Source organism: Lysobacter korlensis (genome assembly GCF_042434515.1).
Map to the genome: position 1 here is coordinate 391,195 of NZ_JBHLTG010000006.1, position 114,135 is coordinate 505,329.

Annotated in this window: 103 protein-coding genes, 1 tRNA gene and 2 pseudogenes (2 of these 106 cut by a window edge); 60 read left to right on the top strand and 46 right to left on the bottom strand. The window is 69.4% G+C overall.

Annotation, left to right across the window (positions count from 1 at the left end; genetic code table 11):
• Positions 1 to 426 carry the 5' portion of a M15 family metallopeptidase gene (locus ACFFGH_RS24270; protein WP_386673142.1) on the bottom strand. 135 nt of this gene lie to the left of the window's left edge, so 426 of the gene's 561 nt are visible here — the first part of the coding sequence; the start codon lies at positions 424 to 426; its stop codon lies beyond the left edge, outside the window.
• A gap of 149 nt (positions 427 to 575) precedes the next feature.
• Here ACFFGH_RS24270 and ACFFGH_RS24275 point away from each other — a divergent pair, with 149 nt between their 5' ends.
• Entirely contained in the window at positions 576 to 1,265 is a 690-nt protein-coding gene (locus ACFFGH_RS24275) for a response regulator transcription factor (protein WP_386673144.1), read from the top strand.
• The gene (locus tag ACFFGH_RS24280; protein WP_386673146.1) at positions 1,262 to 2,347 is read left to right on the top strand and encodes a sensor histidine kinase; all 1,086 of its coding nucleotides are present in this window, start codon (positions 1,262 to 1,264) and stop codon (positions 2,345 to 2,347) included. The genes ACFFGH_RS24275 and ACFFGH_RS24280 overlap by 4 nt, the downstream gene beginning before the upstream one ends.
• Here ACFFGH_RS24280 and vanX read toward each other — a convergent pair.
• Genes vanX through ACFFGH_RS24295 form a run of 3 tightly spaced genes read right to left on the bottom strand, consistent with a single transcriptional unit; the run spans position 2,344 to position 4,959 of the window.
• Complete coding sequence (gene vanX / locus ACFFGH_RS24285) at positions 2,344 to 2,952, bottom strand: D-Ala-D-Ala dipeptidase VanX (protein WP_386673148.1); 609 nt, start codon at positions 2,950 to 2,952, stop codon at positions 2,344 to 2,346. The genes ACFFGH_RS24280 and vanX overlap by 4 nt on opposite strands.
• Positions 2,949 to 3,989: a D-alanine--(R)-lactate ligase gene (gene vanA, locus ACFFGH_RS24290; protein ID WP_386673150.1), complete on the bottom strand. Its 1,041-nt coding sequence runs from the start codon at positions 3,987 to 3,989 to the stop codon at positions 2,949 to 2,951. The genes vanX and vanA overlap by 4 nt, the downstream gene beginning before the upstream one ends.
• The gene (locus tag ACFFGH_RS24295; RefSeq protein WP_386673151.1) at positions 3,982 to 4,959 is read right to left on the bottom strand and encodes a D-isomer specific 2-hydroxyacid dehydrogenase family protein; all 978 of its coding nucleotides are present in this window, start codon (positions 4,957 to 4,959) and stop codon (positions 3,982 to 3,984) included. The genes vanA and ACFFGH_RS24295 overlap by 8 nt, the downstream gene beginning before the upstream one ends.
• A gap of 353 nt (positions 4,960 to 5,312) precedes the next feature.
• On the opposite strand from ACFFGH_RS24295, the gene ACFFGH_RS24300 reads away from it, so the two are divergent.
• Positions 5,313 to 6,659 carry a DUF2252 domain-containing protein gene (locus tag ACFFGH_RS24300; RefSeq protein WP_386673152.1) on the top strand — a complete coding sequence of 449 codons (1,347 nt, stop codon included), beginning with the start codon at positions 5,313 to 5,315 and terminating at the stop codon, positions 6,657 to 6,659.
• Between the two features lie 41 nt (positions 6,660 to 6,700).
• Here the strand turns inward: ACFFGH_RS24300 and ACFFGH_RS24305 are convergent, their stop codons facing one another.
• From ACFFGH_RS24305 to argG, 5 genes are all read right to left on the bottom strand, one after another.
• A complete protein-coding gene (locus ACFFGH_RS24305; RefSeq protein ID WP_386673154.1) occupies positions 6,701 to 8,842 on the bottom strand; it encodes a RecQ family ATP-dependent DNA helicase in 2,142 nt (713 codons plus the stop codon).
• 64 nt (positions 8,843 to 8,906) lie between these two features.
• Complete coding sequence (locus tag ACFFGH_RS24310) at positions 8,907 to 9,179, bottom strand: GlsB/YeaQ/YmgE family stress response membrane protein (protein WP_386673155.1); 273 nt, start codon at positions 9,177 to 9,179, stop codon at positions 8,907 to 8,909.
• Positions 9,180 to 9,301: 122 nt separating this feature from the next.
• Positions 9,302 to 10,270 (bottom strand): non-homologous end-joining DNA ligase, encoded by a 969-nt coding sequence (ligD, locus tag ACFFGH_RS24315; protein ID WP_386673157.1) that lies wholly within the window; start codon positions 10,268 to 10,270, stop codon positions 9,302 to 9,304.
• 52 nt (positions 10,271 to 10,322) lie between these two features.
• Positions 10,323 to 11,717 carry an LssY C-terminal domain-containing protein gene (locus tag ACFFGH_RS24320; RefSeq protein WP_386673159.1) on the bottom strand — a complete coding sequence of 465 codons (1,395 nt, stop codon included), beginning with the start codon at positions 11,715 to 11,717 and terminating at the stop codon, positions 10,323 to 10,325.
• A gap of 29 nt (positions 11,718 to 11,746) precedes the next feature.
• A complete protein-coding gene (gene argG / locus ACFFGH_RS24325; RefSeq protein ID WP_386673160.1) occupies positions 11,747 to 13,183 on the bottom strand; it encodes an argininosuccinate synthase in 1,437 nt (478 codons plus the stop codon).
• 118 nt (positions 13,184 to 13,301) lie between these two features.
• Between argG and ACFFGH_RS24330 the strand changes: the two genes are divergently transcribed.
• Together ACFFGH_RS24330 and ACFFGH_RS24335 are read left to right on the top strand one after the other, a co-directional pair.
• Positions 13,302 to 14,630, top strand: coding sequence for an MFS transporter (locus tag ACFFGH_RS24330; RefSeq protein WP_386673162.1), 1,329 nt, complete (start codon positions 13,302 to 13,304; stop codon positions 14,628 to 14,630).
• A gap of 62 nt (positions 14,631 to 14,692) precedes the next feature.
• Entirely contained in the window at positions 14,693 to 16,000 is a 1,308-nt protein-coding gene (locus ACFFGH_RS24335; protein ID WP_386673163.1) for an MFS transporter, read from the top strand.
• Between the two features lie 48 nt (positions 16,001 to 16,048).
• On the opposite strand, the gene ACFFGH_RS24340 is transcribed toward ACFFGH_RS24335, so the two are convergent.
• Entirely contained in the window at positions 16,049 to 16,234 is a 186-nt protein-coding gene (locus ACFFGH_RS24340) for a hypothetical protein (protein WP_386673165.1), read from the bottom strand.
• Between the two features lie 296 nt (positions 16,235 to 16,530).
• On the opposite strand from ACFFGH_RS24340, the gene ACFFGH_RS24345 reads away from it, so the two are divergent.
• From ACFFGH_RS24345 to ACFFGH_RS24360, 4 genes are all read left to right on the top strand, one after another.
• Positions 16,531 to 17,721, top strand: coding sequence for a GAF domain-containing protein (locus tag ACFFGH_RS24345; RefSeq protein ID WP_386673167.1), 1,191 nt, complete (start codon positions 16,531 to 16,533; stop codon positions 17,719 to 17,721).
• The gene (locus ACFFGH_RS24350) at positions 17,721 to 18,683 is read left to right on the top strand and encodes a hypothetical protein (protein WP_386673168.1); all 963 of its coding nucleotides are present in this window, start codon (positions 17,721 to 17,723) and stop codon (positions 18,681 to 18,683) included. The genes ACFFGH_RS24345 and ACFFGH_RS24350 overlap by 1 nt, the downstream gene beginning before the upstream one ends.
• Before the next feature lie 79 nt (positions 18,684 to 18,762).
• Positions 18,763 to 19,014, top strand: a complete 252-nt coding sequence (locus tag ACFFGH_RS24355; RefSeq protein ID WP_386673170.1) for a hypothetical protein — start codon at positions 18,763 to 18,765, stop codon at positions 19,012 to 19,014.
• Positions 19,015 to 19,021: 7 nt separating this feature from the next.
• Entirely contained in the window at positions 19,022 to 19,819 is a 798-nt protein-coding gene (locus ACFFGH_RS24360; RefSeq protein WP_386673171.1) for a polysaccharide deacetylase family protein, read from the top strand.
• An 81-nt stretch (positions 19,820 to 19,900) separates the two neighbouring features.
• On the opposite strand, the gene ACFFGH_RS24365 is transcribed toward ACFFGH_RS24360, so the two are convergent.
• From ACFFGH_RS24365 to ACFFGH_RS24375, 3 genes are all read right to left on the bottom strand, one after another.
• Positions 19,901 to 20,851 (bottom strand): carbohydrate ABC transporter permease, encoded by a 951-nt coding sequence (locus ACFFGH_RS24365; RefSeq protein WP_386673176.1) that lies wholly within the window; start codon positions 20,849 to 20,851, stop codon positions 19,901 to 19,903.
• On the bottom strand, positions 20,848 to 21,831 hold the full coding sequence (locus ACFFGH_RS24370) for a carbohydrate ABC transporter permease (RefSeq protein ID WP_386673178.1): 984 nt from the start codon (positions 21,829 to 21,831) through the stop codon (positions 20,848 to 20,850). Before ACFFGH_RS24370 ends, ACFFGH_RS24365 begins: the two co-directional genes overlap by 4 nt.
• Positions 21,832 to 21,960: 129 nt before the next feature.
• Positions 21,961 to 23,256, bottom strand: a complete 1,296-nt coding sequence (locus tag ACFFGH_RS24375; RefSeq protein WP_386673180.1) for an ABC transporter substrate-binding protein — start codon at positions 23,254 to 23,256, stop codon at positions 21,961 to 21,963.
• 196 nt (positions 23,257 to 23,452) lie between these two features.
• Here ACFFGH_RS24375 and ACFFGH_RS24380 point away from each other — a divergent pair, with 196 nt between their 5' ends.
• The gene (locus ACFFGH_RS24380) at positions 23,453 to 24,070 is read left to right on the top strand and encodes a TetR/AcrR family transcriptional regulator (protein WP_386673182.1); all 618 of its coding nucleotides are present in this window, start codon (positions 23,453 to 23,455) and stop codon (positions 24,068 to 24,070) included.
• Positions 24,071 to 24,102: 32 nt separating this feature from the next.
• Here ACFFGH_RS24380 and ACFFGH_RS24385 read toward each other — a convergent pair whose 3' ends face one another.
• The 3 genes from ACFFGH_RS24385 to ACFFGH_RS24395 all read right to left on the bottom strand — a co-directional run bounded on the left by ACFFGH_RS24385 (position 24,103) and on the right by ACFFGH_RS24395 (position 27,569).
• A complete protein-coding gene (locus tag ACFFGH_RS24385) occupies positions 24,103 to 24,804 on the bottom strand; it encodes a DedA family protein (RefSeq protein ID WP_386673184.1) in 702 nt (233 codons plus the stop codon).
• Between the two features lie 13 nt (positions 24,805 to 24,817).
• On the bottom strand, positions 24,818 to 25,468 hold the full coding sequence (locus ACFFGH_RS24390; RefSeq protein WP_386673186.1) for a biliverdin-producing heme oxygenase: 651 nt from the start codon (positions 25,466 to 25,468) through the stop codon (positions 24,818 to 24,820).
• 67 nt (positions 25,469 to 25,535) lie between these two features.
• Positions 25,536 to 27,569: a glycogen debranching N-terminal domain-containing protein gene (locus ACFFGH_RS24395; RefSeq protein ID WP_386673188.1), complete on the bottom strand. Its 2,034-nt coding sequence runs from the start codon at positions 27,567 to 27,569 to the stop codon at positions 25,536 to 25,538.
• A gap of 211 nt (positions 27,570 to 27,780) precedes the next feature.
• On the opposite strand from ACFFGH_RS24395, the gene ACFFGH_RS24400 reads away from it, so the two are divergent.
• From ACFFGH_RS24400 to ACFFGH_RS24415, 4 genes are all read left to right on the top strand, one after another.
• Positions 27,781 to 28,890, top strand: coding sequence for a LacI family DNA-binding transcriptional regulator (locus tag ACFFGH_RS24400; RefSeq protein WP_386673190.1), 1,110 nt, complete (start codon positions 27,781 to 27,783; stop codon positions 28,888 to 28,890).
• Complete coding sequence (locus ACFFGH_RS24405; RefSeq protein ID WP_386673191.1) at positions 28,887 to 30,131, top strand: sugar ABC transporter substrate-binding protein; 1,245 nt, start codon at positions 28,887 to 28,889, stop codon at positions 30,129 to 30,131. The genes ACFFGH_RS24400 and ACFFGH_RS24405 overlap by 4 nt, the downstream gene beginning before the upstream one ends.
• A 105-nt stretch (positions 30,132 to 30,236) precedes the next feature.
• On the top strand, positions 30,237 to 31,295 hold the full coding sequence (locus tag ACFFGH_RS24410; RefSeq protein WP_386673193.1) for a carbohydrate ABC transporter permease: 1,059 nt from the start codon (positions 30,237 to 30,239) through the stop codon (positions 31,293 to 31,295).
• Positions 31,292 to 32,158 (top strand): carbohydrate ABC transporter permease, encoded by an 867-nt coding sequence (locus tag ACFFGH_RS24415; RefSeq protein WP_386673195.1) that lies wholly within the window; start codon positions 31,292 to 31,294, stop codon positions 32,156 to 32,158. Before ACFFGH_RS24410 ends, ACFFGH_RS24415 begins: the two co-directional genes overlap by 4 nt.
• 24 nt (positions 32,159 to 32,182) lie before the next feature.
• On the opposite strand, the gene ACFFGH_RS24420 is transcribed toward ACFFGH_RS24415, so the two are convergent.
• Positions 32,183 to 32,446: a hypothetical protein gene (locus ACFFGH_RS24420; RefSeq protein WP_386673197.1), complete on the bottom strand. Its 264-nt coding sequence runs from the start codon at positions 32,444 to 32,446 to the stop codon at positions 32,183 to 32,185.
• A gap of 251 nt (positions 32,447 to 32,697) precedes the next feature.
• Here ACFFGH_RS24420 and ACFFGH_RS24425 point away from each other — a divergent pair, with 251 nt between their 5' ends.
• On the top strand, positions 32,698 to 32,994 hold the full coding sequence (locus ACFFGH_RS24425) for a hypothetical protein (RefSeq protein WP_386673199.1): 297 nt from the start codon (positions 32,698 to 32,700) through the stop codon (positions 32,992 to 32,994).
• 63 nt (positions 32,995 to 33,057) lie between these two features.
• The gene (locus tag ACFFGH_RS24430) at positions 33,058 to 33,774 is read left to right on the top strand and encodes an alpha-ketoglutarate-dependent dioxygenase AlkB (protein ID WP_386673201.1); all 717 of its coding nucleotides are present in this window, start codon (positions 33,058 to 33,060) and stop codon (positions 33,772 to 33,774) included.
• Here the strand turns inward: ACFFGH_RS24430 and ACFFGH_RS24435 are convergent.
• From ACFFGH_RS24435 to ACFFGH_RS24460, 6 genes are all read right to left on the bottom strand, one after another.
• A complete protein-coding gene (locus ACFFGH_RS24435; protein ID WP_386673203.1) occupies positions 33,675 to 35,123 on the bottom strand; it encodes a lipase maturation factor family protein in 1,449 nt (482 codons plus the stop codon). The genes ACFFGH_RS24430 and ACFFGH_RS24435 overlap by 100 nt on opposite strands.
• 18 nt (positions 35,124 to 35,141) lie before the next feature.
• Entirely contained in the window at positions 35,142 to 35,330 is a 189-nt protein-coding gene (locus ACFFGH_RS24440; protein ID WP_386673205.1) for a DUF2795 domain-containing protein, read from the bottom strand.
• A gap of 27 nt (positions 35,331 to 35,357) precedes the next feature.
• Positions 35,358 to 36,341 (bottom strand): glycosyltransferase, encoded by a 984-nt coding sequence (locus tag ACFFGH_RS24445; protein WP_386673207.1) that lies wholly within the window; start codon positions 36,339 to 36,341, stop codon positions 35,358 to 35,360.
• Positions 36,342 to 36,361: 20 nt separating this feature from the next.
• Entirely contained in the window at positions 36,362 to 37,477 is a 1,116-nt protein-coding gene (locus ACFFGH_RS24450; protein WP_386673209.1) for a baeRF11 domain-containing protein, read from the bottom strand.
• 76 nt (positions 37,478 to 37,553) lie between these two features.
• Positions 37,554 to 38,312, bottom strand: coding sequence for a DUF1353 domain-containing protein (locus ACFFGH_RS24455; protein WP_386673211.1), 759 nt, complete (start codon positions 38,310 to 38,312; stop codon positions 37,554 to 37,556).
• Between the two features lie 6 nt (positions 38,313 to 38,318).
• Positions 38,319 to 39,218, bottom strand: a complete 900-nt coding sequence (locus ACFFGH_RS24460) for a DUF4349 domain-containing protein (RefSeq protein WP_386673213.1) — start codon at positions 39,216 to 39,218, stop codon at positions 38,319 to 38,321.
• A gap of 86 nt (positions 39,219 to 39,304) precedes the next feature.
• Between ACFFGH_RS24460 and ACFFGH_RS24465 the strand changes: the two genes are divergently transcribed.
• Both ACFFGH_RS24465 and ACFFGH_RS24470 read left to right on the top strand, forming a co-directional pair.
• Positions 39,305 to 40,291 carry an aldo/keto reductase gene (locus ACFFGH_RS24465; protein WP_386673215.1) on the top strand — a complete coding sequence of 329 codons (987 nt, stop codon included), beginning with the start codon at positions 39,305 to 39,307 and terminating at the stop codon, positions 40,289 to 40,291.
• The gene (locus ACFFGH_RS24470; protein WP_386673217.1) at positions 40,288 to 41,598 is read left to right on the top strand and encodes an MFS transporter; all 1,311 of its coding nucleotides are present in this window, start codon (positions 40,288 to 40,290) and stop codon (positions 41,596 to 41,598) included. Before ACFFGH_RS24465 ends, ACFFGH_RS24470 begins: the two co-directional genes overlap by 4 nt.
• A 31-nt stretch (positions 41,599 to 41,629) precedes the next feature.
• Here ACFFGH_RS24470 and ACFFGH_RS24475 read toward each other — a convergent pair whose 3' ends face one another.
• Both ACFFGH_RS24475 and ACFFGH_RS24480 read right to left on the bottom strand, forming a co-directional pair.
• Complete coding sequence (locus tag ACFFGH_RS24475; RefSeq protein WP_386673219.1) at positions 41,630 to 42,451, bottom strand: aldo/keto reductase; 822 nt, start codon at positions 42,449 to 42,451, stop codon at positions 41,630 to 41,632.
• 43 nt (positions 42,452 to 42,494) lie between these two features.
• Positions 42,495 to 43,682 carry an MFS transporter gene (locus ACFFGH_RS24480; RefSeq protein WP_386673221.1) on the bottom strand — a complete coding sequence of 396 codons (1,188 nt, stop codon included), beginning with the start codon at positions 43,680 to 43,682 and terminating at the stop codon, positions 42,495 to 42,497.
• 262 nt (positions 43,683 to 43,944) lie between these two features.
• On the opposite strand from ACFFGH_RS24480, the gene ACFFGH_RS24485 reads away from it, so the two are divergent.
• Together ACFFGH_RS24485 and ACFFGH_RS24490 are read left to right on the top strand one after the other, a co-directional pair.
• On the top strand, positions 43,945 to 46,491 hold the full coding sequence (locus ACFFGH_RS24485; protein ID WP_386673222.1) for a ribonucleoside-diphosphate reductase subunit alpha: 2,547 nt from the start codon (positions 43,945 to 43,947) through the stop codon (positions 46,489 to 46,491).
• A 105-nt stretch (positions 46,492 to 46,596) separates the two neighbouring features.
• Positions 46,597 to 47,613, top strand: a complete 1,017-nt coding sequence (locus ACFFGH_RS24490; protein WP_386673224.1) for a ribonucleotide-diphosphate reductase subunit beta — start codon at positions 46,597 to 46,599, stop codon at positions 47,611 to 47,613.
• Between the two features lie 79 nt (positions 47,614 to 47,692).
• Here the strand turns inward: ACFFGH_RS24490 and ACFFGH_RS24495 are convergent, their stop codons facing one another.
• From ACFFGH_RS24495 to hrpA, 3 genes are all read right to left on the bottom strand, one after another.
• The gene (locus ACFFGH_RS24495) at positions 47,693 to 49,228 is read right to left on the bottom strand and encodes a molybdopterin-dependent oxidoreductase (RefSeq protein WP_386673226.1); all 1,536 of its coding nucleotides are present in this window, start codon (positions 49,226 to 49,228) and stop codon (positions 47,693 to 47,695) included.
• 118 nt (positions 49,229 to 49,346) lie between these two features.
• Positions 49,347 to 49,697 (bottom strand): hypothetical protein, encoded by a 351-nt coding sequence (locus ACFFGH_RS24500; protein ID WP_386673228.1) that lies wholly within the window; start codon positions 49,695 to 49,697, stop codon positions 49,347 to 49,349.
• Positions 49,698 to 49,805: 108 nt separating this feature from the next.
• Entirely contained in the window at positions 49,806 to 53,660 is a 3,855-nt protein-coding gene (gene hrpA, locus ACFFGH_RS24505; RefSeq protein ID WP_386673229.1) for an ATP-dependent RNA helicase HrpA, read from the bottom strand.
• A 119-nt stretch (positions 53,661 to 53,779) separates the two neighbouring features.
• On the opposite strand from hrpA, the gene ACFFGH_RS24510 reads away from it, so the two are divergent.
• The 15 genes from ACFFGH_RS24510 (at position 53,780) to ACFFGH_RS24580 (ending at position 72,015) form a co-directional block, all read left to right on the top strand.
• Positions 53,780 to 55,276 (top strand): MmgE/PrpD family protein, encoded by a 1,497-nt coding sequence (locus tag ACFFGH_RS24510; RefSeq protein ID WP_386673231.1) that lies wholly within the window; start codon positions 53,780 to 53,782, stop codon positions 55,274 to 55,276.
• Positions 55,276 to 56,202 (top strand): methylisocitrate lyase, encoded by a 927-nt coding sequence (gene prpB / locus ACFFGH_RS24515; RefSeq protein WP_386673232.1) that lies wholly within the window; start codon positions 55,276 to 55,278, stop codon positions 56,200 to 56,202. Before ACFFGH_RS24510 ends, prpB begins: the two co-directional genes overlap by 1 nt.
• Position 56,203: 1 nt before the next feature.
• Positions 56,204 to 57,322 carry a bifunctional 2-methylcitrate synthase/citrate synthase gene (locus ACFFGH_RS24520; RefSeq protein WP_386673234.1) on the top strand — a complete coding sequence of 373 codons (1,119 nt, stop codon included), beginning with the start codon at positions 56,204 to 56,206 and terminating at the stop codon, positions 57,320 to 57,322.
• Between the two features lie 75 nt (positions 57,323 to 57,397).
• A complete protein-coding gene (locus ACFFGH_RS24525) occupies positions 57,398 to 58,225 on the top strand; it encodes an aldo/keto reductase (RefSeq protein ID WP_386673236.1) in 828 nt (275 codons plus the stop codon).
• 212 nt (positions 58,226 to 58,437) lie between these two features.
• Positions 58,438 to 59,454 carry a LacI family DNA-binding transcriptional regulator gene (locus tag ACFFGH_RS24530; protein ID WP_386673238.1) on the top strand — a complete coding sequence of 339 codons (1,017 nt, stop codon included), beginning with the start codon at positions 58,438 to 58,440 and terminating at the stop codon, positions 59,452 to 59,454.
• Complete coding sequence (locus ACFFGH_RS24535) at positions 59,451 to 60,416, top strand: carbohydrate ABC transporter permease (protein ID WP_386673240.1); 966 nt, start codon at positions 59,451 to 59,453, stop codon at positions 60,414 to 60,416. The genes ACFFGH_RS24530 and ACFFGH_RS24535 overlap by 4 nt, the downstream gene beginning before the upstream one ends.
• Entirely contained in the window at positions 60,413 to 61,279 is an 867-nt protein-coding gene (locus tag ACFFGH_RS24540; RefSeq protein WP_386673241.1) for a carbohydrate ABC transporter permease, read from the top strand. The genes ACFFGH_RS24535 and ACFFGH_RS24540 overlap by 4 nt, the downstream gene beginning before the upstream one ends.
• A gap of 61 nt (positions 61,280 to 61,340) precedes the next feature.
• Positions 61,341 to 62,666, top strand: a complete 1,326-nt coding sequence (locus ACFFGH_RS24545) for an ABC transporter substrate-binding protein (RefSeq protein ID WP_386673243.1) — start codon at positions 61,341 to 61,343, stop codon at positions 62,664 to 62,666.
• 83 nt (positions 62,667 to 62,749) lie between these two features.
• On the top strand, positions 62,750 to 63,922 hold the full coding sequence (locus tag ACFFGH_RS24550; RefSeq protein WP_386673245.1) for an ADP-ribosylglycohydrolase family protein: 1,173 nt from the start codon (positions 62,750 to 62,752) through the stop codon (positions 63,920 to 63,922).
• Positions 63,922 to 65,298, top strand: coding sequence for an ADP-ribosylglycohydrolase family protein (locus ACFFGH_RS24555; protein ID WP_386673247.1), 1,377 nt, complete (start codon positions 63,922 to 63,924; stop codon positions 65,296 to 65,298). The genes ACFFGH_RS24550 and ACFFGH_RS24555 overlap by 1 nt, the downstream gene beginning before the upstream one ends.
• Entirely contained in the window at positions 65,285 to 67,294 is a 2,010-nt protein-coding gene (locus ACFFGH_RS24560; protein WP_386673249.1) for an SUMF1/EgtB/PvdO family nonheme iron enzyme, read from the top strand. Before ACFFGH_RS24555 ends, ACFFGH_RS24560 begins: the two co-directional genes overlap by 14 nt.
• A complete protein-coding gene (locus ACFFGH_RS24565) occupies positions 67,291 to 68,478 on the top strand; it encodes a CaiB/BaiF CoA transferase family protein (protein WP_386673251.1) in 1,188 nt (395 codons plus the stop codon). Before ACFFGH_RS24560 ends, ACFFGH_RS24565 begins: the two co-directional genes overlap by 4 nt.
• A complete protein-coding gene (locus ACFFGH_RS24570; RefSeq protein WP_386673253.1) occupies positions 68,475 to 69,287 on the top strand; it encodes an HpcH/HpaI aldolase/citrate lyase family protein in 813 nt (270 codons plus the stop codon). Before ACFFGH_RS24565 ends, ACFFGH_RS24570 begins: the two co-directional genes overlap by 4 nt.
• Positions 69,284 to 70,114: an alpha/beta hydrolase gene (locus tag ACFFGH_RS24575; RefSeq protein ID WP_386673255.1), complete on the top strand. Its 831-nt coding sequence runs from the start codon at positions 69,284 to 69,286 to the stop codon at positions 70,112 to 70,114. Before ACFFGH_RS24570 ends, ACFFGH_RS24575 begins: the two co-directional genes overlap by 4 nt.
• A 59-nt stretch (positions 70,115 to 70,173) precedes the next feature.
• The gene (locus ACFFGH_RS24580; protein WP_386673256.1) at positions 70,174 to 72,015 is read left to right on the top strand and encodes a thioredoxin domain-containing protein; all 1,842 of its coding nucleotides are present in this window, start codon (positions 70,174 to 70,176) and stop codon (positions 72,013 to 72,015) included.
• A gap of 22 nt (positions 72,016 to 72,037) precedes the next feature.
• Here ACFFGH_RS24580 and ACFFGH_RS24585 read toward each other — a convergent pair whose 3' ends face one another.
• The 6 genes from ACFFGH_RS24585 to ACFFGH_RS24610 all read right to left on the bottom strand — a co-directional run bounded on the left by ACFFGH_RS24585 (position 72,038) and on the right by ACFFGH_RS24610 (position 80,652).
• A complete protein-coding gene (locus ACFFGH_RS24585; protein ID WP_386673258.1) occupies positions 72,038 to 73,606 on the bottom strand; it encodes a chitinase in 1,569 nt (522 codons plus the stop codon).
• Positions 73,606 to 75,897, bottom strand: coding sequence for a glycosyltransferase family 2 protein (locus ACFFGH_RS24590; protein ID WP_386673260.1), 2,292 nt, complete (start codon positions 75,895 to 75,897; stop codon positions 73,606 to 73,608). The genes ACFFGH_RS24585 and ACFFGH_RS24590 overlap by 1 nt, the downstream gene beginning before the upstream one ends.
• A gap of 154 nt (positions 75,898 to 76,051) precedes the next feature.
• Entirely contained in the window at positions 76,052 to 77,011 is a 960-nt protein-coding gene (gene pip, locus ACFFGH_RS24595) for a prolyl aminopeptidase (protein WP_386673262.1), read from the bottom strand.
• 11 nt (positions 77,012 to 77,022) lie between these two features.
• Positions 77,023 to 77,622, bottom strand: coding sequence for a CoA-binding protein (locus tag ACFFGH_RS24600; RefSeq protein WP_386673263.1), 600 nt, complete (start codon positions 77,620 to 77,622; stop codon positions 77,023 to 77,025).
• A complete protein-coding gene (locus ACFFGH_RS24605; RefSeq protein ID WP_386673265.1) occupies positions 77,619 to 78,914 on the bottom strand; it encodes an O-acetylhomoserine aminocarboxypropyltransferase/cysteine synthase family protein in 1,296 nt (431 codons plus the stop codon). Before ACFFGH_RS24605 ends, ACFFGH_RS24600 begins: the two co-directional genes overlap by 4 nt.
• 76 nt (positions 78,915 to 78,990) lie before the next feature.
• The gene (locus ACFFGH_RS24610; protein WP_386673267.1) at positions 78,991 to 80,652 is read right to left on the bottom strand and encodes a dolichyl-phosphate-mannose--protein mannosyltransferase; all 1,662 of its coding nucleotides are present in this window, start codon (positions 80,650 to 80,652) and stop codon (positions 78,991 to 78,993) included.
• A 63-nt stretch (positions 80,653 to 80,715) separates the two neighbouring features.
• Between ACFFGH_RS24610 and rsmI the strand changes: the two genes are divergently transcribed.
• On the top strand, positions 80,716 to 81,555 hold the full coding sequence (gene rsmI, locus ACFFGH_RS24615; protein ID WP_386673268.1) for a 16S rRNA (cytidine(1402)-2'-O)-methyltransferase: 840 nt from the start codon (positions 80,716 to 80,718) through the stop codon (positions 81,553 to 81,555).
• On the opposite strand, the gene ACFFGH_RS24620 is transcribed toward rsmI, so the two are convergent.
• The gene (locus ACFFGH_RS24620; RefSeq protein WP_386673270.1) at positions 81,556 to 82,428 is read right to left on the bottom strand and encodes an aldo/keto reductase; all 873 of its coding nucleotides are present in this window, start codon (positions 82,426 to 82,428) and stop codon (positions 81,556 to 81,558) included. It abuts the gene before it with no gap.
• Positions 82,425 to 83,291, bottom strand: coding sequence for a TIGR03620 family F420-dependent LLM class oxidoreductase (locus ACFFGH_RS24625; RefSeq protein WP_386673272.1), 867 nt, complete (start codon positions 83,289 to 83,291; stop codon positions 82,425 to 82,427). Before ACFFGH_RS24625 ends, ACFFGH_RS24620 begins: the two co-directional genes overlap by 4 nt.
• Positions 83,292 to 83,372: 81 nt before the next feature.
• Here ACFFGH_RS24625 and metG point away from each other — a divergent pair, with 81 nt between their 5' ends.
• The 7 genes from metG (at position 83,373) to ACFFGH_RS24660 (ending at position 90,751) form a co-directional block, all read left to right on the top strand.
• On the top strand, positions 83,373 to 84,950 hold the full coding sequence (gene metG, locus ACFFGH_RS24630; RefSeq protein WP_386673274.1) for a methionine--tRNA ligase: 1,578 nt from the start codon (positions 83,373 to 83,375) through the stop codon (positions 84,948 to 84,950).
• A complete protein-coding gene (locus tag ACFFGH_RS24635; protein WP_386673276.1) occupies positions 84,947 to 85,900 on the top strand; it encodes a TatD family hydrolase in 954 nt (317 codons plus the stop codon). The genes metG and ACFFGH_RS24635 overlap by 4 nt, the downstream gene beginning before the upstream one ends.
• 106 nt (positions 85,901 to 86,006) lie before the next feature.
• Positions 86,007 to 86,849: a 16S rRNA (adenine(1518)-N(6)/adenine(1519)-N(6))-dimethyltransferase RsmA gene (gene rsmA / locus ACFFGH_RS24640; RefSeq protein WP_386673277.1), complete on the top strand. Its 843-nt coding sequence runs from the start codon at positions 86,007 to 86,009 to the stop codon at positions 86,847 to 86,849.
• Between the two features lie 92 nt (positions 86,850 to 86,941).
• Positions 86,942 to 87,484, top strand: coding sequence for a DUF4287 domain-containing protein (locus tag ACFFGH_RS24645; RefSeq protein ID WP_386673279.1), 543 nt, complete (start codon positions 86,942 to 86,944; stop codon positions 87,482 to 87,484).
• A 9-nt stretch (positions 87,485 to 87,493) separates the two neighbouring features.
• Positions 87,494 to 88,429, top strand: coding sequence for a 4-(cytidine 5'-diphospho)-2-C-methyl-D-erythritol kinase (locus ACFFGH_RS24650; RefSeq protein WP_386673281.1), 936 nt, complete (start codon positions 87,494 to 87,496; stop codon positions 88,427 to 88,429).
• 41 nt (positions 88,430 to 88,470) lie between these two features.
• A complete protein-coding gene (locus ACFFGH_RS24655; RefSeq protein ID WP_386673282.1) occupies positions 88,471 to 90,285 on the top strand; it encodes an ABC-F family ATP-binding cassette domain-containing protein in 1,815 nt (604 codons plus the stop codon).
• 64 nt (positions 90,286 to 90,349) lie between these two features.
• On the top strand, positions 90,350 to 90,751 hold the full coding sequence (locus ACFFGH_RS24660) for a hypothetical protein (RefSeq protein WP_386673284.1): 402 nt from the start codon (positions 90,350 to 90,352) through the stop codon (positions 90,749 to 90,751).
• Positions 90,752 to 90,794: 43 nt separating this feature from the next.
• Here ACFFGH_RS24660 and ACFFGH_RS24665 read toward each other — a convergent pair whose 3' ends face one another.
• Positions 90,795 to 91,286 (bottom strand): MarR family winged helix-turn-helix transcriptional regulator, encoded by a 492-nt coding sequence (locus ACFFGH_RS24665; RefSeq protein ID WP_386673285.1) that lies wholly within the window; start codon positions 91,284 to 91,286, stop codon positions 90,795 to 90,797.
• Positions 91,287 to 91,372: 86 nt separating this feature from the next.
• Between ACFFGH_RS24665 and ACFFGH_RS24670 the strand changes: the two genes are divergently transcribed.
• Positions 91,373 to 91,444 (top strand) — tRNA-Gln (locus tag ACFFGH_RS24670).
• Between the two features lie 28 nt (positions 91,445 to 91,472).
• Here the strand turns inward: ACFFGH_RS24670 and ACFFGH_RS24675 are convergent.
• The 3 genes and pseudogenes from ACFFGH_RS24675 to ACFFGH_RS24685 form a co-directional block, all read right to left on the bottom strand.
• Positions 91,473 to 91,793, bottom strand: a complete 321-nt coding sequence (locus ACFFGH_RS24675) for a calcium-binding protein (protein ID WP_386673349.1) — start codon at positions 91,791 to 91,793, stop codon at positions 91,473 to 91,475.
• A gap of 3 nt (positions 91,794 to 91,796) precedes the next feature.
• Positions 91,797 to 91,901: pseudogene (locus ACFFGH_RS24680) on the bottom strand (hypothetical protein); the annotation flags it as partial.
• Between the two features lie 42 nt (positions 91,902 to 91,943).
• A pseudogene (locus tag ACFFGH_RS24685) lies at positions 91,944 to 92,189 on the bottom strand (hypothetical protein); the annotation flags it as partial.
• A 162-nt stretch (positions 92,190 to 92,351) separates the two neighbouring features.
• Between ACFFGH_RS24685 and ACFFGH_RS24690 the strand changes: the two are divergent.
• Complete coding sequence (locus tag ACFFGH_RS24690) at positions 92,352 to 92,537, top strand: hypothetical protein (RefSeq protein ID WP_386673286.1); 186 nt, start codon at positions 92,352 to 92,354, stop codon at positions 92,535 to 92,537.
• Between the two features lie 47 nt (positions 92,538 to 92,584).
• Here ACFFGH_RS24690 and ACFFGH_RS24695 read toward each other — a convergent pair whose 3' ends face one another.
• Entirely contained in the window at positions 92,585 to 93,022 is a 438-nt protein-coding gene (locus ACFFGH_RS24695; RefSeq protein WP_386673287.1) for a GNAT family N-acetyltransferase, read from the bottom strand.
• A gap of 89 nt (positions 93,023 to 93,111) precedes the next feature.
• Positions 93,112 to 93,507, bottom strand: coding sequence for a type II toxin-antitoxin system VapC family toxin (locus ACFFGH_RS24700; RefSeq protein ID WP_386673289.1), 396 nt, complete (start codon positions 93,505 to 93,507; stop codon positions 93,112 to 93,114).
• Positions 93,508 to 93,619: 112 nt separating this feature from the next.
• Here ACFFGH_RS24700 and ACFFGH_RS24705 point away from each other — a divergent pair, with 112 nt between their 5' ends.
• The 6 genes from ACFFGH_RS24705 to ACFFGH_RS24730 all read left to right on the top strand — a co-directional run bounded on the left by ACFFGH_RS24705 (position 93,620) and on the right by ACFFGH_RS24730 (position 98,657).
• A complete protein-coding gene (locus tag ACFFGH_RS24705; protein WP_386673290.1) occupies positions 93,620 to 93,880 on the top strand; it encodes a DUF8836 family protein in 261 nt (86 codons plus the stop codon).
• Between the two features lie 40 nt (positions 93,881 to 93,920).
• On the top strand, positions 93,921 to 94,310 hold the full coding sequence (locus tag ACFFGH_RS24710; RefSeq protein WP_386673292.1) for a DUF2255 family protein: 390 nt from the start codon (positions 93,921 to 93,923) through the stop codon (positions 94,308 to 94,310).
• A 28-nt stretch (positions 94,311 to 94,338) separates the two neighbouring features.
• On the top strand, positions 94,339 to 95,109 hold the full coding sequence (locus ACFFGH_RS24715) for a class I SAM-dependent methyltransferase (RefSeq protein ID WP_386673293.1): 771 nt from the start codon (positions 94,339 to 94,341) through the stop codon (positions 95,107 to 95,109).
• Positions 95,110 to 95,264: 155 nt separating this feature from the next.
• Positions 95,265 to 96,095, top strand: coding sequence for an SGNH/GDSL hydrolase family protein (locus ACFFGH_RS24720; protein ID WP_386673295.1), 831 nt, complete (start codon positions 95,265 to 95,267; stop codon positions 96,093 to 96,095).
• A gap of 107 nt (positions 96,096 to 96,202) precedes the next feature.
• Positions 96,203 to 97,639, top strand: coding sequence for a bifunctional UDP-N-acetylglucosamine diphosphorylase/glucosamine-1-phosphate N-acetyltransferase GlmU (gene glmU / locus ACFFGH_RS24725; RefSeq protein WP_386673297.1), 1,437 nt, complete (start codon positions 96,203 to 96,205; stop codon positions 97,637 to 97,639).
• 40 nt (positions 97,640 to 97,679) lie between these two features.
• Positions 97,680 to 98,657 (top strand): ribose-phosphate diphosphokinase, encoded by a 978-nt coding sequence (locus ACFFGH_RS24730; RefSeq protein WP_386673299.1) that lies wholly within the window; start codon positions 97,680 to 97,682, stop codon positions 98,655 to 98,657.
• A gap of 9 nt (positions 98,658 to 98,666) precedes the next feature.
• Here the strand turns inward: ACFFGH_RS24730 and ACFFGH_RS24735 are convergent, their stop codons facing one another.
• Positions 98,667 to 99,365, bottom strand: coding sequence for a spermine/spermidine synthase domain-containing protein (locus ACFFGH_RS24735; protein WP_386673300.1), 699 nt, complete (start codon positions 99,363 to 99,365; stop codon positions 98,667 to 98,669).
• A gap of 31 nt (positions 99,366 to 99,396) precedes the next feature.
• Positions 99,397 to 99,804: a hypothetical protein gene (locus ACFFGH_RS24740; RefSeq protein WP_386673302.1), complete on the bottom strand. Its 408-nt coding sequence runs from the start codon at positions 99,802 to 99,804 to the stop codon at positions 99,397 to 99,399.
• Between the two features lie 141 nt (positions 99,805 to 99,945).
• Between ACFFGH_RS24740 and ACFFGH_RS24745 the strand changes: the two genes are divergently transcribed.
• Entirely contained in the window at positions 99,946 to 101,166 is a 1,221-nt protein-coding gene (locus ACFFGH_RS24745; RefSeq protein ID WP_386673304.1) for an APC family permease, read from the top strand.
• An 8-nt stretch (positions 101,167 to 101,174) separates the two neighbouring features.
• On the opposite strand, the gene gnd is transcribed toward ACFFGH_RS24745, so the two are convergent.
• On the bottom strand, positions 101,175 to 102,623 hold the full coding sequence (gene gnd / locus ACFFGH_RS24750) for an NADP-dependent phosphogluconate dehydrogenase (RefSeq protein ID WP_386673306.1): 1,449 nt from the start codon (positions 102,621 to 102,623) through the stop codon (positions 101,175 to 101,177).
• Between the two features lie 151 nt (positions 102,624 to 102,774).
• Here gnd and ACFFGH_RS24755 point away from each other — a divergent pair, with 151 nt between their 5' ends.
• From ACFFGH_RS24755 to mfd, 7 genes are all read left to right on the top strand, one after another.
• The gene (locus ACFFGH_RS24755) at positions 102,775 to 103,290 is read left to right on the top strand and encodes a gluconokinase (RefSeq protein WP_386673307.1); all 516 of its coding nucleotides are present in this window, start codon (positions 102,775 to 102,777) and stop codon (positions 103,288 to 103,290) included.
• Positions 103,283 to 104,314 carry a D-2-hydroxyacid dehydrogenase gene (locus ACFFGH_RS24760; RefSeq protein WP_386673309.1) on the top strand — a complete coding sequence of 344 codons (1,032 nt, stop codon included), beginning with the start codon at positions 103,283 to 103,285 and terminating at the stop codon, positions 104,312 to 104,314. Before ACFFGH_RS24755 ends, ACFFGH_RS24760 begins: the two co-directional genes overlap by 8 nt.
• 199 nt (positions 104,315 to 104,513) lie before the next feature.
• Complete coding sequence (locus tag ACFFGH_RS24765) at positions 104,514 to 105,152, top strand: 50S ribosomal protein L25/general stress protein Ctc (protein WP_386673311.1); 639 nt, start codon at positions 104,514 to 104,516, stop codon at positions 105,150 to 105,152.
• Between the two features lie 26 nt (positions 105,153 to 105,178).
• Positions 105,179 to 105,763, top strand: coding sequence for an aminoacyl-tRNA hydrolase (gene pth, locus ACFFGH_RS24770; protein WP_386673313.1), 585 nt, complete (start codon positions 105,179 to 105,181; stop codon positions 105,761 to 105,763).
• Positions 105,764 to 105,831: 68 nt separating this feature from the next.
• On the top strand, positions 105,832 to 106,290 hold the full coding sequence (locus ACFFGH_RS24775) for a hypothetical protein (protein WP_386673315.1): 459 nt from the start codon (positions 105,832 to 105,834) through the stop codon (positions 106,288 to 106,290).
• A 125-nt stretch (positions 106,291 to 106,415) separates the two neighbouring features.
• Positions 106,416 to 107,900 carry an HNH endonuclease signature motif containing protein gene (locus tag ACFFGH_RS24780; protein WP_386673317.1) on the top strand — a complete coding sequence of 495 codons (1,485 nt, stop codon included), beginning with the start codon at positions 106,416 to 106,418 and terminating at the stop codon, positions 107,898 to 107,900.
• A 154-nt stretch (positions 107,901 to 108,054) separates the two neighbouring features.
• The gene (gene mfd, locus ACFFGH_RS24785) at positions 108,055 to 111,642 is read left to right on the top strand and encodes a transcription-repair coupling factor (protein ID WP_386673319.1); all 3,588 of its coding nucleotides are present in this window, start codon (positions 108,055 to 108,057) and stop codon (positions 111,640 to 111,642) included.
• Positions 111,643 to 111,743: 101 nt separating this feature from the next.
• Here mfd and ACFFGH_RS24790 read toward each other — a convergent pair whose 3' ends face one another.
• Complete coding sequence (locus ACFFGH_RS24790) at positions 111,744 to 113,456, bottom strand: NAD(P)/FAD-dependent oxidoreductase (RefSeq protein ID WP_386673321.1); 1,713 nt, start codon at positions 113,454 to 113,456, stop codon at positions 111,744 to 111,746.
• Between the two features lie 139 nt (positions 113,457 to 113,595).
• Between ACFFGH_RS24790 and ACFFGH_RS24795 the strand changes: the two genes are divergently transcribed.
• Positions 113,596 to 114,135: the 5' portion of an ATP-binding protein gene (locus ACFFGH_RS24795; RefSeq protein ID WP_386673323.1), read on the top strand. It continues 2,055 nt past the right edge of the window; only the first 540 of its 2,595 coding nucleotides appear in the window; its start codon is at positions 113,596 to 113,598; the stop codon falls past the right edge of the window.

Genomic DNA, 114,135 nt, shown 5'->3' on the forward strand with positions numbered 1-114,135 from the left:
TTCGGACAGCCAGGCTGTGGCATCGGAGTCCCCGATGTCGACCGCATTCCCAGACACATGAGGGGACCTGTCGGCGGGAGCGACCCATCGGGCGGCTTCCGCCTCCGAGCCGTACTCGGCGACCGCCCCGCTAAGAAGCTGATCCTGGTAGTCGGGGGAGCGCCATCCACTGTTGAGAGAGAACCCGATGCCGTGGCGAGCGGCGTCCGTGGTTGCCTCGCGCAGCGCCGCGAGCAGGTCGGAATCCAGGTTCGCGACACCGGGATACCGGTCATCGAACGGCGAAACGCCGTCGGGGAGGACGCCGTCGGCCTCGGTGATCCCGCCATGGTCTCCGCGGACGAGCTCGCTGAACGGCGGCGCCGAGAACGATGCTGACGCCGCGACGAGGATTCCGATGATCGCGACGGCAGCGGCAACGGGCATCAGGCCGGCACCGGTGGGCCTAGGAGTCCTTCGGGTCGTCGCTCGTGCTGCGGTCTGACTCATGCCGCCAGTCAAGGCGGCGTCGTGTTGCCACCCTGTATGCGGTTGACGATACGCCGACGATATGCGCCTGCGCCTAGCATCGGAGCATGCGTGTGCTGGTCGTCGAGGATGAGCCCTACATGGCCGAAGCCATCCGCGATGGGCTGCGGCTGGAGGCGATCGCGGCCGACGTCGCCGGGGACGGGAACACCGCTCTGGATCTGTTGAGCATCAACGCCTACGACATCGCCGTGCTCGACCGCGACATCCCAGGACCCTCCGGCGACGAGATCGCTGAGAGCATCGTTGCCTCCGGAAGCGGCACGCCGATCCTGATGCTCACCGCTGCGGACCGGCTGGACGACAAGGCCTCCGGGTTCGGACTCGGCGCCGACGACTACCTCACCAAGCCGTTCGAGCTGAAGGAGCTCGTGCTCCGCCTCCGGGCGCTCGACCGCAGGCGCGTCCACAGCAGGCCGCCCGTGCGCGAGATCGCGGGTCTGCGACTCGATCCGTTCCGCCGCGAGGTCTACCGGGACGGCCGGTATGTGCCGCTGACCCGCAAGCAGTTCGCCGTGCTGGAAGTGCTCGTCGCTGCCGAAGGCGGCGTTCTCAGTGCCGAAAAGCTTCTGGAGCGGGCGTGGGATGAGAACGCAGACCCGTTCACCAACGCCGTGCGCATCACCGTCTCGGCACTGCGCAAACGGCTCGGCGAACCGTGGCTTATCGCCACGGTGCCCGGCGTCGGCTACCGCATCGACGTCGCGCCCGACCCCGCGCCCGGGAGCGGGTCGTGAATCGGGAACGCGGTCTGAGCGTCCGGCTGAAACTGACGCTCAGCTACGCAGGGTTCCTCATGGTCGCCGGGGTCGTGCTGCTCGCGGCCGTGTGGGTGTTCCTGCTGCGCTACGTGCCGGAGCACGCGATGAGCACTCCGCGCGGATTCGTGCCGGGCCGCGACGACCTCGTGCGCGCCTTCGCCCCACCGGCCGCCTGGGCGCTGGTCTTCCTGCTGGCGTCCGGTCTTTCGGGAGGGTGGATTCTGGCAGGCCGGATGCTCGCCCCGCTGGACCGGATCACCGACGCGACACGCATGGCCGCAAGGGGGTCGCTCTCTCACCGGATCGAGATGGAAGGCCGCAGAGACGAGTTCCGGGAGTTCGCCGATAGCTTCGATGGCATGCTCGCACGGCTGGAAGCGCAGGTCGTGGAGCAGCAGAGGTTCGCGGCCAACGCATCCCATGAGCTGCGCACACCGCTGGCGGTCACGCAGATCCTCCTCGACGTCGCCCGGAACGATCCGAACCGCACCGGGGACGAACTCGTCGAACGCCTTCACGCGGTCAACGCACGAGCCATCGACCTCACCGAGGCCTTGCTCCTGCTCAGTCGCGCTGACCAGCGATCGTTCGCCCGGGAACACGTGGACCTTTCTCTCGTGGCGGAGGAGGCCTCGGAGACACTCCTGCCGCTCGCGGAGCAGCGGAGGAGCACCATCGAGACGTCTGGGGAGGTCGCTTCCGCGATCGGCTCGCACGCGTTGCTGCTGCAGATGACGACGAACCTCATCCACAACGCGATCGTGCACAACCTCCCGGAGCACGGCACCGTGCAGGTCAACACCGCACGTGGTCCCGGGCACGTCCTCCTCGTCGTCGAGAACACCGGCGACAAGCTGCCGCTGCAGCTGGTCTCGACCCTCACCGAACCGTTTCAGCGCGGCAGCGAACGCATTCGCACCCAGCACCACGCAGGTGTCGGCCTGGGCCTCGCGATCGTGAAGAGCATCACCCAAGCGCACAACGGGATCCTCACTCTCACGCCGCTGGCCGCCGGAGGACTTCGCGTCACGGTGCAACTGCCCGCCGCACCGGTCTAGGTGATGGGAAAGTCGAAATAGGTGTCCGGGTGCGGTTCGTCCCGCAGCGTGTAGTGCCACCACTCCGCCGGGTAGAAGCTGAACCCGCTGGCCTCCATGATCGAGCGAAGGCGTTGCCGATTCTGCTCCTCGGCTTCCGCGAGCCCCTCCGCTCCATGGTGCGAAAGCGAATCCATAAGGTCGTGATCGCCACCCATGTCCGCAAGCTCGCCGGTTGTCAGGTGGTAGAGCGTCAGGTCGACGGTGCTGCCGCGGCTGTGGCCTGACTCGGCGGCCACGTAGCCGAGGTCGAACATCTGGGGTCTGTCGATGTTCGGGTAGTGTCGCGGCTTCGTCCGGCCATCCTCCGGCTGTCTCGACCAGTGCAGGAAGCCGTTCACGGCGCGCTGCGGGCGGTAGCCGTCCCAGAGGAGCAGGCCGAAGCCGCGTGATGCGGCGTCGTCGCGTGCACGCTCCAGCGCCTCGCAGAGCGCCTTCGTCCCGACGATTCGATTGGCGTGGTACCCGTCGACGGGCTTGCCGGTGAAGTTGTCCCAGGTCGCGTACTTGGCGTCCCAGCGGATTCCGGGGATGTGTTCGTCCAGGTAGACGAATTCGGAGCTCATCGGCGGCGCCCCTCGAGTGCGAATGCGATCAGCCGGTCAAGGATCTCGGCGAGGGTGATGCCTTCTGCGGCCATCATGCGCGGATACCGGCTGTACGAAGTCATGCCGGGGAAGGTGTTCACCTCGTTGAGCACGATCTCGCCGTCTTCACGCAGGAACATGTCGACCCGCGCAAGTCCCCGGCAGCCGAGCGCACGATAGATGGCTCGAGCCGTCTGCTGCACGCGGAGTCGAGACTCCGGGGAGATCTCGGCCGGAACGAGAATGGCCGAGTTCTCGGAGCGTACCTCCGGCTGGTCCTCCTGATGGATCCGGAAGAAGCCGTGCGAGAGCCGAATCTGATCGACCTCCCCGACGATCAGGTCCGTGTCGCCTTCGAGCACCGCGCATCCGACTTCGCTGCCGGCAACAGCCTCCTCGATCAGCACCTTCGGGTCGTACTGTCTGGCCAGTTGCACTGCGCTCGGGAGCTCTTCCCTGCGGTCGACGCGACTGACCCCGAAGGAGGAGCCCGAGCGGGCCGGCTTCACGAAGACGGGGTAGGTGAGGCGCACCGGATCCACGTGCCCGTCGGCCGTCACCGTCCAGAATCTCGGGGTGGCGATCCCTGCACTTCTCACCACCAGATACGTGAGGGACTTGTCCATGGACAGTGCGGAACTTTGGACGTCGCATCCTACGTAGGGGATGCCGGAGAGGTCCAGCAGGCCTTGGATGGCGCCATCCTCGCCGAGTGTGCCGTGCAGCACGGGGACAACGACGTCGAGGCGGATGGTCTTCCAGCGGCCATCCACCTCGACGAGCAATCCGTGGACGGCTCGGTCGGGTGACAGCGTCGCGCCTCGGCAGTCGCCGTCCGCCCAGTCCGGGCCGGGGCGATCGCACAGCTTCCACTCGCCGCTTGAGGTGATGCCGACATAGACGGGCTCGTACTTGGCGAGGTTCAGGTTTCGCGCGACCTCCTGCGCGGACTTGACGGAGACGGGGTGCTCTTCGGAGGCTCCGCCGAAGATGACGGCGACCTTCAACTTAGCCATGCTGATGTCCTTCGAACTCGAGGCAGTTGTGGATGGTGTTATGGACGATGTCGAGCAGTGCGCGTTCGGTGTAGTAGGCGGTGTGCGGAGTGATGAGCACATTCGGCAGTCGCTGCAATCGCAGGAAGAGCTCGCTCTCGATCGGCCTGCTCCTGCGGTCGGTGTAGAAGATGCCCTCCTCGCCCTCCACGACATCGAGGGCCGCGCCGCCCAGTCGGCCGCCCTCCAGCGCTGAGAGGAGCGCCTCCGTGTCGACCAGCGAGCCCCGCCCGGTGTTGATGAGAAACGCGCCGGGCTTCATCTGCGCGATTCGTGGAAGGTTCAGCAGATGTCGGGTCTCAGCGCTGAGCGGGGTATGGAGCGTCACGAGGTCACTCCTCGAGAGCAGCTCGTCGAGGTGGACGTAGTCCACAGAGGTCTTCGGGCGGCGGTCGTAGGCCAGCACGCGGCAGCTGAACCCCCGCAGCCGATCGAGAACGGCTGCGCCGATGCGGCCGGTTCCGATCACCCCGATGGTCATGTCGCGGAGTTCCCGGCCTCGCACGTCACTCAGCCTGAAGTCGTGTGCCTCCGCGCGGACAATGGTCGATCGCGCGCTCCGCACCGCCATCAGCATGAGCATCAGCGTGTAGTCGGCGACGCTGTCGGGTGAGTACGCAACCCCCTCGACCGTGATGCCGATCCTCCGGGCGAAGTCCACGTCGATGTGGTTGTTCCCGGCGCTCCTTGTGGAGATGTACATGACGCCGGCCTCGCTGAGTGAGCGAAGGGTGGACTTCGGGATCTCGGTCTTGTGGTCGACGCTGATGCAGCGGTTCCCCTGCGTCAGCTCGATGTTCGCGTCGGAGACCGCTGCATCAGTGATGGTCAGGGTGACGCCGAACCGCGGCGCCATCTCGCGAAACAGGCCTGCTTCGTCCTGCCCGCATCCGTAGATCGATATCCCCGTCCCGAGGTCGACGGCATCCACCCCGCCATGCGCACCACGGTCACCGGTCGCGGCCGAGGAGGCTGACGACGCCAGCGGTCGGATGGGGAGGGAAACTGTTCGTGCGAGTTCTCTGTCGGCCACGCCTCCAGTCAAGGCAGCCCGGTGTTGTCACGACGTATGCGGTTTTCTATATGCCGGCGATATGCCCCCTCGTCGAGCAGCGCGGCGTCCGGCTCCGTCGCCGGGCTCCAGCGATCCAGGCCCCGGTGAGAAAGGCGCCGCATGGTGGCCGGGTCGAGGCTGTGCCGATGGTCCCGAGGAACGCGACTCCGACTCGTTCCGGCCGAACCGTCGCCGAGGGGCTTCCGGGGCGGTTCGGTTAGGGTGCGGGGATGCCGTCCGACGCTGAGCGCACCCAGTTCATCATCGATGTCTTGACCGACGCGTTCTCAGACCTGGCGGCGCACGACCCGGCCGCGTTCCGGCGAAGGTACCGAGCGATGGCCGCGGACCCCTTCGCCTTCTACCGGGGCACCGCGTGCCTGTTCTATGCCGACATCCGCGACAGGAAAGACCGGTGGGCGGACGAGCGCTCCAGCCGGGTATGGATCCAGGGCGATCTGCACGTGGAGAACTTCGGCACGTATATGAACAGCGACGGCGTGCTGGTGTTCGACGTCAACGACTACGACGAGGCGTATCTCGGCCACTTCACCTGGGACCTGTTGCGGCTGGCTGCGAGTCTCGCGGTGATGGGCTGGACCAAGGCCATGCCGGACGAAGACATCACCGAGCTCACCCGGATCTACCTTCGGGCCTACCTCGACCAGGTGCACACCTTCGTCGACAGCGACAGGGACCACCAGTGGTCCTTACGGCTGGACACCGCACGCGGCGCGGTGCTCGAAGCGCTCCTCGTCGCCCAGCTGGCCACCAGGATCGACCTGCTGGAGAAGGTCACGGTGGTGGAGGACTACATCCGGCGCTTTCGGTATTCACCGTCCGCGCGCGAACTGCCGGCCGAGGAGCGGGCGGTGGTGGAGGACGCCTACTCCGCATATCTCGACACCATTCCCAGGTCGAAGCGGCTGGGAAGCCTGACGTACCACTTGAAGGATGTGGTCGGCAAGAGCGGCTTCGGGGTCGGGAGCGCCGGTCTGCCGGCGTACACGCTTCTGGTCGAGGGGCGGAGCCAGGCTCTCGAGAACGACGTGGTGCTGACCATGAAGCAGGGCGCCGTCGCTGCGCCCAGCCGGATCGTCACCCACGAGGACGCACTGGACTACTTCGAGCACGAAGGGCACCGCACCGCGGTCTCGCAGCGCGCGCTGCAGGCCAGGGCGGATCCGTGGCTTGGCTGGACCCGCATGAACGGCGGCCCGCACGATGGTGTCGGTTTCGTCGTCCAGGAATACTCCCCGTACGAGGCGGACCTCGACTGGTCCGCGCTCACTGAGGCGGAGCAGATGGGGGAAGTCCTCGAGCAGCTCGGCCGGGCCACCGCGAAGGTGCATTGCGTCTCGGATGTCGATGACGAGAACACGCCGCTGGTGGACTTCCAGACCGAGGAAGCCATCGTCGCAGTGATCGATGGCGCGGAGGACGAGCTGATCGCCGAGCTGGCGGAGTTCGGGCTGGACTACGGTGCGCGCGCCCGCGCCGACCACGCCCTGTTCGTGGACGCCTTCCGTGAGGGGCGCATTCCCGGTGTCGGCCCGAGCGACTCGCACCCCCAGTGACCATGGTCCGGTCCCGTGCTCCGCGCTGATGGGCTCCGGGGTCACCCGCGAAGGGCGAGTGCGAACGGCAGCACAGCGGATGCCCCGGCCAGCCGCAGCTGGCGGGATGCGACCGTAAGCGTCCAGCGGGAGTCCGCGAAGTCGTCGATCAGCAGGATCGGAGCCGTCGGAGCGGTCTCGGCCAACGCGGTCGGAGGCGTGAACGCGCTCCAGACCGCGGCGAGGCGGTATGCGCTGTTGCCGCCCGGTTTCCCGGCGGGACCGGGCCCTGCGTACTCCAGGGAACCGAGGTACTGCAGCCTGCCCGCTTCGGCGAGGCCGCGCGCCACCGACTCGATCAGCAGCGGCCGGGATCGGGATGGCATCGCCGCCACCGACGCGGGTCGTTCGGCCCATGGCCAGTCGGCGAGCACGCGGATGCACGCGGCGATCAGCTCCCGGGAGGCCGGCGCGTCCGCCGCGTTCGCGGCCAGCAGGTCACGACACCAGCGCCCCGCGGAGGTGATGTCGGTGAGACGTGCGAGCGCACGGCCCTCGAGCATGCGTTCCGCCGGCGGAATATTGCCCTTGACCGGCACGCCGAGCCGTTCGGCCGCGGTGGGCCACTGTGCGCGCGGCTCGATCGGCACACCGACCCGGTCGAGCGAGGCGTTGGCGCGTGCGGCGGCATCCGCCGACGCGTCGGCCGGGAACCAATCGCCCGCGCAGTTGTCGCAGCGACCGCACGGTGTCGCCGTCTCGTCATCGAGCGTGCGCTGGAGGTATTCCATGCGGCACGAGCCTGTGCGCTCGTATTCCAGCATGTGCTGCTGCTCGGCGACGCGCTCGGCGGCGATGCGCTCGTAACGGTCGGCGTCGTAGGTCCACGGCGCTCCTGTGGTGATCCATCCGCCACGGACCTTCCGCACCGCGCCATCGACGTCGAGCACCTTGAGCAGCAGTTCGAGGCGTGTCCGGCGGATGTTGACGCGTGCCTCCAGCGCGGGCGTCGACAGCGGGGCGCCGTTCTCCAGCGCAAGCTCGTCGAGCACCGCGTTCGCGAGCTGTTGCGAGGGCATCGAGGCGGTTGCGAAATACGACCAGATCGCCTGGTCTTCCGGGCCAGGGAGGAGCAGCACATCCGCGTTGGCGGTGGCGCGACCGGCGCGGCCGACCTGCTGGTAGTAGGCGACGGGTGAACTCGGTGCGCCGAGGTGCAGCACGAAGCCGAGGTCGGGTTTGTCGAAGCCCATGCCGAGGGCGCTCGTCGCGATGAGCGCCTTCACCTCGTTGTCCTTCAGCGCCGCCTCGGACGCCTCGCGCTCGCCGGGATCCGTCTGGCCGGTGTAGGCGCGGACGTTGTGACCGGCCTCGCGCAGCAGGCGAGCAGTGTCCTCGGCGGCGGACACCGTGAGGGTGTAGATGATGCCGGAGCCGGGGAGATCGCCCAAATGGGTCAGCAGCCAGGCGAGCCGCGCCGCGGCGTCGGGCAGTGTGAGCACCCCGAGTCGAAGCGATGTGCGGGCGAGCGGGCCGCGGATGGTGTGGACCGGGTGCCGGTCCGCGGCGTCGTCGTGGTCGGCGGCCGCTGGGGGTGGAGACAGCTGCTCCGCGACATCCGTCACCACCCGTGAGTTCGCGGTCGCCGTCGTCGCAAGCACCGGAACGCCGTCCGGGATCACGGTGATCAGCTCCCGCAGGCGGCGGTAGTCCGGGCGGAAGTCGTGCCCCCAATCCGAGATGCAATGGGCCTCGTCGACGACGAGCATGCCCACGTTCCGCACGAGGGCGGGCAGCTGCTCCTCGCGGAACGTCGGGTTGTTGAGCCGCTCGGGCGAGACCAGCAGCACGTCGACCTGGTCGGCGTCGAGAGCGGCCCGCACGTCCGCCCATTCGTGCGGGTTGGTGGAGTTGATGGCCACCGCACGCACACCAGCGCGAGCCGCCGCAGCGATCTGATCGCGCATGAGCGCCAGCAGCGGCGACACGAGGACGGTGGGGCCCGCACCGCGCTGCCGCAGCAGCAAGGTCGCAACGAAGTACACCGCGGACTTGCCCCACCCGGTGCGCTGCACGACGAGCGCGCGCTGCCGTTCGTCGACGAGCGCCGAGATCGCCTCGAATTGACCCTCGTGGAAGTCGGCATCGCTGCGCCCGACCAGCGTGCGCAGTATGTCGAGGGCATCGCCGCGGGTGTTCGTCACCCGCTCAGCCTGTCACGGGCGGGTGACAGGCCGGGTGACGCGGGTCAGCGGGGGCTGGCGTGCCTCAGCGGACGTCCCGGTGCTGCTTGCGCGTCACCGCGAGGTAGATCGAGATGAAGACGATCGAGCAGATGATGGAGATGATCCACCGGAGCCAGTCGATGCCCTCCGTGTCACCAACCCCGAGCAGGTTGGCGAGCAACTGCCCGACGATCGCACCGAGGATGCCGAGGATGATGGTCCAGAGCATGCCGATGTTCTGCTTGCCGCGCATGAACAGCCGCGCAAGGGCGCCGATGATGGCGCCGAAGATGATGGTTCCGATGATGTCGAGCATGGGTGTCGCCTTTCCATTCGGTTCGACCATGTTTGCAGTCCAGAACTTACCCAGCCCGCCGCCGCGCCGGAATGCTTCCGACGAACCTCTCGGAAAGGGTCGGCTCCGGCAGCGGGAGCTGCTCAGGGGTCCTCGGGCTCCGGCGGCACTTCGTGGCCTTCCCGCTCGTCCCGCTCCGCCCACTCCAGCAGCGGCGTGAGGTCGAACACCGCGTCGTCGAGCCCGGCGTGCAGGTCGCCCAGCTCCGCGAACCGCTTCGGCACCGTCGCGAGAGTGAAGTCGCGCGGGTCCACGTCGGCGATCTCGTCCCAGCGGATCGGCGTCGACACCGTTCCCTCAGGGTTGCCGCGCACGGAGTACGCCGCCGCGATCGTGTGGTCGCGGGCGTTCTGGTTGTAGTCGACGAAGACGAGCCGCGGGTCGCGATCCCGCCGCCACCAGGTGGTCGTCGCGTCGTCCGGAGCTCGCCGCTCCACCTCGCGGGCGAACGCGAGCGCGGCCCGCCGCACGTCGGAGAAGCCGTGCTCCGGCGCGATGCGCACGTAGATGTGCAGTCCGTGACCGCCCGAGGTCTTCGGCCAGCCGACGGCGCCGAGTTCGTCGAGCACCTCCTGGGCGACGTGCGCCACCCGCTGCACCCGGTCGAACGGGCAGTCGGGCATGGGGTCGAGGTCGATCCGCCACTCGTCGGGCTTCTCGGTGTCGGCACGGCGGCTGTTCCACGGGTGGAACTCCACGGTCGACATCTGCACCGCCCAGATCACATGGGCGAGCTCCGTGACGCACAGCTCGTCGGCCGTGCGCTTGAAGCGCGGGAAGAACACCCGCACCGTCTCCATCCACGGCGGCGCACCGGCGGGGAGCCGCTTCTGGTGCACCTTCTCGCCGGCCACACCGGTGGGGTACCGGTGCATCATGCATGGCCGCTCACGGAGCGAGTTCACGATCCCGTCGCCCACCGACCGGTAGTAGTCGACCAGGTCGAGCTTCGTCTCACCACGAGCCGGGAAATAGACCCGATCCGGGTTCGTGACCCGCACCGTGTGCTGGCCGACCTCGACCTCGACCGCCGGTGTGCTGCCGCTCGCCATGCTTCATTCAAGCGTGCCCGACGGCCGGACCGACAGTCCGCGGTGCGAAACCTCAGGAGTGCGGTGGCGCTTTCGCGGCCCGCCGCTCCCTGCGCAGATCCCCGCGGTGCCACACCGCACGCATCGAGAAGTCGCGCACGTCCCCTGCCGAGAGGGTGATGAGGATGCCGATGTCGAGCGCCAGATTGGCGATGTGCAAGCGGGAGGCGAGCACCTCCGCATCCGCCGGCTCGCTCGCCAGCCCCACGGTGATCGCCAGCACGCTGAGGCACAGCGCGAGGAAGCGGGCTGCCGGGCTTCCCCAGAACGCCACCTGTGCTACGAGCAGGTAGACGACGGCGAACGCCAGCACGCCGGCCAGCCCGAGCGTCGTGTCGTCCGCGAACGGCACGGCGTCACCGAGCGAGATGGGGCTCATGCCACCCAGCAGTCCGGCGATCGCCGCCGCCCCGGCCGTCAGTGCCCGGAGCACGATCAGCCCGTACGCGATGTACAGCGTCATCGGTCGCTTCAGGCGGTTGGATGCCGCGCTGTCCTGAAGCCTCCGCACGATCTCCGCGGCGCGGGCCGGGGGAGCGGCGACGTCGCTGGGCAGCGGGTGCTCGTCGGCCGCGAGCCGGGTGAGGTCGACGATCGGCAGGTCCCCGTCGGTGACGATGGCGTCCCCGCCGCCGTTCCGCGAGTGGAACCCGGACGAGAAGTGCCGGATCACGTCGACCTCCACGCCGGGCGTCCCCTCGCGGAGAGTCCGCACGATGTAGTCGCGCTCCTCGTCGATGTTCTGCTCGATGCGGTGGGTGAACGCCAGGGTGAAGAAGGAGAGGCCGACGCCGCGGTCGTAGGTGCCCGCCGCGAGCCAGTCGGCGGTCGCGCCTCCCGGAAGGTACCAGCCCTCCGGTGTCCGCCAGAACCGCACGTGGTGGCGGCGGGCGGGGTTGCCCTCGACCTCCTGCTGATAGGTGAACTCCTGCATCCGCCCGAAGAGGAACAGCGGGCTCACCGGTGCGTTCGGGTACGAGCGCCGGCGAAGGGTCGACGTGACGATGCGCAGCCCGCTGCGGAACCCGAGCTCGTCCGCGAGGTGCCAGCCGGCGCGGAGCATGCCCTCGTGGACCTGCTCATCCGTGCCGTTCAGCGCGACGTTGACCGGGTCGCCGAGCAGCCCCTCGTAGGTGCGCGTGCGCCCGATGAAGTAGTCCGGCACGTAGACGATCGCCAGTGCGGTGTGGATGCGGGGGAGCAGCAGGTACGCCAGCAGCAGCCAGAGCACGAGCACCAGCCACCAGTCGCCCACGTCGCCGAAGATCATCTGCCGCACCGTGAGCACGGCGAGCCAGCCCGCAGCGGCCGCGCCCAGGAGGAAGAACAGCCAGTCGGCGACGGAGATCAGCGTCGGGCCGAGCCTGCGCGGGATCGGCTCGATCGCGGAGGATCCGGCGGTGGCCACGGGTCGGGCGCCCCTGTCGGTGCCGTCCGTCAGTCGGTGCCCGCGTCGAACGCGGCGCCCTCGGACAGGTCGTCCGTCGCGCGGTCGAGCCGGTCGGCCTCGTGGTCCACTTCCGGGTTCTCCATGATCTCGGCCGATTCCGGCTCAAGGCGGCCGACCAGGGCCGCCGTCGCACCAGGGATGATCCCTGCCGCGGCGTACTGCTCGAGCCGGGCACGCGAGTCGGCGATGTCGAGGTTGCGCATGGTGAGCTGCCCGATCCGGTCGTCCGGACCGAAGGCCGCGTCGCCCACCCGCTCCATGGAGAGCTTGTCGGGGTGGTAGCTTAGCGCCGGGCCGCTGGTGTTCAGGATGGTGTAGTCGTCGCCGCGGCGCAGCCGCAGCGTCACCTCGCCGGTGACCGCGGAGGCCACCCAGCGCTGGATCGACTCGCGGAGCATGAGGGACTGCGGGTCGAGCCAGCGGCCCTCGTACAGCAGCCGGCCGAGGCGGCGACCCTCCAACTGGTAGTTCGCGATCGTGTCCTCGTTGTGGATCGCGTTGAGGAGGCGTTCGTAGGTGATGTGGAGGAGCGCCATCCCGGGCGCCTCGTAGATGCCGCGGCTCTTCGCCTCGATGATGCGGTTCTCGATCTGGTCAGAGACGCCGAGACCGTGGCGGCCGCCGACCGCGTTCGCCTCGCGGACCAGCGCCACCGGGTCGTCGAACTCGACCCCGTTGATCGCCACGGGCCGCCCGGCGTCGAAGCGAACGGACACCTCCTCGGTCGCGATCTCGACGTCGTCCCGCCACGAGGGGACGCCCATGATCGGCGACACGATGTCGAGGCCGGAGTCGAGGTGCTCGAGCTGCTTCGCCTCGTGGGTGGCGCCCCAGATGTTCGCGTCGGTGCTGTACGCCTTCTCCGTGGAGTCCCGGTAGGGGAAGCCACGCGCGACGAGCCACTCGCTCATCTCGTGGCGGCCGCCGAGCTCACCGACGAACTCCGCGTCCAGCCACGGCTTGTAGATCCGCAGCCGCGGGTTGGCCATCAGGCCGTACCGGTAGAACCGCTCGATGTCGTTGCCCTTGTAGGTGGATCCGTCGCCCCAGATGTCGACGCCGTCCTCGCGCATGGCGCGCACCAGCATCGTGCCGGTCACCGCGCGGCCGAGCGGTGTGGTGTTGAAGTACGTCTTCCCGCCCGAGCGGATGTGGAAGGCGCCGCACTGCAGGGCGACGAGACCCTCCTCCACCAGCGGTCCCTTCGCGTCGACGAGCCGGGCCAGCTCGGCGCCGTACTGCCCGGCCCGGCCGGGCACCGCGTCGATGTCCGGCTCGTCGTACTGGCCGATGTCGGCGGTGTAGGTGCAGGGCACCGCGCCTTTCTCACGCATCCAGGCGACCGCCACCGAAGTGTCGAGTCCGCCGGAGAAGGCGATGCCGACGCGTTCGCCGACGGGAAGCTTGCTCAGTACCTTTGACACCCGTTTACCGTACTGCGCCCCGGGGGACCGAATCTCCGCGGTGATGTCGATTCGCGCCGTCCTCGTTCGACGTATCAATGAGGGTTCACATGGGACCCAGCGGAGGAAGGTGAACATCATGACCGGAAGCGCCATCGCGGAACGGGGCTCGGACGTCGTCAGCGACCCGCAGGAGCCGCAGCAGCAGATCCCCGAGCGGTGGAAGCGCAACGTCGCGCTGTTCCTCACCGGGCAGACGGTCTCCCTCTTCGGGTCGATGATCGTGCAGTACGCGGTGATGTGGTACGTCACCTTCGAGACCGGCTCAGGGTTCGCAGTGGCGCTCTACGCCATCGCAGCGTTCGCCCCCCAGGGGGTCGTGTCGCTGTTCGGCGGCGTGCTGGCCGACCGGATGAACCGGCGGGTCCTCGCGATCGGCGCGGACGCCGTCATCGCGGCAGTCACGCTGGTGCTGGCGACCGCGATGCTGCTCGGGGTCACCGACATGTGGGTGATCCTCCTCGCGGTGGCCGCCCGGTCGCTCGGAGCCGGTGTGCAGACGCCGGCGGTGACCGCGATGATCCCGCAGGTGACGCCGCCCGACCAGCTGATGCGGGTGAACGGCCTCTTCGCGACGATCCAGTCCGCGATGGCGCTGATCGCGCCCGCCGCCGCCGGTGCACTCTTCGGGCTGCTCGGGATCGTGCCGGTGTTCTTCCTCGATGTGGCAACGGCCGTGGTCGGGATCGGCTTCCTCGCCCGCGTCCGCGTGCAGACGCTCGCCGCCGTCGCCGAGAGCACCACGAGCTTCCGTGAGGACCTGGTCGAGGGGATGCGGTACATCCGGCACAACGCGGTGGTGCGCTGGCTGCTCCTGGTGTTCGCGTTCATCGTGCTGCTCACCGGTGCCCCATCGATGATCACCCCGCTGCTGGTGGCCCGCACCTTCGGGGCTGAGGTGTGGATGGTCACCGTGCTGGAGCTCGCCTTCAGCGTCGGCATGCTGGCGGGCGGAGCGCTGGTGTCGACAGTGCTCGCGAAGCGGGGCAAGGCGACGCTGATCGTCGTGTCGTCCTTCGGCTTCGGCGTCTGCACCATCGCGCTCGGGCTCGCTCCGGACCTGTGGGCGTTCTACGGATTCATGTTCGCCTTCGGGCTGATGGTCCCGGTCTTCTCAACGCCGTTCATGACGCTCCTCGCGGAGATCGTGGAGCCGGAGAAGCACGGCCGGGTGTTCAGCTACGTCGGCATCGCCATCGCTCTTGCGGTGCCGGTGGGCATGGCGGTGTTCGGGCCGCTCGCCGATCTGGTGAGCGTCGAGCTGCTGCTGGTGGCCGCCGGAGTCCTCATGACGATCGTCCTGGTGCTGGCGATGCGGGCGCCGTCGGGGAGGGCCGCCCTCGCGCGGGCGTCCCGCGCCCCCTCCGCCGAGGCGGACGACAGTTCGAGTGTCGGAGCTCCCGCGTAGCATCGGGAACGCCGTCGCGCACACCACTTCCATCGCCTCCCCTCCGACCAGCCCGGGACATCATGAGCGAGCAGCAGCAGACCCCCGCCCAAGAACAGGCGATCCCCACCCACTGGAAGCGGAACGTCGCGCTGTTCCTCAGCGGGCAGACCATCTCCCTGTTCGGGTCGATGATCGTTCAGTACGCCGTCATGTGGTACGTCACATTCGAGACCCGGTCGGGGCTCGCGGTGGCGCTCTACGCGATCGTCGCGTTCCTGCCGCAGGGCATCGTGTCGCTGTTCGGCGGGGTGCTCGCCGACCGGATGAACCGGCGGATCCTCGTGATGCTGGCCGACGGTGTCATCGCAGTCGTCACCCTCGTGCTCGCGCTGCTCATGCTCGCCGGGGTCACCGACCTCTGGCTGATCCTGCTGGCCGTCGCCGCCCGCTCCCTCGGGGCGGGGGTGCAGACACCGGCTGTGTCGGCGATGATCCCGCAGATCACGCCCGCCGATCAGCTCATGCGCGTGAACGGCATCTTCACGACCATCCAGTCCGCGATGGCGCTGCTCGCGCCGGCGGCCGCGGGAGCGGTGTTCGGCATCTGGGGCATCGTGCCGGTGTTCTTCATCGACGTGGTCACCGCGGGAATCGGCATCGGGATCCTCGCCTTCGTCGCCGTGCCGACCCTCGCCGCGGTCGCCGAGAAGGAGACGAGCTATCGGCAGGACCTGGTGGAGGGCATGCGGTACATCGCCCACCACCCGATCGTGCGCTGGCTGCTGATCGTTTTCGCCATCATCTTCCTGCTGGCCGTGGCTCCGTCGTTCATCACCCCGCTCATGGTCGCGAGGACGTTCGGCGCGGAGGTGTGGATGGTGACCGTGCTCGAGCTCGCCTTCAGCATCGGGATGCTGCTGGGCGGCGTGCTCGTCTCCACACTCCTCGCCAAGCGCAGCCGGATGGCGCTGATCGTCGTGTCGACCTTCGGCTTCGGGGCGGTCACCGTCGCACTGGGGCTCAGCACCAACCTGTGGGTGTTCTACGCCTTCATGTTCCTGTTCGGCCTGTTCGTGCCGCTGTTCTCCACCCCGTTCATGACCCTCTTCCAGGAGACGGTCGAACCGGAGAAGCATGGCCGGGTGTTCAGCTACGTCGGCATCGTCATGGCGCTCGCCACGCCGATCGGGATGACCGCGTTCGGGCCGCTCGCCGACGTGTTCGAGGTCGAGACGCTGCTCATCGTCGCCGGGATTCTCACCATCGTGGTGTTCGTGGTCGCGCTCCTCGTGCCGTCAGGACGCGCGGCGATGGCCGCGGCACGCAAGGCCGACGAGGCGAGCGCCATGGCGAGGGTGGGCGCGGGGGCGACCCCGGAGGCAGCCTGACCTCGGACTCTGATCTGGTTCTTCCGACCGGTCGATGACCGGGCTTCCTCAGGGCACGAGGCCGTGCAGGTCCACGCCGAAGAGCAGCGCCGGCCAGACGATGATCGCGAGCAGTCCCTCGATCACGTTGCCGGGGTTGGTCCAGTCGACGAGGTAGCCCTGATTGCCCGCGACCACCACACCGATGATGAGGTAGATGACCCCGAGGATGCTGATGCCTCCGCCTCGACGCATGATGCTGCCTCCCGCTTCGTGAGCACGACCACGTTGGACGCTCAACCGGATGATACGGGCCCCGCCTCGCACACGCCATGCGCCACGGCGACGCAAGCGACGTCCCTCACGGTGTCCGCGCAAGTGCCGACAATCGGGCCACCGGGGTACACCGCTCGTGCCGCGAGCGCGAATGGAAGCGCGGGGAGGGCACCGTTCGTGCCGAAACGCCCCCGGATGGGGGGCTTACGGTCCGCGGGCGCCGACATAGGCTCGGGGTACAGCCGCAATGCTGCGCTTTCTGGGGGGAAAGAATCGTGAGCACCATCCGTCAGCGATCGGTCGTCGACCGGCTCTGGCACGCGATCCTCGATCGGAGCTTCCTCGAGGTGCCGCGTCCGACCGACGCCCCGTTCGCCCACTCCACCGGCTCGGACCCGTATCGAGTGCTCGTCTTCGGAAGCGGCACCGCCATGGGCTGGGGTGCCCGCAGCCACGAGCTCGCACTGCCGGGCCAGCTGGCGAGAGAACTCGGCGACCGGACCTTGCGCGGTGTCGACGTGGATCTCATCGCCGACAAGTGCATGACCGCGCTCTCAGCGATTCCGGCACTGGAAGGCCGGCTCATCGCCCCCTATGACGCCATCGTGGTGAGCCTCGGGATGACGGACTCGCTGCGGCTGCTCCCCGCCCGCACCTTCCGTGCCCGCATGCGGGCGGTCCTCACAGAGCTGTCGGCGCGCACCTCGTCGCACGCACGGCTGGTGCTGCTCGGCATGCAGCCCGTGCAGACCATCCCGCTGCTCGAGAACGGCGGCGGGCGGATCCTCGACCGCCACGCGCGGCGGCTGGACGAGGTGCTGCAGGCGCTCGGCTCGGAGTTCCCGAAGGCACGCCACGTCGCGATGTCGGCGGGTGGCTGCGCTTCGCACAGGTCCGCGACCGCCGAGCACTACCGGGTCTGGGCGGGTGAGATCGCCGCTCACCTTGCCCCGATGCTCGCGGAGCGTGCCGCCGACGTCGCACCGCCGTTCCTGGACGAGCCGGCGAGGCTCCGTGCGGTGCGAGAGCTCGAGAAGGGCACTTCGCTGACCCACGGCGCGCTCGACAAGATCGCGGAGCTGGCCCGGTCGGTGTTCCGTGCCGACGTGGCGACGATCTCGCTGATCGACGGGGAGCGCCAGCGGGTGCTGGCATCGGCCGGAATGGAGGTGCACGAGCTGCCGCGAAGCGCCTCACTCAGTCAATACGCGCTGGGTTCGCGCACCGCCTTCGTCGTGTCCGACACGGCCGCCGATCGTCGATTCCGCCGCATGCATGCCACCGCGCTTGGCCTGCGGTTCTATGCCGGCTACCCGTTGCACTCGCCCGACGGCCAGCCGGTGGGCACGCTCGCGGTGCTCGCCGCCGAACCGCGGCCGCGCGAGGCCGTCGACGTCGACCTGCTTCGGGACATCGCCATGCTCGCCCAGCGTGAACTGCGCACGCGAACCGCGGTGAGCGCCTGATGAGCGCGGTGATCGAAACGATGCCCGGGCAGCGCGTCCGGAACCCGCGCGACGCCGAGCGCCGGGAGGAGAGCCAGGCGCGACTCGAGGCGCTGCTGGAGCGGGCGGAGCCGCTCGCGAACACCTGGGCCGAGCGGTATGACTGGGCCTGGGCGATCGAGGCCGGCATCGCCCGCGACGCCAAGGTCTGGAGCGTCGAGACGGCGCACGACATCGTGCGCCATGTGCGGACCCCTTACGCCTCCCTCGCCGTCGCCTCCGCTGCCGCGTTGGCGACCGGGACCGGAAATCTGGTGATGACTCTGCTGCTTATGCCGCAGCTCGGCATGCCGGCTGCCTCGCTGCTCGCCGCGCCGGGAGTGGTCGTGTCCGGCTTCGGTGTGAAGCTCGCCGTCCGGTACGCGGGGATGGTCGCGCAGCATCGCGCCGGCATCCCCCCGTTCCGGCTGCGGTTGCAGGCTGAGCTGCATCGTCACGCGGTCGCGGCCATCGACCGGAGACGTGAGCGGCTGGCCGGTCCGCGCCGTCCGATCCCACGCCACACGTTTCCCGACCTGCTGCCGGTTCAGGCGCAGAACGTCGCAGCAGGCTGGATGCGCCACCTCGGCGAGCTCGACGCCACCGTCCTGCGGCCCGCGGGAACGTTCGACCTGGCGCCGGCGCTCCCGGCCGAGCAGGCGCATGTGCTCTCCTCCGGCTACGTCGCGAGGGTCTGGGCCTTCACGGCCGAGACCCCGGACGTCGAGCTCGGCATGCTCGAGGACGCCGCGAAGGCGACCGGCAAGCGGCCGCTGCTCTTCTCCTTGAGCGGCTTCCCCGAGCCGGTGGTCGTCAGGGCGAACCGGCGTGGGATCGCGCTGTTCACGTACTCCCCATGGCGTGGAACGCTGGTCGCCCGGAGCGCCCAGGCGGAGCGCTGCCTCGCGCGCGGCCTCCGCGGCGCGAGCGGTTTCGCCACCTGAGAGACACGCCGCCGAGAACGCTCGTTCACCGTTGGCGTGTCGCGACCGTCGTCGCTATCGTGCCGGAGGGGGTGGAATCGTGACGGACAGGGGCGGATTCGCGACGGATGCGGAGGCGTACGAGGTGATCGCCGCGGACGCTCAGGGTGAATGGCTGGTGGTGCGCCAGCCCGGCTGGACCAGCGGCGGCGAGGCGGCCGCGATCATCAAGGCGCACCTCGGCGGGGTGTACTGCTATCCGAATTCCCCGCCGTACGAGCAGCTTGGGCCGTACCGCAGCGTGGCCAGTGCGTTCGACGCCTTCTCGTACGTCGCCGACGGCATGGGCTGACGGGGTCATGCCGACGTTTCTGATCGGCTACGACGTCGAGCACCTGGATCCGGAGGTCACCCGGCCGTTTTTGAGACGGGCCGCGGAGCTGCACCGCGAGTACGGCGTGCCCGCCACGCTGTTCGTGCTCGGGCAGACGCTGGAGCGGAACGTCGACGCCCTCGGGCAGTTCGTGGACGACCCGCTCTTCGACATCCAGCAGCACACCTACTCGCACATGCCGCTGAAGACCCTGGTGCAGCGGAACTCCCGCGGCACGGAGCTCATCTTGGGCGGGAGCCTCGATCGGACACGCGAGGAGGTCTCGCGCACCAGCGAACTGCTCGAGGAGCACCTCGGCGTCCGGTGCACCGGCCTCACCGGCCCGTACACCTATTACCGTGGTTTGGCGGACCGCCCGGACATCCTGCAGGTGCTCGACGAGTGCGGCATCGAGTTCCTGCGAACGTACGGGCGGAACGAGCACGACTGGCAGCCGGTTCCGCTCGAGGTGCAGCCGTTCTGGTACTCGTTGCAGGGCTTCCCAGGCCTGCTCGAGTATGGGGTCACCGGTTGGGCGGACTGTCTGCTCCGGGAGGAGCTCGGCTGGGACGACCACGACGGGTATCTGAGCGAGCTTCGCCGGAACCTCGACCTCATCGAGGAGCGTGACCTCGTCTGGTCGTACCTGCAGCATGACTGGGCGAGCCTCCGCGGTGATCCCGGCATGACGCTGACCGAGACCCTGCTGCGCGAGGTGCGCGACCGGGGGATCGAGGCGATGCGCTATATCGATCACTACGAACGGGCCGCCGCGCAGCGTTGAGGTCGTCGCTGCTCGGGCCGGAGACGGAACGGGGAGCCGCCGGCACATGCCGGCGGCTCCCCATTCCGTGAGGTTCTGCGATCAGCCCTTGATGCCGCTCAACGCAACGCCCTGCACGAACTGGCGCTGGAAGATGATGAAGACGATCAGCAGGGGCAGAGTCGCGATCACGGATCCCGCCAGCAGCATGCCCCAGTCCGTCTGGTTCCGCATGACGAACATCGCAAGCCCCAGCGGCGCCGTGAACTTCGCCGGGTCGGAGATGATGATCAGCGGCCACAGGAAGTCCTCCCACGCCGCCATGAAGGTGAAGATGGCCGTGGCCGCGAGCACCGGCTTGCACAGCGGCAGCACCACCTGCCAGTAGACGCGGAACTCCGATGCGCCATCGATGCGTGCCGCGTCGAGCAGCTCGTCCGGGATGGAGTGCATGAACTGGCGCAGCAGGAAGATGCCGAAGGCGCTGACGACGCCTGGGACGATGAGCCCCGCGTACGAGTCGAGCAGGCCGTGGCCGCCGTTGCCGAACAGGTCGTTCCCGCCGGCGAACGGGATGTGCTGCAGGATCACGTAGTTCGGGATCAGCAGCATCTGGCCGGGAATCATCATGGTGGCGAGGATCACCAGGAAGATCGCATCGCGACCGGGGAACTTCAGCTTGGCGAATGCGAACGCGCACATCGAGTTGAGGAACAGCTGCAGCGCCGTGATCGTCGTGGCGACGAAGGCGCTGTTCGCGAACCACCGGAACGCCGGGGTGGTGGTGAAGAACTCCACGTAGCCGTCCAGCGTCGGGTTCTCCGGAATCCAGTTGATCGGGTACTCGAAGATGTCGCCGGTGTGCTGGAAGGAGGCGCTGACGAGCCAAGCGAACGGGGCGACGAAGACGATCGACCCGGGCACCAGGATGAGGTAGATGAGCGCATAACGGAGCCGGAGCCGCTTCTTGCTGCCGGCGCTCCGCGAGGGAACATCGGACGGTTCCGGCTGAAGGCGCTCGGGGTGCAGCACCTCGGGGGTTGCGGTGGTCATACTTCTGCCCTCCGGTAGAGCCTGAGCTGGATCGCGGTGAAGACGAGGGTGATGGCGAAGAGCACGAAGGCCAGCGTGGTGGCGTAGCCCATCTCGTAGAACTTGAAGGCGGCCTGGTAGATGAAGTACACCATCGTGGTGGTGCGCTCGACCGGCCCGCCCTTGGTCATGATGTAGATCTGCGTGAACACCTGCAGCGAGCCGATGATCCCCATGACGAGCAGGAACAGCGTGGTCGGTCTCAATTGGGGGATGGTCACGTGCCACAGGCGCTGCCAGCTGCCCGCGCCGTCCACCTTCGCGGCCTCGTGCAGCTCCTGCGGGATACCCTGCAGGCCGGCGAGGTAGATCACCATCGAGAACCCGATGCCGGACCAGACGGACATCATGATGACGGCCGGCATCGCCAGGTCCTTGTCGGCCAGCCAGAGCAGCGGCTCGCGGATGATGCCGGCCTCGAGCAGGTAGTAGTTCAGAAGGCCGAAGTCACCGTTGTAGATCCACTTCCAGACGATCGCGACCACGACGAATGGCGTGACGATCGGCAGGAAGAAGAGGGTGCGGAACAGGCCCCGTCCGCGAATGCCCTGGTTCAGCAGCAGCGCTATGAAGAAGCCGATCGTCATCGTGAGCGGCACGGAGGCGCCGGTGAAGTAGAAGGTGTTGGCGATCGAGCGGTGGAACTTCTCGTCCTCAAGCATCCGCGCGTAGTTGTCCAGTCCGACGAAGGGCTTGTCGGCCTGGATCAGGTTCCACTCGTGGAACGTCAGATAGAACGCGAACAGCAGGGCGAAGATCGTGAAGATCGAGAAGATGATGAGGCCCGGCGAGATGAAGAGGTACGCACGCCAGGAGCGCCGCATCCGCGTGAGCACGCCCGGCGGCTTGCGGAGCGGTGAAGTGGATCCGGCGGGTGAGGTGCCTGGACGCCCCCCTGCCGGAGCGGGCGTCTTCGTGGTCGTCGCGGTGTCGACCGCCATGACGAACTCCTTTGAACGTCTGATATTCGGGGGTGTCAACGCAACTGTACGTCGACAAAAGGGCGCCGCCGGCCCCGAGAGTCGCGCTGGTACGCAGCGCTCCGGTCAGGGCCGGCGGCCTGGGTCGAACTACTCCGCGAGGATCTCCTCGGCGGCGGCCTTCGCGTTCGCGAGCGCCTCCTCCGCGGTGATCTCGCCGTACATCGCGCGACCGAGCTCGATGTTCAGCTGCTCCTCGATCCGCGGGCCCTTCGGGTTCTGCTCCACGTTGTTGACGCCGCACTGCATCGCCTCAGCGAAGCCCTCGAGCAGCGGCTTCTCCTCGACCAGCTCCGGGCCCTCGAGGAGTTCCGTGGTGGTGGGCAGCAGGGTGCCGTTCGGGCTGCCGTAGGTCAGCAGCGCCTGGTTCTCCGGCTGCGAGAGGAACTCGATCCAGAGCCACGCGGCGTCCTGCTTGTCCGATCCCTCGAACACCACCAGCGAGTCGGCGGCGATCGTCGTGCCGCAGCCCGCAGGCCCCTCCGGAAGGTTCGCGGTCGCCCACTTGCCCTCGATGTCCGGCGCCTCCTCCATGGTGACGCCCGCGAACCAGGAACCTGCGATGTACATCGCGACCTGGCCCTCGAAGAAGCCGAGGCGGCCGTCCCACGAGTTGGCGTTGAGGTAGTCCGGTGCCGCGTACTCGGACAGACCGACGTAGTACTCGGCGGCCTCGGTGGCCTCGGGCGAGTCGAAGACGACCTCGTCGCCCTCGAGCACGTCGCCCCCGGCCTGCCACAGGAACGGGTACCAGTAGTACGCCGCTTCGGGCGCGAACATGGCAAGGCCGTACTGCTTCTCCGACGGCTTGGTCAGTGCGGCGGCGGCCTCCTCGAACTCCTCCCACGTGGTCGGCGGACCGTCGATGCCGGCCTCCTCGAACAGGTCGGTCCGATAGAAGAGCGCCGTCGACTCGCCGTCGATCGGGAGGCCGTACATGCTGTCCTCGAACGTGACGAAGGTCCTGAAGACTTCGACGTAGGCGTCGGGGTCGACCACGTCGCTGCGCTCGATGTAGTTGTCGAGGTTCACGAGGGCGCCACGCGAGGCGAACGCCGAGACCGAGCTCGCGTCGACGTAGGCGGCATCCGGCGGGTTGTTGCCCGCGATCTGCGTGGTGAGCGTCTGCCCCATGTTCTCGGCGGGCACGTTGCGGAACTCGACCGTGATGTTCGGGTGCTCCTTCTCGAACTCCTTCTTGAGGGCGTTGATCTCGTCACCCGTCTGCCAGGTGGCGTAGGAGATCGTGACCTCCTCGGTGGGCTCCTCGACCGGGCCCGTCGCATTGTTCTGCGACTGCGTTCCGCCACCGGCGCACGCCGTGAGGCTCAAGGCCGTGGCTGCTGCGGCCACGGGAAGCAATCTCCTCAGAAGACTCTTGTTCACCGACAACTCCTTTGTGTGTTCAGTTTCACTCTCGCGAGCGACAGTGCTGCAAGGTGCGTGCGGCAAATGTATGTCACCTTTCACCTTTCGCGCAAACAACGATCGCATCACGGACGGCCTGATCGGGCGCTCAACCACCTCGTCACAACCCGTAGCAGTTGCGGTGAATGGTGAATGGACCCTTATGCTCTACGACATGTCGACGACCGCCAGAGCGCTGCGAGGGCCGTACAAGCCCGGGATCGCCCGCCGCCTCCAGGTGGTGAAGGCTGCCGTCGACGTCTTCGGGCAGTACGGATTCAAGGGCGGCACTCTGCAGCAGGTCGCCGAGCGGGTGGGCGTTACGCCGGCAGCGATCGAGAAGCTCTTCGGCAGCAAGGAACAGCTGCTGATCGCGGTCCTCGAGCACTGGGGCTACGAGACGGAAGAGGTCATCGGCCCCGATACACGGGGCCTCGCCCACCTGGACGCGTTCCGCAAGCTCATGAAGTACCACGTCCGCCACAAGGGGCTGCTCGAGCTCTACATCCAGATGGCGGCGGAGGCGACTTCGCCGGATCATCCGGCTCGTCCCTTCATGATCCAGCGGTACAACGCGACACTCGCCGACATGCGGCACATCTTCGAGGACGGGGTCAACGAGGGCGCGTTCCGTCCGATGACCGAGCAGGAGATCGCGAACGAGGCGGAGTGGCTGCTCGCCACCATGGACGGACTCGAGGTCCAGTACCTGCTGAACCCGAAGTTCGACCTGGTCGGGTCGTTCAACCGGTTCGTGGACCACCTCGTCGAGCGGCTCGCCCCCGCTTCCTGAGGCCGTTCCGTCGGTCCGCGTCCGGCCCTCGGCTACTCGGCCGGCGAGGCGAGCTGCGCCGCGCGGCGGACTGCGCGGTCCGCTCGTACCGCATGAATCCCCGCGATCACGGATGCGGTGATCGCCAGTCCAGCGACGATGTACGCCGCCACGCGCATCTGGGGATTCGACGCGGCCAGGTATCCCGCGACGGGAATGAGCACGCCCCAGCCGATGGCGCCGACGAGATTCGCGGTGACGAAGCGCCAGTACGCCATCCGGCCGATTCCTGCGATGACCGGGATGAAGACGCGCGCCCACGGGATGTAGCGGGCGATCACCACCGACCACCAGCCGAACAGGTCGTAGAAGCGCTCCGTTCGCGCTATGGCGCGCCTCGTCCGCGGGCCGCCCTTGCTGTCCAGATACGGACGGCCGAGTCGCCGCCCGAGCAGAAAGCCGACCTGGTCGCCTGCGAACGCGGCGACCCCGACTCCCGCCGCCAGCACCCAGATCGAGACGCCGTCCGCGCTCGCGGCGACGATGCCGGCGGCGAACAGCAGCGAGTCGCCGGTGAGGAACGGGATGAAGACGCCGACGAACAGGGCCGTGCCGGCGAACACCAGGCCCCACACGGCGAGATAGAAGCTGCCGACACCCACGGTCGCGAGGAAGCCGCTCAGCTCGTCGCCGAGCGCCGACGCCGACGGCCCGGTCGCAGCCGATTCCAGCAGCGCCGACGATGCGGAGAGCAATCCGGCCGGCACCCTATGCCGCCAGCTCGTCGAAGATCGCGGCGTTGAAGGCGAAGGCAACCCGCACCTCGCGCACCAGCTCATCGACCTCGGTCTCATCGAGCGGAATCGAGTTCAGGCGCTCGCGATAGCGCCGCTTCGCGTCGACCACCGGGCCGAGTTCCGGGAACCGGGCGAAGGCCAGCTGATGTTCGGCGGCGCCGTAATGCCGGGCGACGAGGGCGGCCACGGCCTGGCCGCCGGAGAGGTCGCCGAGGTAGCGGGTGTAGTGGTGAGCGAGGTACCGAACCGTCGAGTCGAGTCGGTTCGGCGAGCCGGCCAGCGCGGACAGGTGGGCGGCATACCGTGCGGTCGCGGGGAGTGGCGGGTGGCTCGCGTCGGCATCCTCCACCCCGAGCGCCGCGAGATCCGATTCGATCGCCGCACGCCGTCGCAGCCGCGCGTCGAAGACGTCGACGTCGCCGCACGGACGGGACTCGAGGGCGTCGTAGACCCAGCGCAGCTGGCCGAGATACCGGGCGTACGCGTCAAGCGAGAGCGATCCCTCGACGAGACGGGTCAGAAAGGGCCGGCTCTCGGTCGCGCGGTGGTCCTCCGCGGAGGCCTGCCGGAGCAGGGTGGCGACGTCGGAAACGGGAGCGGTCTCGCGGCGGGCGGCGTCCAAGGTTCCTCCTGCCAGGGTCGTCTCAGGTAAGGCTAGCCTTACAACGCTTCCCGGCGGAAGCCGGGCGTCAGCCGACCAGGATCGGGACGCCCTCGCTCGACAGAATCTCGGCGTCGTTGTTCGTGCGCAGCGCGACGGTCTCGCCGTGATATCGCAGGCCGTTGACGGAGAGATTGCGTCCCAGCGACGATGGAGACACGCCCAGCCCGCCCGCACCGGGTTCGAGGCCCAGGGCGGCGGTCAGCACCGCGACGGCGGCGGCCGCGGACCAGGCCTGCGGCCGGCACGCGGCGGGATACGGAACGGGGGAGCCGATGTCGTCGATCGAGTCCCCGGAGTGCAGCTCGGGGACCCGATAGTCGAACCCGGACACGGCGGCGAGCAGCCCCCGGGACAGCGCATCCGCCACATCGCGATGTCCCTCCCGCGCGAGCCCCAGGATCGCGATCGCGGTGTCGTGCGTCCAGACGCTCCCGCCGTGGTAGCTGAGCGGCCAGTAGCCGGCTGAGGTCGTGGACATCGTCCGCAGGCCGTACCCGGAGTCGAGGTCCGGTGAGGCCAGGCGCCGCGCGACGAGCCCGGACTGGCGCGCGTCGAGCAAGCCGGTCCCGAGCAGGTGACCGAGGTTGCTGGTCACGGTGTCGACGGGTCGCTTCCGCGCGTCGAGGGCGATCGCCGGGTACGGCCCGCCGGGATCGTCGATCCAGAACGACGCGTCGAACCGCGCCTTCAGAGTCAGAGCCCAGGCCCGCCACTCATCGCCGGGCTCGCCGAAGTGCTCGAGCAGGTCCGCTCCGTGCGTGGCCGCTTCGTAGGCGTACGCCTGCACCTCGCACAGCGCGATCGGTCCATCCGCGAGGCTGCCGTCCTGCCACTGCACGGAGTCGCCGGAGTCCTTCCAGCCCTGGTTCGACAGACCGTGCCCGGTGGCGTCGACGTATTCGAGCAATCCGTCGCCGTCGCTGTCGCCGTAATCGCGCATCCACGCCAGCGCGGCCCGGAGTGTAGGCAGCAGCGGCCGCACCTCGTCGTCCGGCATGCCCCAGCGCCACGCGTCGTGGAGCAGACAGATCCAGAGCGGCGTGGCGTCCACGGTGCCGTAGTACAGCGGCGGCAGCGAGATGTCGCCGGGGATGTCGAGCTGGGCGCGTCGCAGCTCGTGCATGATCTTGCCCGGCTGCTCCGCCGTCTCCACGGTCTCGGTCCGGCCTTGGAGACCGGCGAGGACACGGAGCGTGCCCGCCGCAAGCTCCGGCCCGAGCGGCAGCAGGAACCGTGCAGCCCAGATCGAGTCCCGTCCGAACAGGGTGAAGAACCATGGCGCCCCGGCGGCGAGGAACTGGTCCCCGGGCTGTGCGACCGTCTCGAGCCGCAGCGCGTCGAGGTCTTCGAGGGCTCGCCTGATCCAGCGCTCGAGCCGCTCATCGCCGGCGGCGACGGCCGGCACGTGCCAGGGCTGCGGGTGTGACGGTGCGGTGACGACCGCCTCGGCGTCCTTCGCGCTCAGTGACCATTCCACCTCGGCGGTCCCGCGCGCCGGGATCTGCAGCTGCCATTCCAGCCGCAGCGCCCCGTCGGCTCCGGACCGGACGGCGGCGCCGGGCGCTCTCAGCTCGGCACTCACCCCTTCCCCGGACCAGGTCGCACCCGATGGCGTCAGCCGCGCTTCCGGGGTGCGATCGGCCCGAAGTCCGGCCTTCACCCGCTCCAACGGGGTCGCGTCCGGTCGCAGCTCGATGACGATCGGGATGTCGACGGGTTCGTCGAGCCGCGAGGTGACGACCAGCCGTTCGGCCACGCCATGGGGGTTCACCGTCCTGCGCAGGATGGAGCGGGTGTCCGGATCCGGATCCGGATTGTCGATGCCGCGGTGGAGCGCCAGGAACTCGAGGACCCGCGCGGACGGCGACGCGGTCGCGATGTGCTCGCCGGGTCGTCCGGCGACGGTGGTGCGCGACTCGGAGACGACGCGGACGTCGGAGACGTAGATGCCATCGATGGGGGCGGAGCCGAGCGTGCCGTTCTGAGCCGACCAGACCTGGGCTGGTGCGCTCAATGCGACGACCCGATCGTGCAGGAGCGGTTGGAGCGAAGCGGTCATGAGTCCAGTGTTCTCCCTCGGCTGTGGCCATCGCCCGGCAGGGCGGATGTCCCGGCATCTCGCCAGAATGCTTTGATCGATCAAATCCGGAACCACTGTAGACCTCGGACTTCTCTGTGCACAGCCGGAATCGCGATTGACAGGAGGACGGTGGCATGCGATTCTGACCCTGAGTTTGAACGATCAAAGACGACTCGTCCAGGAGGCCGATGTGGGACAGCTGCCGACCGTCGAAGACGTCGCCCGCGTCGCTCAGGTCTCACGGCAGACCGTCTCGAACGTGCTGAACACCCCCGACATCGTGCGGCCGGAGACCAGGGACCGGGTCCGCGCCGCGATCGACCAGCTCGGCTACCGTCCGCACGCGTCCGCGCGCCGGCTGCGCACCCAGAAGTCGTCGACGATCGGCGTGCGCCTCGACCCGCTGCAGAACGGGATCTCCGGTGGTGTGCTCGACCGCTTCCTGCACGCGCTCACCGAGCAGGCCGACGCCAGGAACATGCGAATCCTGCTCTACACCGCGCCGGACCACGAGGGTGAGATCGAGCAGATCCGGCGACTGCTGGACGGCGCCGACGTCGACGCCTTCGTGCTCACGGCGACCTCCTACGACGACCCCCGCACCGACTGGCTGCTCGAGCGGCGGGTGCCGTTCGTGACATTCGGCCGCCCATGGGGGGTCGACGACATGAGCGACCCGAAGCACCTCTGGGTCGACGTCGACGGTTTCTCGGGGGCTCGCGAAGCGACCGAACATCTGCTGCGGAGGGCGGGCAGGCGCGTCGCATTCCTCGGATGGCCGCACGGGTCCGGCACCGGGGACGACCGCCGCCGCGGGTGGCTGGCGGCGATGGGTGACGCTGGTGTGCCGGAGGCCGAGCTGGCCGGTCTCGAGGAGGCCGCCGAGGATCGCGTCGTCGAAGCGCGCAAGGCCGTTGAGCGGCTCATCCAGACGGGCGGCGGGCTTCCCGACGCGCTGGTCGCGGCGAGCGACACCCTCGCGCTCGGCGCGCTCATGGTCGCCTCCGGGATCGGGCGCCCGGACCTTCCCATCGTCGGCTTCGACAACACCCCGATCGCCCAGGCGCTCGGAATCTCGAGCGTCGAGCAGCGCGTGGACCAGGTCGCCGAGGGCGCGCTGCAGCTGTTGATGGGGGAGACCGGCAGCTCCGTTGTCACACACGACTTCGGATCCGGGGATCCGAAGCACCGTCTCATCACCCCGAAGCTTGTCGTCCGCCGGTCGAGTCACCTGGCGCCCGCCGAGGAAGCCGGAGGCACCGAATCCGGCAATCACAACCGAAAGGACAAACAGAGATGAACAAGAGACTGTGGGCGGCACCCGCCCTCGCTGCGGGTCTCGCGCTCGGGCTCTCCGCCTGTGGCGGTGGCTCCGGATTCGATGACACCGAGGGCGGCGGAGGCGCCGAGCAAGACACCTCGTCGCCGCTGACCGTGCTGATCGGCTCGAGCGGTGACGCGGAGACCAATGCGGTGAACGAGGCGGTCGCCGCCTGGGCGGAGGAGTCCGGCACCGAGGCCGAGGTCGTCGCCGCCAGCGACCTGAACCAGCAGCTGTCGCAGGGGTTCTCCTCAGGTGAACCCGCCGATGTGTTCTATCTGTCGACCGACGCGCTGGCGGGCTTCGCCTCCAACGGCTCGCTTTTGCCATACGGCGACGAGCTGGAGAACAAGGACGACTTCTACCCGAGCCTCGTGCAGGCGTTCACCTACGAGGACCAGTTCTACTGCGCCCCGAAGGACTTCTCGACGCTGCAGCTGGTCATCAACACCGACATGTGGGAGGAGGCCGGTCTCACCGACGCGGACATCCCGACCACGTGGGATGAGCTGGCGAGCGTGGCGGAGCAGCTCACCGACGACGACACGGTCGGCCTTGCGATGGGCCCTGAGTACCAGCGCGTGGGCGTGTTCATGGCCCAGGCGGGCAGCAACCTCATGAACGAGGACAACACCGAGGCCACGGCGGACTCGCCGGAGAACCTCGAGGCGCTCGAGTTCGTACAGGAGCAGCTGCAGGCAGGGAACTTCGCGCTGACGCCGGACATCGACGCGGGCTGGGGCGGCGAGGCGTTCGGCACCCAGAAGGCCGCGATGACCATCGAGGGCAACTGGATCATCGGTGCGATGCAGAACGACTATCCGGACGTCAACTACACCGTCGCCGAGCTCCCCGAGGGGCCGGCCGGCAAGGGCACCCTCCAGTTCACGAACTGCTGGGGCATCGCCGCGGACAGCGACAACGTGGAAGGCGCACGCAGCCTGGTCGAGCACCTGACGTCGACGGAGCAGCAGCTGGCGTTCTCGCAGGCGTTCGGTGTGATGCCGTCGGTCCAGTCAGCGGCCGATCAGTGGTCGAGCGAGAACGAGCCACTCGTTCCGTTCCTGATGGGCGCGGACTACGCCAAGACGCCGCCGACCCTCGCCGGCTCCGCCGACGTGGTCACCGACTTCAACTCGCAGGTCGCGAGCCTGAAGGACGGTGACCCCGCCGCGATCCTGGAGTCGACGCAGTCGAACCTCGAAGCCCTGCTTCAGTAGCCGCGACCGCCGACGATGAGCTCGACTCGCGCGGCCGCGAAGCGGCCTCGCTCCTCCGCAATGCGGAGGGGCGAGGCCCTCGCGGGCTGGATTTTCACCGCCCCGGTGATTGTGCTCCTCGGCACCTTCCTCCTCGTTCCGGTGCTGATGGCCCTCTGGGTCAGCCTTTCCGACTGGACCGGGCGCGGCAGCCCCTTCGCACCCGGAGTCAGCTTCGTCGGCGCGGACAACTACGGCGACCTGCTCGCCGGCGGCGGTCTTCAGGAGCGTGACTTCGGCATCTCCCTGCGCAACAACGCCTGGTACGTGCTGCTCGTCGTGCCCATCCAGACGGCGATCTCGCTCTTCCTCGCGCTGCTCGTCAACCAGCAGGTGCTGAAGGGCCGAGGCTTCTTCCGCACCGCCTTCTACTTCCCTTCAGTGACCAGCACCGTCGCGATCACGGTCCTCTGGCTGTTCTTGTTCTCATCGAGCGGTGCCGTCAACCAGGTGCTCTCCGTCGTCGGGATCAACGGGCCCAATTGGTTCGCGGACCCGAACGGGGTGGTGCACAACTTCCTGGGCCTTTTCGGGGTCACGAACGGGCCGGCGTTCCTCACCGACAACAGTTTCCTGAGCGTCTCCTGGTGGGAATGGCTGGCGGGCCCCTCGGTGGCCCTTTCCGCGTTCGTGATCATGGCCGTCTTCACCACCAGCGGCACGTTCATGCTGCTGTTCCTGGCCGCGCTGCAGAACATCAGCCCTGAGGTGCAGGAGGCGGCGATGGTGGACGGTGCGAACGCGTGGGAGCGCTTTTGGCGGGTCACGCTGCCGCAGCTGCGGCCGGCAGTGTTCACCGTCGTGACGCTCGGACTGATCGGGGCGTGGCAGGTCTTCGACCAGATCTACACGGGCACGCAGGGCCAGCCGGGCAAGACCACGGTGACGCCGGCGTACCTGTCGTACACCGCCGCGTTCCAGAGCCAGGACTGGCCGAGGGGCGCGGCGATCGCCTTCGTGCTGTTCGCGATCATCATCGTGATGACGATCATCCAGCGGTGGGTGCTTCGTGACCGCAAGGTCTCCAGACGCCGGATGCTGATCGTGCCGCGAGCCGGTGCCATCGCCGGCACCGTCCCGGGAATCGGCGTGACCGGTGACCGGAAGAAGGAGGAGGAGCGATGACCGCCGCCCCGCTCACCAACCGCGGCCCGCGCACGGGAGGGCGCCTCGTCGGCCGGTCGTTCGCCTACGCGCTGTTGATCGTGCTCGCTCTGGTGTACATCACCCCGTTCCTCATCAACCTGGCGACCTCGTTCAAGACGGATGCGGAGGCAGCGGTCGACCCGCTCGGGCTGGTCCCGGCCACCTGGTCGACGGCCGCGTACCAACGGCTGTTCCTGTTCTCGGACTTCCCGACCTGGTTCACGAACTCTGCGGTCGTAACGGTATTCGTGACGGCCGGCAGAGTGTTCTTCAACTCCCTTGCCGGGTACGCACTGGCGCGCCTGGACTTCCGCGGCCGCGGCTTCGTGTTCGCGGCGCTCATCGCGGTGATGGCGGTGCCGGGCGTGGTGCTGCTCATCCCGAAGTTCCTCGTGGTGAATCAGATCGGCATCTATGACTCGTACGCGGGACTCATCATCCCGCTCCTGACGGACGCCGCCGGGGTCTTCATCATGAAGAACTTCTTCGAGTCGATCCCCCGGAGCGTCGAGGAACAGGGCCGCATCGACGGCGCAGGCACGTTCCGGGTGTTCTGGTCGATCGTGCTGCCGATGGCGCGACCCGCGCTCATCACCATCATCATCCTGTCGTTCCAGGGGTCGTGGAACGAGCTGGGGCACTTCATCGTCGCGGCGCAGGACCCCGCCCTCACGACGCTCACGAAGGGTGTGGCGCAGCTCGCGTCGGGTCAGCTGAGCCAGGGTACCCAGTACCCGCTGAAGCTGGCGGCCGCCGCGATCATGACCATCCCGGTCGCGGTGCTCTTCTTCGTCTTCCAGCGGAAGATCATGAACGCGAGCGCGGGCGCCGTGAAGGAGTGACGCCGCCTCGCGCGGAGCGGCGGGTCAGGCGGCGGCGTCCGGCGCGGCGCGGTAGGTGTAGCCCGCGCTGACGCCGCTGCCGTTCTGAGCCAGGAAGCCGTTCCATTCGTAGGTCGAGAGCGATCCGTCCTCACCGGGAACCTGGAGCAGCCGCGTCGGCAGCGGACCGTCCGCAACCGGATGCCAGTCCAGGCCGTCCTGGGCGCCGCCGTGCAGTCGCGCGGTGTACTGCTCGCCCGGGATCAGCACGATGCGCCGGGCGCCCGTGCTCGGTTCGGAAACGCTCATAGCGACTCCCCACGGCTCGGTTCCGCTGACAGGCTGCTCGACGCTGAGTGCACGCGCGCGGAATGGTGACTGGACTGTACTCTTCCTTGGCGCGACGCGCCATAGGGTGGCCGCGCCGCATCTCTGGGGGTTTCCCAGCTTCGATTCCGGCCCCAACGAACCGGCGTCGCCAGTCGTCTGAGGGGCGGAATCCGGGCCGCCAGGGGGCAGTCGGCAGGGCTCCGCATACCGCTGCTGAGTAGGCTTGCGCCATGGGGGAGCAGGTCGTCGTCGACGAGCGGACGGTGCTCCGCGTGCGCCGGGCCGTGGAGCGGGCCGGCTCGCCGGCCGCCACGGTGAACGAGGGCGCCTGGCGACGGTCCCGGGATGCGCTGCTCGACGACTTCGAAGCCGGGCACGACGCCGAGGTGTCGCCCGCGCGGATCCGTGACGTCATCGACTTCCTCGCCGAGGCGCTGCCGTCCGCCGAGGCGCGGATGACCCCCCGTGAGTGGGAGCGCGCCGTGACCGCCATCACCGACGAGCTCCTCTCCCTCCTCCCGCGCTGACTCCTCCCCGAGTCGCGGACGACGCGCATTGCCACTCGAACGGATGTTCGATACGATGTCGGCATGTCGCTCGCGTTCCAGGCATCGCTCTTCGACTCGCCCGAGGCCGAGCCGACGCTCGGGAGCCTCGACGGTCTCCGGCGGATTCCGCTCGCTGCCGGCGCATGGCTCGACGTGCTTCCCGGCTGGGTGAGCGACTCCGACGGACTGTTCGAGCAGCTCGTGCAGACCGTGCCGTGGCGTGCAGACCGGCGCGAGATGTACGACCGGGTCGTCGATGTGCCGAGGCTGGTCTGCTCCTACCGCGACGGCGACCCGCTGCCGGATGCCACGCTGCAGTCGGCCCGGGATGCCCTCAACACGCACTACGCGCCGGATTGGGCGGAGGCGTTCGCGACCGCCGGGCTCTGCTTCTACCGGAACGGCGGCGACAGCGTCGCCTGGCACGGTGACTACGTCGCACGCGACCGTCTCCAGGACACCAGCATCGCGATCCTGTCCCTCGGCGCACCCCGGATGCTGGCGGTGCGGCCGAAGGGCGGGGGAGAGGCGCTCCGCTTCCCGCTCGGGCACGGCGACCTGCTGGTGATGGGCGGCAGCTGCCAGCGCACGCACGAGCACGCGGTGCTGAAGACCAAGAAGGCCGTCGGGCCCAGGGTCAGCGTGCAGTTCCGCCCGTCCTATGCCCGCAGCGAGACCGGGGCGCGGAACAGTCCCAGCTCCTCCCGCACCCAGACGTCGCCAGTGGTGCGCTTCTCCTCCCGCGTCGAGAACCGGTAGAGGTAGATCTTCGCCCGCACCCAGCTCGGCGGCTGCCCGCCGAACGGATCCCGGCGAAGCAGCTTGAGCGTCGGCTTGTCGGCTTCCAGCAGCCGCACGAGCAGGGGGAGGAACCAGCGCTCGCCGGGGGAGCCGAGCGCCAGGAACCACATCAGCCAGTCGAGCCGCAGGTGGTACGGCGCATACTGGCCGGGCGTGCGCCGGACGTCCCCGGGCTTGCCCTTGAACTCGTACTCGAGCCAGTCGCCCTCCGCCGGGTCGGCGGCGAGCGTGCCCTCGATCACGATCTCGTAGCGCTCCTTCGTGACGGTGCCGAACGCGCCGTACGCGTTCGCGAGGCTCCAGGTGTTGAAGCTCGCGTTCATCAGCTGGTTGCGCGAGAACAGGTTCTTCAGGGCAGGCCAGCTGAGGATGAGGTAGAAGACGGTCAGCACGATCCCGATCGCCGCCCACCACGGCGGCATCGACGCTTCCCCCGTGCCCTGATCCAGCGGAACGACGGGCAGCACCGCATGGACCACCGAATCCGAGACCGCCGAGAACGCCAGCACGATCGTGATCCAGTTCAGCCATGCGAAATTGCCGCTGACCACGAGCCAGCCCTGCGTGACGATCACGACGGCCGCGGCGAGAGTTCCGACCGGTCCTGGCACAAAGAGGAAGAACGGCACCACCAACTGTGCGAAGTGGTTGCCCACCACCTCCAAGCGGTGGATGCGCTTCGGCAGCAGGTGGGCGTACCGGCTGACCGGGTTCGGCATGGGCTGCGTCTCGTGGTGGTAGTACAGCGCTGTGAAATCGCGCCACTCCGAGCCGCCCCGCATCTTGATCATCCCGGCGCCGAACTCCAGCCGGAACACCAGCCACCAGAACAGGAGAAGAACCGGCCAGGCCGGCGGCACCTCGTTCGACCCGAGGAACGCGGCAAGGAATCCGGCTTCGAGCAGGAGGCTCTCCCACCCGAATCCGTAGAACGTCTGCCCGATGTTGACGATCGACATGTAGAGGAGCCAGATGACGAGGAACGCGAGGAGCGGCACCCACGGCGGACCGAGCTGCGGCAGGCCGAGCACGATCACCAGCGCGATCGCCGCCCCGGTCCACGAGACCGCGCGCAGCAGCGCGTCGCTGTAGCGCCAGCGGAACAGCGTCGGCCCGCGCAGCAGCGCCGGATGACGAAGCAACTGCGGCGCGGGCAGCAGACCCCGGTCGCCGAGCAGCACGGGGAACTGGTTCGCGGTGCTGACGAACGCGATCAGGTAGACCGCTGCGATGCCGCGCTGCAGCGCCTGCCGCCCGAACTCGTAGTCGGGTGCGGCCAGCCCCTCGATGATCGACGCCCAGTCCATCGACCGACCGCGGGCTGATTACCCGCTGACAGTCTTCGTCACATCGGTGGGCGCGTCGTACTCCCGGTCCGGGATCCCGCGCAGCGCCGCCAGCACATCGTCTGCCGCCCCGTTCTCCTCAGCCTTCCGCACCAGGTCGTCTCTCGACGCCGGGTAGTCCACGCCGCCCAGATGCTTCTGCAACTCGATCGGGTTCACGTCTGCCATGGGTTTCTCCTTCTTCGGTTTCGGGTGTCAGGCGGCGAGCCGGCGGCCCACCGCGTCGCCGAGGACGGTGTCCCAGTCGCGCAGGAAGCGAGCGTGCCCGTACCGCGCGAGCGCCGCCTCGCGGGCGATGCGGCCACGCCGGCGCGCCTCGTCCGGGTCGCTGAGCAGGGACCGGGCGGCGGCGGCAAGCTCCCCGATGTCGCTCGACACGGCGCCGGCCTCCGGCGGCAGCGCGCGCGGCACCTCCGTGGACGCGAGCGCGACCACGGGGAGGCCCAGGTGCATCGCCTCGAGGAGCGCCAGCCCGAGGGAGGTCCAGCGGAAGGGATGCAGGTACACGCGGCGCTCCGCGAGCATCGGGTGCATCCTGGAGAGCGGCACGTCACCGAGGACGGTCAGCGCCGGCCGGGCGAGGCCGAGCTGTGCGGGGAGCTGGTCCCCGTCGATGCCGAACAGGTCGATGGGGCCGGCGCTGGTGAACCGCGGCAGGAGATCCGCCCCGACCACCCGTCCCCGCCTGGCCGGCTCGTTCACCACGACGGCGAGGTGCGGCACCGTGCCGGTGTACGAGTAGCCGGGATCGACGACGCCGTGCTCGATCACCACCGACGGAGCCCGGCCGGAGTCCCAGAACACCTCGTTGAAGTGCGTCACGTGCACGAGCGGGATGGACCGCTGGTCGGCGAGCGGATGGATGCTTCCGCACGCGCTGTCCCGCGGTGCGTTGTGCTCGAGGAATACGGCCGGAATATCCCGGCCGAGCTTCCGTTCGAGCCAGCGCTCGGCCAGCTGGATCTCCTCCAGGCGCTGCACGATGACAACATCCACGCCGGCGTCCCGGAGCCTGGCGGGTGGTGTGTCTCGCACGTTCTCGGGCCAGTGCGGGTCGTAGCCGCCTCGCCCCCCGGTGAACGGTCCGCCCTCCGGCGTCCACGGCAGCAGATACTCGTGCTGCCCGCGCACCAGGGCGTCGGTGTACGTGCCGTGCACCGGCCAGAGCAGGATGCGCATGTGCCCTCCCGCGCCGGCGGCTAGATCCCGTAGCGGAGGATCGCAGCCACCGGCGAGCCGTTCGGGACGTCGGATGACGGCACGGCGAGCACACGTCCGCTGGAGTGGAGCACCCTGGCGGCGATCTCGTCGATCAGCGAGTAGTTCCCGCTCGTCTCTGGTTCCCCGAACTGCACGGAGCCGTCCTCGTCGGCAAGGCGCCCGAAGACCTGGGCGCAGGGATCGATCATCAGCGACTCGATGGCGCCGTACGTCGCAGCCCGTGCGGTCTCCGCGAGGTCGGTGGTGGCGCGTCCCTGGTTCTCGAACTCGGCGAAGTCGTTGCGCCAGCGCTCCAGCTCGGCGTTGCGCATGTGCCCCAGGATCGGCTCCGCCTTCGCCGCGATCTGATCGTTCGATGCCTCGTCGAAGTTGCCCTCGATCACCTCGTGCGCGAAGTGCGCGTAGGTGCTGATGGCCTGATACGCGGGACCGATCGGCTCCGGCGCGGCGAGCACCAGCGGCGAGCCGTTCTTGGAGACGATGGGCAGCACCGCGTCCTGCGCGAGGCGGCAGTACTTCTGCTGCTCGATGCGGCCCCCGGTGGTTCCCTGCGGCCGGGGCATCGCCGCCTTGTCAGCCACCTCGGTGTGCGCGAGCACGCTCCGGTCCGGCGGCAGGCCGTCCACGTCGAGCGTGCGGGGGCTGCCGGCGCCGAGTTCGATCAGGCGCGCGGTCTTCTCGGACAGCGCCAGCACATAGGCCTGCTGCGGGAAGGTCACCGCCTGCAGCAGCTGGCCGACGCGGAATCGGTCGTTGACGACGACCTCCGGCACCACGTCGACGCCGAGCCGGAACGTCCGGAGAGTGGAACCGGTGGCGAATACCGCCAACCCCTTGGATTGGTATCGCCAGAATTCCTCGTCGTCGACGAGAGCGCGCAGCGGTGCCGCCACGGCCGTGATCTCCTGTGCCGTCAGGCCACGCTCGCGACACTTCCGCTCGACCTCGGCGAGGGCATTCCGCAGCTCGATCTTCGACGACTGCGACTGCTGGGTGACGGGATTCGTAGGAATGTAGATCGACACCGACGCTGGGCCGCGCTCTTCGCTCAGCTTCAGAAGTTCATCGATCGCCGGGATGTCAACGTTGTTCAAGATGGAGTCCCCTCGAAGTTCGCGTGTGCTCCAAACTAGCCACGCGCTTCGGCCCGCTCCGCGCTCTCCAGTGAACTCACAACGGTTTCGCACCGAAGCGGCGGAGCGCCAATTCAGGTGCCGCCCCGACCCGTCCGGAGAGGAGCCAGAACACCGCGTTCAGCGCCCAGAACACACGGGCGAGCAGCCAGGCGACGACCACGATCGGCAGCACCAGCGCGCCCAGATACGGCCACAGCGCGAAGTAGTCGCGGTCCCGCGGAACGACCGCGGCGAGTGCGGCAGGAACCCCGAGCAGCGCGAGCCAGATCGGATGCCCGAGCACGAACGGCAGAACCAGTGCGGCGTAGACGGAGAGCACGCCGACGGCGAGCTGCAGAGTACCGAGCAACGCCCTCATGGGGCCGAACGGCCGGTACGTGTACCGTCCCATCGACACCGCGCACCACATGATGAGCGCGCGCAGCAGCGGCACCTCCGACTCGAGCAGGGCCACCCGGAACAGACGGTCTGCTTCCCGCCGGAGCCGCCAGCCGGCCTCACCGTCGACGTCATCGGCGCGATCGGCGAGCACATCGTGCAGGAGGGCAGCACGCGTCTGCAGGCCGTAGCTCGGGATGAGGCCCCAGAGGAACATCGGCACGGAGGCGAGATCAGTGGAGTTCTCGTTGTCCGGGCCGGGCGGGCGGCTCGTGTCGTGCGCCGGGATCTCGTAGCGGCGACCCGTGCCGGGGTCGACGTAGAAGAAGCCGGCGACCAGCTGGAACCGCCTGGCGTCGCGCTGCAGCAGGGCGACCGCGGTCACCTCGCTGCCATCCTCATGGACGAAGGGCATGCTCCATCATGCGGTGCCGTCGCCGGGGGCAGCGGCCGCCGCGCCCCGTGAACGCCGGTGCGCGAGGCGCACGATCCAGACGATGAGGAGCGCCAGCAGGCCACCGAGGACGAGCCACGGCAGGAGCGCGCCGAACACCACCAGCGTGGTGGAGCCGAGCGCCACCATGGCGTTCCAGCCGGCGGCGAGTCCGTCGAGGAACGTCTCCGGCCGATCCACGGGCGCGACCTCCTCCGACTGCAGGGTGAGCTCCAGCGTCGACATGCTCACCGCATCGGCGAGGCTTCGGCGGTGTGCCTCGAGGCTCTCCAGCTCCGCCTGACGGTCGGAGACGGCCGTCTCGATCTCGATCAGCACCTTCGTGTCGGTCGCGTCGGCAAGCAGGGCGAGGAGACGGTCGTGCGAGGCGCGGAGGGCCTCGATCCGCGCGTCCAGGTCCTGCACCTCCCGCGTGACGTCACTGGCGGTCGTCGCCACGTGCTCCACCTCCCCGAGGTCCCGGAGCGACTCGATCGCGCCGGTGAGCTCGTCGGCCGGAATGCGCAGGGTCAGGATCGCACCGCCGGCGTCCCCGCCCTCCGGCGCGAACTCGCTCCGCTCATCCACCCGCCCGCCCAGCCGCTCGACGATCCGGGTCGCCTCGGCGGCCGCCTCGAGCGGGTCGACGGCGGTGATGGTCATGGTCCCCGTGGTGACGATGGAGCGGTCGGCGTCGGACTCGCCCTCTCCACCGGAGTCGCCCCCGTCGGATCCGCCCTCGCCCCCGCCGGCCTCGTCGGGGGCGGCCGGCGCGCCGACCCCCGGACCGGCCTGCCCGCCGGACGATTCGGAGTTGGTCAGCGCGGAACACCCGCCGAGGGCCAGCGCCGCAAGCAGGACGATCGCTGGGGGAAGGATGCGCTTCATGGCTTCACGCTAGGTGCGTCCCTCGGCGGGTCACCACCCAACGTTTTCGGGAGTTACGCGGTCGTTACGACCGTAGGGTGGAGGTCATGCAGTCGCGAATCCTGGGGCGCACCGGCGTGCCCGTCTCCATCATCGGCTTGGGCACCTGGCAGCTCGGGGGCGACTGGGGCGACGTGCCGGAGTCCGACGCCCGTGCCGTCCTTCAGGCCTCGGTGGACGAGGGCGTCACGATCTTCGACACCGCGGACGTCTACGGCGACGGTCGCAGCGAGCAGGTGATCGGCGGGTTCCTGCGCGACACCCCGGACCTCGATGTGCTGGTCGCCACCAAGATGGGCCGGCGCGAGGCGCAGGCTCCGGAGAACTACACACTGGCGAAGTTCCGCGAGTGGACCGACCGCTCCCGCCGCAACCTCGGTGTCGACCGTCTGGACCTCGTGCAGCTGCACTGTCCGCCGACGTCGGTCTACGCCCTGGACCGGGTGTTCGACGAGCTCGACGTGCTGGTCGACGACGGTGCGATCGCCGCATACGGGGTCAGCGTCGAACGGACGGATGAGGCGCTCACAGCCATCGCGCGGCCGAACGTCGCGACGGTGCAGATCATCCTGAACGCGTTCCGGCTGAAGCCGCTCGACGAGGTCCTGCCGGCGGCGAAGGCTGCCGGTGTCGGGATCCTGGCCCGAGTGCCGCTGGCCTCCGGGCTGCTCAGCGGCAAGTACACGAAGGACACCACCTTCGACGAGAACGACCACCGCAACTACAACCGTCACGGTGAGGCGTTCGACGTGGGGGAGACCTTCTCCGGCGTCGACTACGAGACCGGCGTGCGGGCCGCCCGCGAGTTCGCCGAGCTCGCGGAGAGCACGGGGCTACAGCCGGCGCAGGCGGCGCTCGCCTGGGTGGCGCAGCTCGACGGCGTGACCACGGTGATCCCAGGCGCGCGGAACCCCGAGCAGGCGCGGTCGAACGCCGCCGCCGCGTCCGTCGCCCCGCTCGGCAGCGACTTCACCGACGCCGTCCGCGACATCTACGACCGCCACTTCCGCGCGGCCATCCACCCCCGGTGGTGACCGAGACCACCACCGGACGAGCCCTCGGCCCCGCGTTCCGCAACCTCTTCACCGCGAACCTGGCGTCGAGCCTCGGCGACGGGATCGCCCGCATCGCTGCGCCGCTGCTCGCGGTCCGGCTCACCGACGACCCGCTGCTGATCTCGGGCATCGCGGCGCTCGCCCTGCTGCCGTGGCTGTTCTTCGCCATCCCCGCGGGCATCCTGATCGACCGGATCGACCGCAGGCGGGCGCTTGCGCTGGCGAACGGTGTCCGCACGGCGCTCGCCGCTACGCTGTTCCTGCTCACGTGGAGCGGGTCACTCACCATCTGGTGGCTGTACGTGGTGATCTTCGTCTACGGCGCGTTCGAGACCGTTTACGACGGCGCCATCCGCGCCGTCGTGCCGAGCGTGGTCGCGCGCCCGAACCTGCCCTCGGCGAACGCCCGCATCGAGGCCGGCGAGCTCGTCGTGCAGAACTTCCTCGCGGGGCCGTTCACGTCGATCCTCTTCGCAGTCTCCGCGCTCATCCCGCTCGGCGTGAACGCGGCGGTCTTCGCCCTGGCCTGCGCGCTCGCGTTCTTCCTGCCGGCGGCCGCGGCCGGTCGCCACGCGACTCGCGATCCGGACCGGGGGCCGAGCGTGCGGTGGCACCGGCAGCTCGCCGATGGGTTCCGATTCCTCGTGGGCAACCGGATGCTGGTGAAGCTGTGGCTGCTCAGCACTTTCATGGGCATCGCGGCCAACGTCGCCACCGCGGTGTGGGCGCTCTTCGTGCTGGAGGGTCTCGGCGTGCCGGAGGCGTGGTTCGGGATCTTCATGCTCTCGGGCGCGGTGGGCGGCATCCTCGGCTCGATGGTCTCGGCCCGGCTGAAATCGTGGCTCGGCGCGGGCCTCGTGATGGCCATCACGAACCTGACGGCGAGCCTCGCGTTCCTGTTCGTCGGCCTCGTGCCGGCGATCTGGTCCGCGGCCCTCGGCTTCGCCGTCTCCTCCGCCTCGATCACGATCTGGAACGTGCTCGTCATGTCGCTGCGGCAGAGCATCATCCCTTCGCGGCTGCTCGGTCGGGTGCACGGCACCTGGCGCACGCTGCTCTGGGGCGCCATGCCGTTCGGCGCGCTGCTCGGCGGGATCCTCGGGCGGCTCGGGCTGGAGGTGCCGCTCGTCGTGGGCGGTGCCGCGTCCGTGGTGGCGGCGCTGCTGTTCTTCCGCTTCCTGGCGTCGCTGCCGAACCCGGAGGACGTCCGGAACGGCGACGAGGATGAGGTGGACCGGCAGACCACCACGCCGATCGAGCCGCCGGGCGCCACCCCGCAGGAGTGACCCGCTCGCCGGCACCCGGCCGGCGGATCCCTCACATCGTGTCGGGGTGCGGTCCGGTGCGGTAGCCGGACTCGAGCGACTCGATCGCTTCGAGGTCCTCCGCATCCAGCTCGAAGCCGAATACGTCGAAGTTGCCGCGCACCCGGTCGAGCGAGCTCGACTTCGGGATCACCACGGCCCCGAGCTGCAGGTGCCACCGGATCGTCACCTGCCCCGGCGTCGTGCCGTGCTTCGCGGCGATCCGGTCGAGCACCGGCTCGCCGGCGATCCGGCCACGCGCGAGCGGGCTCCACGACTCCGTCACGATGCCGTGCGCCTCGTCGTATTCCCGCACTGCGCGCTGCTGAAGCCACGGGTGCAGCTCAACCTGATTGACTGCCGGCACCGTGTCCGTCTCGCGCTGCAGCGTGTCGAGGTGATGCGGTTCGAAGTTGCTGACGCCGATCGAGCGGGCCCGGCCATCCGCCTTCAGCTCCTCCAGCGTGCGCCACGTTTCGACGAAGAGCCCCTGAGCGGGAACGGGCCAGTGGATGAGGTAGAGATCGACGTAGTCGAATCCGAGCTGACGAAGACTCGTGTCGAAGGCGTGCAGGGTCGCGTCGCGTCCCTGCTCGGTGTTCCACACCTTGGTGGTGACGAAGAGCTCCTCGCGCGGCACACCCGACGCTCGCACGCCGGCGCCGACGCCGCGCTCGTTGCGGTAGAGGGTCGCGGTGTCGATGTGCCGGTAGCCGGCATCGATCGCGCCGGCGACCAGCGCATCCGTGGCTGAGTCCGCAACCTTGTAGACGCCGAGCCCCAGCTGGGGGATCGACCGGCCGTCGTTGAGCGAGAGGGAAGGTGCGAGCGTCACCTGCCCATCCTCTCAGCGCCGAGCTGTCGTCCTCAGGGTCTGATCAGGTGGGCGGCAGGGCGACCGGTTCGGTGTCGGCGATGGGGCCAGCCTCCCGCCCCCGCAGGTCCGGCGAGGCTCGACGGAACAGCGTCGCCACAAGGACGCAGGCCGCTGCGAAAGCGCCGCCGGTCCAGAACGCCCCGACGGGTCCGGCGGAGTCGATGAGGAATCCGGCCAGCGCAGAGCCGACCGCCGCGCCGATCAGCTGGCCGGTCCCGACCCAGCCGTACGCCTCGGCCGTGTCGCTGAACCGGACGCTCGCCGAGACGGTTGCGAACATAACCGCGAGCGCCGGTGCGAAGCCGATGCTGGATACCAGCAGGGAGATGGTCATCCACCAGAAGTCCTGCGAGAACGTGGCGAGCGCCAGGCCGACGAAGAGCATGCCGGTGCGTCGCGGCAGTGACCATTGCGAGACCGGGAGATGCCCGAGCGCCAGGCCCGAGGCGAGGGATCCCAGCGCCCAGATCGCCAGAACGAAACCGGCCTCGGGCCCACCGTGCCCGAAGGTCGCGACGACGCCCGCCTCCACCGCTGCCGCGGCCGCGATCATGAGGAAGCCGACGGCGGTCACGAGCAGGACCGGCGGCCGCTTCATCACCGTCCCGAACGATCGCTTGGTGCGGGGGATCCGGATCCGGCCGACCTCCGGCGACGCGACGAACCAGACGCCGCCGGCCAGCAGGAAGATCACCGCCAGCAGGATGCCCAGCACCGTGGAGATCTGCGTCGAGACGAAGGTCGCGATGACCGGACCGCCGATCCAGATGAGCTCCTGCGCCGATGCGTCGAGCGAGAACAGCGGGGTGAGCTGCCGTGAGGTCACCATCTTGGGATAGATGGTGCGCACCGCCGGCTGCACCGGAGGATAGCTGAGCCCCGCGATCAGGGCGACCAGCATATAGAGGACGACCGGCATCTCGACGAGGGCGATGGTGGTCACGGCGGCCGCGCAGACGGTGATCGTGAGCAGCAGCACCGGCCGCATTCCCCAGCGCCCCATCCACCGACTGGTGAGCGGTCCGGCGATGCCCTGCCCGATGCTGGTGGCTGCGAGCACGAGGCCGGCCGCGCCGTACGAGTCGTGCACGCGCTCGACGTGCAGGAGGATCGCGAGGGAGAGCATCCCGCTCGGGAACCGTGCCAGCAGCTGTGCCGCGATGATCCGGGCTACTCCCGGAGTTCTCAACAGGCTGCCGTAACTACTCACAAGAAGTCGATCCTAGCTGCCCCGATCGCCGCGTTTCCGGGCCTCCGCGGTGTGCACAGGCTGTGGAGAAGTCCGCCGCTGTTGTACACAGCTGTGGACGACACGCCCACTACATCTTGCGTCCTTGCAGTGTCGGTGGCCCGATATATAGTGATCACGCGGCGGGCAGGGGGAACATGCTCCGCCGGAACACATGGGGAGCGTGCGGCCGTTTTCGGCGCACCGGACGAGGGAGCTGCACGTGGCGATCACGGTAGTCAAGCGCAACGGCGAGCGTGAGCCGTACGACGCGAACAAGATCAACCTGGCGATCGAGCACGCGAGCGCCGGTCTCGACGAGAACATCACCTGGGTCACCCAGATCGCGTCGGAGCTTGAGCTCACGCTGTTCGACGGGATCACCACCCAGCAGCTCGACGAGGCCGTCATCCAGGTGGCGCTGCAGAACGTCAAGGACGACCCTGCGTTCGACATCGTCGCCGCCCGGCTGCTGCTGAAGACGATCTACAAGCGCGTGCTCGGCGACTACACCTCGCCGGAGCAGCTGAAGGCGCTGCACATCGAGCACTTCGAGAAGAACGTGCGCCGCGGCGTCGAGGAGGGGCTGCTCGACACCCGCCTGGTGCAGCTGTTCGACTTCGGCAGGCTGGCCGCCGCGCTCGAGCCGTCGCGCGACGAGCTGCTCAAGTACATCGGTGTCGTCACGCTGAACAACCGCTACGGCATCAAGGGCCGCAACGGCGACGCCCTCGAGGTGCCGCAGTACTTCTGGATGCGCATCGCGATGGGCCTGTCGCTCAACGAGCAGGACCCGACCGCGCACGCCATCGCCTTCTACGAGAAGATGTCGAAGCTGGAGTACCTCGCCGCAGGCTCCACCCTCGTGAACGCCGGCACCAGCTACCCGCAGCTCGCGAACTGCTTCGTCATGGAGATGCAGGACGACATGGAGCACATCGCGAAGACGGTGCGCGACGTGATGTGGCTCACCAAGGGCACGGGCGGCATCGGCCTCTCGGTGACCAAGCTCCGCGCGCAGGGGTCGCCCATCCGGTCCAACAACACCACCTCGACCGGCCCGATCCCGTTCATGCACACGATCGACTCGGTGCTGCGCGCGGTCAGCCGCGGCGGCAAGAAGTTCGGCGCCCTCTGCTTCTACATGGAGAACTGGCACCTCGACTTCCCCGAGTTCCTCGACCTCCGCCAGAACTCCGGCGACCCGTACCGCCGCACCCGCACCGCGAACACCGCGGTCTGGATCAGCGACGAGTTCATGAAGCGCGTCCAGGCGGATGACGACTGGTACCTCTTCGACCCGCTCGAGGTGGCCGACCTCAACGAGCTCTACGGCAAGGAGTTCTCGACCCGCTACGCGGAATACGTCGCGAAGGCCGAGCGCGGCGAGCTGCGCCTGCACAAGAAGATCAAGGCGCGCGAGCAGTTCAAGCAGATCCTGATCTCCCTCCAGTCGACCAGCCACCCGTGGCTGACCTGGAAGGACACCATCAACAACCGGGCGCTGAACAACAACACCGGAACCATCCACCTGTCGAACCTCTGCACCGAGATCACGCTGCCGCAGGACGTCGACAACGTGTCGGTCTGCAACCTCGCGTCGATCAACCTGTCGCAGCACCTGCTGGACCCTTCGACGGGCTCAGGACAAGCGCCGATCCGCATCGACTTCGCCAAGGTCGAGGAGAGCGCGCGCCTCGCCGTCCGTCAGCTCGACAACCTGATCGACATCACCCTGTCGAGCGTTCCTGAGGCGGACTTCTCAAACCAGCAGAACCGTGCCGTCGGGCTCGGCGTGATGGGCTTCACCGACGTGGTGGAGAAGCTCGGCTTCAGCTACGAGAGCGAAGAGGCGTACGACCTGATCGACGAGATCATGGAGCACGTCTCCTACGCGGCGATCGACGAGTCGGCGAACCTCGCCCAGGAACGCGGCGCGTACAAGAACTTCGAGGGCTCCCGCTGGTCGCAGGGCCTCGTGCCGCTCGACTCGATCGACCTGACCGAGGCCGACCGCGGCATCGAGATCAAGGTCAACCGGAAGACCCGGCTCGACTGGGATGCGCTCCGCGCGAAGGTCAAGGGCGGCATGCGGAACGCGACGCTGATGGCGATCGCGCCGACCGCGTCCATCGGCCTGGTCGCCGGCACCACACCCGGCCTCGACCCGCAGTTCTCGCAGATCTTCAGCCGCGCCACCTCGAACGGCAAGTTCCTCGAGGTGAACCGCAACCTGGTGACCGACCTGCAGCGGCTCGGGATCTGGGACTCGACCCGGGAGGCGATCCTGCGCAGCCAGGGCGACATCCAGAACATCGCCGCCATTCCGGACTCGATCAAGGCCGTCTACAAGACGAGCTTCCAGCTCTCGCCGTACGCCTTCCTCGAGGTCGCGGCGCGCGCGCAGAAGTGGATCGACCAGGCGATCAGCCGAAACATGTACCTCGAGACGCGTGACCTCGGCGACATGATGGACATCTACTACGCGGCATGGGAGCGGGGCGTGAAGACGACCTACTACCTGCACATGAAGCCGCGCCACACGGCGGAGCAGTCCACCGTGCGGGTGAACAAGTCGGAGGACATCGGCTCCGGCGCGAAGCGCGGCTTCGGTGCCGCATCGGGTGCTCCGGCGACGGCTCCGGCCGTCGTCGCGGCGCCCACCGCAACTCAGCCGGCTCCGGGGGAGAAGGAGCTTGCAGAGCCGTCGCCGGCACCCGCTCGGCGCGGATTCGGATTCAGCGGCCTGGCCGCGAAGGGGGACAACTGATCATGAACACCGGAGCTTCGACCACCACGTTCGAGTACTACGTGCCGGAAGACCCCATGGACGCACTTCAGTGCGACTCCTGCCAGTAAGAGAGAGCAGCTAGACATGCCAGGAATTCTCGGTACCGGGATCAAGGAGGGCCTCCTCCTCAAGCCGGTCACCTACAAGTGGGCCATGGACCTCTACGAGCAGGCCGTCGCGAACACGTGGTTCCCCAACGAGATCCAGCTGGGCGAAGACATCGCCGACTTCAAGAAGATGACGGACGAGGAGCGCCACGCGATCACGTTCCTCATGAGCTACTTCAACCCGAACGAGCTCCTCGTCAACAAGGCGCTCGCGTTCGGCGTCTACCCCTACATCAACGCTCCCGAGGCGCACCTCTACCTCGCGAAGCAGATGTGGGAGGAGGCGAACCACTGCATGAGCTTCGAGTACGTGCTGGAGACCTTCCCCATCGACCGCGACCAGGCGTACAACTCGCACGTCGAGGTGCCGTCGATGGCGCGCAAGGAGGAGTTCGAGGTCAAGTTCATCAAGCGGATGACGGAGGACACCCTCGACATCACGACCACCCAGGGCAAGCAGGACTTCATCCGGAACCTGATCGCCTACAACGTGATCCTCGAGGGCATCTGGTTCTACTCCGGGTTCATGGTGGCGCTCAGCTTCCGGCAGCGGAACCTGCTGCGGAACTTCGGCTCGCTGGTGGACTGGATCGTGCGCGACGAGTCGCTGCACCTGAAGTTCGGGATCAACCTGATCCTCACCGTGCTCGAGGAGAACCCGGACCTGCAGACCCCGGAGTTCGCCGCGGAGATCAAGCAGATGATCCTCGACGCCGTCGAGATGGAGGAGCAGTACAACCGCGACCTCCTGCCGAACGGCATCCTCGGCCTCAACGCCAACTACATCAACCAGTACGTGAAGTACCTGGCGGACCGGCGGCTCGAGGAGCTCGGCTTCGAGGCCGAGTACAACGTGCCGAACCCGGCGAAGTGGATGGCGGCGGCGAACGACACCCTGCAGCTCGTGAACTTCTTCGAGTCCACGAACACCTCCTACGAGGTCAACGCCTCGCAGAAGTCGGGCTCCACCGCGGTCGGCGCCGGCACCCACTGACCCGGCCGCCACGTGCGTCCGTTCCGGACAAGTGCGCCGTCTCCGCGGGACGCACTTGTCCGGAACGGGAACTCGTGCGTCAGCCGCCGCGCACCTGGACCGTGACGGAGTGGTGGCCGGAGGCGCCATCGGGAGCCGGTGGTGCCTCGAGTGACGTCTGCACCGTGCCGTCCGCATCGGTCGCCCGCACGGTGAGCGTGTGCTCGCCGGGCTGCGCGTCCCACTCGAGGCTCCACTGCCGCCAGGTGTCGGCACTGACCGTGCCGGCCAGCGTCGCCGTCTGCCACGGGCCGTCGTCCACCCGCACCTCGACCTTCTCGATCCCCGTGTTCTGCGCCCAGGCGACCCCGGCGATCACCACGGGGGAGGGCACCGTGCCGCCCGGCCGAGGGGTGTCGATGCGGGACGCGAGCTTGATCGGGCCGCGCGCAGACCAGCCGCGGGGCGTCCAATACCCTTCCGCGTCGGCGAAGCGGGTGACGGTGAGCTCGGTCAGCCACTTCGTCGCCGAGACGTACCCGTAGAGCCCGGACACGACCATCCGGACGGGAAAGCCGTGCTCCAGCGGCAGCGGCTCGCCGTTCATGCCGATCGCGATCAGGCTGAGCCGGTCCGGGTCCTGCAGCGCCTCGAGCGGGGTGCCCGCCGTGAAGCCGTCGACGCTCCGCGACAGCACCATGTCGGCGCCGGCGAGCGGAACCGCCTCCGCAAGCAGCTCGCGGACCGGATAGCCGAGCCACACGGCGTTGCCCACCAGGTCCCCACCGACCACGTTGGAAACGCAGGTGAGGGTGAGTGCACGTTCTACGAGCGGCTTCGCCAGCAGCTCGTCGAAGGTGAGCTCGATCTCCCGCTCCACCATCCCGTTGATCCGCAGCGTCCAGTCGGCGGGGTCGACGTTCGGCACGAGGAGCGCCGTGTCGATGCGGTAGAAGCTCTCGTTGGGGGTCACGTACGGCGTGATGCCGGGCACGTCCAGGTCGGCGCCGTCGGGGATGGGCGGCGAGGGGTCAGCCGGCCGCGGGAGTCCGAGCGTGGTGCGGATCGCTTCGATCCCGTTCGACAGCTGCCGGACGGCGGCGGAGCCGACGGAGAGGATCGCAGCGCCGGCCGCGGCGACTCCGAGGAGCTGCAGGAACTTCCGTCGGTCGACGGCTGCGGCGGACGTTCCCGGGGCGGCGCTTCGCCAGTCCCGGAGCCGGCGCGCGCCGGTGCGCAGCACGAACGCGCCCGCGATCGCGCCGAGGATCGTCGGCAGCAGGTCGGTCGGCGAGGAGCCCGAGCGGGTGGCCACCGCGCCGGCGGCCACGGCGGCGACGCCGGCGAGCAGCAGCATGCCCGTGCCGCGCCGCATCAGCTCAAGCACGCCCGCGACCGCCGCGGCGCCCGTCAGCAGCACGAGCAGCACCGCGATCAGGAACGGCTTGTCGCCCGTGCCGAACAGCGCGATGACGGTGTCCTTGATTGCGGGTGGCGCCAGGTCGATGACGAGCGAACCGACCGACGTGATCGGATTCGCGGGTTCGCCCAGCGGGATCGCGCTCGCGAGCGCCACACTGACGGCTGCCCCGGCGGCGAGTACCCCGGTCGCCGCTGCCGCAAGCGTTGCGCGCATGCAGTCAGCGTACGCTCCGGCTGATGCCCCGATCCGTCCTATCGCGCCCGGTTTGTGGGAAGCGATAGGCCGGAACGGGCACTCTCACAGGGCGATCGCGACGGTGGACCGCGTTCGACTATTTGTACGTCGGCTTGCAGATGATGATGTGGCTGATGTCCTTGCCATTCTCGGAATACACCTTCTTGCCGTAGAAGTGCTCGAACACCGTGATCTGCCGGCCAGCCTTGACGACAACCGTCTTGAAGTACCTCTTGTGGGAGAAGTAGTACTTGTGGGATTCGTACTTGGGCTCGAACTTGTAGCAGTTGTCGCCCCAGTAGCCCGGCTTGTTCGTCTGCGACGTGGCCGGATCCGTGTAGTCATGGACGTACGGCGGCGAGTACGTCGCCATGGCCGGCGCCGCTGTGCTGACTCCGAGCACGGCTGAACCGGCGATCGCCCATGCCGCCAGGGTCGTCTTCTTCATATCGAACTCCTTTGATCGATGAGACGGGCCTCGCTGTGGGAGCCTACGTCGACTTCGAGGGTCATTGGAGGGTGAAACGGGGGCGGCCCGCTCCGCCAGGGCTTCATCTCAGCCTGAGCCGGCGAGCGCCTTCGCGATGCGCTGCAGCGACACCGTCTCGGCGGTGCCCAGGTGCTGGGCGAAGAGGCTGATGCGGTACTCCTCGAGCAGCCACCTGGCGCGCACCAGGTGCTCCGGGGCGCCGGCGGGAAGCGGCAGGGTGCCGCCCGCCGCCGTGTACCGGTCCGTCGCGGCGGCCACGTCGTTCATCCACACCCGGTCCCTCGCGACATCGGTGGGCAGTTTCGACACTCGTGCGGTGATGCCCTTCACGTACCGCACCAGGTGACGCATCCGGTCGAGCCCCGTGGCCGAGACGAAACCGGCGGGAAGCAGGGCCGAGAGCTGCTCCCGGGCATCGGACAGGGCCGGCAGCAGCGCCATGCTGGTCGCGCCCTTCAGCGCCCGCTCCGCGTCCCTGGCGGCGCTGAGGACGCCGGTCACCGTCGTCACGGTCTCGTACAGCGCATCCATCAGGCCGGCGGACACAGCCCGGCGGATCGACTCGAACCCGTCGCGGCTGAACACGAGGCCGTCGGGCTGCGCGGTCCGGATGCCGGCGTCCACGCACGCGAGCAGGCAGTCGTCGAGCAGTGCTTTCACCGAGGGGTATGGACTCGTGGCGAGGGTGAGCTTCTCGGTGGCGCTGAGGTGCTCCTGCACGTATGACAGCGGCGACGGCACGCCGAGCACCAGCAGTCGGCGCACGCCCTTCGGGTGCTCCCGGCGTTGGTCCTCCGGGGTCGCCATGAGACGGATCGCGACCGATGCCCCCTCGTCGACGAGGGCCGGATAGCCGCGGATGAGGTTGCCGCCGTGGCGGGTGTCCACTTGGCGCGGCAGCTCGTCGAAGTCCCAGGCGGTCAGGCCGCCCCGTTCGAGCGCGTTCGGCGTTCGCGCCGTGACGTCGGCAACCGACTCCCGCACCCGGCTGCGCAGCTTGTGCTGCAGGGAGGGAAGGTCCTTCGACCTGGCCAGCACGCGGCCCCGATCGTCGGACACGGCGAACGTCATCCGCAGGTGCGGTGGCACCCGCTCGAGGTCGAAGTCGCCCGAGTCGACCGGTGTGTAGGTGAGCCGCTGGATCTGCGCCGCGAGGAAGTCGGTCAGGAGGGCCTCGTTCACGTCCACGTTCACCGGCATGGTGTCGAGCAGCCGGCGTGCCCAGTCGGCCGCCGGCACCACGTTCCGGCGGATCGGCTTCGGCAGGCTCTTGATGAGCGCCGTCACGAGCTCCTCACGGAACCCCGGGACCAGCCAGTCGAACCCGGCGGGGGAGAGCCGGGCGAGCAGCGGGAGCGGCACCTGGACGGTGACGCCGTCGTCCTCGGCACCCGGCTCGAACCGGTAGCTGAGCCGGAGCGTCTGGTCGCCCTGCCGCCATTCGCTGGGGAAGGCGTTCTCGTCGATGGCCGACTCGTCCTCGTCGAGGAGGTCGCGCTCGGTCATGGTGAGCAGGTCCGGCGTCTCGCGACGCGCCTTCCGCCACCACGACTCGAAGCTCCGCGTCGAGGTCACATCGGCCGGCACCCGCTTGTCGTAGAACGCGAAGACCGCCTCGTCGTCGAGCAGGATGTCACGGCGCCGCGTACGCTCCTCGACCTCGGCGAGCTCGTCGCGCAGCCGCTTGTTGGCGCGCTGGAACTCGAACGCGCGATCCCGGACGACGGTGCCCGGCCAGTCCCCGTCGACCATCGCGTTCCGCAGGAACAGCTCACGTGCGTACACGGGATCGATCCGGTCGAACTGGATGCGCCGCCGCCCGACGATCGGAACGCCGTAGAGGGTCACCCGCTCGTACGCGACCGCCGATCCCTGTTTCTTCTCCCAATGCGGCTCGCTGTAGCTGCGCTTCACCAGCTCGCCCGCGATCGGCTCCGCCCACGCCGGATCGATCGACGCGGCGGTGCGGGCGAACAGGCGGCTCGTCTCCACCAGTTCTGCCGCCATGACGGCGCTCGGCTGCTTCTTCGCAAGGCCGGATCCGGGGAACAGCACGAACCGCTGATTGCGAGCGCCGACGTAGTCGCGCTTCGCGGGATCCCGCAGCCCCAGGTGGCTGAGCAGGCCCGCCAGCATCGAGCGGTGGATGCCGTCCGGGCTGACCCGCGGGTCGCCGACGCGAAGGCCGAGCTGCTTCGCGGTGCGGGTGAGCTGGCGGTAGACGTCCTTCCACTCCCGCACGCGCAGGTAGTTGAGGTACTCCGCGCGGCACATCCGCCGGAACTGGTTGCCGCTGAGCTCCTTCTCCTGCTGCTCCAAGTGGTTCCAGAGGTTCAGCAGGCTGAGGAAGTCGCTCGTCGGATCGGTGAAGCGCGCGTGTGCCGCGTTCGCCTGCTCGCGCTTCTCGAGCGGCCGCTCCCGAGGGTCCTGGATGCTCAGGCCGGCGACGATCGCCATGACCTCGCGGGTGACGTCGTGCTGCCTTGACTCCAGGATCATCCGCGCGAACCGCGGGTCGATCGGCAGCTGGGTGAGCTGCCGGCCGATGCGAGTCACCTGCAAGCCGGTCCCTGAGCCTGTCGAAGGGTCCGAGCTCTTCGCTGTTTTCAGGGCGCCGAGCTCTCGGAGCAGGTCGAGGCCGTCCTTGATGCCGCGGGAGTCCGGGGGCTGCAGGAAGGGGAACCGCTCGATGTCGCCGAGTCCGAGCGACACCATCTGCAGGATGACGGCCGCGAGGTTGGTGCGCAGGATCTCGGGATCCGTGTACTCCGGGCGCCGCGCGTAGTCGGCCTCGGAGTACAGCCGGATGGCGATGCCGGGACTGGTCCGCCCGGCCCGGCCGGCGCGCTGGTTCGCCGACGCCTGCGAGATCGGCTCGATCGGCAGGCGCTGCACCTTCGACCGGGCGCTGTACCGGCTGATCCGGGCGGTGCCTGCGTCGATGACGTACTTGATGCCCGGCACCGTGAGGCTCGTCTCGGCGACGTTGGTCGCCAGCACGACGCGGCGGCGGATGCCCGGCATCGTGCTGCGCTCGAACACCCGGTGCTGGTCGGCGGCGGACAGCCGCCCGTAGAGGGGAAGCACCTCCGTGCCCGGCAGATCCCGCCCCGTGATCGCGTCCTCCGCGTCCCGGATCTCGTTCTCCCCGCTCAGGAACACCAGCACGTCGCCGGGCGGCTCGACGGCGAGCTCGTCGAGGGCGTCGTTGATCCCCTCGATCACGTCGCGGTCTTCGCGGACCGCTGCCGGCTTGCCATTGCGGCGTGGCGCCGGGATCTCCTCGTACGCGTCCAGGTCGTCCTCGTCGGACGGCTCCGCGTCGGCGACGAGCGGCCGGTAGCGGACCTCGACTGGATACGTGCGGCCGCTCACCTCGACGATCGGGGCCCCGCCGAAGTGCCGCGAGAAGCTCTCCGGGTCGATGGTGGCGCTCGTGATGATGACCTTGAGGTCCGGGCGGCGGGGGAGCAGCTGCTTCAGATAGCCGAGCAGGAAGTCGATGGTGAGGCTCCGCTCGTGCGCCTCGTCGAGGATGATCGTGTCGTACTTCTTGAGGTCGCGGTCCCGGTGCATCTCCGCGAGCAGGATGCCGTCGGTCATCAGCTTGATCCGCGTGCGTTCGCTCACCCGGTCGGTGAACCGCACCTGGTAGCCGACCAGGTCGCCCAGCTCCCCGCCGAGCTCCTCGCTGATCCGCTCCGCGATGGTGCGCGCCGCGATCCGCCGCGGCTGGGTGTGTCCGATCCGCTCCCTGCCGAGCTGCAGGCAGATCTTGGGCAGCTGCGTCGTCTTGCCCGACCCGGTCTCGCCTGCGACGATGACGACCTGGTTGTCCGCGATCACGCGCGCCAGATCGTCCCGCATCTGGCTGACGGGCAGCTCCGGCGGGAAGGTGATCGAGGGGAGGTCGGTCAGCATGAGCCTTCCATCGTACGACGCGGCGCAACCCGCACCGGTGGTCCAGAATTCGCCGCCTGCGCGGCTGCACCGGGCGAGGCCGATGCCCCGCGAAGGGCGCTCCACCGTAGGCTGATCGGGTGCAGCTCCACGAGGTCCGCGTCCACCCCAGTGAAGAGAACCTGCCGCGCGAGGAACAGCTCGCCTGGAAGATCGCCGAGGTGGCGACGGACCCCGTCGGGGTGACGGATGAGGTCACCGACATGGTGATCAACCGGATCATCGACAATGCCGCCGCCGCCGCAGCGTCCCTCCGCCGCGCGCCCGTCGCGGCCGCCCGCAGCCAGGCGGCCCGCCACCCGTATGCGCCCGGTTCCACGGTGTTCGGGCTGCGCGGCTGGTACAGCCCTGAGTGGGCGGCCTGGGCCAACGGGGTCGCGGTGCGTGAACTGGACTTCCACGACACGTTCCTCGCAGCCGACTACTCCCACCCCGGGGACAACATCCCGGCGATCCTTGCCGTCGCCCAGCACACCGGCCGCACCGGCGAGCAGCTGCTGCGCGGCATCGTCACCGGATACGAGATCCAGATCGACCTGGTGCGCGCCATCAGCCTGCACCGGCACAAGATCGACCACGTCGCTCACCTGGGGCCAGCCGCGGCCGCCGGCATCGGCACCCTGCTGGGTCTCGGTCCGGAGACGATCTTCCACGCGATCGGTCAGGCGCTGCACACGACGACCGCGACACGGCAGTCCCGGAAGGGTGAGATCTCCACCTGGAAGGCTTACGCGCCGGCGTTCGCCGGGAAGATCGCCGTGGAGGCGGTGGACCGGGCGATGCGCGGGCAGACGAGCCCCACCCCGATCTACGAGGGCGAGGACGGCGTGATCGCGTGGCTCCTCGACGGGCCCGACGCCCTCTACGAAGTGCCGCTGCCGGAGCCCGGCGAGATGAAGCGCGCCATCCTCGACAGCTACACGAAGGAGCACTCCGCGGAGTACCAGGCGCAGGCGTGGATCGACCTCGCCCGCCGGCTCGGACAGGAGCGCACAGAGCTGCGCGACCCGGCGAACATCGACAGCATCGTGCTGCACACCAGCCACCACACTCATTTCGTGATCGGCAGCGGCGCGAACGACCCGCAGAAGTACGATCCGACCGCAAGCCGGGAGACGCTGGACCACTCGATCCCATACATCTTCGCCGTCGCCATGCAGGACGGCGTGTGGCATCACGAGCGCAGCTACGCCCCAGAGCGCGCGGCCCGGCTCGACACCGTCGAGCTGTGGAAGAAGGTGCGCACGGAGGAGGACGCCGAGTGGACCCGGCGGTACCACTCGACCGACCCTGCGGAGAAGGCGTTCGGCGGCCGGGTCGAGATCCGGCTGACAAACGGCGGAACAGTGGTGGACGAGATCGCCGTCGCGGACGCCCACCCGTCGGGGGCGCGGCCGTTCACCAGGGACCAGTACGTGGACAAGTTCCGGACGCTGGCGGAAGGAGCGATCGCGGATTCCGAGGTGGAGCGCTTCCTCGAGACGGCGCAGCGCCTCCGCGAGCTGACGGCGGCCGAGCTCGGCGGACTCAACCTCCGGGCCGACCTGCCGACCGATGGGCCGGAGGGGATCTTCTGATGCTCTACGCCGCGACGACCCCCGCGCAGAAGCGCCGGCTGCTCCGCGAGCGGCTCGCCGCGGGGGACGTGCTGCAGTTCCCGGGTGCCTTCAACCCGCTCTCGGCACGGCTGATCGAAGACAAGGGCTTCGACGGGGTGTACATCTCCGGCGCGGTGCTCAGTGCCGAGCTGGGCCTGCCCGACATCGGCCTCACCACGCTGACCGAGGTGGCGCAGCGGTCGCAGCAGATCGCCCGCATGACGAATCTGCCCGCGCTCGTCGACGTCGACACCGGCTTCGGCGAGCCGATGAACGTCGCTCGGACGGTCCAGACGCTCGAGGACGCCGGCGTCGCCGCGGTGCACATCGAGGACCAGGTGAACCCAAAGCGATGCGGCCACCTCGACGGCAAGCAGGTGGTGGGTGCGGACACGGCGGTGAAGCGGATCCGGGCCGCGGTCGACGCGCGCCGAGACCCTGACCTGCTCGTGATGGCACGCACCGACATCCGCGCGCTCGAGGGCCTCGGCGCGGCGATCGACCGGGCCAGGCAGCTCGTCGATGCCGGCGCCGACGCCATCTTCCCCGAGGCGATGGCCGACCTGGGCGAGTTCGAGGCGATGTGCGCAGCCCTCGACGTGCCGGTCCTCGCCAACATGACCGAGTTCGGCAAGAGCGACCTCTTCACCCGGCAGCAGCTCGCCGACGCCGGAGTGCGGATCATCATCTATCCCGTCACGCTGCTGCGGCTCGCCATGGGCGCCGCGGAGGCCGGCCTCGATGAGCTGCGGGCGAGCGGTACGCAGCAGGGTGCCGTCGAACGGATGCAGACCCGGGCCCGGCTCTACGAGCTGGTGGACTACGCCGGCTACAACGCATTCGACACGACGGTCTTCGATTTCCAGGTGCCCGGTCTCCACCGGGCAGAACCGGCAGGGGAGTGAGATGAACGACATCCGCAAGGGACTGGTCGGCGTCGTCGTCGACACGACCGCGATCTCGAAGGTCAACCCGGAGTCGAACTCGCTGCTCTACCGCGGCTACCCGGTGCAGGAGCTCGCCGACCGTTGCAGCTTCGAGGAGGTCGCCTATCTGCTGTGGAACGGCGAGCTTCCGACGCCGGACCAGCTCGCCGAATTCCAGGCCGAGGAGCGCGCGAACCGGACGCTCGACGACACCGTGCTCGGGGTTCTCGACGAGCTGCCGCACACCGCACATCCGATGGATGTGCTCCGCACCGCGATCAGTGTGATCGGCGCCGCCGACGAGACGCTGAACGAGCCAGGCGGCTGGACGGATGAGAACGCCAACCGAGGCCGCTCCCTGCGCCTGCTCGCGCAGATCCCTTCGATCCTCGCCTACGATCAGCGCCGCCGCCGCGGGCAGACCCTCATCCCGCCGAGCGAGAACCTCGGGTTCAGCGAGAACCTGCTCAACATGACGTTCGGCGAGGTGCCCGGGCCGGTGGTGACGAAGGCGTTCGACGTCTCGATGATCCTGTACGCCGAGCACTCCTTCAACGCGTCGACCTTCACCGCCCGTGTCGTCACCAGCACGCTGAGCGACCTGTACAGCGCCGTCACCGCGGCGACCGGTGCGCTGAAGGGACCGCTCCACGGCGGCGCGAACGAGGCCGTGATGCACATGTTCGAGGAGATCGGCTCCGCCGCCGACGCGGAGCGCTGGCTCGACGAGGCACTGTCACAGAAGCGCAAGATCATGGGGTTCGGCCACCGGGTCTACAAGCACGGCGACTCCCGTGTGCCGACCATGAAGGCCGCCCTGGACGCACTGGTGGAGCACTACCGCCGGCCCGATGTCGCGGAGTTGTACGACGCGCTCGAGAAGGCGATGACGGATCGGAAGGGGATCCTCCCGAACCTGGACTACCCGAGCGGACCGGCATACGCGCTGATGGGCTTCGACACCCTCACCTTCACACCGCTCTTCGTGGCCAGCCGGATCGTCGGGTGGACCGCCCATGTGATCGAGCAGCTGCAGGCGAATGCGCTCATCCGGCCGCTCAGCGAGTACACCGGCGAGAGCGAGCGGCACCTCAGCTGAGAGGGAGCCGCTGTTGCGGTCTCCACGGGCGCGCAGCCAGACGACTCTCGGACTCCGCATGGAACGATGAGGTGCATGACTGTGCCCACGCGAACGCTCAATTCCGGTTCCGCCATTCCGCAGCTCGGCCTCGGTGTCTGGGCGATCGACCCGTCCGACACGCAGCGCGTGGTGGAGGAGGCGCTGGAGATCGGCTACCGGCACATCGACACGGCCGCGGCGTACGGGAACGAGGAGGGCGTCGGCAAGGCCATCGCCGCGTCCGGGGTTCCGCGCGGTGAGATCTTCGTCACCACGAAGCTGCCGAACCACGAGCACGGCACTGACGTGGTGCGGGATTCCTTCCGGGCGAGCCTCGACCGGCTCGGTCTCGACGCCGTTGACCTGTACCTCATCCACTGGCCGGTGCCGTCCGGAGATCGCTATGTGGAGACCTGGCAGACGTTCGAGGAGCTCGCCGCGGAAGGGCTGATCCGGTCGATCGGCGTCTCCAACTTCCTTCCGGAGCACCTGGAGCGGCTGCTCACCGAGGCCGACACCGTGCCCGCCGTGAACCAGATCGAGCTTCACCCGATCTTCCAGCAGCGCGATGTCGTGGAGTACAGCCGCTCGAAGGGGATCGAGATCGAGGGGTGGAGCCCACTCGGCTCGGGCAAGTACGACCTCGCCGGCATGCCGGGGGTCTCAGAAGCGGCGCAGGCGCACGGCAAGACGCCGGCGCAGGTGGTGCTGCGCTGGCATCTGCAGCGCGACGTGATCGTGTTCCCGAAGTCGACCCATTCCGAGCGGCTGCGGCAGAACTTCGACCTCTTCGACTTCGAACTCACGAACGAGGAGCTCGCCGCGATCGACGCGCTCGATCGCGGCGAGCGGATCGGCGGAGACCCGCGCGAAGTCGACTGAGGCGACGCCCGGCGGCTGAACCAGTACCGGTCCCTCCGGCAGGCTCAGGGACCGTGCGGGTGTCTCCTGTCCCGGTCCCTTCAACAGCCAACGACCGAGTTCGGTATCGCTTCGGCAACGGGTATTGATCCAGCCGAGCCCGGGTGCTAGCTTCGTGTTCGGGCGCTGTAAACGTTTACACGTCCGGCTCCTTCAATGGCGAACGGACCCCGATGGCATCACGCAGGTCGACCCTCCACCTGGTCGCCGAGCACGCCGGGGTGTCCATCGCGTCGGTCTCCCGGGTGCTCAACGGCCTGCCTGCTTCGGAGTCGGTGACCGAGCGCGTGCAGCGTGCCGCCGCCGAACTCGGGTACGTCCCCGATGCCACGGCGCGCTCCCTGAAGGTCGGCCGGACGGAGCAGATCAGCCTGGCCGTCGCCGACGTCGGCAACCCGGTCTACGTGTCGATGATGCACGCCGTCGCCGACGTGCTGACGCAGTCCGGCTACCGGCTCGTGATCTCCTCCACCGGCAACGACCCTGCCGACCAGATCGACCTGCTCGAGAACCTCAATCGCGGCTATGTCGACGGCATGATCCTCAGCCCGCTGCGGGTCACCGAGCCGCTGCTCGACCGGATCCGGGGCAGCCGGCTCCCGCTCGTCATCATCGGGTCCCTGCCCGACGGGATCGACGTCGACAGTGTGCGCGCCGACTCCCGTGAGGGCGTCGGCCTCGCCGTCGATCACCTTGCCGATCAAGGCCGCCGGCGGATCGCCTTCCTGAACGGCCCGATCGACACGGTGCCGGGCACCGCCCGCCTCGCCGGTTATCTCACCGCGATGGAGCGGCTTGGGCTGGCCACCTCCGGCGACATGCAGGTCGAGGCATCTGACTTCACCTTCGCCGCCGGTCTCGTCGCCGCCGAGACGCTGCTGCAGCAGTGCAACCCGGATGCGATCGTCTGCTCCAACGACCTGCTGGCAGTCGGCGCGCTGAAGGCCGCCGCCAGGCGGGGCCTCAGCATCCCGGAAGAGCTCGCCATCGTCGGAATGGATGACACCGACATCGCCCAGCTCACCACCCCGACGCTCTCCAGCGTGGACCTCGGCGCGGTCCGCCGCGCGCAGACGGCCGCCAGGCTGCTGCTCGACCGGCTTGCCGATCCTGATCGGCCTGCCCGGCATCCGATCGTGCGGCCGTCGCTCACAGTGCGGGAATCCTCGACGGCGGGAGCGGGATCATGACCGAGGTGCAGCGTCGCACGCTCGAGCCGTCGCTCGCCGCCGACGACACCGGCGGGCCGCGGCGGAAGCGCCGGCGGTTCCGCGGCGGCGGACCGTCCGGCAGCGGCAGGGACGCCTGGATCCTGGTGCTCCCGACCCTGCTGCCGGTCGTGCTGTTCAGCGTCTATCCGCTGCTGCAGGGCATCCTGCTCGGCTTCACCGACTCCCGCGCGGGCCTGGGCGTCGAGACCAGCTTCAACGGCATCGACAACTACATCGAGCTGCTCGGCTACGACCTGTTCTGGAACTCGTTCCGGATCGGCCTGATCTGGGCGTTCTCGGTGACGATCCTGCAGTTCCTGGCGTCGCTCGGGCTGGCGCTGCTGCTGAACCTCGACCTCAAGCTCCGGTGGCTCGCGCGCACTCTGGCGCTCGTGCCCTGGGCGATGCCGCCGGTGATCGTCGCGATCATGTGGCGCCTGGTGCTGAACCCCACCTTCGGTCCCGTGAACGAGACCCTCGCGATCCTGGGACTCCCGAGCGACATCAACTGGCTCGGCAGCTTCGAGACCGCGCTGCCCGCCGTCATCGTCGTGGGGATCTGGTCGGGGATGCCGCAGACCACGGTGGTCCTCCTGGCGGGGCTGCAGAACGTGCCCGCCGAGCTCCACGAGGCGGCGGCGATCGACGGGGCCGGCACTTGGCGGCGGTTCTGGCACGTGACTCTGCCGTCGCTGCGCCCCATCATCTTCGCGATCACCACGCTCGATGTGATCTGGAACTTCAACTCGTTCGCACTGGTGTTCGTGCTGACCGCCGGAGGACCAGGCGGGCAGACGATGCTGCCCATGCTCTTCGCCTACAACGAGGCATTCCGCTACGGCAACTTCGGGCTCGCGTCGGCGATGGGCAACGTGATGGTGATCGTGATCGCCTTCTTCCTGTTCTTCTATCTCCGGGCGCAGGCGAGGACCCGTAAATGAGCACGCAGACGAGCACCCTCACCAGGCGAGGGAAGAGCCGGCTGGCGGTCCGCCCGCTGCAGTACCTCGCCCTGCTGGCCTACATGGTCTTTCTCGGCTTCCCGCTGCTCTGGCTGATCCTGGTCGCGTTCAAGACGCCGCGTGAGCTGAACTCCCCGAACCCGACGTTCCTGCCGCAGCAGCTCAACTTCGACAACTTCGCCCAGGCCATCGCCAAGGCCGACCTGTTCACCGCGGCCGGCAACAGCCTCATCGTCGCGGTGGCCACCACCACGGTGGTCACCCTCATGGCGCTGCCGGCGGCCTACGCGCTCGCCCGGTTCAAGACGAAGCTCCGGGGGATCGCGACTGGCTGGATCCTGCTCAGCCAGGTGTTCCCCTTCATCCTGATAATCATTCCGCTGTTCATCGTGCTGCGGAACATCGGTCTGCTGAACTCGCTGCTCGGACTGATCGTGATCTATTCGATCTGGTCGCTCCCGTTCGCCCTCTGGATGCTGCAGGGCTACATCGGCGGCATTCCTCCCGAGCTGGAAGAGGCCGGGGCGATGGACGGCGCCTCCCGGCCGAGGATCCTCCGCGCCATCGTGCTGCCGCTGCTCATGCCCGGCCTCGTCGCGACGAGCCTGTTCACGTTCATCTCGTCGTGGAACGAGTTCTTCTTCGCCCTCGTCCTCATCCAATCGCCCGAGCTGCAGACGCTGCCGCTCACCCTCGCCCGCTTCGTCGGCGCTGAGGGGCAGGTGCAGCTCGGCCAGCTGGCAGCCGGGTCCCTGCTCGCCACGATTCCGAGCCTCGTCTTCTTCGCCATCATCCAGAAGCGTCTGACTTCCGGACTGCTGAGCGGAGCCGTCAAGGGATGACCCCTTCCCCGCGGACACAGCGATGTGGCCGCACTGCCATCACGAACAAGGAGCAACAGCAATGAGAAGAACAGCACTCAACAGCACGGCGCGGAGGAGCGCGACGCTCTCCGGCCTCGGACTGCTCGCCATCACCGCCCTCTCCGGGTGCGCACTCGGAGGCGGTGGCGGCGGTGGCGGCAACGGCGGCGGGGGCGACGACGGCGGCGAGCCCGTCACGCTCCAGTTCCAGAGCCTCGCGTTCCAGGACACCACCATCGCGGCCACCGAGGACATCGCCGACACCTGGAACGCCGACAACCCCGACGTCCAGGTCGAGATCATCCAGGGCAGCTGGGACAACGTCCAGGACCAGCTGGTCACCCAGTTCCAAGGCGGCACCGCGCCCGACATCATCCACTACGAGTCCGCGGCGATCATGTCCTTCGCGGAGCAGGGGTACCTCGCCGACCTCAGCGACACGCTGAGCGACGAGGTGATGGCTTCGGTCAGCGACGACGTGTGGGGGACCGTCACATCGAGCGACGGGGCGATCATCGCGGCGCCGACGCTGATGCAGAGCTACGTCGTGTTCGCCAACGCTGACGCGCTGGAGGATGCCGGCGTCGCCGTGCCGACCGGCGAGACGATGACCTGGGACGAGTTCGCGGAGATCGCGCGTGCCACGACGGGTGACGACACCTACGGTGTCGCCTGGGGCCTCCGCTCACCGACCGCCACCGTGATGAACATGGCGCTGAACTTCGGCGGCACGTTCTTCGAAGGCGAGGGTGAGGAGGCCACCATCAACGTGGGCGACGCGGAGCTCGAGGTTCCCCGCCGCATCCACTCGATGGCCTACGAGGACCAGTCGATCGATCCCGTGAGCCTGACGCAGAGCGGAACGGATGCGCTGCCCGGCTTCTTCGGCGGCACCTCCGCGATGTTCTTCGGCGGCAACTTCTACGCGCAGCAGATCAGCGAGTCGGCGCCGGAGGACTTCAACTGGGTCGTGCTGCCGCCACTCGAGGGGAGCGAGGGCATCGCGCAGGCCGCGAACCCCCAGACCCTGTCGGTGCCGGCGGAGAGCGACAACGCCGAGGCGGCCGGTGAGTTCATCAACTACTTCATGAACGCAGAGAACCAGGCGGCGCTGGCACAGGGCGACTGGCTCATTCCGGCCTCCGCTGAGGCGCGTGAGGTGGTTGCGACCGAGACCGGTGGTGAGAACGGCTGGGACGTGATCCTGCAGACCGCCGAGGCGCTCACCGTCGCGCCGTTCCAGTCCGCGAGCGGCTACGTGCAGTGGCGCGACCAGGTGGCGACACCGGCGCTGCAGCAGTACTTCGCGGACGAGATCAGCATCGATGAGCTGCAGTCGCAGCTGCAGGAGGGCTACTCCAGCTGATCCGGAGGGGGCCCGCCGGATCTCCGGCGGGCCCCGCTCCCGGCACGCGACGTGCTCCTCCACGGCTCAGAAAGGCACTCCCGATGGACCTGCTGCAGGACAAGGCCTACGGCGTGATCGCCGGGGCAGCCGTCGGCGACGCCCTTGGCGGCGCCGCCGAGGGCAACACCCCGGAGGTCATCCAAGACCGCTACGGCGGGTTCATCGAGGGGGTGGTCGCGCCGTTCAATGCCGACTGGCGGAACGCGCGCCCCATCGCGCCGTACCACAAGGGCGACGGGCATGTCACCGATGACACCCTCATGACACGAGCACTGGTCGACGTGTACGCCACCGTGCGGGACCACCTCACGGCGTTCTCGGTGGCCGACCACCTGGTGCCGCTGCTCATCGGAGAGAAGCGCTGGATCCCCGAGTACGAGTCCGAGGGGCTGCTGCTGCACCGCATCTTCCTGGCGGAGAAGTGGCTGGTGGCGCGGCTGCACTACGGGCACGTCGATCCGCGAGAGGCGGGAGTCGGCAACATCGTGAACTGCGGGGCGACCATGTACGTCGCACCCATCGGCATCGCGAACGCCGGCTCGCCGGACACCGCCTACGCCGAAGCGATCGACGTCGCCGGCGCCCACCAGTCGAGCTATGGCCGGGAGGCGGCCGGCGTCTTCGCCGCCGCCGTGGCGGAGGCCATGCGGCCAGGTGCCACCGTGGACACCGTGATCGACGTGAGCCTGCGGCTCGCGAACGATGGGACGAAGGAGGCGATCGCGGCGGTCACCACGGCGGCGTCGGACCTGACCGACTGGCGCACCTCCCTGGCTGACCTGAGGTCGGCGGTCGAGCCGTTCGACACCGTCGGGCCGGAGTACCGCAAGCCCGCCATGGACGCTCGGCTGCCGAACCGGACCAAGTCCATCGAGGAACTCCCCATCGCGCTCGGCATGGTCCGCGTCGCGGGCGGCGACTACCGCGAGGCGGTGCTCGGTGCGGTGAACTACGGGCGCGACTCCGACTCGATCGCCACGATGGCCGGCGCGATCTGCGGCGCGCTCGGCGGCTCCGCGGCGGTGCCGCCGGAGTGGGTGGAGCAGGTCTCCACCGCCAGCCGGATGGACTTCGCCGAGCCGGCCGGGATCATGGCGGGCATCGCCCGGGAGATCTGGGCGAACGACGACGCGCGCGCCCGGTCCCGCGCCGCCGCATTCGAGACCCTCGTGGGCACCGAGTCCGCGGCCGGGCCGGCCGCGCGCCGCGCCTGATGCTGCGCCTCAGCTGGAGCCAGCCGGAGGACCTGGTCGGACACGCGATCGCCGCCGCGGAGCAGGAGGGCTCCGACGTGTCCGGACACCGGCAGCGCTGGATCGACGGAGGCGGGGATCCGGAGCCGCGGGCAAGCGGGGCGAGCCCGGAGCCGGCCCCGGAGCAGCTCCGGACACTCGCCCGGGAGCTGCTGGCCGAGCTTGACGCGATCGGCCCGCCGGCCGACCTGACCGGCCGTGAGCCGAGCGACCTCGGCGGCATCCTCGCATCGGGCGGGCCGATCCCAGCGCTGCCCCCCGCAGGCGACGGCATCGCCGACCGCATCCACGCCGCCTGGCTGGGACGGGCCGCCGGCTGCCTGCTCGGCAAGCCGGTCGAGAAGATCCACCGGGACGGCATCCGCGCGATCGCCGAAGCCACCGGCAACTGGCCCATCCGCACCTACTTCACCGAGCGAGGGCTCCCGGCCCGAATCGCGACGGCCTGGCCGTGGAACCGGCGAAGCCGCCCGACCAGCCTGCTCGAGAACATCGACGGCATGCCCGAGGATGACGACCTCAACTTCCCGCTGCTCGCCCTCGGCCTGGTCGAGCAGCGAGGTCGCGGCTTCACCACCGACGACGTCGCCCAGGCGTGGCTGAATCTGCTGCCAGGCGGCCGGGTGTTCACCGCGGAGCGGATCGTGTACCGCAACCTGCTGAACGGGCACGAACCCGACGAGGCGGCGCTCGTGCAGAATCCGTTCCGGGAGTGGATCGGCGCGCAGATCCGCACCGACCTGTACGGCTGGGTGCACCCCGGCGACCCGGTCGCCGCCGCGAAGGTCGCCTGGGTCGACGCCCGGCTCAGCCACGTGCGCAGCGGCGTCTATGGCGCCATGTTCGCCGCAGCCGCGTGTGCCGCAGCGGTGGTGGCGGATGATGTCGACGCCGTGCTCGACGCGGGGCTTGCGGTCGTGCCGGTTCAGAGTCGCTATGCCGACGCGGTCCGGTTCGGCCGGGAGCTCGGCGCATCCGGCGCTCCGCTGGACGACGCACTCGACCGCCTCTACCGCCGTTACGGCGGACTCCACTGGGTGCACGTGCTGAACAACGCGGCGCTCGTCGCGTACGCGCTCGCCGCATCGCGGGGGGAATTCGGAACCGCCATCTCGACCGGCGTCGCCGGCGGCTGGGACACCGACTCGAACGGCGCCACGCTCGGGTCGATCTCGGGTGCGCTGACCGGGACGGCCGGGCTGCCGGCGGCGTGGATCACCCCACTGAAGAACCGGCTGTCGTCGAGTGTGCCGGGCTTCGACGGCATCGGATTCGACGAGCTGGCCAGGCGCACCGCCGCGCTGGCCGGGGAGAGAGACGACGATGCACGATCCTGACGAGGCGAGCACCAACCAGTTCGACCCGCTGGTGCCGAGACCCATCGACCGGCCCACCGCCCTGCCCGCAGACGGACGGCTCGACCCGGAGGTCGGCGACATCGCCAAAATCTTCGCCGCCCCCGACGACCCGGCGGAGTGGCCGGGCTGGCGGGCGGCTCTCGAGCGGTGGCGCTCCGACGCCCGGGAGCGGCTCCGCTACTCGGGTGCCGCGTACGAGGCCGAGTTCGCACGGTGGGCGCGGTCGTGCTTCTCCGTCGCCCTGGTGTGGCTGTGGGACGAGCGCCTGTTCGATTTCGAGGCGCAGCGCTTCACCCTGGACGAGTTCCTCGAGACGACCGAAGATCATGGCGGCTTCGACGGGGTGGTGCTCTGGCACGCCTACCCGATCATCGGCATCGACGACCGCAACCAGTACGACTTCTACCGTCAGGTGCCCGGTCTCGCCGACCTGATCGCCGGCTTCCAGACCCGCGGCATCCGCGTGTTCGTGGACTACAACCCGTGGGACACCGGCACCCGGCGTCCGCCTTCCGACGACCCTGCCGAACTTGCCCTCTTGGTCTCGGAGCTGCGCACCGACGGTGTGTTCCTCGACACGCTCAAGGAGGGCAACCCCGAGCTGATCGCCGCACTGCAGAACGCCGACCCGCCCCAGGTGCTGGAGGGCGAGTCTCGGGTGTCGCTGCAGCGGATCGAAGACCATCACCTCAGCTGGGCGCAGTGGTTCGCCGACTCCGAGGTGCCGGGGGTGCTCCGCGCGAAGTGGTACGAGCAACGGCACATGCTGCATGCCACCCGGCGCTGGAACCGCGACCACAGCGACGAGCTGCAGTCGAGCTGGATGAACGGCGCCGGGATCCTCGTGTGGGACACGGTATTCGGCGTCTGGGTCGGATGGAACGAGCGCGACAAGGCGACCCTCCGCCGGATGCTGCGGATGCAGCGGCCGCTCGCCGACGTGCTGACGGCCGGAACCTGGACGCCGCTGTCGGACGCCGTCCCGGAGGCAATCCGCGCCGGCGTCTTCGTCTCCCGATTCGAGACGGCGGAACTCACGCTGTGGACCGTGATCAACCGCGGGACCGAGGAGTATGCGGGTCCGGTGCTCGAGCGGCCGCCCGCGCAGCTGCTCGACCTCGGCGACGGCGTTCCCGTGCGGGACGGGCGGATCCGCGTGCCCGCCCGCGGCCTCACGGGCGTGCTGGCGGTGCGGGGACCGGAGCCCGAGTGGCTGGCCGGATTGCTCGGGAGCGCCGCCGTGGCCCCGCAGGCGACGGACTCCGCGTTCCCGGAGCGGCCGGCAGTGCGCGTTCCGCCCGGCAGCGCCCCGGTGAACCTGCCTCCCGCGGACACGGTGATCGTCGAGGCGGGCGAGCGCGAGCTGGAGGTGCGATACCGGCGCCGGGAGACCGGCATGTACGACGGCGCCCCCTACGTGGAGGAGTGGAAGCCGCTCCCGCCGCGGCTGCACGACGCCAGGTCGGAGCGCATCCGCGTTCGGCTGGGCAGGGTCGCCGTCGCCGCGCGGGAGGTGTCGGCCGAGGAGTTCGGCGAGTTCCTCCGGCAGACCCGCTCCCGGCCGGCTCACGCCGAGCGGTTCGTGGCCGGTTCGGCGGAGGAGCCGGTGACCCTGGTCGGCCTCGCGGACGCACGGGCGTACGCCCGCTGGGCGGGGGCGCGGCTGCCCACCGAGCACGAGTGGCAGCTCGCCGCCGCGCATCCCGGCTTCGAGCGGCGGAGCCCGCTGGTGTGGAACTGGACCGAGAGCGAGCACAGCGACGGCATCACCCGCTTCGTGATGCTGAAAGGGGGGAGCGACTACCGGGCAGAGGGATCCGACTGGTACTTCGACGGCGGACCCCGCCCGCCCGAGTCCACGGCGAAGCTGCTGCTCGCCGGCCTCGGCCTGGAGCGGTCGACGAGCATCGGGTTCCGGCTCGCCTGGGACCTCGTGCCGGCCGGTTCGGCCGCCGGCAACGGGGGTGCGTCATGACCTCCCCGCTCGACGGTGTTCGGGTGATCGACCTCTCCACCCTCTTCGCCGGACCGCTGGCCGCCACCTTCCTCGGCGACTTCGGGGCAGAGGTGCTGAAGATCGAGCACCCGGCGAAGCCGGACGCCGCCCGCGGGCACGGACCTGCCAAGGACGGGGTGAACCTCTGGTGGAAGACGCTGGGACGCAACAAGCGCACCGCGACGCTGAACCTCAGCGCACCGGAGGGGGCTGACCTGCTGCTGCGCCTCGCGGCCGAGCATGACGTGCTCATCGAGAACTTCCGCCCGGGGACGCTGGAGCGGTGGGGCGTCGGCCCGAACCGGCTGCTGGAGGCCAATCCGCGGCTGGTGATCGCCCGGGTGACCGCCTTCGGTCAGATCGGCCCGTACGCGTCGCGCCCCGGGTTCGGGTCCCTCGCCGAGGCGATGAGCGGATTCGCGGCGCTCACCGGCGAGCCCGATGGGCCGCCGACGCTGCCGCCGTTCGGACTGGCGGACGGCATCGCCGCGCTCGCCACCAGCTTCGCGGTGCTGACCGCGCTGCGGAACGCCGAGCGGACCGGCGTGGGACAGGTCGTCGACATGGCGATTCTCGAGCCGATCCTCATGCTGCTCGGCGGGCAGATCACCGCCTACGACCAGCTCGGCATCGTGCAGCAGCGCGTCGGCAACCGGTCCGTCAACAACGCCCCGCGGAACGTCTACCGCACCGCTGACGGAAGCTGGGTCGCCGTGAGCACCAGTTCGCAGTCCATCGCCGAGCGGGTGCTGCGGCTCGTCGGCCGACCCGACCTGGTCGGGCAGCCATGGTTCGCGAGCGGGCACACGCGTGCACAGCACGCCGACGAGCTCGATGCCGCAGTGGCCGCGTGGATCGGGGAGCGGACCCTGCCTGATGTGCTGGATGCGTTCGAACGCGCCGAGGCCGCCGTCGGGCCGGTTTACGACGTGCGCGGTGTGCTGGAGGATCCGCAGTACCAGGCGCTCGGCACGGTGCTCGAGGTGCAGGACGACGAGCTCGGCCCGGTGAAGATGCAGAATGTGCTGTTCCGGCTCTCGGAGACGCCCGGGACCGTCCGCTGGGCAGGGCGCCCCCACGGCGCCGACACGATCGAGGTGTTCACCGGCCTGGGGCTCGACGAGGACCGCATCGCCGAACTGCGGCAGAAGGGTGTGCTGTGATCCCGATCACCGGCCTCTACGTCCCGGGAAACCGGCCAGACCGCTTCGACAAGGCGGTCGGCACCGGCGCCGACCTCGTCATCCTGGATCTGGAGGACGCCGTGCCCGCCGCAGACAAGTCGGGCGCACTCTCCGCGGTGGTGGGTTGGCTCGGACGGCGGAAGGCGACCGATGGGCCGGTGCTGCAGGTGCGAGTGAATCCGAACGCCGCGCATGAGATCGCGGCGCTGCGTGCGACGGGGGTGGCGGTCGAGATCCGCCTGCCGAAGGTGGAGTCCAGTGCCGAGGTGGCCGCCGTCAACCCGCCGGGCGAGCGGCCGTTGGCCGTCACGGCGTTGATCGAGTCGGCGCGCGGGGTGGAGCACATCGGCGAGATCGCGGACGCCCCCGGGCTGACCCGGGTGGCGATGGGCGAGGCCGACCTGCAGAGCGAGCTCGGCTCCACCAGCGAGGCGGTGCTCGAATACGCGCGGATGCGGGTGCTGTTCGGAGCCCGCGCCGCTGGGCTGCCGGCACCCATGCTGTCGGTGTACCCGCGCATCCGCGACCTGGAGGGGCTCGCCGCCGACACCGAGCGAGGAAGGGCGGCCGGCTTCGTCGGCAGGGTGGCCGTGCACCCGTCGCAGCTGGACGTGATCCGCCAGGCCTTCGCGCCGAGCGAGGCGGAGGTGTCGTGGGCGCGGCAGGTGGTCGACGCGCTCCACGGGGGCGGCGTCGCCACCCTGCCCAGCGGCGAGATGGTCGACCGCGCCATGCTCCCGCGAGCGACCGCCATCCTCGACCGCGCCGGTTCGCTGCCCCCTCGATGACCGTCACGGGCGGGCGGGTCGAGAGCTCGGTGCTGCCCTCGGCGATGGAGTACCTGGCGTATCTGCCGCCGGCGGCCGACGATCATGCGCAGCACCCGGTGATCTTCCTGCTGCACGGCCGCGGCGACTCCGCCGAAGCGTGGCGCGACGCCTTCGATCTCTTCGACGGGCTGATCCGCGCCGACGTCGTGCAGCCGTTCCTGGCAGTCGCGCCCGACGCGCCGTGGAGCTCCCGCGGCGGCTACTGGGCCGACTCGGCGTTCGAGGGGAGCGACGTGCACGAGCCGGGGTCGGCGATCGCAACGGCATTCGTGCGGGAACTCGTGCCGCACGTCGACGCGGAACTGCCGACCATGCCGCGCCGGGAGGGCCGGGCGCTCTGCGGGTACTCGATGGGCGGGGCAGGCGCGCTCACGCTGGCGCTCGCCCACCAGGAGCTGTTCTCGGCCGCGATCGCCCTGAGCCCCGCCGTCTACGATCCGCTGCCGCCGAGGGATTCCACCGCCCGGTCGCGCGGCGCGTTCGGTGTCGGGTCTTCGCTCTTCGACGAGCGGCGGTACCTCGAACAGGGATATCCGGCGGCCCTGTCGGCGGTGCGGCGGGATTCTCCCGTGCACCTGTTCCTCGGTGTGGGTGCCGATGAGGAGCCGAGCGGTGACCCGGAGGCACGGGCGCCGCAGGCGGAGATCGCCAGACTCGCCGACCGCGCCGCCGGAACACCGGGGATCACGTCCCACCTTGAGGTGGTGCCAGGCGCGCACGACTGGGCCACCTGGTCCCGGCTTCTCGAGGCGGCGCTGCCCGCGGTTCTCCCGCGGTTGGGGTGACCGGTCCGCAGGGACCCGCCCGCGGGCGTCGCACAGCCTCGCGATGCACGATGGATCGTATGAGCAACCGCCTCGCGGGCGCCGTCAGCCCCTACCTCCGATCCCACGCCGACAACCCGGTCGACTGGTGGCCGTGGGGGAGCGAGCCGTTCGAGGAGGCGGCGCGACGCGACGTGCCCGTGATGATCTCCATCGGCTACGCGACCTGCCACTGGTGCCACGTCATGGCGAGGGAGTCGTTCAGCGATCCCGCCATCGCCGATCTCCTGAACGCCGATTTCGTGAGCATCAAGGTGGACCGGGAGGAACATCCCGACGTCGACTCCAGCTACATGGCGGCGGCCGGCGCGTTCACGCAGAATCTCGGCTGGCCGCTCACCGTGTTCGCGACGCCGCAGGGCCGCACGTTCTTCGCCGGCACCTACTTCCCGCCCGTGCCGATCCAGGGTCGCGGTTCCTTCTCGCAGGTGCTGGGTGCGGTGCTCGACGCCTGGCGCAACCGGCGTGAGCAGGTGGAGCAGAACGGTGCCGCGATCGCGCAGGCGATCGCGGCGCGTGACCTCGCGCCCGGCCGGCCGCTGCCCGAACGTGCTGCACTGGACGCCGCGGTGACCGCCCTCGCCCAGCACGAAGACCAGCGGTACGGCGGCTTCGGCACCGAGCCGAAGTTCCCGATGGCCGGCGTGCTGCTGTTCCTGCTCGACCTGGCCGACGACGGCAACGCCGAGGCCGGCGCCCTGGCCCGCCGCACGCTCGACGCCATGGCCGGGTCCGAGCTGCGCGACCCGGTGGAGGGCGGCTTCTTCCGCTATGCGGTCCACCGGGACTGGTCCGAGCCCCACTACGAGCGGATGCTCTACGACAACGCGCTGCTGCTGCGTGCCTACGCCCGAGCCGGCTCGGCCGACATCGCGGCCGGGATCGCGTCCTTCCTCACCAGTGTCCTGCGGCTGCCGAGCGGTGCGTTCGCGTCCGGCCAGGACAGCGAGAGCACGATCGACGGCAAGCGGGTCGAGGGCGGCTACTACCTCCTGCCTGAAGCGGACCGTCGACGGCATGAGCCGCCGCCGCTCGACGACAAGGTGCTCACCGGATGGAACGGACTCGCGATCGAGGCACTCGCCGATGCGGGGCAGCTGCTCGCCCGCGAAGACTGGATCGAGGCAGCGCGCGCGGCCGCCGACTATCTGCTGCACGAGCACCTGCTCGACGGCCGGCTGCTGCGCGCAACCTCGGATGGGCGGCCGTCGACCGCATCCGCGACGCTCGAGGACTACGGCATGTTCACCGGAGCACTCCTGCGCCTCGCGACGGCGACCGGCGAGGTGCGCTACGCGTCGATCGCGCGCTCGCTCCTCGACGCCGTGCTCGAGGCGGGGCATCCGATCGGCGTTCCGGGCGGCGGAGATCCGGTGCTCACCGCCCATGGCCTCGGACTCGCGGTGGACCCCAGTGAGGGCGCGTACCCCAGCGGTCTCAGCTCGACCGCGGGGGCGCTCGTGCGGCTCCACGCGCTGACCGCCGAGGCCCGCTACCGCGAGGCCGCGGCCCGAGCCCTGTCGATGCTGGGGGAGGCCCCGGTGGCTGCCGCAGCGTCCTTCGGTTCAGCCCTGGGCGTGCTGACCGCGATGCAGCGCGAGCCGGAGCAGCTGGTCGTGGTCGCCCCCGCGGGCTCGGAGCTCGCGAGGGTCGCCACGGGGTGGCGCCACGGCGTGCTCGCCGTGGTCGACGAGGCACAGGCGAACGCCTTCGCGGCCGCCGGCTTCGAGCTGTTCGAGGGGCGCACGCTCCGGAACGGCGCCGCAGCCGCCTACCTCTGCCGCGACTTCGTCTGCCGCCTGCCCATCACCGACCCCGCCGAGTTGGAGACTGCGCTCTCCGCGCCGGACGGCATCCGCTAGGACGTGTCCGGCGCGGTTCGGGTCACCCCGCCGCGTCGGTGGCTGCTTCCAGCTCCTCCTGCACGTCTTCGATGTCGAGCGCCGTCCACGGCGAGCCGTCAGGGTCGGAATGGGATGCCTCGGGGCTCTCGCCCTGGTTCCACCACTTCGCCTGGTACGGCGAGCCCTCGAACAGCACCCGGTCACCCTTGTCGTAGGTGTCGAGACCGTCCCAGTCCGGGTAGGTGCCGGGCGGAAGCGTCGGCACCGGCACGGGCCGCTCGTTCTCGAGCACCGGGCCGATCAGGGTCCAGGGCGTCTCCCACTCGTTCAGCACAGGGCTGTCGGGGAGCTCGCCGCTGGTCCACCACTTCGCCTCGTAGACATTCCGGTGCCAGACGATCTTCGTGCCCTTGAGGTAGGAGGCGTCCTCCGACCAGATCGGGTACGGGCTCGTCTCCGGGTCGTCGACGAAGTCAGCGGGATCCCGCGGCTCCTGCTTCGTGACATGACCGGCGGCCAGCGCCAGGCGCCCGTCGAATCCGTTCGCCAGGGTGTCGGCGAAGCTCTCGCCGTCCTGCGGCACGCCGCTGCAGGCATCCGACACGCGGGTGACGTCCACGTAGTTCGGGCCGCACTCCGCATCGCGGTTCAGCGACCACATCGACATGCGGCCGATTCCCTGTCCCGTCGCGAACTCGTTGAGCTCGGTCGCGTCGTCGAGACTCAGCGCCTCGGTCGGGATGTCGTTCTGGCCGATCATCGGGGTGGCGCCCAGCTTGCGCCAGAGCGTCTGTGCGGAGAGCTCCTGATCCGCGAGCTGGTAGAGCGCGGTCAGCTGGCGATGGGTTGCCTGCAGCGACCGGACCGCCGCCTCTCCCATCGTCTCGCGCTTCTCCCTGCTGTCGCCGAAGTTCATGGTCATGATGTTGACGCCCGCGAGGTCGACGCCGGCGTCGAGCATCTGCGCGACCGCGGTGGTGCCCTCCTCCGTGAGTCCGAAGGTGGCCGCAGGCAGGGTGAGCCATACGGCGAGGTCCCCGTCGGAGTCCCGGCGCTCCCGCTGCAGTTCCGCGATCACCTTCGCGCGCCGCTCGCCGGCCGCCGTGTCGGCCAGGTCGTCGGCCTCGACATCGAAGTCGATCGTCGTCACTCCGTACCGGGCCAACACGTCGGAGTAGGCGCGTGCGAGCGCGTTCTCGTCCGAGCAGGTGGTCGCCAGTTCGTCGTTGTTGAGTCCGCCGAACGAGATCGCGATCTCACCCTCCTGCTGCTTCAGCCGTGCGATGCGGCGGTCGAGGTCGAGCTTCGCCGCGGCCTCATCCATGGAGAAGTAGCCGCCCCACGTCGGACGGCACTCGCCATCCGAGACGATGAAGGACAGCACGACATCGCGGCCGGCGTCGGTCTGCGGCTGCTCGAAGGCGAACGCGGGTGTCGCGGTCACGTCGACGTAGCCGGCGAACCATGGCTTGGTCGAAGCGACGGCGCGCTCGCTGCTCCAGGTCTGGTGCGCGAGGAACCCGCCGGCGGCGAGAGCGCCGACGAGGAGAAGGGCAAGGGCGGCGCGCAGGGGCGACAGCCGCCGCCCATCACGAATGAGGATCGACATCAGCTTGCTTTCTGCGTGAGGCGGGCGCGGGAGTCCTGGCGGACGAAGGTGCCGTCGACGTCGCCCTGAATGAGCACGGTCCGCCAGTCGAGTTCGGGTGTCGCGGGGATGGCCTGTTGCTCGTCGGAGCCGCTCTTGGCCGGCTTCACGGGGACGTACAGCCACTTCGTGGCACCCAGCCAGATGTCGACGATGCTCGCGCCCACGCCGATGTACGCCAGGATCGCGCTGAGCGCCAGCAAAGCGTTGAACGCGGCGAAAGCGGCGTTGCCCCAGTTCTCCGCCTGGATGTCCCGCCACAGCGTGAACGCGGAGAACGCGACGATGGCGTACGGAGCCAGCACGTACAGCAGTGGCGCCGCGGTCCGGTTCCGGACCTTGGGGGTGCGTGCGAACGGGATCTTCTTGCTGGTGATCGCCTGCTCGACGGACTTGATGACGCCGGCGAGGTTCACCGGCAGCAGGATCAGGTTGAAGCCGTAGATCCGGAACACGTCCGATCGCTTGTACCCGGAGTACTTCAGGTCGCTCGCCATGCAGAGGAAGTAGGGGAGCGCCGCGAGCAGCACCACGGGGCTCAGCAGCCGGCTGTCGTAGGGGTACGCCAGCAGGAAGAGCAGCCCGAGGCTGGCCCAGGTGATCGAGGCCATGTAGTTCAGGCGCATCGCGAACTCGATCCAGCCGACCGGCTGCCCGTTCCTTCGCCGGTCACGCACCTGACGCCACAGCTTCGGCAGGATGAGCAGCCCGCCGTTCGCCCAGCGTCGACGCTGCACCACCAGCGACCCGAAGTCGGGGGGCGTCGCGCTATAGCTCAGGCGCTCCGGGTAGTTCACGAGTGTCCAGCCGTGGACCGCTAGGTCCACGCTCGACTCGGTGTCTTCGATGACGGTCCGGTCCTGCACGTACCGGCGCACGGGGAAGCCGCCGACCATCTCCTCGTGCTTGATGTCCTCGAGGGCCGTCTTGCGGATCACGGCGTTGGCCCCCACCCAGAACGTGGCGTTGTAGTGCGACTTGCCCTGATGGAGGATGTGCTGCAGGTCGGTCGTCGCCCCGGCCAGTCGCTCGATCCGGCTCCGGGCGCCGCGAAACGATGAGTACGGCGTCTGGGTCACTGCCACTCGTGTGTTCTCCGGCTGCTCGAGGAAGTAGACCAGACGCAGGCAGTATTCGCGCAGGAGCAGCGAGTCGGCATCCAGGGTGAGCACGTAGTCGCTGTCCGGCACTTCGAAGTCGGCAGACTCTCCGGGCACGACGGGGCGCAGGATGAGGCCGTCCGAGGACGCCTCGTGCCGGTAGCGGGCTCCCATGAGCCCGATATAGGCGTTGAGGTTCATGGCCTTGTTGGCCTCGTGGGAGAGGGACGCGTAGCGCTTGCGCTCGAAGGTGCTGAGTTCTGCCGAGAACGTCCAGGCGAGGCGCCGCGCCAGTTCGTTGATGCGTGACCGCCGTGGTCCGAGTCGTTCATCCAGTGCCGCCGTGAGCGCCAGACCGGTGCGGGACAGGTCGGCCGCCAGCCCGCGCAGGACCTGCTCGGCGAAGAAGTGGTCGACGTGGTCATTGATGCGCTCACTGTCGGCCATGGCGTTCAGCCAGTTCGCCGCCCATGCGAAGTCCGCGGCGAGGTTCCTGACCTCGGTCTCATGCACGGGGGTCTCATCGGGCACGAGCTCCAGGCGGACCAGCGCACGGCTGAACCGCTCTGCCGGCTCGGATAGCGCCTCTTGGATGGTCGCGGTGATTGCACGCGACTCGTTCAGACGGCTCAGTACCGCCGGGTGGGTCGGGTTCGGTGGGTCGTCCAGCAGCAGGACCACCCGGAGGGACGGGTACTCCTGCAGGGCGGCGGACCACAGCGTGGCGCGAACCACGTCGGGTTCCTCGCTGTAGGACGGCACGAGCACCGTCATGGAGCGGTCGCTGCGGCCGAAGTGCCGGTCGAGCTCCGCGCGCGGTACACGGACGTGCGCCTGGAAGCGCTGCAGGGCGCCCTGCCGCGCCACCAGATACATGAGCGCCGAGAAGGTCAGGAACGTCACCACGACGAGGTACGAGATGGCCTCGGTGGTGAACCGGAAGCTCTCCGTGCCGTAATTCAGGAACTGGCGGACGACCGTGTAGATGACGTAGGTCAGCCAGAAGATGATGGTCGCGACGATGGCGAGGCGACCGAGGATGATCTTCCGGTCGCTCGGTCGTTCGTGCACCGAGGGAAGCGGCTGGAGGCGCTTTTCAGCGCCCCATTGTCGGCGCCGGGCACGCGCGGGCAGGGGGGCAGTCTTGGGCATGGCTGTCCTTCGATTGGACTCGATCATTCGGGTTGATCGTCGGGAAGTCCGCTCGAACTCTATCGGGCGCGGGAGGCGCTGCCCAGCGAGATCGTGCCGGGAGGTGTCCCCATTTCGGGGGACTTCGAAGTGATATCCGGCAGGATCCGCCGGCTCAGGGGGCGTCGGCGAACTCTGCGGCGGCCTTGAGGATCAGCTCGGTCGTGCGGGCGCTGCCGGCGTGGCCGGCCTCGGAAACCACTTCGAGTCGCGCGTCCGGCCACGCCTGTGCCAGCAGCCACGGCACGTCGACCGGGCCGCCGAGATCGAGGCGGCCGTGGATGAGGACGCCAGGGATGCCGGCGAGCCGGCCGGCGTCGCGCAGCAGCTGGCCCTCCTCCAGCCACGCCCCGTGCGAGAAGTAATGCGTCACGATGCGTGCGAACTGCATGCGGAAATCCGGCTCCTGGTAGCGGGGGTGCGGCGCCCAGCCTGGTTCCAGCGAGACCGCCGCGTCCTCCCACGCGCACCAGTCCCTCGCGGCACGCGCCTGCACGTGGGGATCGTCCGACTCGTTCAGCAGGCGGTTGTACGCCGCGACGAGGTCGCCGTCCCGCTCCGCCTCCGGAACTCCGCCGCGGAAGCGGCGCCACTCCTCGGGCAGATACCGGCCGATCTCGTGCGTGAGCCAGTGCACGTCATTCCGCCGGGTCATGGTGACGGAGACGAGGATCATCCCCCGCACCCGTTCCGGATGACGCTCCGCGTAGGCCAGCGCCAGCGTGCAGCCCCATGAGCCGCCCCACAGAACCCAGCGGTCCACGTCGAGCTGCGTCCGCAGCTGCTCGATGTCCCGGATCAGGTGCCACGTCGTGTTGGTCTCGACGCTCACGGTCGGGTCACTCGCGCTCGGGGTGCTCCTGCCGCAGTTGCGCTGGTCGAACTGCACGATCATGTACCGCGCGGGGTCCCAGTTCCGCCGGCCGCCCGGCGTGGATCCCGATCCGGGGCCGCCGTGCAGCACGAGCACCGGCGTGCCCGCCGGGTTGCCACTCGTCTCCCAGTACACGCGGTGGCCGTCGCCGGTGTCCATCCAGCCCGTCGCGAACGGCTCGAGCTCCGGGAAGCGCTCCACGGGAAGCCGCGTCAGCGGACGGTCTTGTGGGAGGTGATGACCCCCGTGTCGAAGCCGAGCAGGTGCAGTCCGCCGTGGAAGCGGGCGTGCTCCACCTTGATGCAGCGGTCCATGACCACGGTGAGGCCCTTGCTCTCGCCGTAGTAGGCGGCCTCCTCGTTCCAGATGCCCAGCTGCACCCACACCGTCTTCGCCCCGACCGCGAGCACGTCGTCGATCACTGAGGGGATGTCGCTCGCCTTGCGGAACACGTCGACGATGTCGGGCACCTCTGGTAGCGACTGAAGGTCCGGGTACGCCTTCTCCCCGAGGATGGTGTCGGCGTTCGGGTTCACGAAGTAGAGCTTGTAGTCGCTCGACTGCTGAAGGTATGTGCCCACGAAGTAGCTGGACCGGGCGGGGTTCGGCGAGGCGCCGACGATCGCCACGGACTTCGCCTTCCGCAGGATCGCGAGACGCTCCTTGGCGCTCGGTCCCACCCATGTGCGCTGCGACCGCAGGAGCTTCGCGAGCGGGGAGCTCGCCGGCAGCTCGCAGGTCAGGCCGTTCGCCAACTGGGTGGTGACGGTGTCGTTGTCGTTCGAAACAGCGGGTTCGGTGACCGTGGTCATGATGTCGCCTCCAGTGCGCGGTTCAGCGCCTGATCGAGATCGTAGATGATGTCGTCGGGGTCCTCGATGCCGACGCTGAGCCGCACGAGCCCAGCGCCGACGCCGGCGTCGACCAGCTGCTGTTCGGTCAGCTGCGCGTGGGTCGTCGACGCCGGGTGGATGACGAGGGTCTTGGCGTCGCCGATGTTGGCGACGTGGCTGGCGAGCTCCACCGACTCGATGAGCTTCTGCCCCACCTCGCGTCCGCCCTTGACGCCGAACGCGAACACGGAGCCGGGCCCCTTCGGCAGGTACTTCTTCGCGCGCTCGTGGTGCGGGTGCTCCTCGAGCCCCGCCCAGTTGACGTACTCGATCCGCGGATCATCCCGCAGCCACTCGGCCACGATGCGGGCGTTGTCGACGTGCGCCTGGATCCGGAACGGCAGGGTCTCGACACCTTGCGCCAGCAGGAACGCCGAGTGCGCGGGAAGGGACGGGCCGATGTCGCGCAGCTGCTCGGCGCGGAGGCGGGTGAGGAACGCGTACTCGCCGAAGTTGCCGTGCCAGTTCAGCCCGCCGTATGACGGCACCGCCGTGTCGAACAGGGGGAACCGGTCGGTCGCCCAGTGGAAGCGGCCCGACTCGACCACCACACCGCCGAGGGTGGTGCCGTGCCCGCCGAGGAACTTGGTCGCCGAGTGGATGACCACGTCGGCGCCCCACTCGATCGGCCGGTTCAGGTAGGGGGTGGGGATCGTGGAGTCGACGATGAGCGGGATTCCGGCGGCGTGCGCGACGCCCGCGAGCCCCTCGAGATCGGCGATCTCGCCGGACGGGTTCGCGACCGTCTCCGCGAAGAGCAGCTTCGTCTTGTCGGTGATGACCGCGGCGTAGTCGGCCGGGTCGGAGCTGCGCACGAACGTGGTCTCGACGCCGAACCGGCGGAGCGTCACGTCGAGCTGGGTGACGGACCCGCCGTACAGGTTGGCGCTCGCGACGATGTGGTCGCCTGCGCCGGCGAGCGAGGCGAAGGTGATGAACTGCGCCGACAGGCCGCTCGCCGTCGCGACGGCGCCGAGCCCGCCCTCGAGGCTCGCGATCCGCTCCTCGAAGCTCGCGACCGTGGGGTTCTCCAGGCGGCTGTAGATGTTGCCGTACTTCTGCAGCGAGAAGCGGGCGGCTGCATCCGCGGTGTCGTCGAACACGAATGCGCTCGACTGGTAGATGGGCAGCGCCCGCGCACCGGTGGTTGCGTCGGGGATGTTGCCCGCGTGGATCGCACGCGTGCGGAAGCCGTATTCGCGATCAGCCATCCCTCCAACCTAGTCGCGCGCGTCTCGACCGATCGCCGCCGTCGTAACAGAGTGACGCCGCTCGATGAGCGACGTGTCAGCGCCAGGTCGGGAGCCAGTAGTGGAGCTGGATGAACGGCCAGGGCGCCTGCATCCCCGACCAGAGCGGATAGTAGAACGCGCTCACCAGAACGACGAAGCCGAGATAGACGGCGAGGAGCCGGATGCCGCTGAGGCGCCGCCACGCGGGATCGTGCCGTGAGCCGAGGATGATGCCGATCACCGCGGTCAGCGCCAGGATCAGATAGGGCTCGAAGGCGATCGAGTAGAACTGGTACACCGTGCGGTTGAGGTACAGCAGCCACGGCAGGTAGCCCGCGGCGACACCGGCCAGGATGAGCCCGTGCCGCCAGTCGCGGTAGCGGACCAGCCGATACGCCAGGTAGCCGGCTGCGGCGACCGACCCCCACCAGATGAGCGGGTTCGCGATGCCGGTGATCGCTTCACCGCACATGGCCGCCGCGCATCCGTCGTCGCCCTGGTCGATGCTGCGGTAGTACATGCTCGTCGGACGCACCATGAGCAGCCAGGTGAGCGGGCTGGCGGAGTAGCCGTGCGGGCGGTTCTCACCGACGTGGTACGTGTACATGGACGTCTGGTAGTGCCACCAGTTCTGCAGGTCGAGCGGCACCCAGGCGAGTGCGCCGCTCCAGGCGTTGCCGGTGTCCTCAGCCCACCGCCGGTAGTAGCCGCCGTCGGTCGCGAACCAGCCGGTCCAGGTGGCGAGGTATGCGAGGGCTGCGGTCGGGACCATGAGCAGGAACGTGACGGGCGCCTGCTTGAGCACCGTGCCGGTGGCCCAGAACGGGATCCCCAGCCGTCGACGGGCGAGGGCGTCCGCCACCACGGTGTAAACGGCGAAGAATGCGAGGAAGTACAGTCCGCTCCATTTCACCCCTGCGGCGAGTCCCAGCATCACGCCGGCGACGATCAGCCATGGCCGCCACCACAGCGCCGGACCCCAGTCGGTGCCGAGTCCCGCGTTCCGCCGGGACAGCGCCCACAGCTCCAGCCGCCGACCGGAATGCCGGCGGTCGAGGAGCACCGCACCGAAGCCGAGCAGCGCCAGCAGCGCGAGCGATCCGTCGAGGAGCGCCACTCGGCTCATCACGATGGCGTTCCCGTCGATCGCGAGCAGTCCGCCGGCGATGACCGTGAGGACGGTGGAGCGGAAGAGGGCGGAGGCCAGCACCATGACGAGGACCACCGTGAGCACTCCGACGACCGCGGTGCTCACCCGCCAGCCGAACGGGTCCTCGGCGCCGAAAGCCGACAGCCCGAGCGCGATCAGCCATTTGCCGAACGGCGGATGCGCGACGAAGCTCGGGTCGGTCAGATACACGTCCGGGTCGCCCGCGTTGAAGCGCTCGTTCGCCTCCTCCGGCCAAGCCCCCTCGTAGCCGAGGTTCAGCAGCGTGTACGCGTCCTTGACGTAGTAGGTCTCGTCGAAGACCAGCTCACCCGGGTGGGCCAGATTCCACAGTCGCAGCACGGCGGCGAGAAGGGCGACGGCCGCGGGACCGCCCCAGCGCCACGCCGCCCGTCTGCCCGGTGATGAGAGCACCCGCGCCCACCAGTCGTCAAGCCGGGTGCCGCGCGGCACCGGTGGCGCAGGCACCGCGTCCGTGCGCTCGCCGGCCGGCTCCTCCGGCACCGAGTCCGGTGCAGCGGCGCTGTCCACGTCGCGGCCGGTGCTCACCGGGCAATCGTAACGACGAGACCCCGCAGGTCAGTCCAGACGCGGTGTTGAGAGGATGAGGGGGTGATCATCCTCGCCGCCACGCCGATCGGCAACCTCGGCGACGCATCCCGCCGGCTTGTGGAGGCGTTGACCTCTGCCCGGGTGATCGCCGCTGAGGACACCCGCACCGCCTCGCATCTGCTGCGCGCACTCGGCATCGACAATCGGCCGCGGTTGATCGCGCTGCACGAGCACAACGAGACCGCGAAGGCGGGCGAGATCGTGGAGCTCGCCCGCGACGAGGACGTGCTGGTGCTCACCGACGCCGGAATGCCCGCGATCAGCGACCCCGGGTTCCCGCTGGTGTCCGCTGCCGCTGCGGCCGGTGTTCCGGTCACGGTGCTGCCTGGGCCGAGCGCGGTGCTCACGGCGCTCGCCGTGTCGGGGCTGCCCACCGACCGGTTCACGTTCGAGGGCTTCGTGCCGCGCAAGTCCCGTCGGGCCCACTTCGCCGATCTCGCGCGCGAGCCGCGCACGCAGGTGTTCTTCGAGTCGCCCCACCGGCTGGGGGAGACGCTGGCCGACCTCGCCGCCGAGTACGGGGCTGAGCGCCGCGTCGTCGTCTGCCGCGAGTTGACCAAGCTGCACGAGGAGGTCGTCCGCGGGACCGCCGCCGAGCTGGCTGCGCGGTTCGCCGCCGGTGCGCGCGGTGAGATCTGCATCGTCGTCGAGGGCGCCCGCCCGCGTACCGGCGACCTCGCCGACGGCATCGCGCAGGTGCTCGAGCTCGTGGCATCGGGGGAGCGGATGAAGGCGGCTGCCGAGGAGGTCGCCGAGCACACGGGGTTCGGCAAGCGCGAGCTCTATGAGGGAGCCCTCGCCGCGCGCCGGTCAGCCGGCGACACGTCCTCGCCGCGATAGTCACCTGGCGGCGAGGCTGGCGTGCAGCCGCTCCGCGAGGTCCTCGCTCAGCTCGAGGTCCGCGGCGGCGGCCGAGTCGCGGATCGACTCGGGACGGGACGCTCCAGGGATCGGGATCACGGTCGGGCCGAGGGTGAGCATCCACGCCAGGGTGAGTCGCTGCGGACTCACCCCGAGCTCCGCCGCCGCTTCCGCGAACGCGGGATGCCGCCGTGCCGTCTCCTCCGTCTTGCCGATCCCGCCGAGCGGTCGCCACGGCAGGAAGGCGATGCCGTGCTGGGAGCAGTGATCGAGCTCACCGATCGAGTCCGGAAAGTCCGGTGAGAACCGGTTCTGCACCGAGGCGAGCCGCCCGTCGAGCACCTCGAGCGCGAGCTGGATCTGCGCCACCGACGCGTTCGAGATCCCCGCCCGGCGGATGACGCCCTCGTCGAGCAGGTCGCGGATCGCGCGGAGCGACTCGGCGTAGTCCACCTGCGGATCCGGCCAGTGCAGCTGGTAGAGGCCGATCGACTCGACCCCGAGGCGTCGTCGTGAGTCGCTGGCTGCCTGCTGGAGGTGCTCCCGGGTCCCCACCTTGTCGGCCTCACCGGGTGCCCGAAGCACCAGACCCCCCTTCGTCGCCACCATCACCTGCGACGTGTCGCCCGGATACGCGGCGAGCGCCTCGGCGATCAGGGTCTCGTTGTGCCCTGGCCCGTCCTCGAAGGTGGTGTACGCGTCAGCCGTGTCGAGCAGCGTCACCCCCGCGTCGAGTGCGGCGTGGATCGTGGCGACGGCTCGGTCGCGATCCGGGCGTCCGGGGATGGACAGTGGCATCACACCCATCCCGATGCCGCCGACCTCAGCGTCGCCGACCCGCCGGCGCGTCACTCCGCCGCTCCGATCTGCAGCGCGACCGCCAGCCGCGCGAAGCCGTCCGCATCGCGCTCGCCAGGTCTGGGGATGAGCTGCACAGCCACCTCGTCCGCTCCGGCTCCGAGATGGTCGGCAAGCCGCCCGGCCACCTCCTCCGGGGTGCCGAAGGGCACCAGCTCATCCACCAGCCAGTCGCTCCCGCCGTGGTCGAGGTCCGCCTCCCGGAAGCCCTGCCGCAGCAGGCTGGTGCGGTAGTTCGTCAGCTGCAGGTACCGCTCGAGCGACGCGCGTGCGAGCGCTCGCGCCGTGTCGCGGTCGGATTCGAGCACCACCCGCTGCTCCGGCACGAGCAGCGGGCCGGTGCCCAGCAGCGCTCGCGCGTCGCGGGTGTGACTCGGCGGAACGAGGAAGGGATGCGCGCCGCGGGACCGCTCCGCCGCGAGGCGCAGCATCCGGGGTCCCAGCGCCGCGAGGACGCGATGGTCCGCCGGCACCCCGGCCTGGTCCAGCACGTCGAGGTAGCGTGACACCGCTTCGTACGGCCGCTCGGCGGCGGGTCCCGCCACCTCGGGATGGCCGGCGCCGATGCCGAGCAGGAACCGGTCGCCGTACCGCTCGGCGACCCGGACGTACGACTCGGCGACCTTCCACCCGTCGCTGCGCCAGATGTTCACCACACCGGTGGCGATGCGGATCGAGGCTGTGGCGTCGAGCAGTTCCTCCGCCACCGCGAGGTCGGCGGCCGGCGAGCCGCCGATCCACACGCTCGAGTACCCGAGGTCCTCCAGGTGCCGGGCGAGCCCCGCATCGGCCGTGCCGCGGCGCAGCCAGACCCCCACCCGGCCGCGCAGTGCTGTGTTCATCGCATCTGTCGTCATGCGCGGCATTATCCGGGCATCGCCCGCGAGCACGCCGGGGGCCCGGGTAACGAAGAAATCGACCTCGGTAGGATCGACCCCATGCCCGGCGAGTCCTTCTACATCGCGACGCCCATCTTCTATGTGAACGACGTGCCGCACATCGGGCACGCCTACACCGAGGTCGCCGCCGACGTGCTGGCCCGCTGGCACCGGCAGCGCGGCGAGGACACGTGGCTGCTCACCGGCACCGACGAGCACGGCCAGAAGATCCTGCGCACCGCCGTCGCGAACAACACGACGCCGCACGACTGGGCGGACAAGCTCGTGGAGAGCGCCTGGAAGCCGCTGCTGGAGACGATCGACATCGCCAACGACGACTTCATCCGCACCACCGACGCCCGCCACGAGGAGGGCGTCACGCTCTTCCTGCAGCGGCTCTACGACGACGGGTTCATCTACGCCGGCGAATACGAAGGCTATTACTGCGTCGGATGCGAGGAGTACAAGCAGCCCAGTGAGCTGGTTGAGGGCACCGGGGAGTATGCCGGCCAGCTGGTGGATCTCATCCACGGCCGCCCGGTCGAGATCCTCAAGGAGCGCAACTACTTCTTCCGGATGAGCGACTTCGCCGAGCGTCTGCTCGACCTGTACGAGTCGCAGCCTGACTTCATCCAGCCGGAGAGCGTCCGGAACGAGATCGTGCAGTTCGTGAAGCAGGGCCTCGACGACCTCTCCATCTCCAGGTCGAGCTTCGACTGGGGCATCAAGATCCCGTGGGACGACAGCCACGTCGTCTACGTGTGGTTCGAGGCGCTGCTGAACTACATCACCGCGATCGGCTACGGCGTCGACGACGAGCAGTTCGAGCGCCGCTGGCCCGCGGTGCAGCTCGTCGGCAAGGACATCGCCCGGTTCCACGCCGTCATCTGGCCGGCGATGCTGATGGCTGCGGGCCTCCCCGTGCCGCGGAAGGTGTTCGGCCACGGCTGGCTGCTCGTCGGCGGCGAGAAGATGTCGAAGTCGAAGCTCACCGGCATCGCGCCGAGCCAGATCACCGACACGTTCGGCTCGGATGCGTTCCGCTACTACTTCCTGCGCGCCATCAGCTTCGGTCAGGACGGCTCCTTCAGCTGGGAGGACCTCTCGGCGCGCTACCAGGCCGAGCTCGCCAACGGCTTCGGCAACCTGGCATCACGCGTGATCGCGATGGTGCTGCGCTACCGGAACGGAGTCGTGCCGGAGGCGGGGGATCTCGAGCTGCAGGACTCCGCCATCCGCAACGCGGCCGAAACCGCCACCCAGCTCGCGGACGGTGCGATCGACCGGATGGCGATCCACGAGGCGATCGCCGCCGTGTGGCAGCTGGTGGACGAGCTGAACGGCTATATCACCGAGCAGGAACCGTGGACGCTCGCGAAGGACCCGGCGAAGGCGGCCCGACTCGACACGGTGCTCGCCACCGCGGTGCACGGACTCGGCGCGCTTGCGGTGCTGCTGGCACCGGTGCTGCCGAAGGCGACCGCGAAGCTCTGGACCGCGCTCGGCGGGACCGGCTCGCCGGCGGACCAGCCGATCCATCGGGCGTACGAGTGGGCGGGTTCCGGTCGGGTGAGCGCGCTCGAATCCGGGCTGTTCCCCCGGATCGAGATCGAGGAGACCGAGGGGTCGGTCGCATGAACGACGGCGGCCGGGAGATCCGGCAGCACGACCCGAGCCGGTATGTGCGCGAGCGGCAGGCGGTGACCGAGCACGGGCAGTCACGCAACCTCGAGTACCCGCCGCTGCCGGAGACCCTCGTGGTGCCCGTCTACGACAACCACGCCCATCTGGAGATCAGCGACGGCGACCCCGAGGGGGAGCAGCTCGACTATCGGGACCACCTCGATCGCGCCTCATCCGTCGGTGTCCGCGGCGCGGTCCAGGTCGGCGGCGACCTGGAGACCTCCCGGTGGACCGCCGACATCGTCGCCCGGGAGCCCCGGCTCCTCGGCGCGGTCGCGATCCACCCCAACGAGGCGCCGGGGTATGCGGCGTCCGGGCTGCTCGACGATGCGCTCACGGAGATCCACGAGCTGGCAGGCCGCACCCGCGTGCGGGCCATCGGCGAGACCGGCCTCGACCATTTCCGCACCGGCGAGAGCGGCCGCGCGGCGCAGCTGAAGTCCTTCGAGGCGCACATCGAGATCGCCAAGCAGCGGGGCATCGCGATGCAGATCCACGACCGTGATGCGCACCGCGAGGTGGTGGAGACACTGTTGCGGGTGGGAGCGCCGGATCGCACCGTGTTCCACTGCTTCTCCGGCGACGCGGAGCTCGCCGAGATCTGCACCGAGCACGGCTGGTACATGTCGTTCGCGGGCACCGTGACGTTCAAGAACTCGCTCGGCATCCGGGATGCGCTGGAGGTCGCACCGCGGAGCCTGCTGCTCGTCGAGACGGACACGCCGTTCCTCACCCCGCATCCGTTCCGCGGCCGGCCGAACTCGCCGTACATGATCCCGCACACGCTGCGCGGCATGGCGAACTACCTGCAGACCGATGTGTCGATGCTGGCGGCGCAGATCACCTCGAACACGGAGGCGGTGTACGGCACCTGGGACTCGGAGCCGGTCACCGTCCTCGAGTGACGCCGTCAGCTTTCATCATTCAGGAGGTGATCTGGCGGATGAGGGGGATGCCGGCCGGAGGGGTATCGCCCGTCACGTTGGCCACTCGAGTCACGCGGAGTCCTCGATGGTGAAAGGCGGCGGGCTGCTGGGGCCCGCGGAGATCCGGGATCTCGCCGCGACACTCGGCATCCAGCCGACGAAGCGGCTGGGGCAGAACTTCGTCCACGACGCGAATACGGTCCGCCGCATCGTGCAGGTCGCCCGGGTGAAGCCGGGCGACGAGGTGCTCGAGGTCGGGCCGGGACTCGGGTCGCTCACGCTGGGCCTGCTCGAGGCGGGCGCGTCGGTGACGGCGGTCGAGATCGACGGCCGGCTCGCCGAGCAGCTGCCCCGCACCGTCGAGCTGCTGCAGCCAGGCGCGCCACTGCGGGTGATCGAGGCGGACGCGCTCCGGATCACCGAGCTTCCCGCGGCGCCGGTGTCGATCGTCGCGAATCTGCCCTACAACGTGTCGGTGCCGGTGCTGCTGCACCTGCTCGAGCACGTCCCGACCCTCGAGTCCGGGCTCGTGATGGTGCAGGCGGAGGTCGGGCATCGGCTGGCGGCACCGTCCGGGTCGAAGGTCTACGGATCGCCGAGCGTGAAGGCCGCCTGGTACGGCACCTGGCGGATCGCCGCCCAGGTGAGCCGGCAGGTGTTCTGGCCGGTGCCGAACGTCGACTCGGTGCTCGTCGGCTTCGAGCACGGGGACCACCCCGGAACCGAGGCGGAGCGGGTCCAGACCTTCGCCCTTGTCGACGCCGCGTTCGGCCAGCGGCGCAAGATGCTCAGGCAGTCGCTCGGCACGGTGCTCGGCAGCGCGCAGGCGGCCGCCGGGCGGATGGAGCGGGCCGGCGTCGACCCCACCGCGCGCGGTGAGCAGCTGACGGTGCACGACTTCCTCGCCATCGTCCGTGCGGGGGAATGATCACCTCGGTCGCTGAGCGTGTCGAAGCGACCGTGCCGGTACCTCCGCACTTGACGGTTGCCGTCGCAGCCGACACCGGAAACACTGGTCGCATGGCGGTAGCGGATTCGCGCAGCGGGGTCGGGGACGACGCGGTGCTGGCGGCGACGGGCAAGCGTCCGGACGACTGGTTCCGCATGCTCGACGAGCGGAACGCCACGACATGGCGGCACGCCGACATCGCCGCGTGGCTGGTCCGGGATCACGGTGTCGACCCGTGGTGGTCGCAGAACCTCACCGTCCGCTACGAGCAGGAGCGCGGCATGCGCGCGCCCGGCCAGATGGCGGACGGCACCTACAGCGTCAGCACGTCGCGCACCCTGGCCGGCGACAAGCGGCAGGTGCTCGAAGCCGCGGTGGCGGCGGTGCGGGAGTCGGTGGGCATGGAGCCCGCGAGCGTCAACGCTGACGCCGCGTACGCGACCGCGAGATGGAAACTCGACACGGGCACGCTGCTGCTGACGGTGAACCCGCCGAAGAGCGGCAAGTCGAGCGTGAACCTGACCCACTCGAAGCTCCGGAATCCGGAGGCCATGAGCGCTGCGAAGGATACCTTGAGCGCGATGCTTGAAAGAGTCGCCGCGACACTCGGTTAGGTTGGAGTCATGACCTCAGCCGGTTCGCTCGCCGCGGTTCACGCGCGAGCGCCCGGCAAGATCAACGTCTTCCTGAAGGTCGGGGCGCTGCTCGACGACGGCTACCACGACGTCGCGATCGCCTACCAGGCCGTGTCGCTCTACGAAGACGTGCGGGTGCACCACGCGGACGACTTCTCGGTCGAAGTGGCCGGCACGGTCGAGGTCTCCAGGGTGCCGACGAATGGCTCGAACATCGCCATCAAGGCCGCGCGGCTGCTCGCGCGGAAGGCCGGCTACCGGGCGGGAGCGCGCATCTCGATCACGAAGCGGGTGCCGGTGGCGGGCGGCATGGGCGGTGGCTCAGCCGACGCCGCCGCGACGCTGCTCGCCTGCGACGCGCTCTGGGGCACCGACCTGCCGCGGGAGGAGCTGCTTGGACTCGCCCGTGAGCTCGGCGCGGATGTGCCGTTCGCCCTGACCGGCGGCACCGCCATCGGCACCGGGCGCGGCGACCAGCTCTCCCCGGCGCTGGCGAAGGGCAACTTCCAGTGGGTGCTGGTGCTCGCCGACTTCGGCCTCAGCACCCCCGCGGTGTACGCGGAGCTGGACCGGCATCGTGACCGGCACGCGCAGGACATCTTCCCGGCGGACCCGACGCCCACGGTGGACACCAACGTGCTGCAGGCCATTCGGGCGGGCGATCCGCACATGCTGGCGGAGACGCTGCACAACGACCTGCAGGCACCGGCGATCCACCTGCAGCCGTCACTCGCGGAGATCCTCGAGCTGGGGGAGCAGAACGGCGCGCTCGCGGGCGTCATCTCCGGAAGCGGGCCGACGGTGGCATTCCTCGCCGCGGACCTCGACGGGGCACTGGAGCTGCAGATCGCTCTGTCGGCCGCGAGGATGAACGTCGTGCGGGCCACCGGCCCGGTGCACGGCGCCCGCATCATGCAGGACTGAGCCGGGTTCGGGGCGCGACGCCCGGCGGTTAGGCTCGACGGATGGCGCATCTCCTGGGAGCAGAGAATCTGCACCTGGAGTACCCCACCAGGGTGATCTTCGACTCCGTCACGGTCGGGCTCAGCGAGGGCGAGCGGATCGGCGTGGTCGGCCGGAACGGCGACGGCAAGTCGACACTGTTGCGCCTGCTCGCGGGGAGGCAGGAGCCGGACGGCGGCCGCGTCACCCGGCGGGGAGGGGTCACCCTCGGGATGCTGGACCAGTCCGACGAGCTTCCCGACGACCTGACGGTCGCCGAGGCCGTCGTCGGCGGCCGGGCCGAGCACGAGTGGGCAGGCGATGCGCGCACGCGCGACGTGATCGCGGGGCTCGTCGCGGACATCCCGTGGGAAGCGCAGATGTCGCGGCTGAGCGGCGGCCAGCGGCGGCGCACCGCGCTGGCGGCGCTGCTCACCCACGACTGGGACGTGCTCTTCCTCGACGAGCCGACGAACCACCTCGACGTCGAAGGTGTCGCGTGGCTCGCCGAGCACCTCAAGCGCCGCTGGTCGCCGAACTCTGGCGGTCTCGTCGTCGTGACACACGACCGCTGGTTCCTCGACGAGGTCTCCACGGCCACCTGGGAGGTGCACGACGCGACGATCGAGCCGTTCGAGGGTGGCTACGCCGCGTACGTGCTGCAGCGGGTGGAGCGGGACCGGATGGCCGCCGCCACCGAGTCCAAGCGGCAGAACCTGCTGCGGAAGGAGCTCGCGTGGCTGCGGCGCGGGGCGCCCGCGAGGACAAGCAAGCCGAAGTTCCGCATCGACGCGGCCAATGCCCTCATCGAGAACGAGCCGCCCGTGCGGGACAGCGTCGCGCTCTCGCAGCTCGCGGTCGCGCGGCTCGGCAAAGACGTCGTCGACCTGCTCGATGTGAGCGTCAGCTACCCGTCGGAGAACGGCGCCGAGACCGAGGTGCTCCGCGACGTGGAGTGGCGGATCGCGCCGGGGGAGCGCAGCGGCATCCTCGGGGTGAACGGCGCCGGCAAGTCGACGCTGCTGGGGCTGATCGCCGGGACAGTGCAGTCCACCTCCGGCAGGGTGAAGCGCGGCAAGACGGTGCGCATCGCGATGCTGGACCAGCGCCTCGCGGAGCTCGCCGACATCCAGCACGAGCGGATCAGCGCCGTCGTCGCGCGGGAGAAGACCTCCTACGTGACGGGTGGGAAGGAGCTCACACCGGGTCAGCTGCTCGAGCGGCTCGGCTTCACCAGCGCGCAGCTGAGCACCCCGGTGAAGGATCTCAGCGGCGGGCAGAAGCGGCGGCTGCAGCTGATGCTCATCCTGCTGCACGAGCCGAACGTTCTGATCCTGGACGAGCCGACGAACGACCTCGACACCGACATGCTGGCCGCGATGGAGGACCTGCTCGACTCCTGGCCCGGCACGCTGCTGGTGGTGAGCCACGACCGGTATCTGCTGGAACGGGTCACCGACTCGCAGTACGCCATCCTCGACGGCCGGCTTCGCCACGTTCCGGGCGGCGTGGACGAGTACTTGCGCCTGCGGCGGTCTGCCCAGCAGGTGCAAGCGGCGCAGACGGCTGCCGCTGGGAAGCCCGCTGCCGCCCACGGCGGACCGGTCGAGCTCACGGGGGCGGAGCGGCGAGCGCTCGAGAAGGAGCTGTCCTCGGTGGAGCGCCGCATGGAGCGCACGGGTCACGAGCTCGGGCGACTGCACGACGACTTCGCGACCCACGACCAGAGCGACTACGTCGGCCTCGGTCGCCTGCAGAGCCGCCAGCGCGAGCTCGAGGAGCAGCACAGCGACCTCGAGACGAAGTGGCTGGAGCTCAGCGAGCGCCTCGAGGCGTGACGCGGCCCGTGGGCCGGCCGTGGTGTGGACCGGCGGGCGGTCCTGCCGCCCGTAGCATGAGAGCGTGACGGATCCGATCGCTGCGGCAGGCGCGATCGCGGAACTGTTCACCTGGATCGGCGTCATCCTCGGCGGTATCGTGCTGGTCGCCGGGTTCGTTCGAGGGGCACTCATGCGGAACCCTCGAACCCATCGCGGTGTCGTCATCGATGCGGACGAGCACTCCGTAGGCTTCCGGTGGTTCGGTGATGACGGCGACATCCACGAGGCGGACGCGCCGCCCCTGCGCCGTCGCAGCGTCAGCGTCGGCGACGACATCACCGTCTACACGCCGCGGTCCCGTCCCGATCGTGGCCGGATCGACCCGGTCGACCACCTGGGGCGCACACTCCGCGTGATCGGCTGGGTGCTGCTCGGCATCGGTCTGCTCGCCGCGGTGCTGTCGATCGTGCTGCTGTTCCTCTGATCGGTCCTGAGGCTGTCGAAGGGACCATGCCCGAGCCGGCACCTCAGTCGAAGTCGAGGCTGAGTTTCCGCAGCAGCGACGCGAGCCGCTCCTGCTCCACTTTGGGCAGCGCGTCCAGCAGCTCGGACTCCGCCACCAGCAGCTCCGAGATCGCTGTGTCCACGCGCTCCCTGCCCGCGGGGGTCATCAGCACGAGGATCCCGCGGCCGTCATGCGGGTCGGTGCGGCGCTCGACGAGCCGGCGCTCCACCAGCCGGTCGATCCGGTTCGTCATGGTGCCGCTGGAGACCAGGGTCTGCTGCAGCAGTGACTTCGGGCTCAGCTGGTACGGCGGGCCGGCGCGACGCAGCGCGGACAGCACGTCGAACTCCCACGACTCCAGGTCGGACGCTGCGAATGCCGACTTCCGTGCCCGCTCGAGGTGCCGTGAGAGCCGCCCCACCCGGGAGAGCACCTGCAGCGGGGAGAAGTCGAGATCCGGCCGCTCCCGGCGCCACGCGTCGACGATGCGGTCGACCTCGTCACTCTCCGGCATGCCTTCATTATGGCGGCGCCCACCCGCGGCACGACGGCGTCGCCCAAGGGTTCTCTGGCAGACTTGACGCCGCGCGAGTCGCGCGATCCGCTTTGGTGTAACGGCAGCACGACGGCCTTTGGAGCCGTTAGGTCCAGGTTCGAATCCTGGGAGCGGAGCAGGGGGACTGTCTCTTCGGTACGGGGCCTAGAACGTGTCCTCAACCCCGGACAGGCGATCACAGTCGGCCGCGACGTCCGTGCCGGGGCCTCCCACGCAGCGGTCCGCGGTTCCAGCCGGGGGCAGCGGCGGAAGCGGGGTGCCCGGTGGTGGCGGTGGGGTGTCGGGCGGCAGCTCGCCGAACAGCATGTCGTCGCCCGGTCCGCCGTCGAGCCTGTCGTTGCCCGGCCCGCCCACGAGGGTGTCCATCCCCGGGCCTCCGCCGAGCCGGTCTCGGCCGAACCCGCCGAAGACCGTGTCGGTTCCAGGGCCGCCCTCACCGCGGTCGTTGCCGACCGCGAGGGCGATGAAGTCGTCCCCGGGTCCGCCGTCGACTCTGTCGTCGCCCGGCCCGGAGAGGATCTCGTCGTTGCCGGGACCCCCGTTGATCCGGTCGGCGCCGCCGGGCGCCTGCACGTTGCCGAAGAACGTCGACGTGTCGCCGAGGATGAGGTCGTCGCCCGGTCCGGCGTCGATCCTGTCGTCGCCGAGCCGCCCGCAGATGGCGTCGGGTCCCGGGGTGCCCGAGATCCGCTCCGACGCGTTCGTGCCGATGATGACGTTGTACTGCGAGAGGTCGATGTCCGGTGGGACCGCGCAGTCCTCAGGAATCGTCGGCATGTGTCCGTCCGCAGCCGCGGGGCTGGCGACGGCCCACGGCGCCGCGAGCGCCAACGCCAAGATCAGTACTCGTCCACGGTTCATCCGAGCCTCCTTGCTCGACGGTGCGGAACTGCGGTTCCACTGTAAGAGCGGCGCGCCGGGGGCACAAGGGAGGAGTCCCGCCGACTGTGGTATGAGGCGTGAGCGAAGTCCGCCGGCACGGGTGACCGCACCGGTGCGCTGGCGCGAGCGTACAGTTAGTGCATGACACACGCGGCACCAGCGATGTGGACGGACCCCCGCGACGAGATCGAGTACGGCGTGCTCATGGCCAATGGCCGGCTCGCCCCGCGCGCGTTCGCCGACCGTGCCGCCGCCGAGGCGTGGGCGCGCCCGGACGAGGGCGACGAGGTGGTGTCGTTCAACCGCATCTGCGAGTGCGACAGCTGAGTCCCGCCGTCGCCGACGAAGCAGGGGTTCCGCGACGCGGGTGACGCTCAGTCGCGCGGCGGGGAAGCGGGGACGACGAGGTCGCGATACTCCGGGTGCGCGTCGATGAAGCCTCGGATCTGCCCGCATTCGACCGCAACGCGCTGTCCCCGGTCGCGGAGGTCATCGAGCACGTGGGCGATCAAGGCCGTCGCGATTCCCCTGCCTCGCTGCACAGGCTCGACGAACGTCGAGCGCAGCACCAGCGGGCCGCTGTCTCTGCCGGCGTAGCGGATCAGGCCGACCACGCGTCGGCCGATCAGGGCCTGGAACTCGAAGGCGGCGACATCGTCCCTGACGACGAACTCGGTCTCAGCTTCGGCGCTCGGCGTCGTGTACTCCAGGGAGCCGCCGTCCTCCGGGCTCAGCGCCGTGCCCTGGTCGAGGAAGCCGCTGCCGTCGGGATAGCCGGCTACGTCCGGGTATTCGAATGCGTCACGGGCCATGTGGGATCCGATCGTCGATGTGAGCGGATGGTGGAATGGTCGGGCTCCCTCGCGGTCGCCGTCCAGAGGCGTTGGTCCCGGCTTTCCGCTCAGTGCAGGTCGTCGATCGACGCCGTCGGGACGACGTCCTCGACGCGGCGAGCCAGTTCCGCGTCCGAGGTCACGAGCGCGTCTGCCTGCAGCTTGGTGAGCGCGACGTACTCGGCGTCGTAGGTGGATGCCCAGCCGAGCCGATCCGCCATCTCCCAGGCGACCTTGCGAAGCACCGCGTCGCCGAGCAGCCGGATCTTCAGCCGACCGACCCGCGCAAGCCGATCACGCGCGATGTCGGCGGTCAGCTCGCCCCGGTGCACCGCTTCATGGAGCATCGACAGCGTCTGCGAGCGAAGCAGTGTGGGTGCGAGGAGCTCGTGCTGCGGGAACACCTGGATGTCCTCCCGCACCAAGTGCAGCACAGCACTCGCATCGACAACGTATCTGGTCACGGGCTCCTCCTGACGTCGGCGGATCAGACACTATCCCCAGAACGGCCCGCGCAGTCGAAATACGACCGTGACCTGCGTTGTTATAGCAGGTGGGGCAATGCGAGGAGGAACGGTGAAAGGCGATCGGGTCGAGGTCGTCGTCGATGCTGGCGACGGCACACGCACATACGAGATCGAGGCCACGCGCGCCGGCCGGCGGCTCGACATCACCAGCGGCAGAGGACTGGTAGAGGTCACCGAGGTGACCCGCGGCGGCACTCCGGTGCGTACCGCGCGGTTCATGGCGAATCGCGTGATCGCGCTCGTCGAACATCCGGCGGCTCGCGGCCACGGCGGCGCCGAGGAGGTCGTCACGCTGCGCCGGACCGCGTGAGCGTCGACGCGGGCCGTGGATGAAGGAGCGAGCGGATGCGATGACTTCCTGGACGGCTGACGAGCTGCGACGCGTCGGCGACGCTGACGAGCTTCATGTGACCTCGCTGCGTCCAGACGGGAGTCTGCGCCCATCCGTGACGATCTGGGTCGTCCGGGTCGGCGACGATCTCTACATTCGCTCTGCCTATGGGCCCCAGAACGGGTGGTTCCGCCGCGCTCGGGCGAGCGGCGCGGGACGCATCCGTGCGGGCGGAGTGGAGCGGGACGTGACGTTCGCCGAGACGCCGGCGGAGGTCCACGCGGCGATCGACGCCGCCTACCACGCCAAGTACGACCGCTACGGAGAGCGGATCGTGCGCACCGTCGTCGGCGACGCCGTCGCCCCACTGACGATCCGCCTGGTGCCCAAGGACGCTTCGGCCGGCTGAGCGCGCGAGCCCTGCGTAGCATCGATCCGTGGTGGACAGCAGCGACGGCAGCGCAGGTGACACGGACTACGGCCGCGTCGGCGCCGCCTACTCCGAACACCGCCGCCCTGAGCCCGAGATCGCGGACGCCATCCTCGCCGCCCTCGGCGGAGCGAGGCGGGTGCTCAACGTCGGTGCGGGCGCCGGTTCGTACGAACCCGCCGACCGCGACGTGGTGGCCGTCGAACCGTCCGCAGCGATGCGGGCCCAGCGACCGCCGCACTTGACGCCCGCGGTCGACGCCACCGCCGAGCACTTGCCGTTCGGCGACGACGAATTCGATGCGGCAATGGCCACCTTCACCGTTCACCAGTGGGCGGATCTCGAGGCAGGCCTCACGGAGCTGCGGCGGGTCACCCGCGGACCGGTGGTTCTCCTCACCGCCGATCCGAGCCTGCTCGAGCGGTACTGGCTCGTCGAGTACCTTCCCGAGGTGATCCGGACGGAGGAGCAGCGGTTCCCCACTCGAGAGCGGATCGCGGCGGCACTCGGCGGCGGGGTGCGGGTCGAGGAGGTGCCGATCCCGCTGCACTGCCGCGACGGGTTCGGGGAGGCGTACTACGGGCGGCCGGAACTGCTGCTCGACAAGAGCGTGCAGCAGGCGATGTCCGCCTTCAGTCACGTGTCGCCGGACTCCATCGAGCGCTTCGAGCGGAACCTGCGCAGCGACCTGGATTCCGGACGGTGGGACGAGCGCCACGGGCGGCTGCGGAGCCGATCGCACTTCCGCGGCTCCCTGATCCTGATCATCGCCGACTGACGCTCGATTCACCCGAGCCGACCGAGCGTCAGGGTCCGAACGGCCCTGCGTGCCGCTGAGTGCGCCTCATCCGGGGTGGGCGGTCTGCGATGCACGGGTGAAGCTGTGGTGAAATCCCGCGTGCCGCATTCTGTGGAGTTGTAGCGTGACCGGCCATGAACGTCTCATTCCTTCGCCGGAACCGCCTGCTCGCAGGTCTGTTCACGGCCGTCCTCGCCACCGGCATCGTCGCCGGAACCGCGGCTCCCGCTTCGGCGGGCAACTCCCACCACAAGAAGATCGACTACGTCGCGCTCGGCGACTCCTACGCCGCCGGCCAGGGTGGCGGGCGCTACCTCGACGAGTGTCTGCACACGAAGGCCGCCTACCCGCGGGCCGTGGACAAGCTCCCCGGCGTGAAGCTGATCGCGGACGCCACCTGCTCCGGGGCGACCAGCCTTGACGTGTTGAAGCACCAGATCCCGCGGGTCAAGCACAAGCTGCAGAAAGCAGAGCTGGTCACGCTCACCGTCGGCGCCAACGACATCGCGTCCCAGGAGATCCGGGAAACCTGCGGGGCGCCCGGGGCAGCCGCGCCGGCCACCTTCGACGAGCAGCGTTGCACGACGCTGGTGCTGAAGGCCATCGCGAACGTCAAGGAGCGGGTGCTGAAGGCGCTCGTGAAGATCGATGACATCCGGGATCGGGTGAAGATCCTCGTCACCGGGTATCCGCGTCTCTTCGCCGCACCTGCCGACGCCTTCCAGGCCAGGGCCAACGCCGCGGTCGACGGGCTCAACGCGGCGCTCCACCAGGCCGTGAAGAAGGCGAACATGTGGGGTGTCCGCGCGTACTTCGTGGACGTCACCCGCGCCTTCCACGGGCGCCTCATCGGCGACCGGTTCCCGTGGCTCCACGCGGAGGGGAATGACACGTGGCACCCGAACAAGTGGGGTCACCTGGCCTACTCGGTAGTGGTCATCTGGCATGTGAAGCGGATCTTCTGACCCGAGACACCCATCTGACCGCGGACTCCTGACGCGTCTCGACGACGAGTCGTGTCAGGAGTCCGCGGAGTGCGCCGGGGCCCAGGCCGGTGCGAGAGAATGGCGCCATGTCTGACTCCAGTCTCGCGGTCATCGTCCTCGCCGCCGGCCAGGGCACCCGAATGCGCTCCGCAACACCGAAGGTGCTGCACTCGCTCGCCGGTGTCCCGCTCGTGGGTCACGTCCTCGCCACCGCCCGAGCCCTCGACCCGGCTCACGTGATCGCCGTCGTGCGGCACGAGCGCGAGGCGGTGGCGAACGCCATCGCCGAACTGATGCCGGACGTCACCATCGTCGATCAGGACGAGGTGCCCGGCACGGGGCGCGCGGTCGAGGTCGCCCTCGACGCGCTCCCGCAGGACTTCGCGGGAGACGTGGTGGTGGTGAGCGGTGACGTCCCGCTGCTGGACGCCGCAACGCTCGGCGAGCTGCTCAGCTCGCACCGGCAAGCCCAGGCGGCGGCCACCGTGCTGTCCGCCATCCTCGACGACGCGACCGGCTACGGCCGGGTTCTCCGGGGCGCCGACGGTTCGCTCGACCGGATCGTCGAGCACAAGGACGCGAACGACGACGAGCTCGGCGTCGTCGAGATCAACTCCGGAACGTACGTGTTCTCCGTCGGGCAGCTTCGCGCGCATCTGCCCAAGGTCGGCACCGCCAACAGTCAAGGGGAGAAGTACCTCACCGACGTCATCGGGCTGCTCCGGGAGGAGGGCGCGCCCATCGCCGCCGTGCCGGTGTCGCAGAGCTGGCTCGTGGGCGGCGTCAACGACCGGGTGCAGCTCGCGGACGCGGCGCAACGGCTCAACGCGCTCATCGTCCGCGGCTGGCAGCTTGCCGGTGTGACCGTGCACGACCCGGCCACCACCTGGATCGACCTGAAGGCACAGCTGGCCGAAGACGTCGAGGTGCTGCCGGGCACGCAGATCCGCGGCGCAACCGTGATCGCGCGCGGCGCGGTGGTCGGGCCGGACACCACCCTGCTCGACTGCGAGGTCGGCGAGGGCGCCACCGTGAAGCGCACCGACGCGACACTCGCCGTGATCGGACCCGGCGCATCCGTCGGCCCGTTCGCCTACCTGCGGCCGGGGACGGAGCTCGCCGAGGGCGGCAAGATCGGCACCTTCGTGGAGACGAAGAACGCGAAGATCGGCGCGGGAAGCAAGGTGCCGCACCTGAGCTACATCGGCGACACCACCGTGGGCGTGCAGGCGAACATCGGCGCCGGCACCATCGTCGCCAACTACGACGGCGTTCACAAGCACAAGACCGTCGTCGGATCGCACGTGCGCACCGGCTCGCACAACGTCTTCGTCGCCCCCGTTAGGATTGGGGACGGAGCCTACACGGGAGCGGGAACGGTGGTCCGGAAGGATGTTCCGGCCGGTGCCCTCGCGATCAACGTGGCTCCGCAGCGCAACATGCCCGGCTGGGTCGAAGAGCACCGTGCCGGCACGGCGGCGGCCGAAGCGGCGAGAGCGGCATCCGAACCGCAGGCCGAATAGCCAGCTTCAGAGGCCGGTCCGCCGGCGGAAAGCGAGATCCGTGACCGGCGTCAAGGTCAGCAACGAGAAACAGCTGGTGCTCGTCTCCGGCCGCGCGCACCCGAAGCTCGCGGAGGACATCGCACAAGAGCTCAACGCCGAGCTGGTGCACACCGACGCCCGCACCTTCGCGAACGGCGAAATCTACGCCCGGTTCGATGAGAGCGTCCGCGGGTGCGACGCATTCGTCATCCAGTCGCACACGCAGCCGATCAACGAGTGGCTCATGGAGCAGCTCATCATGGTGGACGCAATGAAGCGCGCCTCGGCGAAGCGGATCACCGTGGTGTCGCCGTTCTACCCGTATGCCCGGCAGGACAAGAAAGGCCGCGGCCGCGAGCCGATCTCCGCCCGCCTGGTCGCCGACCTCTACAAAGCGGCCGGGGCCGACCGGATCATGAGCGTCGACCTGCACGCCGCGCAGATCCAGGGCTTCTTCGACGGTCCGGTCGATCACCTCTTCGCAATGCCGGTGCTCATGGAGCACGTGCGCAACAAGCTCGACCTCAGCTCACTCACCGTCGTGAGCCCCGACATGGGCCGGGTGCGGGTCGCTGACATCTGGAGCGACAAGCTGGGGGTGCCGCTCGCGATCATCCACAAGCGGCGCGACCCGCTGGTGCCGAATCAGGTGAGCGTGCATGAGATCGTCGGCGAGGTGGAGGGCCGCGTGTGCCTGCTCGTCGACGACCTCATCGACACGGGCCGGACGATCCGCAAGGCCGCGGACGCGCTCAAGGCGAACGGCGCCACCGGTGTCGTGGTCGCCGCGACGCACGCCGTGTTCTCCCCGCCCGCGGTGGAGCTGCTCGACACGCCCAACATCGACTCGGTCGTCGTCACCGACACCCTGCCGCTGCCGCCGGGAAAGCGCTGGGAAAAGCTGACGATCCTGCCGATCGCGCCGCTCATCGCACGGGCCATCCATGAGGTGTTCGACGACGGCTCCGTCACCTCGATGTTCGACGGTGCGGCCTGAGGCCCATCCTCACCACGCGACGTAGACGGAGTTCGTCGACACCCCGCCGGTCAGCGGGTTGTCGAAGGCGACGAGGTGCCCAGCCGTGTGGGTCCAGACCTCTGCGAGCACCGCGGTGAACTCGGGCTCGGGCGGATCGTCCGACCACAGCGCGAAGACACCGTCCTGCTTCAGATGCCGAGCAAGCGAGCGAAGCCCATCCGCGGTGTAGAGGTCGGCGTGGCTCGGGTGCAGGCGGTGTCGCGGCGAATGGTCGATGTCCACCAGGATCGCGTCGTACCGCGGCGCGCCGGTGGGCGGCTCCCGCCGCATCCGCGCGAAGAAGTCGTCGACGACGAGCTCGGTACGGTCGTCATCCATGAGGGCGGCGGACACCGGCAGCAGGCGCCGTCGGTGCCAGTCGAGCACCGCTGGCAGGGCATCGATCACGGTCAGAGACCGCACCCGCGGGTCTCGCAGCGCCGTGACCGCCGTGTAGCCCAGACCGAGGCCGCCGACCAGCACGTCGAGCTCCTGACGCGCCGCAGCCGCGAGTCCCAGCGTCGCCAGGTCCTCTTCGGCAACGGTGAACAAGCTCGACATGAGGAACTCGTCGCCGAGCTTGACCTCGTAGACCTCGACACCGACCGCCGGTTCGGTCCGTCGGCGCAGTGTGAGGTCCCCGAGGGGCGTCGGCTGCCAATCCAGCTCCTCGAATCGCGAGCTCACGGCATCCCCCGTCGGTCGTGGGCGTCGCGGCTCAGGTGTTCTCCACAGGCACGCGCGGCGTGCGATCGACGGGTGGGGCGACCGGGATGAGCCCCATCCCGCGCAGGTAGAGCTCGTCACTGCCGAACCGCTCGGCGTAGCAGTTCCACCCCGGACCCTCCGGGCCGGACAGCTCGAACCGTGCGTGCGGTGTGCCGTTCGGCACGTTCTCCGCCACGTAGTAGGCGCACGCGCGCTCGGCGCTGTTCGCCGCGGTGGACGCCGTGATGAGGATGCCCGGCAGGACCAGGCCGAGGAGTCCGACGACCACCAGCACGCGCATCACGCGCTGCGTCCGGTGCGACCGGAGCGGCCGGTCGCCGGTCGGCTCATAGCCAGCGAGCTCGGGGGAGTCGTCGTCCATCGCGGTCTCCTCCCGGTCGACGTCCCAGTCTGACACGCCGCACGTCCGGTCGCTGAGCTTGTCGAAGGCGCCTGATCGGTCGCTGAGCTTGTCGAAGCGCCCACGTGGGGGAACGTCCCGCTCGCCTCCCAGGCCCAGGGGCCGAGGTGTTCTCCTGGGGCCGATATGGTGTGCGACGTGCAGCACCTGGAGCGCCGGCTCGGCCTCGGATCCGCGATCTGGATCGGTCTGGCCTCGATGATCGGCGCGGGGGTGTTCTTCGTGTGGGCGCCGGCGGCCGCGGCGGCCGGGGAGCTGATGCTCGTCTCTCTCGCGATCGCGGCGGTGGTCGCCTGCCTGAACGCGCTGAGCACCGCCCAGCTCGCCATGCGGCACCCGATCGCCGGAGGCGCGTACTCCTTCGGCCGGGAGACCATCGGGCCGTGGACCGGGTTCACCGCAGGATGGCTGTTCCTCTGGGGGAAGACCGCATCCGTGGGCGCCATCGCGCTGATCGCGGGAAGCTATCTGTGGCCAGAGTCCGCCCGACTGGTCGCGGTCGGGCTGGTGGCCTTCTTCGCGGGCGTGAACATGACCGGCATCCGTTCGACCGCCGCGGTGAGTGCTGTGCTCGCGACCATCGTGCTCGTCGGGCTGTTCGCGTTCGTGCTCGGCATCCGGTTCTCCGGCGGCACGTGGGCGAGCGTCTCCGCCGTCGAGCGAATCGACGCGTACGGCGTTCTTCAGGGCGCCGCGCTCATCTTCTTCGCGTTCGCCGGCTACGCCCGGATGGCGACCCTCGGCGAGGAGGTGCGCAATCCGAGGCGCACGCTGCCGCTCGCGATCCTCCTCGCGCTGGCGATCGCGCTGTTCGTCTACGCGAACGTCGCGATCCTGTGTCTCACTCTGCTGGGCCCGACCACGCTCGCCGCAACCGACTCACCGCTCGCCGCGCTGCTCGGCGGGCCATGGGATCCGGCGATCCGGACGGTGGCGGGGATCGCCTGCCTCGGCTCGCTCGTCGGCATCCTCGCTGCGCTGAGCCGCACGAGCCTGGCAATGGCCAGGAACCGCGACCTGCCCGGCGCGCTCGCCCGCATCTCGACCCGCACCAGGGCGCCCGTGCTCGCGGAGGCGGTCACCGCGTTCCTCGCGATCGTCGGCGTGCTGCTGCTGCCGCCGGAGACACTGGTCGGCCTCTCCAACTGCGCGGTGCTCGCATACTACGGCGTCGCGCACGCCGCCGCGTACCGGCAGCCGGCCAACGAGCGCTGGCTTCCCCGTGCCGTCCAGATCGCCGGGCTGGTGGGGTGCGCGGCGCTTGCGCTGTCGCTGCCGCTCGGGGCGGTGGTGACCACCCTCGCGGTGCTCGGGTCGGGTTTGGTGATCCGGTTCCTCACCCTCCGCGTGCGCGGCTGAGCCGACCTCTAGTGGGAGTCGGTGGCTTCGATCTCGGTGCGGTCGCCGCTCCAGAGGGTGTGGTAGGTGCCCTCGGCGTCGACGCGTTTGTAGGTGTGTGCGCCGAAGAAGTCGCGCTGGCCTTGCACGACGGCGGCGGGGAGCCGTTTCGCTCTGAGCCCGTCGTAGTAGGCAAGGGATGAGGAGAACGCCGGGGTCGGGATGCCCGACGTTGCGGCGTGCGCGACGACGCGGCGCCAGGAGTCCTGCTCGCCGGCGACCGCTTCTGTGAAGTACGGGGCGGTGACCAGTGAGACGAGGTCGGGCTGCTCGGTGTAGGCGTCGGTGATGCGGTTGAGGAACACGGCGCGGATGATGCAGCCGCCCCGCCAGATCTTCGCGACGCTGCCGAGGTCGATGTTCCAGCCGTATTCGTCCGCGCCGGCGGCGATGGCGTCGAAGCCTTGCGAGTAGGCGATGATCTTCGACGCGTAGAGTGCGCGGCGGACGTCCTCGACGAACGCGTCGCGGTCCTCCACCCGAGCCGGTGTCGAGGGGCCGGGGAGTTCGGATGCGGCGGCGCGCTGCGCGGGTTTCGACGACAGGGCACGGGCGAACACGGCCTCGGCGATCCCGGAGACCGGCACGCCCAGGTTCAGCGCGGTCTGCACGGTCCAGACGCCGGTGCCCTTGGATCCGGCCTGGTCGAGGATGACATCGACGAGCGGCTTGCCGGTTCTGGCGTCCACCTGCCGCAGCACCTCGGCGGTGATCTCGATCAGATATGACTCGAGCTCGCCCCTGTTCCACTCGGTGAACACGTCGGCGATCTCGGCCGGGGTGAGCCCGGCGCTGTTGCGCAGCAGGTCGTACGCCTCGGCGATGAGCTGCATGTCGGCGTACTCGATGCCGTTGTGGATCATCTTCACGAAGTGGCCGGCACCGTCGGTGCCGATGTGGGTCACACACGGCTCACCCTCGGCCACCGCCGCGATCGACTTCAGGATCGGGCCGAGGGTCTCGTAGGACTCGGGGGAGCCGCCGGGCATGATCGACGGTCCGTTCAGGGCGCCTTCCTCGCCGCCGGAGATGCCGGCGCCGACGAAGTGGAGTCCCTTGGCGCTGACCGCCTGCTCCCTGCGGATGGTGTCGGTGAACAGGGCGTTGCCGCCATCGACGATGATGTCGCCCGGCTCGAACACCTGCGTCAGCTGGTCGATCACCGCATCCGTGCCGCGGCCGGCCTGCACCATGATGATCGCGGTGCGCGGCTTCTGCAGGCTCGCGGCGAACTCCTCGACAGACTTCGCCTGCACGAACTCCGCCTCAGGGTGCTCCTCGATCAACGACTCCGTGCGGGCCCACGTGCGGTTGTAGACCGCCACGGTGTTGCCCTCCCGGCTAGCAAGGTTGCGGGCAAGGTTCGACCCCATCACGGCAAGGCCGACGACTCCGATGTTCGCCGTTGCTTCGGTCACTGATGCTCCTTCGGAACTTAAGCTTTCAACCCTTCGACGCTAGTGCCTCCCGCTACCCGCAGACCGCGGGGAGGCTGAGGATTGCGCTCCGTGACGGTCCAGCCACCCGCCCGGGTCCGGGCCGATCCGCGGGCATCGGTAGATTGATCAGGTGCAGCCCGACGCCCCCGCCGTCCCGATCGTCGTGATGGGCGTCTCCGGCAGCGGCAAGACCGTGACCGGCAGCCGGCTCGCAGTCGCACTCGGACGGCCGTTCGTCGACGCCGATGATCTGCATCCGCCCGCCAACAAGGAGAAGATGGCGCGCGGCATCCCGCTGAACGACGAGGACCGCTGGGGCTGGCTCGACACGGTGGGTGAGCGCCTCGCCGGGGGAGAGCCCGTCGTCGTCGCCTGCAGTGCGCTGAAGCGGGTGTATCGCGACCGGCTTCGGGCAGCCGCGCCGGACGCGGTGTTCGTGCACCTGCACGGGAGCCGCGGGCTGTTGGCCGAGCGGATGGGGCACCGGGTCCACGAGTTCATGCCGGTGACGCTCCTCGACTCGCAGCTTGCGACGCTCGAGCCGCTGCAGGAGGACGAGCGCGGCGTCGTCGTCGACGTCGCGCCGCCGCTGCCCGAAGTCGTCGAGAACGCCGTCACCGAATTGAAGAAGGACCGTCATGACTGAGCTCCGCGTCGTCATCGCCACGCCCCTGAGCGACGAGCTCGTGGAGATGATCCGCACTCGAGAACCCCGGCTGGAGATCGTGCACGAGCCACAGCTGATGGCGCCGGCTGACCCGAACTGGATGAAGGGCCACGATCGCACCGCCGAGGAGCAGACGGAGTACGAGCGGCTCGTCGACACCGCGGAGGCGCTGTACGGCGTTCCGGACCAGTCGGGAGAGGCGCTCGCCCGCACCGTCGCCGCGAACCCGAAGCTGAAGTGGGTGCACACCATCCCGGCCGGAGGCGGGGCGCAGGTGCGCGCAGCGCAGCTGCCGGACGAGGCGCTGGAGCGCATCCTCTTCACAACGTCTGCGGGGGTGCACGCGCAGCCGCTCGCCGAGTTCTGCGTGTTCGGCGTGATGGCGGGCGCCAAGCAGCTGCCGTGGATGCAGCAGGAGCAGCGCGCGCACCGCTGGGGTGAGCGGCGTCCGTTCGCCCTGCTGACCGAGACCACCGTCGCGGTCGTGGGGCTCGGATCGATCGGACGCCGCGTCGCGGAGCTGCTGAAGGGGCTCGGATGCACCGTGGTCGGCGTGCACCGGCGGGAGGTCGATGCTGCGGTCGACCGCATCGAACCGGTCGAAGCGCTCGCTGATGTCTTCGCGAGCGTCGACGCCGTCGTGCTCTCCCTTCCCGGCACTCCGGTGACCGAAGGCATGATCAGCCGGGAGGTGCTGGAGCGCACGAAGCCGGGTCTCACCTTCGTCAATGTGGGCCGTGGCACCACCGTCGATGAGCCGGCACTCGTCGAGGCGCTCCGGGACGGCCGCGTCGGCCTCGCGGTGCTCGACGTCACCGCCGTCGAGCCGCTGCCGCAGGACAGCCCGCTGTGGGACCTGCCGAATGTGGTGCTCGCCCCGCACACCGCGGCGATCAGCGACCACGAGCCGCGGCTCATCGCCGAGCTCTTCGTCGAGAACGCACGCCGCTTCCTCGACGGCGAGGAGCCGCTCAACCGGGTGAACACCGACGAGTTCTACTGACCCGTGCGGCTCGATCACCGGATCTGAAGCCCAGCCGACGTCCGGTAGGATCGACCGGTACTTCGGCGAGGGATGCTTCGCATCCGTGATCGACGCGGTGGAACTGGGCACAGTGCGAACGCACGGGTCTTTCCTCACGCTGACATGCGTTCGAGTTGACAACAGATCAGGGCCCAGCGGCCCGCAAGGGAGATTCATCATGGCTGACGACATGCGCCTCACGGCGGAAGTCCGCACCTCATTCGGCAAGGGAGCGGCGCGCAAGATCCGCGCCGCCAACAAGATCCCGGCCGTCATCTACGGCCACGGCACCGAGCCGCAGCACGTGACGCTGCCCGGCCACGAGACGATGCTGCTCATCCGCAAGGCGAACGCCGTGCTCGAGCTCGACATCGCGGGCGCCCAGCAGCTCGCGCTCGTGAAGGACGTCCAGAAGGACCCGGTGCGTCAGATCATCGAGCACATGGACCTCATCATCGTCCGGCGCGGCGAGAAGGTGACCGTCGACATCCCCGTGCACCTCGAGGGCGAGTCCGCTCCCGGCACCATCGCGGCGCAGGAGAACACGACCGTGTCGGTCGAGGCTGAGGCGACCCACATCCCGGAGCGCATCACCGTCGACATCGAGGGCGCCACGGAGGGCACGCAGATCCACGCGAGCGACCTCAAGCTGCCGTCCGGCTCGACCCTGATCTCCGACCCGGCCACCCTCATCGTCGCGATCAGCACGCCTGCGGGCGGCGCCGGTGAGGACGAGGAGGCCGAGCCGAGCGGTGACAGCGGCGCGGCGGTCGAGGAGACCGGCACCGGCGAGACCACCGACGAGGCTGCGGAGTAGTCACGGGCCTCTTCCGGAAGCGGCAGGTGGCGAACGACCTGATGCTCGTGGTCGGGCTCGGGAACCCCGGGCCCGGCTACGCGGGCAACCGGCACAACGTCGGCCAGATGGTGGTCGACGAGCTCGCGCGCCGCATCGGCGCGACGTTCAAGTCGTCCCGCACGAACGCGCGCGTGGCGGAGGGGCGGATCTCCGTCCCCGGTCCGCGCGTCGTGCTGGCGAAGCCCAACTCGTTCATGAACGTGTCGGGCGGGCCGGTGTCGGCGCTGGCGAAGTACTACTCGGTCGAGCCGGCGCGCCTCGTCGTCGTGCATGACGAGCTCGACATCCCGTTCGACACGGTGCGTCTGAAGCTCGGCGGCGGTCCCGGGGGACACAACGGCGTCAAGGACATCGCCAAGGCGCTCGGCCCCGATTTCATCCGGGTGCGCGTCGGTATCGGCCGCCCGCCCGGTCGCATGGATCCGGCGGATTTCGTCCTCCGCGACTTCTCCGGCCCCGAACGCGACGCGCTTCCCTCGCTGATCGTCGAGGCGGCGGATGCGGTTGAGCTCATCGTGCGCGACGGACTCACCGCAGCGCAGCAGAGCGTGCACGCGCCCAAGGGCTGATCCGAAGCGAGCCGTCACGGTCCCAGAGGCACTTGCCATCGCGGGTGCCGGCGCATCAGGATCGGGCCATGAAGCCCGGCACGAAGCGCGCGATGCCGCACTACCTCGGGCCGATGCGGCTGCCTGCTTCGCTCGCGTGTGCCGCTGCGGTGCTGTTGGCGGGCGGATGCGCGGTCCCTGACGGTGACGGCCCCGTGTCGGAGGTGCTGCTGCTCAGGGCCGATTCGCCTGCGAGCGCCGGCTCCGATGCCGCCGCGCTTCCGGCGCGCGTGCAGGTCATCGCCGACCGCTGCGTCGGTGCGGTCGCCGGGGGGCGTGCGTACCTCATCCGCTTCCCGAGCGACACCGCCTGGGATGGCGAGACGGTGCGCATTCCGAACAGCCCAGCGGTGCGGGTCGGTGATGACGTGACGTTCGGCGGGAGCGGAAGCGCGATCGACGTGAACGGCGCAGACCGCGATGTGCCCGCCGGGTGCGCGGCGGCTGCCGACGAGATCTGGTACGTCGGTGCGGTGACATTCGGCTAGCGCTCTCGCCGCCGCTCGCCGGGCGGTCGCCTTCCCTCGCGATTCGACCTCTCACCGGGAAATCTGTGGAAAGAAGTTCTCCACATTCGGTCGAATCTTTGTTCGATTTCTGGGAGAATGGGCTCATGCCCGAAGTCCTCGAAAGCGTCGCCGACATTGAGTCGGCCGCGTCCCGCCTGCCGGCCACGCGGTCGGCGGTGGAGTCGCTCAGCGACGAGGGCTTGATGGACCTGCAGCGCCGGCTCGCCGGGATAGATCGGCACACCGCGGCTGCGGCGGCGGTGGTGGCAGCCGAGATCGCGTTCCGCTCCCGGCCCGACCTGGGCTATGCGGGGCTCGCTCAGCGGACCGGGGCGCGCACGCCCGAGTCCCTGGTGCAGCGCCTCACTGGGTCCACCGGCCGCGAGGCTGCGACGCTGGTGCGCGTCGGGATTGTCATGCACGAAGCCGAACTGCTGCCTTCCGCGCCGGCCGAAGCGCCGGACGGTGGAACGCCGGAAATCGGCGGCTCACCGCGCGCTGGGGGAGCGGCTGCTCCGCTGGATCAGGCGCCGTGGGACGGGACGGGCACCGCGTGGCTGACCCCGGTGGGGCGCGCCGTTGCGAGCGGGGCGCTCCCGGTGGATGCGGCGGACGCCATACGGCTCGGTCTCGGCCTGCCGAATGAGATCGTGACGGTCGGCCGGCTCACCGGCGCCGCCCAGACACTCGTGCACGAAGCGCTCACGCTCAACGCAGATCAGCTGCTGAAGCGAGCTCGGGCGCTCCGCGACGAGATCGACGAAGCCGGTGTGGCCGAGCGGGAGTGCCGGCGCCACGAGCAGCGGTCGCTGCGGGTGTTCAAGCGCCACGACGGCATGATCCGCGTCGACGGCCTGCTGGCGCCGGAATCGGGTGGCGCGGAGGTGTTGGCGGCGTTCGAGGCCGTCACGGCACCGCGTCGGGGCGGTCCCCGGTTCGTGGACAAGGCGGACCAGCAGCGAGCGAAGCGGATCCTGGACGACCCGCGCACTGTCGAGCAGCAGCAGGCGGACGCTCTCGTCGAGCTGATCCGGCTCGGTGTCGCGGCGGACCCCGGCAAGATCGTGGGGTCGCGCAAGCCCGCCGTGCGGGTGCTCGTGACCGCCGAGGATCTTCAGAAGGGCGCCGGCATCGGCCGGCTGGAGGGCCACTCGGATGCGGTCAGCATCGGGACGGTCGAGCGGAACGTGTGCACCGCAGGGATCGTGCCGATCCAGTTCGATGACGACGGGCAATGCCTGAACGTCGGCCGGGAGCAGCGTCTGTTCACCGAGAGGCAGCGGGTCGCACTGGCGGCCCGGGACGGCGGATGCCGGGTCGCCGGCTGCGACCGGCCGCCATCATGGTGCGAGGCGCACCACCTGGAGGAGTGGGACCGCGACGGCGGCAGAACCGATGTGGCCGACGGAATTCTGCTCTGCCGGCACCATCACATGCTGATCCACAACAACCACTGGCGGATGCGACGCGATGGGACGGCGTACTTCCTCATCCCGCCCCGGGAGCGGGATCCCGAGCAGAAGCCCATTCCGATGCCGAGCAAGAGCGCAGCGCTCAGCGATCTCTTCCGCCGCAAGCGCGCCGGCTGACCGTCGACGACTCACCTTGCAAGCCGGCACCCGACCGGGCCGACCCGATGAAGTCCACGAGCCCGCCATGCTCGAGGGGCGTCCCGGCTGGATTCCTCCCAGCCCTCAGCGAACACGCGGCGGTCGCGTCGGTGGCGCGACATACACTCGTCCGGTGAGTCTTGAGCGGTTGATCCCGGCCCTTTCGCGCGCCCGCACGCTCGGATCCGCCTTCTCGCTCGGCGACAGAAGCGCCGATTTCTCCCTCGTCGACGGGCTTCGCGCGCCCCTGCTGAGCGGACTCGTGCAGAGCCGACAGAGCAAGGCGCTGCTCGCGATCACCGCGACCAGCAGGGAGTCGGAGGCGCTCCGGGAGGCGATCCAATGCTGGCTTCCCGATGCCGAGGTGCTCGCCTTCCCGGCGTGGGAGACACTGCCGCACGAGCGGCTGAGTCCGAGCGCGGAGACCGTCGGGCGGCGCCTGCAGGCGCTCCGCAGGATGTCCCAGTGGGACGGCTCCCGTCCGCTGGTGCTCGTCGCCTCGGTCCGCGCGGCGCTGCAGCCCATGGCGGACAACCTGGCGAACCTGGAGCCGATCGTGCTCACCGCCGGGTCCCGCGGGCACGAGCTCAGCGCCATCGCCGGCCGGCTCGTCGACCTCGCGTACGCCCGCGTCGACATGGTCACCCGCCGCGGCGAGTTCGCCGTGCGCGGCGGCATCCTCGACGTCTTCCCGCCCGCCGCCGAGCACCCGTTCCGGGTGGAGTTCTTCGGCGACGAGGTGGAGCAGATCCGCGCCTTCTCGGTCGCGGATCAGCGCTCCCTGCCAGGCGACGTGCCGACCGCCGAGCTCGCACCGAGCCGCGAGCTGCTGCTCTCACCGGGCGTCCGCCAGCGTGCCCGTGAGATGCAGCACGAGTTCCCGAGCCTGTCTCAGATGCTCGCCAAGATCGCCGAGGGCATCCCGGTCGACGGCATGGAGTCGCTCGCGCCGGCGCTCGTGGACAAGCTCGTGCCGATCACCCACTACCTGCCCGAGGGTGCGGGGATCGCGGTGCTCTCGCCCGAGAAGGTCTCGACCCGGGCGCTGAATCTCGTCGAGACGAACAAAGAGTTCCTCTCCGCCGCTTGGAACGCGGCGACCGCGGGCGCCGACGCGCCGATCGACCTCTCCACCGGCGACTTCCTGACGCTCGCGAAACTCCGCCGCGCGGCGGGGGACCGGCCGTGGTGGACGCTCAGCGCGTTCGACACCGGGGCGTCCCTCGAGTCCGGTTCTGGCCCATCGACCAGCACAGCGACCGCCGAGGATGACGACTACGTGCGGCTCGAGGCGGACCCCGTACCCAGCTTCGCGGGGAAGGCGGAGGGCGCCCTCGACCACGTCGCGGACCTGCTCGCCGACGGCTGGGTGGTGACGATCGTCGCGCAGGGGCACGGCATGGTCGACCGCGCGGGTGACCTCCTCGCCGATCGGGCGCTGTCCGGCCGTGAAGTGGAGGAGTTCCCGGCCGAGCCGGAGCCCGGCGTCGCGTACCTGCTCACCGGCTCCGTCGAGGCCGGGTTCCAGCTGCCGGATGCGAAGCTCGCCGTGCTCAGCGAGAGCGAGTTCTTCGGCCGCAGCTCCGGCTACGACTCCCGCCAGCCGAAGAAGCTCGCGAGCCGGCGCAAGAACGTGGTCGATCCGCTGCAGCTGAAGGCCGGCGACTTCGTGGTGCACCAGACGCACGGCATCGGCAAGTTCCTGGAGCTGGTGCAGCGCGAGGTGTCGAGTGGCGGCCGCAACCCGGTGAAGAGCACCCGCGAGTACCTGGTCATCGAGTACGCGCCGTCGAAGCGCGGCTATCCGGGTGACAAGCTGTACGTCCCGACTGACCAGCTCGACCTGCTCACCCGGTACGTCGGTGGTGAGGCGCCCGCGCTCAGCAAGATGGGCGGCAGCGACTGGGCTGCCGCGAAAGGCCGAGCCCGCAAGGCGGTCCGCGACATCGCCGTCGAGCTGGTGAAGCTGTACTCGGCCCGGATGGCGTCGAAGGGACACGCCTTCCCGCCGGACACGCCCTGGCAGCGGGAGCTCGAGGAGGCGTTCCCGTTCGCGGAGACACCCGACCAGCTCACCACCATCGAAGAGGTGAAGGCCGACATGGAGCGGCCCATCCCGATGGACCGGCTGCTCTCCGGCGACGTCGGCTACGGCAAGACCGAGGTCGCCGTGCGCGCCGCGTTCAAGGCGATCCAGGACGGCAAGCAGGTTGCGATGCTCGTCCCGACCACGCTGCTGGCGAAGCAGCACATAGAGACCTTCAGCGAGCGATTCGCCGGATTCCCGGTGCACCTCCGAGCGCTCACCCGGTTCCAGACCGACAAGGAGGCGAGGGAGACGGTCGACGGGCTGCTGCGCGGCGAGGTCGACATGGTGATCGGCACCCACCGCATCCTCAGCGAGTCGGTGAAGTTCAAGGACCTCGGCCTCGTCATCGTCGACGAGGAGCAGCGCTTCGGTGTTGAGCACAAGGATGCGCTGAAGAAGCTGAAGACCAACGTCGACATCCTCGCGATGTCGGCGACCCCGATCCCGCGCACCCTGGAGATGGCGGTCACCGGCATCCGGGAGATGTCGACCCTCGCCACCCCGCCGGAGGACCGGCACCCGATCCTCACCTTCGTCGGACCGAACAACGACAAGCAGGTCGCCGCCGCGATCCGCCGGGAGCTGCTGCGCGAGGGCCAGGTGTTCTACGTGCACAACCGGGTATCGAGCATCAACCGGGTCGCCGCGAAGATCGCCGAGCTGGTGCCGGAGGCCAGGGTCGCCGTCGCGCACGGCCAGCTGAGCGAGAACACGCTGGAGCGGGTGATGGTCGACTTCTGGGAGCGCAAGTTCGACGTGCTCGTCTCGACCACGATCATCGAGACCGGCATCGACATCGCCAACGCCAACACCCTGATCATCGACGCCGCCGACAAGTACGGCCTCAGTCAGCTGCACCAGATCCGTGGCCGCGTCGGCCGTGGCCGCGAGCGTGCCTACGCGTACCTGCTGTACGACGAGAACAAGCCGCTCAGCGAGCTCGCGCACGACCGGCTCGCCACGATCGCGGCGAACACCGACCTCGGCGGCGGCATGCAGATCGCGCTCAAGGACCTCGAGATCCGCGGAGCAGGCAACCTGCTCGGCGGTGAGCAGTCGGGGCACATCGCCGGGGTCGGGTTCGACCTGTACCTGCGGATGATCGGGGAGGCCGTCAGCGCCTTCCGCGGCGATGTGGCCGAGGGCCAGACCGAGCTGCGCCTCGAGCTGCCGGTCGACGCGCACATCCCCGAGGAGTACGTCGAGAGCGAGCGGCTGCGGCTGGAGGCGTATCAGAAGCTGTCGACGGCGAGCGCGCCCGCGTCACCCGACGACGCGATCGACAACGTGGTGGAGGAGCTCACCGACCGCTACGGCGAGCCGCCGGAGGCCGTCCAGACCCTCGTCGCGGTGTCCCGCCTCCGTCGGCTGGCACAGAAGGCCGGGCTCAGCGAGCTGGTGGCGATGGGCAGCAACGTGCGGATCGTCGGCGCCGACCTGCCGGACTCCCGGCAGGTTCGGCTCACCCGCATGTACCCGGGCGCCAAGCACTTCGCGCAGACGCACTCGGTCAGTGTGCCGATGCCCACCGTCCGGGGCGAGCGGATGGCGGACCGCCTCCTTCTCGAGTGGGTCGGCGACCTGCTGCGTGCGATCTTCCTCACCGAGGAGACGGCGAAACAGACCGCGTAGCGTCGCGAAAACGGCCCGGTTCGGCGTAACTGGCCCGCCGCGGCGGGCCTTTCTTGCCGAGTCGGCCCGTCTTCTGGCGATGGCGCTCCGCCTCGAGGCTGTCAGGCGTGCTGCCGCGCCGCGGCGGCCTCCGCGAGGAAGGTGTGCACTGAGGAGATCACCACGGAGCCCTCACCGACGGCGGAGGCGACCCGCTTCAGCGAGCCGCGGCGCGCGTCCCCGACGGCGAAGAAGCCGGGGACCGACGACTCCAGCGCGCCGGGATGGCGATCGAGTGGCCACGCTCGCCGGCCGCCCTCCTCCAGCACGTCCGCGCCGGTGAGCACGAACCCCCACTTGTCGCGCAGCACCGATGGGTGCAGCCAGTCGGTGTGCGGCTGCGCGCCGATGGTGATGAACAGTGCGTCGCTGCGCACGACGGTCTCCTCGCCGGTGCGGCGGTGCCGGAGTCGCAGATGGTCGAGGCGTCCGTCGCCGCCGTACGCGCCGGTCCCGCCGCCGACCACCCGCTGCTCCGTGAGCACCGTGACGCCGGCCGCATCCAGCTCGTCGATCAGATACTTCGACATGCTCTCAGCGAGATTCGCGCTGCGGACGATGATGTACACCTCGGCTGCGTAGCGGGCGAGGTGCAGCGCCGCCTGCCCGGCGGAGTTTCCGCCGCCGACGACGTGCGCGATCCGCCCCGTCTGCGCCTTGGCCTCCACGGCGGAGGCGCCGTAGAACACCGCCGAGCCGACGAACGGGGACAGCCCGGGAAGCTCCAGCCGCCGGTACGAGACGCCCGTCGCGAGCACGACGGATCGCGCCCGCAGCACGTCGTCCGGTGCGATCGTCAGGTGGAACTCACCGTCCGCGACGTCGAGCCCCGCCACCTCGCGGGTGTGCGCGAACCGGGCGCCGAGCACCCACGCCTGCTGATAGGCGCGCTGCGCGAGCTCGGCACCGGAGACACCACGCGAGAATCCGAGGTAGTTCCGGATGAGGGAGCTCGACCCGGCCTGCCCGCCGACGGATTCGCGCTCGAGCACCACGACGTCGAGTCCCTCCGACGCCGCGTACACCGCCGCGGCGAGCCCGGCCGGCCCGGCACCGACGATGGCGAGGTCGACGGTGCGGTCGCTGGGCACCTCGGTGGTGAGTCCGAGCCCCTGCACCAGCTCCGAGTTGCTCGGGTCGACGAGCAGGCGCCCGTCGGCGAGGGAGACCACCGGACCCTCGCTCAACCCCGCCGTCGCGAGGATCCGCGTGCCCTCGTCGGATTCCGGGGGCGCGTATCCGTGCGGCACCCCGCTGCGCGCGAGGATGGCGCGAAGCTGATGCGTGCGGGGGAGCGCGTCGCTGCCGACCACTGTGGCCACCCGCTTGCTGCCTGCGGCGCGCTGCCAGTCGAGCAGGAACTCGGACATCGAGCGGTGGAACGACTCGTCTGGCACAGCGCCCGGCCGCACCACGTAGTAGTCGATCTCGCCCCGCGCCATCAGATTCAGCACCGCGGTGGAGGTATCCGGATCCGCCCAGCCGCCCCATTCGATCACGAGGCCGCGACGCACGTCGGGGAACCGGCGGCGAGCCGAGCCGAAGGCGCTCTCCGCGTCGGGCGGCGACATCGCGGCGTCGGCCAGCAGCAGCGCGAACGCGTCGCCGGCGTCTTCGAGCGCCGTGATAATCGCCGTCGTCTCAGCCCGGTCGGCGGCGGTCTCGATGCGGTAGTCAGCGGCATAGCGCCGCTCCAGCTGCGCGACGACGTCGCGGCGGGTGTCCGCCGATGTCACGGCGACGAGCACGACTGGGCGGGCGTCCTGCGAATCCATCCGGCATCCCCTTCGCGACCGAAGCCGGACCGTGGCCCGGCCGTGTGGCCGTGAGTGTACTCCCGCGTCTCCGCAGCGCACCAGACGTCCGGTCGGGAGGGGGTTTACTGGCTGCCGCAGCGGGGCCAGACTTCTGCCCATGGAGGCAGCGCCCGGCGCGATCCGCACCCCGGATCAGCGGCTCCGGATCTTCATCAGCTCCACGCTCAAGGAGCTGGCGCCCGAGCGCAAGGCCGTGCGGGCAGCGATCGAACGGATGGGCATGTCGCCCATCCTCTTCGAGATGGGTGCGCGACCACATCCGCCCCGCGAGCTCTACCGCGCCTATCTCCAGCAGAGCGACGTCTTCGTCGGCATCTACGGAGAGCGCTACGGCTGGGTGGCTCCGGGGGAGCAGATCTCCGGGCTCGAGGACGAATACCGGCTGGCGCCGCAGGGGATGCCGAAGCTGATCTACATCAAGGAGACGCCGGCCAGTCGCGATCCGAGGCTGGCGGAGCTCCTCGACCGCATCCGGAACGACGACAGTGTCTCCTTCAAGGCGTTCGCCGAGCCGGAGGAACTGGCGGAGCTCGTGGGAGGAGACCTCGCGGTGCTCCTCGCCGAACGATTCGACGGCGCCGCCCGTGCCCGCAGCGAACCGGCCGCACCGGCGGCTTCCCGGGCCGGCCCGCTGCCG

Coding starts and splice junctions, on each gene's coding strand:
- ACFFGH_RS24365 (WP_386673176.1), bottom strand. CDS start 20,851: ATGACCACCGCAACCCCCGAGGTGCTGCACCCCGAGCGCCTTCAGCCG.
- ACFFGH_RS24790 (WP_386673321.1), bottom strand. CDS start 113,456: ATGGATTCGCAGGACGCCCGCCCAGTCGTGCTCGTCGCCGTGACATCG.
- ACFFGH_RS24650 (WP_386673281.1), top strand. CDS start 87,494: ATGACCTCAGCCGGTTCGCTCGCCGCGGTTCACGCGCGAGCGCCCGGC.
- ACFFGH_RS24490 (WP_386673224.1), top strand. CDS start 46,597: ATGCCAGGAATTCTCGGTACCGGGATCAAGGAGGGCCTCCTCCTCAAG.
- ACFFGH_RS24455 (WP_386673211.1), bottom strand. CDS start 38,312: ATGCCCTTCGTCCATGAGGATGGCAGCGAGGTGACCGCGGTCGCCCTG.
- ACFFGH_RS24310 (WP_386673155.1), bottom strand. CDS start 9,179: ATGCTCGACATCATCGGAACCATCATCTTCGGCGCCATCATCGGCGCC.
- ACFFGH_RS24545 (WP_386673243.1), top strand. CDS start 61,341: ATGAGAAGAACAGCACTCAACAGCACGGCGCGGAGGAGCGCGACGCTC.
- ACFFGH_RS24465 (WP_386673215.1), top strand. CDS start 39,305: ATGCAGTCGCGAATCCTGGGGCGCACCGGCGTGCCCGTCTCCATCATC.
- vanX (WP_386673148.1), bottom strand. CDS start 2,952: ATGAGCTCCGAATTCGTCTACCTGGACGAACACATCCCCGGAATCCGC.
- ACFFGH_RS24625 (WP_386673272.1), bottom strand. CDS start 83,291: ATGACGACAGATGCGATGAACACAGCACTGCGCGGCCGGGTGGGGGTC.
- ACFFGH_RS24690 (WP_386673286.1), top strand. CDS start 92,352: ATGACACACGCGGCACCAGCGATGTGGACGGACCCCCGCGACGAGATC.
- ACFFGH_RS24600 (WP_386673263.1), bottom strand. CDS start 77,622: ATGACCACGGTCACCGAACCCGCTGTTTCGAACGACAACGACACCGTC.
- ACFFGH_RS24440 (WP_386673205.1), bottom strand. CDS start 35,330: ATGGCAGACGTGAACCCGATCGAGTTGCAGAAGCATCTGGGCGGCGTG.
- ACFFGH_RS24330 (WP_386673162.1), top strand. CDS start 13,302: ATGACCGGAAGCGCCATCGCGGAACGGGGCTCGGACGTCGTCAGCGAC.
- ACFFGH_RS24605 (WP_386673265.1), bottom strand. CDS start 78,914: ATGGCTGATCGCGAATACGGCTTCCGCACGCGTGCGATCCACGCGGGC.
- ACFFGH_RS24445 (WP_386673207.1), bottom strand. CDS start 36,341: ATGCGCATCCTGCTCTGGCCGGTGCACGGCACGTACACCGACGCCCTG.
- metG (WP_386673274.1), top strand. CDS start 83,373: ATGCCCGGCGAGTCCTTCTACATCGCGACGCCCATCTTCTATGTGAAC.
- ACFFGH_RS24555 (WP_386673247.1), top strand. CDS start 63,922: ATGCTGCGCCTCAGCTGGAGCCAGCCGGAGGACCTGGTCGGACACGCG.
- ACFFGH_RS24370 (WP_386673178.1), bottom strand. CDS start 21,831: ATGGCGGTCGACACCGCGACGACCACGAAGACGCCCGCTCCGGCAGGG.
- ACFFGH_RS24500 (WP_386673228.1), bottom strand. CDS start 49,697: ATGAAGAAGACGACCCTGGCGGCATGGGCGATCGCCGGTTCAGCCGTG.
- ACFFGH_RS24275 (WP_386673144.1), top strand. CDS start 576: ATGCGTGTGCTGGTCGTCGAGGATGAGCCCTACATGGCCGAAGCCATC.
- ACFFGH_RS24775 (WP_386673315.1), top strand. CDS start 105,832: ATGAAGCCCGGCACGAAGCGCGCGATGCCGCACTACCTCGGGCCGATG.
- ACFFGH_RS24520 (WP_386673234.1), top strand. CDS start 56,204: ATGAACGACATCCGCAAGGGACTGGTCGGCGTCGTCGTCGACACGACC.
- ACFFGH_RS24720 (WP_386673295.1), top strand. CDS start 95,265: ATGAACGTCTCATTCCTTCGCCGGAACCGCCTGCTCGCAGGTCTGTTC.
- ACFFGH_RS24420 (WP_386673197.1), bottom strand. CDS start 32,446: ATGAGCGTTTCCGAACCGAGCACGGGCGCCCGGCGCATCGTGCTGATC.
- ACFFGH_RS24495 (WP_386673226.1), bottom strand. CDS start 49,228: ATGCGCGCAACGCTTGCGGCAGCGGCGACCGGGGTACTCGCCGCCGGG.
- ACFFGH_RS24710 (WP_386673292.1), top strand. CDS start 93,921: ATGACTTCCTGGACGGCTGACGAGCTGCGACGCGTCGGCGACGCTGAC.
- ACFFGH_RS24425 (WP_386673199.1), top strand. CDS start 32,698: ATGGGGGAGCAGGTCGTCGTCGACGAGCGGACGGTGCTCCGCGTGCGC.
- ACFFGH_RS24435 (WP_386673203.1), bottom strand. CDS start 35,123: ATGGACTGGGCGTCGATCATCGAGGGGCTGGCCGCACCCGACTACGAG.
- ACFFGH_RS24655 (WP_386673282.1), top strand. CDS start 88,471: ATGGCGCATCTCCTGGGAGCAGAGAATCTGCACCTGGAGTACCCCACC.
- ACFFGH_RS24395 (WP_386673188.1), bottom strand. CDS start 27,569: ATGACCGCTTCGCTCCAACCGCTCCTGCACGATCGGGTCGTCGCATTG.
- ACFFGH_RS24360 (WP_386673171.1), top strand. CDS start 19,022: ATGCCGACGTTTCTGATCGGCTACGACGTCGAGCACCTGGATCCGGAG.
- prpB (WP_386673232.1), top strand. CDS start 55,276: ATGCTCTACGCCGCGACGACCCCCGCGCAGAAGCGCCGGCTGCTCCGC.
- ACFFGH_RS24340 (WP_386673165.1), bottom strand. CDS start 16,234: ATGCGTCGAGGCGGAGGCATCAGCATCCTCGGGGTCATCTACCTCATC.
- ACFFGH_RS24350 (WP_386673168.1), top strand. CDS start 17,721: ATGAGCGCGGTGATCGAAACGATGCCCGGGCAGCGCGTCCGGAACCCG.
- ACFFGH_RS24575 (WP_386673255.1), top strand. CDS start 69,284: ATGACCGTCACGGGCGGGCGGGTCGAGAGCTCGGTGCTGCCCTCGGCG.
- ACFFGH_RS24645 (WP_386673279.1), top strand. CDS start 86,942: ATGGCGGTAGCGGATTCGCGCAGCGGGGTCGGGGACGACGCGGTGCTG.
- ACFFGH_RS24585 (WP_386673258.1), bottom strand. CDS start 73,606: ATGTCGATCCTCATTCGTGATGGGCGGCGGCTGTCGCCCCTGCGCGCC.
- ACFFGH_RS24540 (WP_386673241.1), top strand. CDS start 60,413: ATGAGCACGCAGACGAGCACCCTCACCAGGCGAGGGAAGAGCCGGCTG.
- ACFFGH_RS24300 (WP_386673152.1), top strand. CDS start 5,313: ATGCCGTCCGACGCTGAGCGCACCCAGTTCATCATCGATGTCTTGACC.
- ACFFGH_RS24765 (WP_386673311.1), top strand. CDS start 104,514: ATGGCTGACGACATGCGCCTCACGGCGGAAGTCCGCACCTCATTCGGC.
- ACFFGH_RS24550 (WP_386673245.1), top strand. CDS start 62,750: ATGGACCTGCTGCAGGACAAGGCCTACGGCGTGATCGCCGGGGCAGCC.
- ligD (WP_386673157.1), bottom strand. CDS start 10,270: ATGGCGAGCGGCAGCACACCGGCGGTCGAGGTCGAGGTCGGCCAGCAC.
- ACFFGH_RS24430 (WP_386673201.1), top strand. CDS start 33,058: ATGTCGCTCGCGTTCCAGGCATCGCTCTTCGACTCGCCCGAGGCCGAG.
- ACFFGH_RS24560 (WP_386673249.1), top strand. CDS start 65,285: ATGCACGATCCTGACGAGGCGAGCACCAACCAGTTCGACCCGCTGGTG.
- ACFFGH_RS24460 (WP_386673213.1), bottom strand. CDS start 39,218: ATGAAGCGCATCCTTCCCCCAGCGATCGTCCTGCTTGCGGCGCTGGCC.
- rsmA (WP_386673277.1), top strand. CDS start 86,007: ATGGTGAAAGGCGGCGGGCTGCTGGGGCCCGCGGAGATCCGGGATCTC.
- ACFFGH_RS24535 (WP_386673240.1), top strand. CDS start 59,451: ATGACCGAGGTGCAGCGTCGCACGCTCGAGCCGTCGCTCGCCGCCGAC.
- vanA (WP_386673150.1), bottom strand. CDS start 3,989: ATGGCTAAGTTGAAGGTCGCCGTCATCTTCGGCGGAGCCTCCGAAGAG.
- ACFFGH_RS24380 (WP_386673182.1), top strand. CDS start 23,453: ATGTCGACGACCGCCAGAGCGCTGCGAGGGCCGTACAAGCCCGGGATC.
- ACFFGH_RS24695 (WP_386673287.1), bottom strand. CDS start 93,022: ATGGCCCGTGACGCATTCGAATACCCGGACGTAGCCGGCTATCCCGAC.
- ACFFGH_RS24415 (WP_386673195.1), top strand. CDS start 31,292: ATGACCGCCGCCCCGCTCACCAACCGCGGCCCGCGCACGGGAGGGCGC.
- ACFFGH_RS24580 (WP_386673256.1), top strand. CDS start 70,174: ATGAGCAACCGCCTCGCGGGCGCCGTCAGCCCCTACCTCCGATCCCAC.
- ACFFGH_RS24590 (WP_386673260.1), bottom strand. CDS start 75,897: ATGCCCAAGACTGCCCCCCTGCCCGCGCGTGCCCGGCGCCGACAATGG.
- ACFFGH_RS24635 (WP_386673276.1), top strand. CDS start 84,947: ATGAACGACGGCGGCCGGGAGATCCGGCAGCACGACCCGAGCCGGTAT.
- ACFFGH_RS24780 (WP_386673317.1), top strand. CDS start 106,416: ATGCCCGAAGTCCTCGAAAGCGTCGCCGACATTGAGTCGGCCGCGTCC.
- ACFFGH_RS24405 (WP_386673191.1), top strand. CDS start 28,887: ATGAACAAGAGACTGTGGGCGGCACCCGCCCTCGCTGCGGGTCTCGCG.
- ACFFGH_RS24530 (WP_386673238.1), top strand. CDS start 58,438: ATGGCATCACGCAGGTCGACCCTCCACCTGGTCGCCGAGCACGCCGGG.
- ACFFGH_RS24565 (WP_386673251.1), top strand. CDS start 67,291: ATGACCTCCCCGCTCGACGGTGTTCGGGTGATCGACCTCTCCACCCTC.
- hrpA (WP_386673229.1), bottom strand. CDS start 53,660: ATGCTGACCGACCTCCCCTCGATCACCTTCCCGCCGGAGCTGCCCGTC.
- ACFFGH_RS24525 (WP_386673236.1), top strand. CDS start 57,398: ATGACTGTGCCCACGCGAACGCTCAATTCCGGTTCCGCCATTCCGCAG.
- ACFFGH_RS24760 (WP_386673309.1), top strand. CDS start 103,283: ATGACTGAGCTCCGCGTCGTCATCGCCACGCCCCTGAGCGACGAGCTC.
- ACFFGH_RS24665 (WP_386673285.1), bottom strand. CDS start 91,286: ATGCCGGAGAGTGACGAGGTCGACCGCATCGTCGACGCGTGGCGCCGG.
- ACFFGH_RS24335 (WP_386673163.1), top strand. CDS start 14,693: ATGAGCGAGCAGCAGCAGACCCCCGCCCAAGAACAGGCGATCCCCACC.
- glmU (WP_386673297.1), top strand. CDS start 96,203: ATGTCTGACTCCAGTCTCGCGGTCATCGTCCTCGCCGCCGGCCAGGGC.